This window comes from Methylophilus sp. Leaf416 (assembly GCF_001424665.1).
Classification (GTDB): Bacteria; Pseudomonadota; Gammaproteobacteria; order Burkholderiales; family Methylophilaceae; genus Methylophilus.
This window is the reverse complement of record NZ_LMQS01000005.1, coordinates 230,686-330,874: the sequence shown is the minus strand read 5'-3', so window position 1 is coordinate 330,874 and position 100,189 is coordinate 230,686. Positions and strand designations below refer to the sequence as shown.

Here is a 100,189-nt window from a genome sequence, read left to right as displayed (position 1 = left end):
CGATGAAGTCCAGCGCCTCCAAACGGACTGGTACTGACGATAGTGACTGGGAAGAGTTTTAGCCAGTAACGGAATCACAAAAAGCCGACCTAAATTAAGGTCGGCTTTTTTTGTTTGTAAAGACATGTCAAAGGGTGTATTTTAGATGTTGACGCTTTCGTTATTGCGATAGCAATGTCGCATCACCTACGTCACATTTCTTGTTTTCTTTAGCTTTGCAATTACCAAAATAGAATGGAGTTTCCCCTTTTTTAGCATCATTTAAATCCAGGCAAGTTCCTTAATAATGACCACCATAAACCGATAAATAGTACAAACCATCCATTTACAGGGATTTTGGAAATCAAAAATAAGGAGTGACAACATGTTGTCAGAGAAATTGGGTGCATTAACAGGCAAATTTGGTCGTTTGAAATTGTCGTCTCAATTAGGCTTATTGCTGGCTGTGTCAGGTGTGGGGGCTGTTGTCAGCGTATCACATAGTGGCCTGGTGACAGGTTTGATTGTGGGCAATATGGCGTTGGGCACGCTGTTGGTGTTGAGTGTCAAACGTAATCTTGGTGGTGAAGCCGCCAAAGTATTAGCCACCGCACAAGAAATTGCTGATGGAGATTTCAGCAGCACAGATGACCCTGCTGGCTCTGGTGGCGAGAGTGTACTGAATGCATTGCATCAGGCTAAAGGTTCTTTAAATAGCCTGGCTCAGCAAATTGCGTTGGTCTCTGCCGAGCAGGCGAATGGCAATTTGAAGAAAACAATTGATCTTGCACAATTTAATGGCGAATATCGTAATATTGCGCAAGCAATCAACCAGATATTAGCGCTGCCTGCCGAGCTGCTGGAAAAAACCAGTCACTCTATGCTGGCGCTGAGCCAGGGCAATTTCGATACACATCTCGATAGCTTGCCTGGTGACCTCTCCCAACTGAATCATCATTTTGACAGTTTAAAAACCAACGTCAAAACCTTGATTACAGAAATGCAAAAAATGGCCTCTGCGCATGCAGAAGGCGAATCCGATACTGCACTTGAACTCGTTAAGTTTGATGGCGACTTTAAAGTAGTCGCACAGGGCATCAACAATATGGTGTCTGCCTATGTGGGCGAAACCGAAAAATTCATCGCCGTGATGGATAGCATCGGACGCGGAGATTTAACAGCGCAGCTTGAGCCTATGCCAGGTAAAAAAGCAGCGATGAACAAGAGTGTTGATCGTATCCGTGGCAATCTCAAAGGTATTGTAGATTCCGTCAACTGGGTCAACACCGAGCATGAAAAAGGCAATATTGACATGACGCTACGTGCGGATATGTTTAAAGGCCAGTTCTCGGTATTAGCCGATTCTATTAATAAAATTGTTGCTGGTCATATTGAGTTAAACCAAAAAGCCATGGCCTGTGTGAAAGCCTTTGGTGATGGTAATTTCGATGCGCCATTAGAGCAGTTCCCAGGCCAGAAATCTGAAATCAATCTGATTATTGAGAAAGTACGTAGCAATCTGAAAGCATTGAACCAGGATGCTGAAATGCTGGCTGAAGCGGCCAAAGAAGGACGCGTCACTGTACGTGCCGAAGCCGCCCGTCATCCAGGCGACTACCGCAAAATTGTCGAAGGTATGAACAATACGCTGGATATGATTGTTGAGCCGGTATTGACGGTAAAAACCGCCGCTGAATCCATCAATATTGCAGCGAAAGAGATTGCTCAGGGCAACGCCGACTTAAGCCGTCGTACTGAAGACCAGGCAGCTAATCTTGAAAAAACAGCCTCCAGCATGGATGAACTGTCTTCAACCGTGAAACAGAATGCTGAAAACGCTAAACAGGCGAATGAACTGGCTGCGCAGGCGTCCGAAGTGGCGATCAAAGGTGGCGATGCTGTGAATGCAGTAGTTCACACCATGAGCGACATCAATGAAAGTGCCCACAAGATTGAAGACATTATTTCTGTCATCGACAGCATTGCTTTCCAAACGAATATCCTGGCATTGAATGCGGCTGTTGAAGCGGCGCGTGCTGGCGAACAAGGCCGTGGATTTGCAGTGGTAGCGGCAGAAGTGGGTAATCTTGCCCAGCGCTCCTCAGTCGCTGCACGCGAAATTAAAGAATTGATTAATGACTCGGTCAACAAGACTGCAGAAGGTAGCCGCCAGGTAGAAGAAGCCGGTAAAACCATGCATGAAATTGTAGGCTCGGTTAAACGTGTCAGCGTCATTATCGGCGAGATTGCCTCTGCTTCTAACGAGCAAAGTGCGGGCATTGCCCTGGTGAATGATGCCGTGATCCGTATGGATGATGTAACACAACAGAATACCGCCTTGGTTGAAGAGGCTGCTGCGGCTGCCGAATCACTGATGGATCACGCCAATGAGCTGGCAACAGCGGTTAGCGTATTTATCGTAGAAGGCAACGCAAAAGGTTCGCGTCATGAAAATGCAGGCTGGGCGGGAGATTTCCGCAAAGTCAGTAACGGATAGGGCAGGCTGTAAGCCCTTTTATAAGTAGTACTTTTAATAATTAACAGGAGTATAAAAATGGCAGTGATTGATCGAGTATTGATTGGCGAAGGTTTGGTCATCGAAGATCGCCCAGAGGGTGGCCTGGATTTGAAAAACGTGGCACATATTGACTTAATTATGGGCCCACGCGGTAGCGCTGCAGAAGACGCATTTTGTCGTACGCTCACCGATCAAAAACAAGGAGTAAACGGTTTATTGGCGATTGCAGCGCCAAACATGATGGTAAAACCAAACACTGTAATGTTTAACAAGGTCACCATTAAAGATGGTCGCCAGGCTACTCAGATGTTTGGCCCAGCACAACGTGGCGTGGCCATGGCTGTGATGGATTGTGTTGCTGATGGCACCATCCCATTGGAAGAGGCAGATGATGTATTTATTTGTGTAGGTGTATTTATCGACAGCAAGGCCGACATGGATGACCGTATCCAGGACTGGAACTATCGCGCAACTAAAATTGCAATCAAAGCCGCTGTAGCACGTGAGCCTAAAGCTGCTGATGTTGTTAAACAGTACAAAGAAGCATTACACCCATTCGCAGCGCAAACACCAGAAGCAAAAAACCGCCGTTCTGATGATACAGCGGCTGCTTTGGCAATCTCTCAAATGCAAGAGCGTAGCAAATATGCACGCACAAGCGCTGAAAGCAAAGCCCGTGAAGAGAAACAGATCGAACTGGCTATCAACCAGATGAAAGATCGCATCAACACGACCAAGGCTTAATTCAAGCTGATGGAACCTGACGGATTTGCATAGGATAACGAAGTGACTGCCTTAAAAAAACAAGAACAAGAAGATCGCGAGTTTTTGTTTACGCGCGATGATTTCGTCAGAATTAAAAGTCTGATTTATCGCCATGCAGGCATTTCATTGTCCGATGCAAAGACGGACATGGTGTATAGCCGTATTGGGCGGCGCTTACGTGCGCTCGATATGCAAAGTTTCAAGCTCTATCTCGATAAGCTTGAGCAAAACAATCATTCAGATGAGTGGCAGGCATTTACCAATGCTTTGACCACCAACCTGACTTCATTTTTCAGGGAAGAGCATCACTTTCCCATCCTGTCTGACCATTTGGTCAAGACGGCTTCACAAAAACGAAAAACCATTCGTATCTGGTGTTCGGCGGCTTCCACCGGCGAAGAGCCTTATTCAATTGCTATCACAGCCTGTGAAGCATTTAATACGCTCAAACCCCCGGTTGAGATTATCGCGACTGATATCGATACCAATGTATTAACTACTGCGATGGCGGGTGTTTACCCGATTGATCGCATCAAGAAAATGGACGAATCCAGAGTACGCAAGTTCTTTGAAAAGGGGACTGGCAAACAGGATGGATTGGTCAGAGTGAAAAAAGCGGTGCGCGAGCTCATTAGTTTCAACCAGCTAAATTTGCTGGACCATCAATGGCCATTCAATGATGGTTTTGATGTGATTTTCTGCCGCAATGTCATGATTTATTTTGACAAGCCTACCCAAGGCAAGATTATTGAAAAGTTTATCACCCTGATGGGCGAAGACAGCTTGTTACTGGCGGGGCATTCAGAGAACTTTCTCTATGTTTCGCAGCAATTGCAATTGCTCGGCAAAACCGTTTACAAACTAAAAACTAATGGCGCGGCACGTTCCAGCCTATTAATGAATCGGAAATAGTCATGAGTGTTATACAAGAAGATATTGCAAACACCCTGTACTTTGACAGAACGTTTAACTGCGATGCGGCCAAAATCTCTCCCGGAGAGTATTATTACACCGATAAAGACATGCTGATTGTCACCGTGTTAGGTTCATGTGTGTCTGCCTGTATCCGTGATACCAAGTCTGGTATTGGCGGCATGAATCACTTTATGTTGCCGGAGAGCGGCAGCGCTGATCGCGATAGCCCGGTGTCAGAGTCTATGCGTTATGGCACCTATGCCATGGAAGTGCTGATTAACCAGTTGCTGAGAAATGGCGCCAGACGCGAGAACCTGGAAGCTAAAATATTTGGCGGCGGTAATGTGCTGCGCAGTTTCACCACCAATAACGTAGGTGACCGCAACGCCGCATTTGTTAAACAATACCTCAAGGATGAAGGTATTAAAGTGACAGGTGAAGACCTGCTGGATATCTATCCGCGTAAAGTCTACTATTTCCCGAAGACCGGCAAAGTACTGGTTAAAAAACTGAAACAGCTGAACAATTACACATTGGTCAAACGCGAGCAAGCTTACTCAAGCAAGCTGAAAACCAACGATGTGGGCGGCGATATCGATTTGTTTTGATAATAATAATTATAAAAAGGAAATCCCATGAAAACGAAAGTGTTAGTTATTGATGATTCAGCACTGATACGCAGCTTGCTGACTGAACTTATTAACGATACCAAGGACCTTGAAGTGGTAGGGGCTGCGCCGGATCCGCTGGTTGCGCGTGAAATGATCAAGCAATTGAATCCGGATGTCCTGACGCTGGATGTAGAAATGCCGAGAATGGACGGACTGGATTTTCTCGAAAAACTCATGCGTTTGCGGCCTATGCCGGTATTGATGGTATCGACGTTGACTGAAAAGGGCTCTGAAATCACCCTGCGCGCGTTGGAACTGGGCGCTACAGATTTCGTCACCAAGCCAAAAATGGGTATCACCCAGGGCATGCAGCAATATGCCGATGAAATTACCGATAAGATCCGTACTGCGGCCAAAGCCAAAGTCAGCACTTTGCAAAGTATAGCGAAAGCATCAGTGGCTGGTGGCCAGGTACAAAATGCCATCCGTAACCCGTTGATCAGTAGTGAGAAATTATTGATTATCGGTGCATCTACCGGGGGTACCGAAGCCATTAAATCGTTTTTAATGCAAATGCCTTCAGATTGTCCCGGCGTCTTAATCACGCAGCATATGCCCGCAGGGTTCACTAAATCGTTCGCTGCCCGTTTAGACAGCCTATGTAAAATATCAGTCAAAGAAGCGGTGGATGGTGAGCGGATCTTGCCGGGCCATGCCTATATTGCGCCAGGTGATCAACACTTGCTGCTGGCTAGAAGCGGTGCCAACTATGTCACCCGCTTGTCTGACAGTGAGCCCGTGAATAGACACAAGCCCTCTGTGGATGTATTGTTTGATTCCGCAGCAGTGCATGCCGGTAAGAATGCGATTGGCATTATTATGACCGGTATGGGCAAAGACGGCGCAGTGGGTATGTTGCGTATGAAAGAGTCCGGGGCTTACAACTTTGCACAAAATGAAGAAAGCTGTGTCGTCTATGGCATGCCGCGTGAAGCGGTTGCACATGGTGGCGTGCATGAAGTTGCGCATTTGAAAGACCTGCCAAAAATGGTATTGCATTATCTGGCAACAAATAGTGAACGCGCCTTGCGTGTATGAAGGCTTCAAAGAATAAACAGGCAAATCAGGGCTTTATTGCCGCTAGCATTTAAACGATATGGAGTGATAATGCTAGATATAAATATGTCACTAAAGATAGCGGAGTAATAAATGGGCAATCCGAATACTAAATTTCTGGTGGTTGATGATTTTTCTACCATGCGCAGAATTGTGCGTAACCTGCTTAAAGAGCTGGGTTACAACAATGTTGAAGAGGCCGAAGATGGTGCTGATGCATTAAGCAAGCTGCGTAGCGGTGATTTCGAATTTGTCGTATCTGACTGGAATATGCCAAATATGGATGGGCTGACCATGCTGCAGAATATTCGTGCAGATGCCAAGTTATCCAAATTGCCGGTATTGATGGTGACTGCAGAAGCTAAAAAAGAAAACATCATTGCCGCCGCACAAGCTAAAGCCAACGGATACGTAGTCAAGCCTTTTACGGCCGCCACGCTGGAAGAAAAATTATCGAAGATTTTTGAGAAATTGGAAAAAGGCGAGGCTTAATCATGACCGAAGCTGTCAATCCGAAACATGAAAACATCGTGGTAGAAATGGCTTCTGCCATGATGCAAAACCTGAACGGTAATCAACAAGAAGAAATGATCAGCCGGATTGGCCATATGACACGCACGCTTCATGACAGCTTGAGTGCATTAGGTTATGACAAGGTATTAGAACAAGTGGCACAGGAAATCCCGGATGCGCGTGACCGGTTAAACTATGTTGCCAGAATGACGGAACAGGCTGCTGAACGTGTACTAAATGCAACCGATCAGGCTACGCCATTGCAATCTGAAATGGCTGATCGTGCTCATGCATTGCAGGAACGGTGGAAAGCGGTGATGGCCAAGTCCGCCCTTAAATCAGAATACGATTTAGTCGTGCATGAAACCCTGGATTATCTGTCTCTGGCAGATAAAAATACGACAGCGACCAAATCACTGCTGATGGATATCATGATGGCGCAGGATTTCCAGGATTTGACAGGTCAAGTAATCAAAAAAATCACGACCCTGGTGCAAGAACTGGAAGGGCAGCTGGTACAGGTGCTGGTAGATTTTTCACCAGGTGCTAAAAAAGAAGAATCTTCAGACTCATTGCTAAACGGTCCGCAAATTGATCCACACAATAAGGTCGATGTAGTTTCTAACCAGGAACAGGTAGATGATTTGCTGGATAGCCTAGGCTTTTAAAGCAGGTTTTTAAACAGGTTCTAAGCTGCTAGATTTGAATATTAAAAGGGCCAATCGGCCCTTTTTTGCTTATGCATAGCCAACACGTTCTTCTGCAGGCAGTGTCGCTAATTCTTCATCGGTATACACGCGTCCGCGAGTTATAAAGGCAAAACCACTACCGCCATCCAGTGAAAATGAACCGCTGGAGCCAGGAACTGCATCCAGAATAGTATGTGTGTTGGTCATAAAGCTGAAATGGCTGTCACCCATGTAAAAAATAGCTCCTGCCAGCACCCCAAGCTTTACATCAGAAGGGCTGGGCCTGAATTCAGCAGCCGGCATGCACATCGGGCCACTGCCTTCGCAGCAACCACCAGATTGTAAAAACACTATTGGTCCATGTTGTTCAGTGAGCTTTTCTATCAAACTGATTGCTGAGGGCGTTGCAGAAAGTCGTTCAGCCATTATTTTTCCTTAATGAGTCGCTTAAAAGTATAGACAATAAAGGGGCGAAAAATTCGCCCCTTTATTGTTACTGATGTTCCTTAAGCATGGGAATCAGGGTTAGAAGAAACCAAGTTTTTTAGGGCTGTAGCTTACCAACAGGTTTTTAGTTTGCTGGTAGTGATCGAGCATCATCTTGTGCGTTTCACGGCCAATACCAGATTCTTTATAGCCACCAAAAGCCGCATGCGCAGGGTAGGCGTGGTAACAGTTGGTCCACACACGACCAGCTTTAATACCACGGCCCATGCGATAAGCACGGCTGCCATCACGTGACCACACGCCCGAACCCAGGCCAAAGATAGTGTCATTGGCAATGCTCAAGGCTTCGGCTTCGTCTTTAAAAGTAGTCACAGCCAATACTGGTCCAAAAATTTCTTCCTGGAAAATACGCATTTTGTTGTGGCCTTTGAACAGGGTTGGTTTGACATAATAACCTTCAGCCAGATCACCACCCAGTACATTGCGTTCACCACCGCACAACAGTTGCGCACCTTCCTGGTTACCGATATCCATATAAGAAAGAATCTTGTTGATCTGGTCTTGTGACGCTTGAGCACCGATCATGGTGTTTGGATCTAGTGGGTTACCTTGTTTAATCGCAGCAACACGTGGTAATACGCGCTCCATGAATTTGTCGTAAATGGATTCCTGTATCAAGGCACGTGATGGGCAGGTACAGACTTCGCCCTGGTTGAATGCAAACAGCACCAGGCCTTCGACGGCTTTATCGAGAAAGTCATCGTCTGCAGACATAATGTCTTCAAAGAAGATGTTAGGCGATTTTCCGCCTAATTCCAAGGTTGCCGGAATCAGGTTATTGGCTGCAGCCTGGGCAATAAAGCGGCCCGTTGCGGTAGAACCGGTAAAAGCAATCTTATTAATACGTTTGCTGTTAGAGAGCGGGGCGCCCACTTCGCGGCCGTAACCGTTCACAATATTCATCACGCCTGGCGGGATCAGATCACCAATGATTTCCATCAATATCAGGATACTGATAGGGGTGAATTCTGCCGGTTTCATCACCACACAGTTACCGGCTGCAACGGCTGGCGCAAGTTTCCAGGCGGCCATTAAAATCGGGAAGTTCCACGGGATAATCTGGCCAACCACACCTAAAGGTTCGTGAAAGTGGTAAGCCACAGTGTTTTCGTCCAATTCACTCAGGCTGCCTTCCTGCGCACGCAGAGCACCAGCAAAATATCTGAAATGATCTGCAGCCAAAGGAATATCCGCATTCAAGGTCTCGCGGATCGGTTTACCATTATCGACCGTTTCAGCAGTAGCAATCAGCTCAAGATTTTGTTCGATACGGTCTGCGATTTTCAGCAGTAAATTAGAGCGCTCTGCTGCGGGGGTTTTTGCCCATTTATCTGAAGCAGCATGTGCAGCATCCAACGCTAGCTCAACATCTTCAGCACTGGAGCGAGCGGCTTGCGTGTAAGGCTTGCCAGTAATCGGGGAAATTACATCAAAATATTCACCTTTAACAGGGGCAACCCATTTACCACCGATAAAATTGTCGTATTTTGCCTTGTAAGGGACTTTTACACCCATGGCTTTCAATAGATCCAAACTCATATTCACTCCTGTACTTTTTATATAGATGTTATAGCAGAACTGCTCTCCAAACCGCCATATTGAGCGATAGCTCAATTACCTGATCAATCATCATCTGAGCCGCTTAAAATAAGGCTTTTTTGGATGATTAACGGGATAAACATTAAACCTTAAAAACCACAAAATCAAGCTTTTTTGCCGTGTTTTAAATGATTTATAAGATAACTGAGTTACTTCGTTTAATGCTGAAAAGTTCAATCTCTTTTACGTATAGAAGTAGTCTTCAATATCACTTTTTTTTCATGTTGATGATTGCGGTATAAATAATTTGGCGCGTTATAGGGAATGGGCTATAATCGCGCCTTCTTTCGGAGAGATGGATGAGCGGTTTAAGTCACCACCCTGGAAAGGTGGCATAGGGGCAACTCTATCGAGGGTTCGAATCCCTCTCTCTCCGCCAATAAAAAAACACCCGAATGGGTGTTTTTTGTTTTTATATTCGATGCACCTATTTTGCTTTTAATAAATATAAGTGCACGGTCAATAACGACAATATCAATCACTGTCAGGGTTTCTTTTTCTCTATTGATTTATCGGCTTTTGTGGATTCCGCAGGCGTGGCTTTTTTACCGCCAACGCTGATATCTTTTTTAAGGCCTGCGAATGTCGCCTGTCCGATGCCAGGTACCTGATCCAGTTCTTCGACTGTTTTAAAGCCACCATTCTTTTTACGATATTCAATGATCGCCTGGGCTTTAGCTGGGCCTATGCCATTCAGGCTTTCCAACTCGGCCTGACTGGCTGTATTAATATCGACGGCTGCATGGGCCAATGGTGATAACAGTAACGACATCAGACAAACTAAAAACATGTATCTCATATATTCTCCTGATCAATAAAATAAAAAACAGGCTAAAAAATCAGCCTGCTTCGATTCTAGCGCCAAGAACGCTACAGAGAGGGTGTGTAAATTTAAATTATTTAATAAATGTTAAATATTTTTAATAATTGTGTTTAATGCAACAACTGGGTCGGCAGCTTGGGTAATCGGGCGGCCAATGACGAGATAGTGGGATCCTAAAGAAAGGGCGTCTTTAGGGGTAACAATCCTGGTTTGATCATCCCGGCTAGCATCAGCAGGGCGTATACCCGGAGTCACCAGGCAGAAATCGCTACCTAATGCTTGCTTGAGCATGGCTGACTCTTGTGCAGAGCAGACTACACCGTATAAACCTGCTTGCTGGGTTAGTTTCGCCAGTGCTAATACATGATCACTTAAAGAACGTTGTATACCCAATGTATGCAAAGTTGACTCATCCATGCTGGTGAGCACAGTGACAGCAATCAGCAACGGTGCTTTCGCGCCGTAGGCTTTATCAAGCCCTTCTTGTGCTGCCTGCATCATAGGCAAGCCGCCGCTTGCATGCACATTCAGCATCCATACACCTAAGTTTGCAGCTGCCTGGCATGCTTTTGCCACCGTGTTAGGAATATCGTGGAATTTCAAATCAAGAAAAACACCGTAGCCTTGCTTTACTAGCGATTCTACAAACGATGGCCCGGCTGCGGTAAACAGCTCTTTGCCTACTTTCAATTTGCACAGGGCAGGGTCCAGACGATTGACCAATGCCTTTGCAGATTCTGCATCAGCATAATCGAGGGCAACAATAATTTTGCTATCAGTCATATTTGATTACTATTTGGTATGGGAAACACTTACTTGCGTTTTAGCAATTTGATATCACGGATTGTAGCTTCTGTTGGCTCAGCGGGGAGGGATTCCCATGCATTGCATGCCGGGCACTGCCAATGATACTGCTTGGCGCGGAAGCCGCACTGGTCACAATAATAAGCTGCGCGGTCGCCAATCGCATTACGGACGGTTTGCTGCATTAACTGTAAGTCATGCTGTTCATCATCCAGGATAGCGCGCGCTTGCAGCAACTGGTCTAGTGATTTCAGGCTGGGTTTACGGATTAGTTCATTACGCGCCAGTTTTGCGGCGGTTTCAGCACCTTCGGCTTGCAAGGTGGCTTCATACAACACCGACATAATGCTGCTCAACTGGTAGGTTTCAAGATATAGGTTTAATTGGGTTAAGCCTTCTTTTAAGCCTTTGATGCCATGCTGCTCCGCCGCGGCATGACTGTATGGTAATGCCGCATAGCTTTTCAACATCTTCTGCGCGACCAGGCCCAAATATTCAGGATCCTGCATCTCAATTCTTTTCCAGAATGCAATCGCAGCCGCATGGTCTTCTTGCTGCGCCGCCATATCGCCTAGCAACACGTTGGCGCGTACACAGTTTTTGTTGGCATCGAGTGCCTGCTCAAGGTGGTATTTAGCTTCTTGCCAGTTCTGCTGGATAATGGCGTTGACCGCCAGTTCACAGGAGTACTGTGCGATTTCTTTACGGTAAGAAATACCAGAAGAGCCTTCTAACTCAGTCGCAATGGCGATGGCTTGTGACCATTCGCGCTCTTTGACATAAATTTCCAACAAGTGGCGTTGGGCGGCCTGTTCATAACGCGTGTGACGCAAAGTCTGGAACAGTTCTTCTGCGCGGTCATACAATCCTGCCTTAAAGTAATCTTGCGCCAACTCAACTTTGATCGAAGTAGATTGTTGATCAGTGAGCTCGTAATTTTCCAGCAAATTCATATGTAAATGAATGGCGCGGTCAGTTTCACCTGTGCGGCGGAACAAACTACCCAGTACAAAATGTAATTCTAGCGAATCTTTATTCAGGTAAAGGGCCTCGCTGAACGCATCGACTGCCTTATGATACTGGTCGGCAATCAGCAGATTTAGACCTTTAAAGTAGGTAGCGGGCAGGGAAGTCGATTCTGCAATCAATTGCTTGATATCCACCCTGGCTGCAATCCAGCCCAGTGTGAAAAACAGTGGCAAAATGAGTAGCCACCAATATTCAAATTCAACCAGCATACAAGGTCTCTTTTTTAGGTAGCGCCTATTTTACCTTAAGCGCCAGTAGTGGTGCCATGAATATACTAGTGGCTTGAAGACACGTTGCCAGGATTATATGATCAGCAACCGTAGCAGCAAAAAAAACGGCATCTCAATAAGATGCCGTTTTTATAATTAAAGGCTGATTTACACCATTGCGTCTACACGATCGCGCAGTTCTTTACCAGCCTTGAAGTGAGGCACATACTTGGCTGGCACCTGTACTTTAGTGCCAGTTTTAGGATTGCGTCCCAAACGGGGCGGGCGGTAATTCAAACTGAAACTACCAAAACCGCGGATTTCTATACGCTCGCCAGTTGCCAAGTTTTCTGTCATCGCATCCAGGATGGTTTTGACAGATAACTCGGCATCTTTCAACACTAATTGCGGAAAACGCTGGGCAAGTAAATCAATAAGTTCAGATCTAGTCATGACCTAAAAGCCTTTATTATTTTTTGCTGTCCAATTTAGCTTTCAACAAAGCACCCAGATTAGTGGTACCTGCTGAAGCTTCATCCATAATGACATCATCAGCTTTAGCTTTTTTGGCTTTTTGTTTGCCACCTTTGTCTTCACCGATAGGCGCGCTGTTACCGCTTGGATCTTCTGTCAATTGTTTCACGCCAAGAGAGATACGCTCTTTCTCAACGTCAATTGCCAGAATAACCGCTTGCAACTCGTCGCCTTTTTTGAAGTTACGGATAGCCTCTTCACCAGACTGTGTCCATGACAGGTCAGACAAGTGAACCAAGCCATCGATACCGCCTGGCAGACCGATAAATACGCCAAAGTCAGTGATAGACTTGATCTGGCCGGATACTTTGTCGCCTTTAGCGTGCGTTGCAGCGAAATCATCCCATGGGTTTGGTTTGCACTGTTTCATGCCCAGTGACAAACGACGACGGTCTTCGTCAATTTCCAGGATCATGACTTCAACTTCGTCGCCCAATTGAGCGATCTTGCCCGGATGGATGTTCTTGTTGGTCCAGTCCATTTCTGAAACGTGTACCAAACCTTCAATACCTGGCTCTACTTCAACGAATGCACCGTAGTCTGTCAGGTTAGACACTTTACCGAACAGGCGTGTACCTACCGGGTAACGGCGGCTCAATGCCACCCATGGGTCGTCGCCCAATTGTTTGATGCCCAGAGAAACACGGTTTTTCTCTTGGTCGAATTTCAGGATCTTCGCTTCAACTTCTTCACCCACAGTCAGCACTTCAGATGGGTGCTTAACACGGCGCCATGCCAGGTCAGTGATATGCAACAGGCCATCGATACCACCCAGATCCACGAACGCGCCGTAGTCAGTGATGTTTTTAACGATACCTTTAATCACAGCACCTTCGGTCAGGCTGCCCAGCAACGCTTCACGGTCGGCACCCAAGGTGTCTTCCATCACTGCGCGGCGAGAAACCACGATGTTGTTACGCTTGCGGTCAAGCTTGATAACTTTGAAGTCCCACTCTTTATTTTCGTAAGGAGTAGTATCTTTAACCGGGCGGATGTCTACCAGTGAACCTGGCAGGAATGCCATAATACCGCTGACAGACACACGCAAACCGCCTTTAACACGGCTGCTCACAAAGCCTTTAACGACACGGCCTTCGTTCATGGCTTCTTCCAGATCCAGCCATGCTTGCATTTTCTTCGCTTTTTCGCGAGACAGTTGTGTAGAACCAAAACCGTCTTCGAGCTTTTCGATCGCCACTTTAACGAAGTCGCCTACTGCAACTTCCAGTTCACCTTGGGCATTTTTGAACTCACTGGCATTAATCACGCTCTCGGATTTAAGACCAGCGTTAACAATCACGAAATCATTGTCTACAGACACTACTTCGGCGGTGATCACTTCACCTGCGCGCATTTCCTGGCGGGCCAGGCTTTCTTCGAAGAGGGCTGCAAAAGATTCGTTAGAAGAGGTTGAATTAGAAATAGAAGCCATTAAAAAATTGTCCAAATTTACACGTAAAACAGCACATGCCGTTGTACGAGCCATTGCTACTCAAGATAAGCAGGCAATGGATGAAGTTAATATTTGTCACATCCAGCTGGCGCCAGATGTAACGCGAATCTGGGACTATACACAAAAAAATTATTCAGTTCAATGACTTAAAGCTTTTTTTATGTGATTTTGGTGGTCTTTTTATAGGCTTCAATTATCAAATCGACGGCTTGGGCGATATTCATTTTCGTAGTATCAACCAGCATCGCATCCGGCAATTGTATTAACGGGGCAGAAGATCGCTGTGTATCACGCAGGTCACGTTGTTTTAAATCATCCAGAATCGTGTCGTAATCTGCACGATCCCCTCGGTTGATAAGCTGGTGGTAACGCCGCTGGGCACGTGTTTCCACACCTGCAGTGAGGAAAACTTTTAAGATGGCGTCCGGAAAAATGACTGAGCCTATATCGCGCCCATCTCCAACTAGCCCCGGGGATTTCCTGAAGTTTCTTTGTGTCTGCAATAAAGCAGTACGCACTTGCGGGTGGACTGCAACTTCAGATGCCCCTTTGCCCATTTGTTCAGTGCGGATATAGGCACTTACATTTTCCCCATTGAGATATATTTCACCACTCTCGAACCTGATATCCATCTTACCGGCGATATCCGCCAGCGCGGATTCATTAGACCAGGCCACCGATTGTGTATGCGCTGCATAGGCCAGTAAACGGTAAAGCGCCCCGGAATCCAGGTAATGAAAGCCAAACGCTTTGGCAACAAGTTCAGCAACGCTACCTTTCCCTGAAGCGGAAGGGCCATCAATGGCTATTACCGGCCATATAGTTTGTTCAGTCATAAATTTTTCTTATCAAATGCTTAAAAACAATGAATTGGATAAAACAACTCGGCTTTTATATGATGTGCTTAACAACAAAGGAGCACAGCATGATTAAAACATTTTCTTTCGCGATACTGCATTTCAGCGTTGCGTTCAGCATTGCTTATCTGCTTACCGGCAGCATTCTGATTGGCGGGCTGATGGCTCTCATTGAACCAGCCATTAATACGGTTGTGTTTTATTTCCATGAGCGTGCCTGGAACCATCATCAACATGCGCATGCGCCGGTTAATCAGCGAGACGAGCATGAATGGGCTTACGCCGCCTGATTATTGGGCAATGCTACTGAATACCCTGAAATACTCAGGAAAGGTTTTAGCAACACATTTGGGGTCATTAATCGTGATTGGCACACCCGCCAGACTGATCAATGAAAAGCACATAGCCATGCGGTGGTCGTCATACGTGTCGATCACTGCATCTTCTATTAACTTTTCCGGTGGCGTGATCTGAATAAAATCGGCCCCTTCAATCACGCTTGCGCCAACTTTGCGCAACTCAGTCGCCATCGCGGCAATACGGTCGGTTTCCTTTACGCGCCAACTGGCTATGTTCCGTAAAGTGGTAGTGCCTTTGGCAAACATGGCCATGATTGCCAGCGTCATCGCGGCATCAGGAATATGGTTGCAATCCAGGTCTATGCCTTTCAGGTCACCGGTTTTTTCAGCGCGCACATGATTTTCCGCATAGCTAACCCGGCCACCCATTAACTTTGCAGCTTCAGCAAACAGGATATCGCCCTGGATACTGCCTTTGCCTACACCTAGTACAGTGACATCGCCGGCCAGAATACCGGCGGCAATAAAGTAGGAAGCGCTGGAAGCGTCGCCTTCAACGTAAATCTCACCTGGCGATTGATAGCGTGTTGATGCTGAAATATGAAAGCTCTGCCAGCCCTCTCTTTGTACCTGAATGCCAAACCTCTGCATTAAATTCAATGTGATCTCAATATAAGGTTTTGAGATTAACTCACCAACCACTTCAATGGTGGCGGCCTGACCTGTCAGCGGTAATGCCATCAACAAGGCGGTTAAAAATTGGCTGGACACATCGCCGCGTATTTGAATTGGCTGGCTGACATCCAGCGTAGCAGGCGAAATTTGCAGGGGAGGGTAGCCCTCATTGCTCTCGTAACTAACTTCTGCACCAGCTTGTCGTAATGCATTGATCAAGTCACCAATCGGGCGCTCATGCATACGCTGAACACCATGCAGATGATAATGACCATTTGAAAAGGCCAACGCCGCTGTTAGTGGACGAAACGCAGTACCCGCATTACCTAAAAACAAATCGGCTTCTTTATTGGGAAACGCTCCCCCGCAGCCAGTCACTCTCCATGTATTTTCCTCAATATTTTCCAGTTTTACCCCAAGCGATTGCAGTGCCTCCAGCATTCTTGCAGTGTCGTCTGAATCCAGAAGATCACGAATTACTGTCACGCCCTCAGCAAGTGCCGCCAATAACAAGGTGCGATTGGAAATGCTTTTAGAGCCGGGCAAAGTAATTGACCCAAGCGCTTTGGTATATGAAGGTAAGTGCAGTTGTTCCATATCTATGAATCTTTTAAGTCTTTTATTGGATTTTGGATTTTGCCCAGGCATTACGCGCATGGCTGGCATGTTCAAACAGCGCAAATAACCCTTTATGGTCATTATTTTCGAGTAGCGCAGTCATCTCGCCTATCGCCTGTTGGTATGTGTTGAGTTCTTGCAATAAGGCCTGTTTATTGGCTAGCGCAATGTCACGCCACATTTCAGGGTGGCTACCGGCAATCCGCGTGAAGTCGCGAAAACCACTGGCGGCAAACTTAAACAGCAGTTCAGCATTGTCACGCTTGGCTAAATCTTCCACCAGCGCGAATGCCAACAAGTGCGGCAAATGGCTGACCGCTGCGAATACACTGTCATGTTCCTCCGGGCGCATATTGGATACCAAAGCACCACACACTTTCCATAACTCTGTCACTTTTAATACCGCTTCCGGGTCAGTGACCAAGCCTGGCGTCAGAATTACATTTTTGCCTATATACAAATCTGCCATCGCAGCAGCTGGACCGCTCTTTTCAGCGCCGGCAATCGGGTGCCCGCCGACAAACTGCTTAAACTGCTCACCGAGCTCGGCTTCGGCATAAGCCATGACATCAGATTTCGTGCTACCTGCATCGGTAATCACCGTCTGTGCTGCAAGGTGCGGAAGAATGGATTTTAAAATGGCTGGCGTTTGTGCGACCGGTGTAGCAATGAGTATCAAGTCTGCATTTTCCAGCGCAATTGCAATATCTGTTTCCGCGCTGTCTATTAATCCCAGGCTTAGAGCTTCTTGCAAGCTTTGATTTGAACGGCCAACGCCGGTGATGTGTGGCGGGTTAGGTAATTTTTTCAGCGCCAGCGCGACTGAACCGCCTATCAATCCTACGCCGAATATCACGATTTTCTTGAACATTCGGGAATTGTATCATGTCATACAACTGCGTCTGAAGTTTGGCTAGACTGGGTTTCAGGCGTATACTTGCTAGCTTGCATTGGGGCTGACCAGGTTTCGACGTGGGTTGCAAAGCAGTGCAGGGCATACCGAGGATTCAGGTTCCCTCGTAAATCCATCTGAAAAAGTATAGTCGCAAACGACGAAACTTACGCTTTAGCCGCTTAATCCCGGCTGAACGCTGCCCCGAAGAGCCTCTCGGTCGGGCCGGGTAACCGGCAGCAGCGTCATTTAGAGAGGATCGTGCGTGGTTGGGTTGCTTAATCACGTATTAAATCCAAGGCAACTCGCTTTACTCTTGCTTGCTCGTTGGTGAGTGTACGGTTAAACATAAACAACACAGCTAAGTATGTAGAACTGTCTGTGGAGGGCTTGCGGACGGGGGTTCGATTCCCCCCAGCTCCACCAATTTAAAGTAGTAAATTAAGAGCCAGCATTTTAATGCTGGCTTTTTTGTGTCTGTAATTTAATATTGATTTCAGATAATTGGTATTTTCCTCTGATTGTTAATAAAAAAGCCACTCAAGGCGAGTGGCTTTCAAACTAACTAATATTAACGATGGACCTTTTTCAAACCGGTAAAGAATCTGCGCTTTGCTGGCATGCTTAGTTGATCGAAGATCATATTTTTCCATAAGAACTGCGCTTTAATTATTTCTTCATCCAAGCCAACTGCCAAACACTGGTTTAGTTTTTTTCGATGCCTGATTCGCAAAGTAGCAAATGCATGATGTTTTATGCGGTTGAGTGTACAGCTTGGTGCTGCTACTTTACCTGATACCCAGCGGTGAAAAACAGCCGGTTTTACGTTAGCTAACTTGATTGCTTTATGTTTGTTTAATGTACCCAGTTGATCACCAACTTTCAGACTCCAGTTTAATAAACATTTCGTGTGTAATTTTTTAATTTTGATTTTGTTTTTCATTAACTCCCTCCAAAAGTGCAGATAAATCTGCAACCAAAATATTAACATTACGATAAAAAATGTTAAAAACGATTCCCTACTTTTGTTATGCAAACAATGGGAATGTGTCTGAATTATGAAAAATATCAATTTAAATCAATAGGTTGCTGCACTAATAAAATGACACCAATAACATATCCGTTGATGCATTTTGTAAACATGAAATTAGCCGAGCCAAATTTTTCGCAAACTATTTAGTACATATTTTTGTCACAAAACAAGTTAAGCAATTTGATTATTTGAAATATGACCTCTGTACATATCAATGAAGCCAAGCTTGTCCAGGATGTTGAAGTGCTTCGCAGCCAGTTTCCACAAGTAAAAGATTTATACCGTGAAGTATGTCGCTTGATGTTCTTTCGCTATGGGATTCAACCCACTGCCAATAAGCTGTATCAGCTTGTGCGCAAAGGGACGATGTCAACGCCGGTTCAAACGGTGAATAATTTTTGGAACGAACTCAGGCTTAAAAACAGGGTGGATGTTGAGTATTCGGGGTTGCCAGATACTTTGCGTGAATTTGCTGGCGAAGCGCTGAGTACTTTATGGAAATCCGCGCTTGAAGTCGCCAAGCAGAACGTGAAGGAAAAACATTCTGTTATTTATAACCTGGAAAGCAACAACAAGCTTGAGTTGGAAAACCTGAAAGCCCAGCTTAAAAAAATGGAGAGCCTGAGCGCTGAACAGCATTCAGAATTAACCATGCTCAGAAAGCAGTTGCAGGAAAGTGAAAAAAGATTCCTGATTGACCATCAGGTGTCGGCCACTCAGAAAGAAGCTGTAAAAACGTTGCAAAATGAAAAATCTGCGTTGGAGGGCTCGCTAAAAAGCGTCAATAATGAATTTTCAGCAGAATTTAATAAGCTGCATGCAGCCTTGAAATTATCAGAAGACAAATTCAGAAAGCTGGAAGCAAGGTCATTTATAGAAGTTGATCGAGAACGCCAGCGGGCCTATAAGCTGGAATCTGAAATCAGCGAATTAAAGAAGGCACTCCTGAAAGAGCATGCAGTCACCAAAAGCCAGGCCGCCAAAAATCAGAAACTGGTGAATGAGTTGCGTGAAAATGTTGGCATGATAAAAGGGCAGTTAAAAGAATCACAACGACAGCAGTTGGTAGCTTCAAACAAGCTAAAACAGATTGAGAAAAAAAAGCCTTTGATCAAATAAAACCAGGCCACCTTCGGTGGCCTGAGGAAAACAATCATGAAAGTTCGATAAACCGGTCTTCGATAAATTTCTTTTCAATATTGTTGCGTTGCATTTCATTGTCGAGTGCTTTGATTTTGTCTTCTAGCGCTTTTTTCTCGCGCTCTGCGTCTTCCAATTGCTCTTGCAAACGCTGATTTTCAGCACTGGTTTCGGCCGTCGGATTGGTTTTTTTGGCAGTTTGTAGCTGTTTTATCTCTAACCTGAGTTCAGACATAATGGTTTCCGAGTCTTTAGCTTCTGAACGCGCCTTCATGACCATGGATTGATAGCTCTCAATCCGTTTACGCATGGCAGCAAGCTCAGCGTTTTCATCCATGGAGAGATAGTTACTTTTGCGTAGCTGGTTGGCGATTTCTGCCATGCTGCTTTGCAATTTGCTTATTTCATTGACCACAGCTTCACTGGGCATATCACTGGCCTGTTTATCATTACTACTTAAGGAGCTAGTGATAAACATTTCATCCAAGCGTTCATGTATTTCTTTTGATACTTTATCAAATCTCTGCAAGGTATTGATTAATAATGGATCTGGCTGTTTGGAATTCTCTTCCATATTGGAGAAACGTCTATCCAGTATCGCGCACAGCGTTTCAAGATTCTTTGATGAATTTTGCAATTCGGCATTACACCTTCCCAGTGAATTGAAAAATTTTTCTTGTTGCACGGTATTGCTTAATAGCAACTTAACGAGCAAAACAGCTGCGCCGCAACTTATTAACAGTGCAACGCTGCCAAAAATTTCATTAAAGGTATAAGCCATAAAATACTCCTAGATCAATTTGATACCTAAATCAATTTGATGTAAGTGATATAACCTGCACCGATACCAGGTACATTTAATTTATAGTCAGCACGGCCTTCATTGGTTTTTAACGACATTTCCAGGCGTGGAAACTGTCTGCTGACGATGCTGGAGCGTGCAAGTTTAAGTGGGCCATTTTTATTGCTAAGTGACATGCCTGCACCAAACTCATCCATAAATTTACGTGCCTCGTCCAGTTGATCATTTGAAGCAGTACCATTTTTGATAAACGATTGCACCATGGCAGGCTGGTCATTATTCAGTGCCCACAATATGCCTACTGCACTCATTTCCATAATAGCAAGGGCATTCACTGGCGGCGTTTTTCCATTTTCTCCAAACAAGCCAATTAAATTATTCTCGCTGTAATCTGCAAGCTTTAATTCAGGGCAGGGCTCCAGTGTGAATGCTTGTCCTTTAAACATGCTGGAGAGCACAGTCATTACGTTTGCAAGCTCTTCACTGGCTTTACCCGATGATTGTTCATTAGAAGAAAAGGGTACAAATTTCGTTAAATATGTTTTTAAATCAGCATCTTGGAATGGTTTGTTAATCACAAATTTAGCACCGCTTTTATAAGCCGATTCGATTTTATCCATGTTGGATTCGGTCGTAATAAAGCCGATTGGAATACGATTGTTATAGGTTTGGCATACATGCTGACAAAATTCCAGGCCACTGATTTTAGGCATATGCCAGTCAGTGATGATTAAATCCGGTGTATATTTTTCCAGAATTTCCATTGCAGCTTCTGCGTCGCTCGCACTTCGAATTTCCAGGTTTGGATAATTACAAGATTCAATGACTCTTTTAATAATACTTTGAATAGCTCGACTGTCATCGACAATCAAAAATTTCGCCACTGTACTCATGATAAAAATTCCCCGGAAGATTCATTATTTACGTTGAAGATCACCAGATTAACCAGGTCCTCATTCGGTTTATCGCTGACAAACAGCATGCTGAATGTCGCATTTTTTTGCAACTCAAGAAACTCAGCCAGCGGAATTTCTCTGGGGAGTCCTAATTTGCTATTTTCACCCACAACGAGGTTACCGCCGAGGATGTTACAGGTCTCTTTTTTTGCATCCTGTATATCTGCCGCTGATAGCGTTTCAGGGGTAAGGCCAAACATATGCGAGGCCACCTTGACTGCTTCTGCGTCATCCAATATCAAACCAATTGCGATTGATTCACGCTGTGGCAAGCTATCAATATACATAGGCAAAATCACTGCCATCAGGCTTTCATGATCATCAATCGTCGAACGGTGATCGCTCTCCTTAAATGCGAAAGAGGTGCCGCTCACAAATGACCATGACTCAGAAATTCTTTTCACCATGTCTGTTGTCGATAACAACTGCATTTGGTATCTCCCAATGTAGAGTTAAGATGCTACAGGGTTAATGCGATAATAAATGTTGAATGAGTGCAGGAAAACCCCATTAATTATTTGTATTATTATCAATGCTCTTTGCGTTGATATTTAAATATTATTATTCGCATAATGTATATTATGTTAAATAGTACTTGGAGCCATATTACTGCTGTTGGATTTAAGTTATTATCTAAACTCCTCTGTTAAAAGGTACCAAGGATGAAAAACATTTATCTTTGTGTTGCTTCTGTATTCATTGTCAGCTGTACTGCGCAGCATAGTCATATCACTGCACACCAATTGGATCGTTCCAACGCCTTGACTAAACCGGTACAAATAACCGGCAAGGTTGATCAGGAGTTGAAAAGCGGAATTCTTGGTAGAAGTGTGACGAGCACCGTATACATTTACTTTGATAATGTGTTGCATGTTCAAGGTAAATTGGATCGCTATGGTTTTGGCGAATTACCAGGGATAAGTTACCAGGATAAACGTGTTTCGAGCAGCTGCAATTCGAGACCTACCGGTTTAGAAACGGCGGAATTAAGCTGCGAGGTTTTTATTAATAGCGAACGCGCAACGACCTTGGTGATGCAAACCAGGAAAAACCGTAAATACTAATCAGCACCCTATTCGAATTTATCTTGGATAAACACATTTAAAATTCGATAGCAGCAAAGAAACTATTCAGGCAAATCCTCGTGCTCTTCGAATATTTCCCTGAAGCGCTCAGCGAGCTTTTCGAATGCGTTGAGTAACATTGGGTCAAAATGTTCTGGACGTGTACGACCGTCACCTTTTAGCATGATTTGTAATGCATGCTCATGTGTATACGCAGGCTTGTAAGGGCGCTTGCTGCGTAATGCATCATATACATCACTAATCACCATGATCCGTGCAGCTAAAGGAATAGCTTCACCTTTTATCCCATTTGGGTAACCAGTCCCATTCCAGCGCTCATGATGGTTAAGGGCAATTTCAGCGCCCATCATGGTAAACGGTGATGTACTGTTTCCGTTGCCAAGAATACTGTACCCTAATGCTGCATGGGTTTTCATGATTTCCCATTCATCAGGCGTATGTGGGCCAGGTTTAAGCAAAATACGATCGGGGATCCCAATTTTGCCAACATCATGCAGAGGGCTGGCATGGTAAATGGTGTCACAAAATTCGGAACCCATGCCAATATTTGCGGCCAGCTCTTTACAGAAAAAAGCAATACGGTGGATGTGATCGCCAGTTTCTTTATCACGGAATTCTGCCGCCCGCAGTATGCTGAACATGGAATCAAAATAACTGGTTAACAGTTGTTCTGTACGCTCTTCAACTTGTACCTCAAGTGTACGGCTGTAATTAGTTAAAAAGTCGTTGTATTCCTTCAGACGTAACAGGTTTCTAACCCGAATCCACAGCTCGGCACGGTCTACCGGTTTGGTCACAAACTCCTCTACCCCACATTGTAAAGCGCGCATTCTGGAGTTTCGGTCAACCAGCGCTGTGATCATGATGATAGGGATCACTTTTGTTGCTTCATTACTTTTCAACTTCTCGGCTAACTCAAACCCATTCAGCACCGGCATCATTGCATCCAATAGAATCAGATCCGGCTGATGCTCTTTGATGAGCTCGAATGCCATTTTCCCGTCATGTGCATGCAAGGTGGCATAGCCCTCAGAGGTCAATATGGCATCAAGGTATGTGCGGTTTTTTTCCTCATCATCTGCTATGAGAATGGTCTTGCGCGTGACTTTCATATCCATGTTATTTATCTCCCCGCAAGCTAATTTCAATGTAGGAATTTGCCATAAGGTAGCTTAAGCACGCCTGAAAAATGGCTGGATTAGCTTTAAACTTTGCTGGAGTTTTTTTAAAGTACCGCATCGACTGTTTCCAGAAATTCTTTATAACGGATCGGTTTGGCAATATACCCATCACAGCCTGCGTGACGCATTTTTTCTTCATCGCCTTTCATGGCAAATGCAGTCAGCGCAATAATTTTAATCTTGCTGGTTTTACTATCTTCCTTTAGTAAACGCGCTGCAGTGAGGCCATCCATGCCTGGCAACTGAATATCCATCAGGATAACTTCCGGTAACTGCTTGCGCGCAATATCCAAGCCATCAACGGCGTTTACCGCTTGCAGTACTTCGTGCCCGGAGGTTTCTAACAGCAGTTGTGCGAGTTTCATATTGGTTGGGTTATCTTCAACAATCAGGATTTTTGCCATATTCACCTCTATGCTTTAGATCCTGAGGAGTGTTTTTTATTGCCGGCCAGTGCACGGTGCACTTCACTGAGGAAGTTGCCATGATTAAATTCAGATTTCTCAAGTACCGCCAACACGTGCCCTTTAAGCGTTTGCTGTTCTTGCGGCGACAGGAATTTGGACGTCACAATAATGATTGGGATCTTGGCTGTGCGCGGATCCAGTTTAAGGTTTTCAACTACTTCAAAGCCATTGATTTCCGGCATCATTAAATCTAGTACGATCAAGTCAGGCTGTTGTAATTTGGCGATATGGGTAGCTTCATTGCCGCCATAAGCGCGTAGCACAGTGTGCTTTGTATGCTCAAGATGAGATGAGATGATTTCTACTGCTTTAGGGTCGTCATCCACCACTAAAATTTTTGCGCCTGGCTGATTGTGCTCGGGTTTGGTAAAGCCAAGCTTGCTTAATGCCGTTTGCAAATCATCCGCACATACAGGTTTTTGTAATACCTGGGCGGCACCTAAAGACAGGCCACGATTACTATCAGCCACAATCGAAAGAATCACTACCGGGATATGCGCAAGCTTGGGGTTGGCTTTTAAGGTAGTCAGGAATTCCCAGCCATCCATGCCGGGAAGAAGAATATCCAGCGTAATTAAATCAGGAGGGCTATTGTCAGCCAAGAGAGCCAGGGCTACTTCGGCCGTAGTCGCACGCGTCACACGACAGTTATCTGATTCAAGCTGTAACCTGATTAAATCCGCGGCCCGGTCATCATCTTCCAGCACCAATACATGTGGGGAATCCGACAGAACCAATTGCCGGATACTTTCGCCGGTTTGTGTGGTTGCCAACGCTGCGTCTACCAGGTTGGTTTTGTATTGCAGCCATACCGTAAATGTACTGCCCTCACCCGGTGTGCTGGTCACAGCCACCGCACCGCTATGCAATTCCGCAAGTTTTCTTACCAGTGCCAAGCCCAGGCCGGTGCCTTCAAAGCGCCTTGAAAGCGTGCTTTCAACTTGCACGAAAGGTTGGAAAAGGCGGGTAATATCTTGTGCTTCAATCCCTATTCCGGTATCGGTAATCGCGATCTGAATAAACTGTTCAGCATTACCGATCGGTGAATAATGGCTCTTCGGTATATCTCTAGTCTGTTCAAGCACGTATTCACGCGAAACCAGGCTGGCCTGTAAAGTGATCTGTCCGCCTTCAGGTGTAAATTTAACTGCGTTGGAGAGCAGGTTATAAACGATCTGTTTAACTTTACGGGCATCCAGCCAGGCATTGCCTAATGCATCTGATAAATCGGCCTGTAATTTAATACGTTGGGTAGATGCTTTTTCTTTAATGATAGAAAGGCTGTTTTGCAGCAAACTCTGAACGTCAATGACTTCACCTTCAAGCTCCATACGACCGGCTTCAATCTTTGATAGATCAAGCACATCATTGATCAATGAAAGCAGGTGTTGCCCGCTTTCAAAAATATCATTGACGTAAACTTTCTGCTTGTCTGCGAGGTCGCCAATCAAGCCATCGCGAAGTATTTCCGAGAATCCAATAATGGCATTCAGCGGTGTGCGCAGTTCATGAGACATTGTGGCCAGGAATTCAGATTTCATCTTATCTGCTTCCAATAGCTGTTCGTTTTTTGAGCTGATTTCTTCACTGCGTAAATGCAATTGCTCGGCCAGCAGCTTGAGGTCACCATACTGTTCAATGTTATGCAGGGCTACGCCCAATTGCGCAGAAAGCCGTTCAATAAAGGTCTGATCACGGTCTGAAATCGGTTGGCTGGCGGCCAGCACCAGCACGGCGAGACATTTATCCTGATAGGTAACCGGGCAAATGATGATACCTGCCGGCTTGATGGAAAGTAAGCCTGTTTCCAGGCTGAGGGACGGAAACTGGTCGACATCACGCAATATGAGTGTCTGATTATTTTGAATCGCCTCCCCTATTATTCCGTGGCCAAGTTTAAATTCAGTAAGGATATCCGTCGGCGCAGCATGCGTGCTTTCCAGACGATATAATCCAGCCCATTCATCGTAGCCATAAATTGCAGATACCGGAAATGCATGGTTTCTGGCCAGCGTCTCCAACATGCTTTGCAGGATGTTCGGACGATCGTAATTGGCATTGAACAGCCTTAATATTTCGGTATGCGTCTGGTCATAGATGGCCGCATGTTTAAGGTCAAATTCAATTTGCTTGAACTCGCTCACATTGCGCGCAACGGTGGATAAATGCGTAGGGATGCCATCCGCATTTTTATGTGCCACCACTACCTGGGATACCGGGATATCCACCCCTCCCCGGCTGATAAAAGCGGTTTCGCCGCTCCACACTCCCGTGTTGAGTGCTGCAGGAATGGCTTTGTTATGAATCAGATCAATCGCCCATGCAGGGCGCATGCGCGAGATGGCTTGTGAGGCGATATCTTCATTTTCACCTATCCCCAGTAGTTTGCGCCCTCCCCGGTTAAGGTAAAAATAATCGCCTTGAAGGTTAGCGTTTGCAATGAGGTCAGGGGAAGCATCCAGAATATCCGTGAGCCGTTTTTGTTCAGCAGACGCGAGTTTGCGGATGTTAAGATCGCGTTGAATCCGCCAGATGAGTAAAGGGAAGAAAATCAGAATGGCCACAGACATGACAGTAAACAGCACCAGCAAGTCTTTAGCGTGATCCTGCTCTAACCTGGTACGATCATCCAGCAGGTTCTGCTCTTCAAGTGACATGGCACTGAATACACCTCGAATCTCGAGCATATCTTCCCTGCGAATAGAATCTTTACGCAGGAATTCCTTTAATTTGTCTACTGATGCTGTGCGGGCAAAATCTGCAACCTGATTAAAGTAAATCAGGCGCCTATCGATAAGCTTTCTAAGTTGGGTAATTTGTTTTTGCTGGAAGCTATTATCTTTGGTAAGCACCGCAAGTTCAGTAATATCTTTTTGCAACTCGGCCAGCGCAATGTCACGTCGATTAATAGCACTCTCATCACCGGTCAATAAAAAACCGCGTTGAGAGACTTCAAGTTGATTGAATAGCCCTAAACCTCTATCCAGTTTTGAGATGACTTCATTGGTATGGGTGACCCAGCGATTGTTCTCAGAAAAGCGCTGCAAATAAATGATGCTGGTAATACCCAGAATCACTAACAGCGCAAAAAAGCTGATAAACCCATAAATAATGATGGATTCTAAAGCCCAAAGCTCTTTACGTTGCGAATTCCCCGGTACCACCCCACTAAGCATTGCGATTCCTATCTTTTTTTTAATTTCAAGGATAAGTCTGTATTGCTTTTAAGTCGATGTTTGACGTTTATGGTTCGACAACGTTCAACCATCATTTACTATTTGTAAGTTTTTGATTTAAAAAAATAATCGAGCATTTTTTTGCATGGGCAATCAAGTGCTCAGAAGCAGTAAGTAAATACATATTTACGCTAATCTATTCGTAGTGTATTTACATGTCAATTATTATTTTTACTTAAATTAATTATTACAATAACTGATTGAAAATCGTTTCTTATTACCGTGTTTAATATTGGCTTCTCTGGCTTTAAGTTAAAAATATGTCTAAGGTTTTGGCAGCTTAAATGTGAGAACGCTATCGCCTTGTTTAAAACCAAATAATGAGTTACCGCCGCTTACGACTGCAATATATTGCTCGCCATTTACCTGGTAAGTAATAGGTGGCGCATTCACACCATATTCCGATTGATAATGCCATAAGGGTTTACCTGTTTGGCTGGCATAAGCTGTAAACATGCCATTGCCTTCACCTGAAAATAACAAGCCCCCTGCTGTCGATAACACGCCGCCTACCAGGGGTTGTGCCGTTTTTTGCTGCCAGGCGATTTTTCCGGAATTCAAATCAATCGCGCTTAACAAACCCCAACGCGCATCATCGGTAGGTTCGCTGGATGTATAGCGCATAGAATGCTTGCCATCATCGTTATCTGTTTCATGGATGGTGTACTTGATCGGGCTATGCATAGCAGCGACGAACACTTTTTGTTGTTGCTCATCTACGCTGGCAGGCGACCAGTTTGAACCGCCAAGTATCCCAGGATAAACGACTGTCCCTTCTATGCTAGGTTTTTTAAACAGGTTATGTTGCGGCACAAACGCTTCCGATTTGGCTAAAAATTCACCAGTGACCCGATCATGAATATAGAACCATCCTGTTTTGCTGGCTTGCCCCACAGCAGCAATATTTTTGCCATGATGATTGTATTGAAACAGGACAGGCGGGCTTGCTAAATCGTATCCCCACAAGTCATGTGGCACTTGCTGATAATGCCACTTATATTTACCGGTCTCGGTATCCAGTGCGACCAATGAGACGGTATATAAATTATCTCCGGGTCTTGAAACATCATTCATTTGCGGCGATGGATTGCCGGTTCCGAAATACAAGGTATTGGTATTGGCATCAATGGCAGGCGTGCTCCACGCTGATCCTCCACCAAAAGTGGCAGCATCAGGATATGTTTTAAGCGCCGCTTTCTCTTCTGCAACATCACGTTCAAAATGGCTGCCATCAGAGGTTTGCGTCGTAAAGTTGCCTTCCCATCCTTTGGTCGGGATAGTATCAAACTGCCAGACACGATGCCCATCGTTCGCATCAAATGCAGCCAGAAAGCCAGGACGACCATAGCGCCCAGTGACGCCAATCACGGCACCCAATGGCGCATCGCTGCGAGGATTATCAATATGTAATCCATAACCTACGCCGGTAATGCCGATGATGACCTTGTTGTTAAACACGACCGGCGCCATGGCAATGCCTACGCCGGTGCCACCAGTGATTTTTCGGGTTTTATTAGGGTCGCTGCTATTTAATGTACCTTGCTGCTCTGTAGTCACCTGGCTGGCTGCTACATCAATATCCCAAAGTTTTTGTCCGGTTTTAGCATCTAGCGCGATTAATCTTGCATCTACGGTACCAATATATACCTTGTCTTGAGCCACTGCGACGCCGCGATTGGCAGGTCCGCAACACATGGCCCAATCTGCTTTGCGATCATGCGAATATTTCCAGAGTTGTTTACCCGTTGCTGCATCTAGCGCCAATACATGATTAAAAGGCAGGCTGACATACATGATGCCATTCACCACGATGGGTGTGGCCTGGAATGTCGCTTTGACGCCAGTTTCCACTTTCCAGGCTGTTTTTAATGTTGAGACATTATGCTGATTTATTTGTGACAGATTTGAAAACCGCTGCGACTTCAGATCTAAGCCATAACTTGGCCAATCTACATTGCCGGTATTGCTTGAAGTCGGCTTGGAAACTTGTGTGCAAGCCATTAAGGCTGTGATAGATGCCAAGCTTAAATAACGAAAAAGTGTACGCGTCATAGAGGGTTTCATCTCAAAATATCTAGTAAACTATACAGATTAGTATACATGTTAAATATAAACTTGAAACAGTTAAGTCTCCAAGTAAACGCCACTACCCCAAGGCGGCCATTTAAAAATTTTTTGCACGATGAAACTAAACTCAGTTTATGATGGACTTAACAACAACGAAATAGTTAGTGCGATAATAAATATGAGTTCAATTGCAACTGCAGCGCTAAAACTTGCCGAAAAAGGCCTGATACCTGATGCACTTATCCGGAAAGGAATACAAAAGCTATGCAAGGACAGGTTAATTGAAATCAATGAAGAAAATTGCGAACGCGCGCAATCTGCACTTATCAAATTTATAGAGCAGATGCAAAGTTCTGAGATTGCTCCCCTACCGGAAAAGGCAAATGCGCAGCATTACGAAGTCCCCGCCATATTTTATAACTATTGCCTGGGCGTTAATCGTAAATACAGCAGTTGCTACTGGTCACCTGAAACAAAAACTTTGGATGAAGCAGAGCAATTAGCACTTTCACAGACCTGTGCGCATGCACTGCTACAAGATGGTCAACAGATATTGGAATTAGGCTGCGGGTGGGGTTCATTAACGTTCTGGATGGCCAGTCATTACCCGAATGCCCGAATCACTGGTGTTTCTAATTCCGCCTCACAGCGGGAATATATTTTGCAGCAGGCCAACCTGCGTGGGCTTTCTAATATCAACATCATTACCGCGGATATGAATGTGTTCGATACCGATCAAACGTTTGACCGCATAGTATCGGTAGAGATGTTCGAGCACATGCGGAATTACCAGGTTTTATATGCCAAAGTAGCGCGCTGGTTAAAGTCTGATGGATTGTTTTTCAAGCATATTTTTGTGCATCGTCACGTGCCTTATACATTTGATGTCAAGGCGGATGATGACTGGATGAGTCAGTATTTTTTTAGTGGCGGCATGATGCCCAGTGACGATCTGCCACTATATTTCCAGGATGATTTGAAAATCATCGAAAAATGGCGCTGGGACGGCACTCACTACGAAAAAACTGCCAATGCATGGCTGGAAAATATGGACCAAAATCATGCTTTGCTTACCCCGGTGCTGCAATCTATATATGGTACAGATGACGCTGAACTGTGGCGGCAGCGCTGGCGAATATTCTATATGGCATGTGCCGAGCTATTCGGCTATAACCAAGGACAAACCTGGTGGGTAAGTCATTATTTGTTCTCGAAAAAATGAGAAGTTAAACATTAAATATGAACTCTAATAAATTGATTATATTTAATTTTATCTCGTTCCAAATTCTTTGGTGGGCGTGTGTGCTATCAGCTAAACCAGGATTGGGTTTTGCTGTTTTCCTGCTGGTCATCATTTTTACTCTAGCCCATTTAGAGTGGGTTGAAGGCTGGCAGCAAGCTTTACCGCTCATCATCACCGCTTTGATTGGCTGCTTGCTTGACCAGATAGGCTATTACATGGGATTGATCAGTTTTGAATACCCGGAATTCTGGACAAGTTATATTCCACTCTGGATGATTGCATTATGGCTGGCATTTGCCTGTACCTTAAACGTCAGCATGCGCTGGTTACAGCCTAAACCTATGCTTGCAGCAATACTGGGTGGCATTTTTGGCCCTCTGGCTTATCTTGGCTCCGCAAAATTACAGGTGATACACCTGCCCCATCCCACGCTTAGCCTGGCGTGGGTAGCGCTGGAATGGGCAATCGCCATGCCATTAATGTTTTGGATACGCCGGCAGTTCTCTCAAACCATTCTCGGGAAACCCGCATGATCTACTTTTATGCATTGATTGCGATTTTGATGTTTGCCCTGAGCGGCTGGCTTTTAAGCTTCGCTACCCGCCATTACAGCCATGTCGACAGTATGTGGAGCCTGTTTATGGCAATCACCGCCTTTATTACTGCCATCTTTACCTATGATCTATCTTTGCGCGCCTGCCTGGTATTGGCAGCAGTCACATTGTGGTCACTTAGATTGAGTATCTTTCTTACCTGGCGCAACTGGGGCAAGGAAGACCACCGCTATGAAACTATCCGTAAAAATAACGAACCACACTTCTGGTTTAAAAGCGTTTATATCATTTTTGCATTTCAGGCAGTGCTGGCCTGGATCATTTCTTATCCTTTATATGCTGCCATCCATGATCAAGCACCTTTACTCTGGTTGGATTACGCCGGTGTTGCGTTGTTTTTGATTGGTTTTTACTGGGAAGTCGTGGCTGATATCCAGTTAATGCGCTTCCGCAATCAAGCTGAAAACGAAAATGCCGTATTAAACACCGGCCTTTGGCGCTACAGCCGCCACCCCAATTACTTTGGTGAGAGCCTGATCTGGTGGGGTTTCGCTTTATTTGGCGCCGCTACCGGCAATCCCTGGGTATGGCTATCGCCCATCATCATGACCTTATTACTATTGAAAGTGAGTGGTGTCAGCTTGATGGAGAAAACTATCCATAGCCGCCGTCCCGGTTATGCTGCTTACGTCAAAAATACCAATGCTTTTATTCCTGGCATTCCAAAAAGCGAGTAGATGCGTGATCAATTTGATTAATAAAGCAAAACAGTTTTTGGCTTTTACTGCCTTAAGTCTAGGTATGTTGTCGACCGCCCAAGCGAAAGACTGGACGTTTGAGGTTTGGCTGGATAAACAAAAAATTGGTACCCATACCTTTGCGTTTAATAACAACCAGTTGCAAAGCCGTGCTGATTTCAATGTAAAAGTGTTATTTATTAACGCGTATCGCTACACACATCAGGCAGATGAAACATGGCAAGGTGCATGCCTGAACAGTTTAAAGGCGCACACCGAAGAAAATAAAGTCGTCACAGACGTAAATGGGCAGCTGCAAGACAAACAATTTGTGGTCGATAAACACAGCGCGAAAAACTCTGACCAGCAAACTTTACCCGCATGCACCATGACTTTTGCTTACTGGAACCCTGAAATCCTCAAACAGCCGCGACTGCTTAATCCGCAAAATGCTGAATATCTGGATGTGACGGTAACGGATGAAGGTCCTAAAACAATTATGGTTAAAGGCCAAAGCACACAGACCCGTCAATATCGCCTGAATGGTCGCCTGAATGGCAAGGATAAGTTAAAGATTACACTCTGGTATGACCAGCAACAAGCGTGGGTTGCTCTTGAATCCATTACGCCAGAGGGTTACAAAATCGTTTATAAACTAGTCTAAAAGGCTATTTGATCAATATGTTAAAAAATTTAATTAAAGTGATTTGTATAATGAGTATATTCGGACTGAGTGCTTGTCAAAATTTACCACCGGTCAAAACGGTCGAGAAAGTCGATGTTGATCGCTTTATGGGTGACTGGTATGTGATTGCGGCGATCCCCACTTTTATGGAGCGTGATCCCTATAACCCGGTCGAGCATTATGAAAAAAATCCGGATGGCACTATTGCGACTACCTTTACGTACAACCAGGGTGGGTTTGATGGCAAGCTTAAGGTTTATCATCCGACAGGTTTTGTGGTGCCGGATAGTGGCAATGCTGAGTGGAAAATGCAGTTTCTGTGGCCCTTCAAATCCGAATACCTGATTACTTATTTAAGTGATGACTACCAGCACACCATTGTTGCCAGAAACAAACGCGATTACGTTTGGCTAATGTCACGTAAGCCAGCGATAGATCAGGCGACTTATAACGAACTGGTGGCAAAAATCAAAGCGTTGGGATATGACATCAACAAGCTGGAAATTTTCCCGCACCTGAATGCAAAAGCACCATCAAAACCGCCCCTGTAATTTAATCAAGCTTGCTATTTAAAAGGAAGTGACATGCATTACCGCATTTGGGGGCTATTTGGCAGGCTGGTAGGCTGGCTGGATAACCAGCGTTATCAGCCACCAGCCAATGCCAGTGCCGAGAGTATCGACTGGTGGCGGGTAGTGCCATTTGTAGCCTTGCACCTGGCGTTGGTGGCTTTATTCTGGGTTGGCTGGAGCCCGTTTGCGGTTGTCTTTGCCGTGGTCATGTATGTGTCACGCATGTTTGCCATTACCGGCTTTTATCATCGCTATTTTGCGCATAAAACTTTTCAAACTTCTCGCGCAGGGCAGTTTCTGTTTGCCCTCATTGGTGCCACCGCCGTTCAACGTGGACCATTGTGGTGGGCAGCCCATCACCGCAACCATCATGTGCATGCCGATCAACCACAAGATATTCACTCTCCCTATCAACAAGGCTTTTTATGGAGCCATTTGGGTTGGTTTCTGAGTCATGCCAGTTTCAAGACCCAGCTTGATCGGGTGCGTGAACTTACCCGTTTTCGCGAGCTATGCTGGCTTGATCGTTTTGATAGCATCGTTCCTATTGGGTTCGCGGCCGCTATTTTTGCATTAGGGGAATTGCTTCGTGTTTACGTCCCGCAACTGCATACCAATGGCTGGCAGTTGCTGGTTTGGGGGTTTGTCGTTTCTACTATCGTTCTCTATCACGCCACGTTTTGTATTAACTCATTAGCCCATGTCTGGGGTAGCCGCAGATATGCCACTCGCGACCACAGCCGTAATAACTGGTTGCTAGCACTGCTCACACTTGGCGAAGGCTGGCATAACAACCATCATCACTATCCTGGTTCAGTAAAGCAAGGATTTTACTGGTGGGAGATAGACTTTACCTATTACGGTCTTAAAGTGTTGGCCGCATTGGGTCTGATCTGGAATCTCAAGCAAGTACCCATAGATGTACGCAACCAGCATGCTGTGAAGGGCGATTAACAATGGGCTTGAATATTGCCATTATCGGCAGTGGTATTGCTGGAAACACCCTCGCCTATCACCTGCATAAACAGCATAAGGTCACTGTGTTTGAGGCCAATGACTACATTGGCGGCCACACCCATACCCACCATGTAGAAATCGCCGGAGAAACACATGCGGTTGATACCGGTTTTATTGTATTTAACGATAAAACTTATCCTGAGTTCGAACGCATATTGATTGAAGCAGGTGTGGCCTGGCGCAACAGCGACATGAGCTTTAGCGTACGTAATGAAGTCACGCATCTTGAATACAATGGCACTTCTCTTAATAGCCTGTTTGCGCAGCGGCGTAACCTGCTATCGCCAAAGTTTTACCGTATGATTCGCGATATTCTGCGCTTCAACAAACAATCTTTGGCTTTGCTGGCAGAAGGCAATGAAATTCCGTTAGGGGAATATTTATCGCTGAATGGTTACTCGCCACAGTTTATTCGTGACTACATAGTACCGATGGGGGCTGCAATCTGGTCAACCGATGCACAGCAAATGTTGCAGTTCCCTGCCCGCTTTTTTGTGCGCTTCTTTCATCACCATGGCATGTTGAGTATCGATGACAGGCCGCAATGGCGCACGATTATCGGTGGTTCAGCAAGTTATGTTGAAAAAGTGACTGCCGGTTATCGTGATCGTATCCATCTGAATTCTCCCGTAAAAACCGTTGAAAGAGACAGTGCTGGCGTCACGCTTACGTTTACCAACAAACAGCCTCAACGATTTGATTATGTGTTTTTTGCCTGCCATAGTGACGAAGCCTTAACCATTCTTGGCACTGAAGCAACGGATAGTGAACTTGAAGTACTCGGTGCAATTCCCTATCAGGACAATACGGTTTTTTTACATACTGACGCGAGCTTAATGCCCAAGCGCAAACTGGCGTGGGCGGCCTGGAATTATCACGTCGCAGCGCAGCCCACTGACAAAGTACAAGTCACTTACAATATGAATATCCTGCAAGGCATACGCTCAACAGAGCCTTTGCTGGTGACGCTTAACTACACCAATGCGATTAACCCGGCCAAAGTGATTAAAAAGCTGCAATACCGCCATCCGCTTTATACCCTGGCCGGCGCCCAGGCACAGTTACAGCATGCTGATATCAGTGGTCACCATCGCACAGGCTATGCTGGCGCTTACTGGAAGAATGGTTTCCACGAGGATGGAGTGGTCAGTGCGCTGGCCGCTATCAAACACTTTGAGGCAGCCATGCGATGAATGCGGCATCTGCGTCAAATCAGAATGAAAAGTTGCATAGTGCTATCTACACTGGATGGATAAGCCATCAGAGATTGCAACCGAAAGCTCATGGCTTCCGTTACCAGCTTTTTATGCTGTACCTGGATTTAGATGAGCTGCCTTTACTATTTAAAAGCAATCGCTTGTGGTCTTACCTTAAGCCTAACCTGGCTTATTTTAAGCGCGAAGACTATCTGGGCCCGCCAGATCAACCTTTGGACCAATGTGTACGTGACCTGGTTGAAAAACATACCTGCCAACGCCCTCTCGGCAGAATTGGTCTACTCACCCATTGTCGTTACTGGGGCGTCTGCTTTAACCCGGTCAGTTTTTACTATTGCTACAACCCTAAGGGTGAGTTACAGGCGATCGTCAGCCATATTACCAACACACCCTGGAAAGAACAGTTTGCTTATGTACATGAAGTAAAGCAGGCCACTTCCATGCTGTTCAAACTGGAAAAAGATTTCCATGTCTCGCCATTTATGCCCATGGATATCGATTATCAATGGCAATTTTCAGCACCCGGTGATGCACTGAGTGTGCATATGCAAAACTGGCACCATGAGCAAGCTACGTTTTTCGCTACCTTGAAATTACAAAGACATCCCTGGCAAGCAAGTACTTTAAATCGCATGTTATTAAGCTATCCATGGATGACTGTCAAAGTCATCGCAGCCATTTACTGGCAAGCCCTGCGGCTATGGCTCAAAAGAATTCCTTTCTACACTCACCCCAAACAACACGCCAAACTTGGTGATTAATCATGAACTCAATGCCTTCAAACGCCCTTTCCACTGACACGCTGACCAAACCCTTAAAATCTAAAAGTCGTGCCAAATGGGTCGCGCAACTGGCAAAAAAGCAGGTGCTCAAACGGTTGGCCGGACTGAAAGTCGGCCAGCTGACTATTATTGATGGTAACGAAAGCCATGTTTTCGGACATCTTCCCCACCAAAGCAATGTAGAAGCAATCCAGGCCAGTATCACCGTCTATGATCCGCGTTTTTATGGCGAAATCGCGTTCGGCGGCAGCATCGGGGCAGGCGAAGCCTATATGCTCGGTTATTGGCAGGCGGACACATTAACCAATGTGGTGCGACTGATGGTGCTCAATCAGTCTGTGATGGATACGCTTGAAGGTGGTTACCAGTATTTGAGTAAACCGATGCTTAAGGCTTTTCACTGGTTAAACAGCAATAGTGAAGCGGGCAGTCAGAAAAACATAGCCGCGCATTACGACCTGGGCAATGATTTATTCAAGTTGTTTCTGGACCCAACCATGATGTACTCGTCCGCCATGTTCGATGCTGAAGACAGGCCCAGTGCGGATATCAGCCGCTTGCAGGCGGCTTCTGAACGCAAGCTAAAAGTGATTTGTGACAAATTGCAGCTGTCGCCGGCAGACCATGTGATTGAGATAGGCACTGGCTGGGGAGGATTCGCCATTTATGCCGCTAAGCATTATGGTTGCCGTGTCACCACGACCACAATATCGCAGCAACAGTTTGTGCTGGCAAAAGAGCGGGTTGCAGCGGAAGGCTTGCAGGATAAAATCGTATTACTCAAGCAGGATTATCGTCACTTGCAAGGTCAATACGACAAGCTGGTGTCTATTGAAATGATAGAAGCAGTGGGTCATCAATACTACGACACCTATTTCAATAAAGTGAGCCATTTGCTGAAACCAAACGGGGTTGCGTTGATACAAGCTATTACGATTATGGATCAGCGCTACAAAAGCGCTATTCGCTCGGTGGATTTTATCCAGCGCTATATCTTCCCTGGCTCTAATATCCCTTCCAATACCGCCATGTTGACTAGCCTGACACGTGCGAGTGATTTACGTTTAATAGATCTGCAGGATATTGGCCAGGATTACGCGACCACCCTGCGTTTGTGGCGCGAGAACTTCTTTGCCAATCTCGATCAGGTGAAACAGTTAGGTTATCGCGATACTTTTATTCGCATGTGGGATTTCTACCTGAGTTATTGCGAAGGCGGATTTGCCGAATGCGCGCTAGGCGATGTGCATTTATTGCTGGCAAAACCGGGCTACCGAGCGCTTAAACGGGTGTAAGCGGTAAATCAGGCATGATACACTTGCCAGCCTATGACTACCCATGCAGCACTGGAATGGCGCGATGGTTTGCCCTACTCCACCACGTTTGATGATACCTATTTTTCCGTTAGCCCAGACCATCCGCAACATGGGCTGGCTGAAACGCGTCATGTGTTTTTGCAACAAAATCATTTGCAACAGCGCTGGCAAAACCTTCCTGCTGATAAGCCCAGTCACTTTGTCATTGTTGAAACCGGTTTCGGCAGCGGCCTGAACTTTCTGGCAACCTTGCAATTGTGGCGCGAAACAGCGCCTGTCTCTGCCCACTTACACTTTATCAGTATCGAAATTGCACCTTTTTCCTTGCAGGACTTGCAACAGGCGCATGCACACTTTCCTGAACTGGCCGAGTACAGCCAGGCTTTGTGCGAGCAATATCGTTTTTTGCAGCCTGGCATTAATCAGTTGGAGCTACAGAACTTTTCTACCAGCCTTACCTTACACATTGCTGATGCTGCCAGCGTGTTGCCTGAACTGGATTTAAAAGCAGATGCCTGGTTCCTGGATGGTTTCGCCCCCTCAAAAAACCCTGAAATGTGGCAGGCGCCCCTGTTTGAATGTATGGCGAAGTGCGCCAAAGCCGGCACTACTTTCGCCACATTTACCAGTGCCGGCTTCGTCCGTCGCCAGTTGCAAGAAGCAGGTTTTCAACCTAAAAAAACCGCAGGTTATGGAGCAAAGCGTGAAATGTTATGCGGTGAGTGGCCGTCTCTAGCAATTACACCTGTGCCAGACATGCCAAAAATTGCCATCATCGGTGCCGGAATCGCCGGTTGCAGTAGTGCGTGGTTTTTAGCCTCTATGGGTTGCGAAGTACACGTGTTTGACCGGGCTGAAACCATCGCTAGCGGGGCATCCGGTAATCCACGCGGCATGCTGTATCCACGCTTAAATACCGAAGAACTCCTGAATGATGAATTAGCTTTGCGCAGCTATAGCTTTAGCCTGCGCCACTTTGCCAATTTAGGTTTGGCTGAAGATGCTTTCAAACACAATGGCTTATTGCAATTAGGTGGTGCTGCGCGCGAACAGAAGCGCGTACATAAAGTCGCAGCGCGTTATGCCCATTTAGGATTATTGCAGCAAGTGGATGCAGCTCAAGCCACTGAACTTGCAGGCGTGCCTCTGACATCAGATTGCTTGTATTTTGCCGACGCGGCCTGGGTGAATCCTCGTGAAGCGTGTATTGCCATGCTTAAGCATGTGAATATTCATGTGCATTTGCAGCAGAATATCACTGGACTATCCAGCCAGGATGGCTGGCAATTACAATCCAGTACTGATTTGCACCAGGGATTCGATGCAGTGATTGTAGCTAACGCAGCAAATGCTGCCGAATTATTACCAGACAGCAGCATGTGGCTAAACCCGGTGCGCGGGCAAATGGGGATGATTGCCGGACAACCTGCCATGCAAGATTTAAAAATGATACTGTGCGGCATTGGTTACCTGACACCGTTGCAGGGCGGCATGCACGCCATGGGTGCCACTTTCGCGCATGGCGATTTAGATACTGATGTAAGGGATGCAGATAATGCAAGTAACCTCAATATGGTCAGTCACTTAAGTCCGCAATTTAATGCAGTTTCTTCAGCAGAAATTACTTATGCCAGGGCTTCAATGCGCTGCGGCTCCCCCGACTATTTACCTTATGTTGGGCCATTACTTTCTACAGACAACCTCAAGCCCACCTCTATCAGCATTACCGATTATGAAGACTTGCCCGCGCCACAAGGTTTGTATATACATATCGCACATGGCAGCAAAGGCTTAATGACGGCACCCTATTGCGCTGCTGTAATGGCCAGACGGCTGTTGAAGGATTTTTCAATAGCTTTGCCACAGTTGACCGAGGATAGTTTCTGGAATGGCCTGCATCCACAGCGCCTGCTATTTAAACAACTGGGCTGGAAAAAACTACTAAAGCCATTTAAGGTGACAGGATGACGCCGGAAATAGTCAATTTGCAGCAGCAGCTTGTCAAGATGCCACATGACCCGGGCCTGCATTACGAGCTGGGACGATGCTACCTGGCGCAAAAACAATTAGACCTGGCCCAGAAGTCCTTTTCTGCAGCGTTGCGCCTGGCGCCTGATCATCCGCAAATCTTAATGCAGTTAGGCAATGTTGCCAGCCGGCAAGGCGATGAACTGCGCGCAGCGGAAGCTTTCAGAAAATCTTTACAACAAGATCCTCAACAGGCAGATGTTCACTTTAATTTGGCCAACAGCCTGCGTAAGCTTGGGCTAAATCCGGAAGCCATTCAGCATTATCAGCAAGCATTGTTATTCAATCCAGCCGATGCCGATATCCAAAACAATCTGGGTAATGCCTATCGCGAAACCGGGCAACTGGATTTAGCGATTAAGGCCTATGAGCAGGCACTTAAATGCAATCCACAGTTGCTACATGCCAAAGTACACTGGATACATCAGAAACAGCATATGGCGGACTGGCAAGGCTTGGACGATGCCATTAACGAAGTCCGCGCAGCACTAAAGCAGCAACCAAATGCACAAATTCCTCCATTTGCGTTCCTCGCCATGCCAGGCACTAGCGATGCGGAGCAACTGCTATGCGCCAGTTCATGGGCTCAACAGCACTATGGATCCATACAGCCATTACCAGCCCCCTCTCCCGTACCAGACCGCCGAAAAATCAGGCTAGCTTATATTTCCTCCGATTTTCGCAAACACCCGCTGGCATATCTGGTCACTGATGTGATTGCCGCCCATAATCGCGATCAGTTTGAAGTGAGCTTGTATAGTCAGGCTAAAGATGATCAATCGGTTGAAAGAAACGCATTTATTGCGGCTGCGGATCACTGGATTGAGATTGCTACGCTGACTGACGCACAAGTGGCTGCCCATATGCGGGCTGCAGATATTGATTGCCTGATAGACTTGACCGGATTCACCCAGAATAGTCGCAGCGGCGTGGCCGCCTATCGTCCGGCACGCTGTCATATCAACTGGCTAGGTTACCCTGGCACAATGGGCAAAGTAAATAATCGCCTCTTGTTCGATGTGATTCTGGTGGATAGCACGGTAAAAAGTAATTGCTTAGTTGAGCAGCCAATTGCATTACCTTGTTACCAGCCGAACAATGCACAGCGACCACAGGCTGATGCTGGCAGTAGATCCCAGCATGGCTTACCCGAGCACGGTTTTGTATTTTGCAGCTTTAACCAAAGCTTTAAAATTACAGCCGATGTCTTTGCTTACTGGATGCGCATACTTGAGCAGGTCCCTGATAGTGTTTTATGGTTGCAGGAGTGCAATCGATGGGCGACCAACAATCTCAAACAAACTGCGCACCTGGCAGGCATCAATCCTGCCCGACTTGTATTCGCGCCGCGCACTAGCGCCGAGCTGCATATTGCCAGGCAGCAACATGCTGATTTGATGCTGGATACCACCCCGTACAATGCCCATACCACGGCCAGTGATGCGCTGTGGCAAGGCGTCCCTTTGCTGACGGTGGAAGGAGTTACATTCCCGGCACGGGTGAGTGCCAGTTTGCTTAAACGTAGCGGTTTGCAGGAGTGTGTTTGTAGTGATTGGGAGAACTTGGTAAAACAGGCAGTGACTTTAGCAAATAACCCTGCCGCATTGCAGACGCTGAAGAAAAAGGTTAAACAGCAGGCACAAGTGCTATTTGATCCCTTAACGTTTTGTCGCCAGCTAGAACAAGTTTATCGAGAACTTTTGCCATAACCACTACCTTGCACTGCTTTTTTCGCTGACTTCACTGCTTTCACTATAGTACACAGATAACAGGCCTGCAGCGACGATGCAAAAGCCGCCGACCATTTCTATCAGTGACATACTCTCTTGTGCCAGAAAGTAGGCAGCTACCGCAGCGACAATCAATTCAAACATGAATAATACAGACGCCTGAATGGCGGGTGTTTTGGTAATGCCATATTGCACCAGCAAAGTTGCGGAAATAAGCATAAATGCTATCAGCAGCATCAAAACCATAGTGCGCGAAGTCAATGAGCTGGCAAAAGCGAGGCCGGATAAACCATCTTGCCAGAGCAGCACCAGCAACGACAATCCAAACACGCCCAACCACACCAGCATGCCTTTGGCTGCGATAGTGAGGTGAGTGGAGAAACGGGTTATGACGTTGGTAATCGAAAAGCCAATGCCAGCTGATAATGCCAGCCAATCAGAAGATGATTGCGGCCACGGCCATGCGAATTGACCATCTGTCAGCATTAAATCAGCCCCTAACAACGATAAGGCGATGGCTAATAGTTGCGGTTTATGCCAACGTTCATGCAGCCAGATTTTCGCCAGTAACAACGTCCATAAAGGCGAGAGATAAAACAGCAGCATCACCCGCATGACTTCACCATCAATCACAGCCAGCACATAAGCAAGATTGGTCCAGCCGGCTACCAGGCTCAGCCAGTATGCAGATTTAGGTACTTTGGAAATGTGCGGGTAGCGGCGCCAGAATATAATTCCGCCTATTAACAAGGCCAGCCAATAGCTCAAAAAACTGGATTGCACACCAGAGATGCCACTGTCATTTAGTAGTCGATATGGGTACCAGATCACCCCCCAGGAAATGGCACCGTAGATCAATGCTGCCAAAGCAAAATATTTTTGCTGATGGGCTTTTTGCTTATGCGCAAGGCTCACTTATAATACAACCCTATGAATCCACATTTAAATTTACTCCAGCCCTACCCTTTTCAGCGTTTGCGTGACCTGTTTGATGGGCTAACGCCTAATCCAGACTTTGCGCCTGTCAATTTATCTATAGGTGAACCCAAACATGCGACGCCTGAAATCATTATTGAAGCCTTGAGGGCAAACCTGGGCGGGCTAGCCAGCTATCCTACCACAATCGGTGTACCCGCCTTGCGCGAAGCCATCAATCAATGGCTGCAACGTCGTTACAAGATCCCTGCATTGAATATCGATAAAGCCATTTTGCCGGTAAATGGCAGCCGTGAAGCCTTGTTTGCCTTTGCACAAGCCGTGATTGACACCAGCGTTCCGCAGCAACCCGTTGTGATCTCACCAAACCCGTTTTACCAGATTTATGAAGGCGCTGCTTTCCTTGCTGGTGCCACGCCTTACTTTATCAATACTACCCAAGAGAATGATTATGTCATGGACCTGACACAGGTTCCGGCAGATATTCTCAAGCGTACACAATTAGTGTATGTCTGTAGTCCGGGCAACCCTTCAGGCAAAGTGATTGATTTGGAGGCCTGGAAAACCTTATTTGAGTTGTCTGATCGGTACGGTTTTGTAATTGCTTCAGATGAATGCTATTCAGAAATTTACTTTGATGAAATGAATGCACCAGTAGGCGCTTTGGAAGCAGCGTATAAGTTAGGACGTGATTTTAGCCGGATCGTCATGTTCAGTTCACTATCCAAACGCTCCAACGTCCCAGGTATGCGATCAGGCTTTGTAGCAGGTGATGCAGCGATTATTGAAAAGTTTGCTTTGTATCGTACGTATCATGGATGTGCCATGAATCCTGCCGTGCAGGCAGCGAGTATCGTGGCTTGGAATGATGAAGCACATGTGATCGAAAACCGTAAACTGTATAACGAGAAATTCCAGTCAGTGACACCGATACTCCAGCAGGTATGGTCAAAAACAAAACTTCCTGATGCTGCCTTCTATTTATGGATAGACACACAACAAGATGATGCTGTCATAGCCAAACAACTTTACCAAGATCTCAATATTACTGTGCTGCCTGGCTCATTTCTGGCACGCGAGGCGCATGGACACAATCCAGGTAAAGGTTTTATTCGTATGGCCCTTGTTGCTTCTAATGAAGAAACCATCGAAGCTGCATTGAGAATTCAAACTAACCTTAGCTAAATACCAAATCCATAAAACAAAAAGCCGGTTGCAGATGCAGCCGGCTTTTTTATAGCTAGAAAAAACTTAAACGAATTTTCTGCGAGCGATCATACCAATGATGCCAAGGCCCAGGAACATCAAAGCGTTAGTTTCTGGCTCTGGAACTGGAATAGCTGTAATACTCACTTTACCGCCAAAATTCAAAGCAAGGATGTTTGAAGGAATCAATGACAAGGAATAGTTACCGTTAACCAGGCTGTTAAAAGTGTAACTTTCAGTTTTCAAAAGAATCAATGGATCAAGTGCAATCTGGCTAATCTCGGTAGCACCTTGTTTCAGGCTGAAATAAGAGTTACCAATGTTGATACCAAATAATTGAGTAATATCAATAGAGATATTTGATTTGTCTGCAGCATTTAGGCTGAAATTGAAAGTGTCACCACCATCAAAAACCAAACCACCAATGACCACAGTACTAAACAAGCCAGTTGCGCTAGTGGAATTTGTGATATCACCAAAATTAGTGACTGTAGCAAAAGAGGTCATAGGCAATAACATTGCCGAACCAATTGCCATTGCTGCCAAAGATTTTTTTATATTTAACATATATATCCTTAAGAAAATTAAAAGAAATAACTAAAAAACAAACTAATTACAAAAGGCAAACTTAAAGCACTCAAACTAAACAGAAGCAGACTAAGTTCATACCAATAACATTACTACGTGGAGCTGAGACATCCAGGTAAATCGGGGAGATTAAAGGTTTGTTGGTATTGCCAGCCAATTACTGCAGCATTCACCCAACAATACGCGCCATCGAGCGTTTCCTTATAATTCTCCTCTTTTTCTAACAATAACTTAATATTTTATCTTGCGACATTACCCATTCGGGCTATTCAAATATTGTTATCGCGTTATTTATTTTCAAAGTTAAGGAATGCAAAAAGCGTTCCAGCTTTTTAAAACATTTAACCTATTGATTTAATTTGATTATTTTAAAGGTTGATTGTTTAACTGCTGAATTAAATGCATCAAAAATACAAGTTTTCTGCACCATTGATGCGCATGCACCACTTAAGTGCACTAAACGATTTGCATTTTACACATAAAAAATGATTTATTGTGAATTTTTTATTACATTTAACAATGGCTTTTGTCAAACGCAAAATGCATGATTTAAGTTGATTTATTCTGTGACTGAATTATGACGGGCTGTGTTAGAACTTATCGGCTTCAGCGAAGCTAAGACCAAGCGCATCTTTTGTAGATAACGAGGGCTTTTGGGCAATAGGCCACTCAATATTTAAGGTCTGGTCATTCCATATAATACAGCGCTCGTGCTCAGGCGCATAAAAATTTGTAGTTTTATATAAAAACTCGGCTAATTCTGAAAGTACTAGAAATCCGTGAGCAAATCCTTCAGGAACCCAAAGCATTTTTTTATTTTCATCACTCAAAACCTCTCCTACCCATTTGCCAAAAGTGGGTGACTGTGAACGCAGATCTACAGCAACATCAAACACCGCACCCTGGGTCACTCGAACCAATTTTCCCTGAGGTTGTTTAATCTGGTAATGCAAACCTCTTAATACATTTTTTGCTGATTTAGAGTGATTGTCCTGTACAAAACGTGGGCGAAGCCCGGTAGTTTCAGCAAATATATTCTCATTGAAGCTTTCAAAAAAGAAGCCTCTGTTGTCGCCAAATACCTTGGGTTGAAAAACCAAAACATCAGGAATCGCTGTTTGATACGCAATCACTAAAACACCTTCTCGTTCACAACTTGCATTAAATATTGGCCGTAGCTATTTTTCTTATAAATTTCAGCTTGTTTTAATAACATCTCAGAGGTGATGTATCCCATGCGATAAGCGATTTCTTCAGGACAGGCAATTTTCAGGCCCTGGCGATTTTCAATGGTTTGAATAAAAAGCGATGCTTCCAGTAGAGATTCGTGTGTACCAGTATCCAGCCAAGCGTGTCCACGGCCCATGACTTCGACATTCAGTTGCTGCTTTGCAAGATAATGCTTGTTCACATCGGTGATTTCCAACTCGCCTCTTGGAGAAGGCTTCAAGTTTGCCGCAATATCACAGACCTTATTATCGTAAAAATACAAACCGGTCACGGCATAACGGGATTTAGGTTTGGTCGGTTTTTCTTCCAGGCTGATGGCTTTACCCTGTCCATCAAACTCAACGACACCATAACGTTCGGGATCATTGACTGGGTAGGCAAACACTGTCGCTCCACTTTCAGAATGATTTGCCTGCTGCAAGGTCGTCGCCAAATCATGGCCGTAAAAAATATTGTCGCCCAAGACTAGCGCGCTTGGCGAGTTGCTGATAAATGATTCACCAATAATAAAGGCCTGTGCCAAGCCGTCCGGTGTAGGCTGCACGGCATATTGAATATTGATGCCCCACTGTGAACCATCGCCTAGTAACTGCTCAAACCTGGGTGTATCTTGAGGCGTAGAAATCAACAGAATATCTTCAACGCCAGACAACATCAGCGTAGTCAGTGGGTAATACACCATAGGTTTGTCATACACAGGGATCAATTGCTTGGAAACCGCTTGCGTAGCCGGATACAGGCGTGTGCCAGATCCTCCTGCCAGAATAATGCCTTTTCTATTTTTTGCCATAATGTGCCTTATAAAATTTGCTGCAACACATGAGAAACACCCTGTTTCCAGTCAGGCAGGCGTAAATCAAATGTGTCTTGAAACAATGTAGTATCTAGCCTGGAGTTCGCCGGACGTTTAGCCGGTACCGGGTAATCTGAAGTGGTGATTGGTTTCACCATATCTGCCGATACTTTCATTGCCTTACCTGCTTTGATTGCTTCTGCAATGACAAACCTGGCATATTCATGCCAGTTAGTCACGCCGGCAGCGACGACATGATACAAACCATAAGGGAATGTTTCATCACCCTGATGTTTGATACGACCTATCAATTGCGCTGTAATATCTGCCAGCAGCGCCGCTGAGGTCGGTGCGCCAAACTGATCAGCAACCACACTCAGCGCATCACGCTCACTGGCAAGTTTTAGCATGGTTTTTGCAAAATTCGCACCATGTGCGCCGACCACCCAGCTTGTTCTCATGATCAAACTACGCTGGCAAGCAGAAAGTAAAGCCCGCTCACCGGCGAGTTTGGTTTGCCCATATACATTTTGCGGGTTGGTCGCATCAGTTTCTTTATAAAACTGGTTGCCCACCCCTTCAAATACATAGTCAGTCGAATAGTGAAAAACAAAAGCGCCACACGCTGATGCTTCTTCACCCATGATTCTGGGTGCATCGCAGTTTATTTTCCTGGCTGATCCGGGGTCTGATTCAGCTTTATCCACCGCGGTATAAGCGGCAGGGTTGATAATCCCGTCAGGTGTAATCTCCCGGATAAGCGAGCGTAATGCGGACTCATCGGATAAATCACAATCATCCCTGCCAATGGCGATCACCTCAGCCAGCGCGGCCAAGCTGCGTTGCAGCTCAAAACCTACTTGCCCAGTACATCCCGTAAGTAATAGCCTCATTGATATTGTTTTTCTACCCACTGCCGGTATTGACCACTGGTAATGTTTTCAACCCACGAAGCGTTATCCAGATACCACTGTACCGTTTTCCGGATGCCGCTTTCAAATGTCTCGGCTGGTTTCCACCCTAATTCTTTTTCCAGTTTTGTGGCATCAATTGCATAGCGTCTATCATGACCTGGACGGTCTTTTACGTAGGTAATCTGGTTTTTATAAGAGCGCCCATCTGCCATTGGCTTCAGTTCATCTAATATTGCACAGATAGTATTTACCACTTCTATATTGGGTTTCTCGTTCCATCCACCGACGTTGTAAGTCTCTCCCAATTCCCCCTCAACTAAGACCCTGCGAATAGCAGTACAGTGATCTTTCACAAACAACCAGTCACGAATTTGCTGGCCATCGCCATAGATAGGAAGTGGTTTGCCATTGAGCGCATTATGAATAACCAGCGGGATTAGTTTTTCGGGGAAATGATAAGGACCATAATTGTTTGAGCAATTGGTCGTTAGCACAGGTAAACCATAAGTATGGTGGTAGGCACGCACTAAATGATCAGAAGCAGCTTTGGAAGCGGAATAAGGACTATTCGGTTCATAACGATTATGCTCATTGAAAGGTGGGGCCTCTTTTTCTAAAGAACCATACACTTCGTCTGTAGACACATGCAAAAACCTAAAGTCAGCTTTTGCATCGCCTTCCAGCACGGTCCAGTAAGCGCGTACCGCCTCCAGTAAATGGAAAGTGCCGACCACATTGGTTTGAATAAAGTCTTCCGGCCCATGGATAGAACGATCTACATGTGACTCAGCCGCAAAATTCAAGATTGCTCTTGGTTTGTATTCAGCCAGTAATCTTCTGACTAATTCAAAGTCGCCAATATCGCCTTTGACAAAAATATGGCGTTGATCATTGTTAAGCGATGTCAGGTTATCCAGGTTGCCTGCGTAAGTAAGTTTATCCAGATTCAACACAGGCTCATCGGATTGCTCCAGCCAGTCCAATACGAAATTGCTGCCGATAAACCCGGCGCCGCCAGTAACAAAAATCATGTAATCAATAACCTTTTTAAGTGTTCAGATACCAAAAAGGCATATTAGAACGTTTTTGCGATGACGACAATTTTAGTATGAATGTTAACTGCCAATCTGATCAGATTTGAAAACCTGGATTATGCAAACTGCTTAAGCTGCCCCATGACGCTAGCCAGCAATGATTGCGCCGCCAACTGACTAGTTTCTTCAATATAACATCTGAACTCAGGCGCATTGCCGGATGGCCGTAAATGCACCACGCTCCCAGATTGCAACGTTGCCCTCAAACCATCGGTGGTATCTATTTTAGACACTTGCTCTTTAATCTTCAGCGATTCCAACATATCTGAGGGATTGTTAGTCCAGCCAGACAGCAGTGCCTTACTTTTTTCCGTGGGGAAATTTTGCAGGCGGTCACTGGCTGTAAAACGCTGAGGTAAGGCGGCTACTAGTTGTGACAGAGGCTTGCCTTGCGTTTTTACCTGCGCCAGCAAAGTCACTACCGGCAATACTGCATCGCGTGTAGGTAGTGGTTGTAATGAAGGGGCCTGAGGTATACGGCTGCCTAACAAAAATCCACCATTGGCCTCAAACCCTGCCACACTGGCTACACCTTCTTTTTGCAATGCTTGCATACCTGCAATCACAAATGGTGACCCAATGCGTGTACGTGCTACTTGCTGAAAAAAGCCACTGGCTTCAATTGCGGTATTACAGCTCACCGGCACAGCTAAATGTTTGATATGTAAAGCCTTTGCTGTTAATAAACCTACGATATCGCCACGCAACCAGTTGCCTTGTTCATCACTGATTAATGGCCGATCACCATCACCATCAGTAGAAATGATCGCATCTACCTGATATTGCGCTGCCCAATTAAGGCCGCGTTGTGTATCTTCAGCAGACACCGCTTCAGTATCAATCGGCACAAAAATGTCTGACCGTTCCAGGCAAACAACTTCGGCTCCCAAGTCACTCAATAGACTATGCAATACATCGCGCGCCACGCTCGAGTGCTGGTAGATGGCCAGCTTTAATCCTGTCAGCGCTTGTGCGCCTAATAAATCTTTATACCGCTTGATGTACTCCGCTTTGGCTTGGGGATTTTCTTCAGGCAACGTTGTCACAGTTTCAGACAATTCCTGAAGTTCACTTGCCAACATAGAGGATTCATCAGACTTAGTGATTTCACCATCCGGGCGATAGAATTTGAGGCCATTGCGGTCAAAAGGGATATGACTACCAGTGACCATAATCCCAGGAATACTGCGTGTTTGAGCGAATAAAGCCAAAGCAGGTGTGGGGATCGCACCACAAAAAATGACTTCTAGCCCAAGCTGACGCAACATCTTTGCACATGCTTCTGCAATGCGTGGGCTGCTTGGCCGGAGATCTACAGCAATGGCTACTTGTTTAAAGGCAAACGAACCTTGGACTGTTTTTACAAAAGCCTGTGTATAAGCAGCACAAACTTCATCTGTCATGGCATCCACCAGGCCGCGTGCACCACTGGTACCAAATGCCACCCCGCTCTGCTGCATTACAGTTTGTAGTACCGGCATATCGGCCACCTTAACTACGGCCATAAGTATCTTCGTAACGCACGATGTCGTCCTCGCCCAGATAGCTACCTGATTGCACCTCAATCAAATGCAGTGGTAATTTGCCGGGGTTCTCCAAACGATGTGTGGAACCGATCGGGATATAAGTAGACTCGTTTTCGGTATACAACTTGGTCACATCATCAATCGTTATCATCGCGGATCCACTTACGACCACCCAGTGCTCGGCGCGATGATGATGCATTTGTAGAGAAAGCCGTTCGCCAGGTTTCACCATAATACGCTTCACCTGGAAACGCTCGCCGATATCAATGCCTTCGTACCAGCCCCACGGGCGATATACACGAGGATGCATTTTGTGTTCTGAACGACCGCTGGCTTTTAGATGATCAACAATGTTTTTTACATCCTGCGCACAATCGCGATGCGCCACAAGAACCGCATCACTGGTTTCCACAATCAGCAAATCTTCCACGCCCACGGCAGCTACAAAACGATTTTCGGCACGAACAAGAGTATTGTTTACATCTTTGAGATAGACATCGCCACGTATTGCATTGCCATTGGCGTCCTGCGTTTGTACTTCTTTAAGCGCAGTCCATGAGCCAACATCGTTCCAACCCATGCTCGCAGGCACAACCGCTGCCAGTTTTGTTTTTTCCATCACCGCATAATCAATCGAATCCGAAGGTGACTCGGCAAAAGAAGCCTCATGTAAACGCACAAAATCCAGATCTTTATAACTTTGCTCGACAGCTTTGGAGACTGAGTCCACTATTGCAGGTGCATATTGCTTTAACTCTGATAGAAACACGGCTGGTTTAAACAAGAACATACCGCTATTCCAGTAAAAATTACCAGCATCCATATACTCTTGAGCGGTTGCCGCATTCGGCTTTTCTACAAAGCGAGCCACTTCATAACAATTATCTGCAAACTTAGAGGCATTGTCGGACTGGATGTAACCGTATCCAGTTTCAGGATGTGTGGGTTCAATCCCAAAAGTGACAAGTTTACCTTGCTCCGCTGCCACACTGGCTCGTCTCACGGCTGCTTCAAAGGCGGTTACATCGGTAATCACATGATCCGCAGGCAACACCAGCATCAATACATCTTTATCCTGCAGTGCAATAGCAGCCGCAGCAATTGCCGGCGCAGTATTGCGTGCGACTGGTTCAAGTAAAATCGCTTCTGGGCTCAGGTTAATCAGGCGTAACTGTTCAGCCACCAGGAATCTATGGTCGTTTCCGCACACGACTACAGGAGCAGCGACCTCGGCCCAGCTCGAAAGGCGCAGGAGAGTTTCCTGCAACATTGTATTTTCAGTCACCAGGGGTAATAATTGCTTAGGGAGTACAGCGCGAGAAAGTGGCCACAAACGGGTACCCGAGCCACCGGAAAGTATCACTGGAACAATTTTCATCTTCATCAACCTTATGCCTACATTTTGAATTCGTTAATTTGACTGCTTGCTTTCCCATTGCCATGCATGGCGCACTATGGTTTCAAGTGACGTGTACTCAGGATGCCATGCTAGAATGTTTTTAGCACGTTTGGCATCTGCCACCAACCTAGCAGGATCGCCTTCCCGCCTCGGCCCATCTATCACGGTTACTTGTTTGCCTGATACATTTTCCACGGCGTCGATCACTTCCTGCACGGAAAATCCTGACCCATTGCCAAGATTGAAACGGTCACTGCTCCCACCTTTATTAAGGTATTCAAGAGCAGCAAGGTGTGCAGAACACAAATCAACTATATGGATATAATCTCTTATACAGGTACCATCTGGCGTGTCATAGTCCCTACCAAAAACCTGTATATTTTCACGTCGTCCGGAAGCTGCTTGTAATATCAAAGGAATCAAGTGTGTTTCCGGATCATGACGCTCGCCTAATCTACCCTCAGGATCTGCGCCGGCAGCATTGAAGTAGCGTAAGCACACAGAGCGAAAATCGAATGCTTTGTCATAATCTGCCAGCACCTGTTCAATCATCCATTTAGAGCGCCCGTAAGGATTCAAAGGACGATTGGGATGCGCCTCATCAATCGGCACATAGTCCGGTTCACCAAACACAGCTGCGGTGGAGGAGAAAATAAATTTCTTCACACCAAACTCGAGCATAGTATCTAATAAATTTAGCGTGTTGGTCACATTATTACGGTAATAAATATCCGGCTTACGTACAGATTCACCCACCTGGATATATGAAGCAAAGTGCATCACTGCTTCAGGCTGATAGCTGCCGAAAAGTTGATTAAGGCATGCTGTGTCGGCCAGATCACCTTCAATAAAGGTACCACCCAAGACAGCATCACGATGCCCGCTGGATAGATTGTCCAATGTGATCACTTCATGACCAGCATCTAACAACATTTTTACCATATGAGAGCCAATATATCCGGCCCCGCCAACCACTAAAATACGCATGAATTTAAACAATATCCTGTCAATTAATTTTTCAACTGGCAATGCAATCGCCATTACATATTTTCAAAACTTTCTAATACTCGAATTATCACGAGTGCAATAAGATTTTCTCAAATGCCTGTTTAATGATCTGGTCACCAAATAAGTTTTTTGCTTCCAGAGAAACCTGACTAACGTCTGCTTCCTCTAGCTTACTTGAGCCGAGTGCATTTACCATTTCAGGCAGGTTATCGTAGATATGTAGTCCTTTATAATTAAACTCTGATTTCAACCAGCTTAAAAATGGGGTTTTAACTGCATAAACCGGTACACCCAGACTTGCCGCAAAGAAAAAGCTACCACTCACAATCATATCGTCTTCACAGTGGGCTAGAACAAGACCTCTTGAATTCGAAACAATTGATTGCGCTTCTTCATTTGATAGAAATCTTGCGTCAATATCAACATTGGTTAAGTGTCTATTTGCTTTTATGGTTATTAATTGCTCAGCATAAGGTTTTGAGCCTACCGAGCCAGCAATCAACAATGGAACATCTGACCAAACATTTAACAGTTTATCTATTGCTTTATATTCAACAATCCGGCCAAACACCACAAATTTTTTTATCTTATCCGCTTCATTGCCATCAATTTGATTCTCAAATCTATAGAGTGGATGAGGGATGTATGTATAGCTTTTACCTAGATGTCCGGAATGAAGAACGCACACATCAGATATCTTACAGGCCAAATTTGTTAGCCATTCGGCAATTTTTGCATCCCGGCCATTAAGTGAATGTGGATATACATTATGTCTGACATAAATCACTTTTTTTGAGATTATCTTAAGTACACAAAGCCTTAATAAAAATCTCATGCTTGAGCGTAAAGTAAGACGCTTGTCATTTACATCGTTTACCAGCCAGTTTTCCAGCCAATGTACTATGCTTACATCATAATGATTAACTCCGGACTTAATCAACCCTGGGACAATGTGTTTGACCTTCGTCAGCTCAACAGAATCAATGCTTTTAATGATATTGTAAATATTTTCGATGTATTGATTTTGGTCAAAGTCAGGAGCAAATATGATTTTTATGTTACTCAACAAAGTCTCCAAAATTACCAACTAAAGTAAAGATTTGCATTGATCAAAACAACTTTTCAATTTTGTTCATGGACTCTGCTTTGCATAATTCTATAAATTTTCTAGCTTTGACGCCTTCTGAAGGCAGGTTTTTTGAAGCAAGAATGTCTAGGCAAGTTAAAAAGAATTCATCTTGATCAAGGTCACAACAATATGCACCCTCTCCAATCGCTTGTTCTATACCGGACAATCCTTCTTTTGTCGTTATAATTGGGACTCCATAAGACATAGATTCTATGGTTTTAATTTTTAATCCGCTACCGCTTCCACATGGATTTACCGTTACGCTACATTTTGAATAAAAATCAAGATATAAAGAATCAACGCGACCTAATACTGTTACTCCGGATAAAGAGGTTTCTACTTCCACATCGCCAGCAATAAGAAGTTTTGCATTTGGTATTTTCTTTAAGATATGAGGCCAATGTAAATTAATAAATTTAGCCAAACCCTCGCGATTATGAGCATTGTTGGAACCTATAAACCCTATTGAAGGAATGCTTTGCTCAACTTTGCTACCCCATTCAACAGGTAATTCAAGCACATCTATTTTGGTAACTTTAGTAAACTTTTTATCCAGAAGCTTTGTAAAAAAAACTTTTTCACTTTCTTGAATAGCGATTACAGTATCGAAGCATGAGAGCAAATCTCGCTCTTGTTTTTCTGAAAGAGACCACCAAAGGCCAACACCCTTAGATTGCCTTATTTTCTTATTTCGTAAAGTGAAACAGTCATGTGTATCGATAGCTGTAGGATATTTACCATTCAGGTATTTTATTAATGGTGCTGAAAGGGCATATTCACCAATAACAAGATCGGGCTTCACTAGGTCAACAATACTACTAAATTCATTTAAGGTTTCGTTTGTAAATATGCTCCACGGTAAGACTGTATCCTGACCAAATTTTGTTTTGTTCAGACCTAGTCTTTTAAGGTAGTTTAAAGCCCGGTTAATCAATGTACCTTTTATCTTATGGCCTTCATTCAAGTAGTAAAATTTCTCTCCAAATTCTGACTCCATATGATTGGCTTGTTTTCTATCCGCAATTTCACGTATAGAAAATAAAACGAAGTAAACTTCAATCCCTTTTTCGTGTAACGCATTTACAAATTGCTTGATGCGCACGGAATTTCCTGAATATGCAGGCGAGCAAACAACAGGGCTAGCAATAAGTACTTTTTTCAATTCGTCACCAATAAATTCATTATCAAGGTAATTAAAGATTAATAAAATTCTTTTCAGAAAGAGATCTGACAGTTGGAGCTTTTGAACTGACAATTGATTTTAAGGAAGATAACTCACTCACAAAGTCTGTTAGCTCTTTAGTAAACGTGTCTTTATCCATCATTGTCTGTGGAGAAAGTAAGAGCTTATTAGGCAATGAGAAATGTCGGTACAACCCTTCAAATTTATCTTGGTAAGTAATACACATCGTCGGAGTTTCCATTCCCAGACTGGCAATTGCAAGATGCATGCGGCCCGTCACTACTCCATCAAGCATACCCGCAATCGCTTTTAAGACTGATGCCCTATGCTTACCCTCAAGGAAAAAAGCATTTATTTCGCTAACATTTTTTATGCGTTCGTAGATAGGCTCCAAGCAAATGGAATCGCCATTTTTTCCACGGTAATCATGTGGAAGTAGTAAAAAACTCACTTTTAAATTCTCTGATAGATTTTTTATACTATAAACAGCCGATTCAACAATATTTTGTATGTTCTCTTCTGATGCAGACTTTAGTAGCATCGGGTGAACATTGAATCCAACGATCTGATTGCCATTATTTTTCTGTTCTTCAATCCACTTTTTCACATCAGCTGGGACGGTTGTTGGAATAAGGCAAAAGGCTACATCAGCCACAAGCTCAGAATTTGCAGTTGTAAAGTCCCGTATCCTTCCCAGCGAAATATCATCTCTGACATTCAATATCAATCTTTGATCTAAGCGTTTGTAGAAATTAGCTAGATCTTTATTAGGTGCTTTATTAAAGCTGAATCCTAAAACGATTGGCTTTATACCATTAGCTGCGGCTAGATCTGCAGCGATCAAAGCTGATGCTGGATGGGTTAAGCCATAATAACCATCCATAATATCTGCACCTAAAACAATCAAATAGTCAATGGATAGGCTCTCGTACAAACTTTTAAAAAACATTGGATGAGCATCTAAATCCAGGCTTGGAAAAGCGATTGATTTGTATCCCAAACTTTCAACAACTTCTTTTGATGTGGGTTTACATAACATGTATACGTCAAGATCCGGATGTGTTTTTTTGAGCTGATCAAGCGATGCTGAGATCATGGCATCATCACCCAAAGCACCAATGATCGTACTCAAATCACTAGGATAAATTAGAACTTTTTTTGCCGAAGCTGCACTAGCTTCTGTGATAGATCGTTTAACCTGATTCGACACCAGCTCAACTTTAGCCTGTTGCCAATTGCGAATGGCTAGAGTTAATCTGAATTTATGTTTTATCGCATGATATATTTTTTTTAATGTTTTTTTCATACTAGCTACCTAGCTCAATGATTAACAGTTGGATCATTTTCTTTTCTTATCCTTTACAAACTCATAAATCAAATCAATCCTTTTAGGATTGACTATCAATATATAAACTAAATGAACTATGGCAAAAACTAGCGCTAGGATTAACCCCTTCAAGAAACTCATTGAAACAAAAGCGGATACTTCGTCTCTAAGATAAGTCACTATAAAAAAAGCTAAGATGCTTCCAACCGTTGACTCCAAAATTAACTTTAAAAAATCACGAATGGGAAAGCGTATTTGACTCCAAACGGCATAAAAAGATAGCGGCGTTACAGTCAATTGGCTTATTGCAAAGAGCCACGTGAGTGAAACCAAATCAGCGTTCCCAAAAAAATAAAGAATCAATACTGTGGAAAGCGTTTTAGTTAATCCTACTAAAAGGGTTAGTCCAGACTTAGCAATTGAGGTTAAAAATGCACCATTTACATGTTGAATCGTATGAATAGCCCCCATTAACATTAAAGGAACTGACACTTTATCAATACCCACCCATTTAGTACCAAATAAGACATCCATGACCTCTGGACTTATTGCAGCTAAAAGAACGAAAAAAGGGGAAGTTACCGTAGAGCAAAATGCAATCGTTTTTATATAAATGGATCTCAATCGAACTAAGTCATGAGAAATTTTAGACAATGATGTCAGCAAGGCATTGAACATCGCACCATGCAAGAGTTGCATTAATATTGTATAAAGTCTACTGGCAACGACGTAGATGCCATACGCAGCAAAGCCAATTAAGCTAACAATCAAAAAATCCACAAGTTTAGTGGAAAAAAACTCCCGAATTCTTTCTAGAAAAATTGGTAATCCAACTTTTAATAAGTCATTAAAAGATTTTGTACTGATTGCAAAAGTTGGAAGCCATTGCGGCTTTGCCCAAAGCCAAATAAAGCCAAAAACGCTAGAAATAGCCGCTTGAATGATTAATGACCAAACACCAAAACCTTTGAATGCGAGTATGACTGCAATAATACCGGCTCCAAAATCAATAAACAGCCTGCGATATGCTAATGGACGAAACAGCATATTCCTTACATACAATGATTCTTGAAAGCACGATGGTATAGTTACCAGGGAAATGCCAGCAATTGCATAGAGGTAATTAGACAGCCCTGGAGCTTTAAGATAATCCTCGATAAAACTTGCAAAAAATAAGAGAAAAAATAAGAGAACAATGCCCAGAGTTAAGGAAATGTAAAAAGGAAAATTTAAATCCTCATCAGAGAGATTTTTTTTCTGGATAATTGCTACCCCGAATCCAAAATCTGCAATCATTGGGATAAATGTAAGTACGAGAAATGCAACTCCTACAATCCCGTACTCTTCAGGGCCAAGTAGCCTTGCAAGAATAATTGAAGTGGCAAATGTAATTAACTTGCCCCCCCAGCTTTGAATCACAGACCATAATATCCCGTGCTTAACAGCATCTTTAATTGACTCATGACTAGGTGTATTTTGTTTACTCATAAAAACTCTAAAGATACCGACTCTCTCAATAAACCACTAAGGTTTTTCCCTAAGCTTAACTTTTAGAAATTAAAATATATTCTTAAAAAAATACATCATATTTTCGGAAAGCCTCATGTAGTTTGTTCAACTCTATCAGCCGGAAAAACCATAAAAGTAATTTGCAATATTATTGCAATAAATTACGAAGTTTTCTTACCACCCTCATAAGAAAAGGATCTTTAAAGTATAACCTTTGCATTTTTAGGGCTAATCGGCGCATTGGATCCATGTATAAATTTAAATTGTTATTACGCTTTGCTATCAAAAAATACTCATGGCTCTTCATTGCCATTTTCTTACGGAGCCTGACAATTTTTTTCCTTTTAGAGGAAATTTCTGCTATGCCATTCAAGTTGACTCTTTTTAAAGGTATTTTTTTTCCTGCTTTTAAATCATCACTCAGCCGAACAACAAGCCCCTCTTTCCTATGTCTGAAATTTCCCTCCTGAGATTTGCAGAGATCATCGATAGATAGAGTTCCTAATGTGATACGGCCTGCATCCTTTGCAGCCCTTAGTATGTCAGTTATCACATTGTTTCTGACCAAAACTATATTTGTTCCTTGCCAGTATGTTGAAAACTGGGGTAACCATGCATCCCCGAAAACTGCATCTGCTGTTTCTGCAAAGATATCATCACAATAGTCACACGCTTGTAATTGAAACGCCGCATGCCCCCAATTCCCGCCTAGGAGTGAAGATGAGGTTTTATAATATTCTCTACTATCTACATCTACCACTTTGAAGTCGTAGGCATTAACAGTCGAATCCCTATTCTTCTTTCTGAAATCAACCGTTTGGATCCGCTCAGGAGTTACACTCAATTGCCATGAGAGTAACTCTGCAAATCTAGATGACTTCAAATGTCCACACACTAATCCCAAAGTAAATATGACTTGATTATTGAGGACCTTGTCATTTATACATATATTTCGTAACGCTTTGATGAAGCAAGGTACACCAACAAAGACGTAGCGTTTACCATTTCCTCTAATGCTCTTCAAGACATCATCGAAACTAAGCGAATAATATTGAGACTTCTTATTTTGGTTGGCATCATCTTCAGAATAAGATGTGACGAATTTAAACAAAGCCTCTCGCTGATTCGATTGATCGCGGCCAACGTGAATAATCCCATCAACGAAATTTTGCTTTAAAAGCTCGATAGCTACAAAACTGGTGAGTCCGCCCGAGCTACTATTTAAAATATCATCATCATCTGATCTTCTTCCATAAAATAAATCATTGAAATAACCAGTTCTCGGATCAAAGCTCTTAGACTTATCGTATAACTTTATGGCTAAATCGTCTTCATTGAGACTATTGTCCGAGAACGGACAAACCTTGTCTGCTATCGAGGCAGGCTCAAGTCTTCCAGATTTAATAGAGGCGTGCATTGAGCCAAATTCGTTGCGTTCAATTTGGATACTGTTATCCACAATAGAACATGCCCCACATCCAACACAAATACCTCGTTCAACTACATCATTAATTGTAAATACGGCATTAGAACCATTGCGCTCAGCACTCTTTGCTTTTAGTAAATTAGTCACGTAATTCACTTTCTTACTCAATCATTTCCGAATAAATCTCTGGTGTAAACTTTACCTAACACATCAGCTAACTCGTTACTTTGTCTATTTGCAATAATGACATCGGACATCTTTTTGAACTGTTCAATATCATTCACAACCTTGGAGTTGAAAAATTCCGATTCCTGCAATACCGGCTCATAGACAATGACTTCAATCCCTCGAGCTTTTATTCGCTTCATGATGCCCTGGATTGAAGAAGCCCTGAAGTTATCTGAGCCGGCTTTCATAATCAGACGGAAAATACCTACCACTTTTGGGTTTTTCTTGATGACGCTCATGGCCACAAAGTCTTTGCGCGTGGTGTTAGCGTCCACAATCGCATTAATAAGGTTCTGAGGCACTTTCGAGTAGTTCGCAAGCAACTGCTTAGTGTCTTTAGGCAGGCAATAACCGCCATAGCCAAATGAAGGGTTGTTGTAATGATTGCCAATGCGAGGATCCATACATACACCTTCGATGATCTGGCGCGTATTCAATCCGTGTGACTCGGCATAGGTATCCAGTTCATTAAAGTAGGCCACGCGCATTGCCAGGAAGGTATTTGCAAAAAGTTTGATTGCTTCGGCCTCTGAGCTATCTGTCAACAGCACGGGCACATCGGGTTTTAAACAGTTATCTTTAAGCAGATTGGCAAATTTTTTCGCCCGGTCCGATACCTCACCAACCACAATACGTGATGGATAAAGGTTATCGTAGAGCGCTTTACCTTCGCGTAAAAACTCAGGAGAAAATATCAGGTTTTGGCAGTTAAGTTCCGTGCGGATTTTCTCAGTATAGCCTACTGGAATTGTCGATTTAATGATCATCACGGCATCAGGATTAATCGCCATGACATCTTTGATCACTGCTTCAACAGATTTGGTATTGAAGTAATTCGTTTCTGCATCGTAATCAGTGGGCGTTGCAATCACTACAAATTCAGCATTCTGATACGCTTCGTTTTTATCAGTGGTAGCTTTAAGATTTAGTGGCTTGTTAGCTAAAAAATCTTCAATTTCATGATCAACGATTGGAGACTTTTTCCGATTCAATAACTCTACTTTTTCTGGCACAATATCCAGCGCGACCACTTCATTTTTCTGAGCTAATAAGACAGCTAGCGACAAACCAACATATCCAGTACCTGCAATTGCAATCTTCACAAGAACTCCTTATTTCTTAAATACAAAACCTTCATCGATTTATGTTCTTTTTGTATATTTAATACTGATATACAAAAATCTTAATATATCCACGCTATACCTTTTAATCAGTCGCCTTGGCTCTTGGCATAATCGGAATAACCATTCCAAACGCAACTTTTGCACCAGCTTGGGAGCTCGGATTTTATTACCCGACCAAAAATCAAACAAAGCACCAACCGCGAATATATAGCTTGCGTTTATTACATCTTGATGATCGAGAATCCATTTTTCCTGTACTGGGTTACCCATGGCGACAAACAATATATCTGCTTGTGCATGATTGATGGTATCTATAATAGAGATGCTTTGGCGACGATCAAAATAACCGTCTTTAATTCCGACAACCACATGATTGGGAAAATTTACAGAAAGATATTCTTTTGCTTTCACCACAACTTCCGGCTGGGCTCCTAAAAGGAATATCTTTAATTTGTCAGGGGAATTCTTCAAAAAGTAAGGTGAAAAATCTGTACCATTCAAATTGTCGCTAAAACTTTTACCATGCACCAATTTTGAGGCAATATTCAATGCCACGCCATCGTTGGCAATAAATACATTTGTCAAATCTGACGATGATTCTTGAAACATCCCTCGCCCATTCACAATAAAATTGCTATTGGCAAAAAAGAGTATAGATTTAAGCGAGTGCTGATGACGTCGGTATAAAACATCAGCCAGAGTTTTGGATGTTGTGTCTAATATGCGAATTCCAGCAATTTCAAGGTGAGTTAAAGATTTTTCTATCTCACTATGATCATATTTCATGAGGCGATCTCGGGCAGTTGGTCAATACAAGATGGCATAAGGCCACCACCCCTTATAATTTTTGTACTCATTTATAAATCTGATGAGCTTATTATTATTTTGTTTAGTTTGATTCTACACCAGAAAATATTAATCTCGTCATTGCATTTATGAATCCACTGAAAAAATGCTTAAGCGATTTTCACACTAAAAAGTACTAGAAAAAGTCTCAGTGGGGAAATACAGTTGATTGAATATGTTGTATGCTTTATGCATTAGTCCGGTACCTGATTTCACAGGCTACCTTTGGAATTGTATGTAAATGATTAAAAATATCTCTTCTATCCCTTCAGACTCAATTATTCAAACAGATATTTGCATTATAGGGTCAGGCGCTGCCGGTACTGCTGCTGCACTCTCTCTGACTGGCCGTGGTCTGAAAATCACTTTACTTGAGTCTGGCACAGATAAACTGGACAAGAATACACAGGCACTCTATGCCGGAACTGTTGTAGATGAGAGGCTGCATAGTCCACCTGATAAATATCGCCATCGCCGTTTCGGGGGATCGACCGCCATCTGGGGTGGCCGATGCATGCCTTTTGATCCGATTGATTTTGAAAAGCGCGACTACATTCCAGGAAGTGGCTGGCCAATTACTTTTCAAGATTTGGCGTCCTACTTTCCTAAAGCCAATCAATTACTTGAGGCGGGCCAGTATCGCTATGATGCTGACGACGTGTTTGGGATGGACAAGCCACTGTTCAAGGGGTTCAGAAGCGATAACGTACTGACCAATAACATGGAAAGATTTTCATGCCCAACTAATGTGGGCAGTCGATATCGGCGTCGGTTGGAACTGGCAGAGGACATTGAGGTTATTCTTGGTGCTAACTGTACTGGGATCAGGCTTGATGCTACAGGAGCACATGTCACGCATCTGGACATTTCCAGCCTGGATGGCATAAAAATCAAGGTAGTTGCTAAAGAAGTGATCATTGCCACTGGCGGTATCGAGGCAGCACGTTTACTGCTGGCTTCAAATGATGTCTGCAAGACAGGTATCGGTAACGAGCATGATCTGGTAGGCCGTTTTTATCAATGCCATATCGCTGGCAATCTCGGCAAGTTAACTATCTTTGGCCCAACTTCCAATGTCAGACATGGCTATGAGGTTTCCGCCGAAGGTATTTATTGTCGCCGACGCATTTCGCTGACTGAAGAAACACAGCGTAAGATTAAGGCTGGCAATATGGTGGCAAGGCTGCATTTCCCAAAAATCGTGGATCCTTCGCACAAGATTGGGGTGTTGTCAGGCCTGTTTCTGGCTAAAAATTTCATCAGCTATGAATACGGAAAACGTCTGAAAGATGGCCATGCTAGTCTCACTACGTACTTAAAGCATTTTAAGAACATTATTCTTGACCCCATTGATACAGTTAAATTTCTATATCACTGGCTTACCAAAAGAACATTGGCAAAGCGCAAATTTCCATCAGTGATTTTACGCAACAAAATCAACCAATTCACCCTTGAAATTCATGGTGAACAATATCCAAATCCTAACAGTCGCATTTCTCTGCTTGATGAGAAAGACACACTTGGTATGCCAAAAACCAAAGTAGATTGGCAATACATGCCGGAAGATATTGAGTCAATACGTCGTTCTCTCAATGTGCTTTCAGAAGAGTTCAGGAATAGTGGAATCGGCACTTTTGAGTTTGATTCAACACAACTTGAAGAGGACTTAACCCGCTTTGGCGCTTATGGTGGTCACCATATTGGCACAACAAGGATGGGTACTGATCCAGAAAGCTCAGTCGTAGATGCCAATTGCAAAGTCCATCATGTCCATAACCTTTATATTGCAAGTTCGGCTGTGTTCCCTACCAGTGGACAAGCAAACCCTACCCTTACTATTACAGCACTGAGTTTAAGATTAGCCGATCACATCGCGCAGAAACTCAGCGCACCTTCGCAGTTAAATCACTCACGTATTTAGAGGTTTTTACATGATGAAAGTATTAGTCCTAGGTGCTACGGGGCATGTAGGTAGCCGGTTAGTCAGTTATTTACATAGAAAAGATTATGAAGTGAATGCAGCCTCTAGAGGTCGCTTATCCGCGAATACCCCTGGGCAAATCAAGCTGGATAGCCTTGATCTGGAAGGTTTAACCCATACCCTGAAACAAGTGGATGCGGTAGTTAACTGCGTCGCGGGTAACAAAGATTCAATTGCCAAAGGTGCTGAAATACTAGTTCAGGCCGCCATTGCCGCTGGTCTGCCTAAAATCATCCATCTTAGTACCATGTCCGTATATGGTGGACATCAGGGGAATATCACAGAGACACATGCGTTTGATCCGAACTATGGCTGGTATGCATCGGCTAAATGTGAAGCTGAATCGCACATGGAGAAATATGCAGCCGCTGGAGGACAGGTTGTGACATTCCGTCCAGGCTGTGTTCATGGTCCAGGGAGCCATCTATGGGTCAGCAGGCCAGCTAACCTTTTGAAAAGCTATCGGCTAGGGGATTTGGGTGATGCAGGGGATGGCTGGAGTAATCTGGTGCATGTCGATGATGTCGTAAAAGCTATCGAGCTAGGTTTGAGCGCGCCTGCTCAAGCCGGTGAATCTGTGCACTACAATTTGTCCTCCCCTGATAGTCCAAGATGGAATCAATATTTATTTGATCTGGCTGAAGCTATCGGAGCTACACCAATCAAGCGTCTCAGCCGGCAGCAGCTCTTACTGGACTCAAAGGTGTTGAGCCCCGCAATCAAAATAGCACAAATCGCATGCAACAAGCTAAAGCTGAACTCAAAGTGGCTGCCTGAGCCGTTGCCGCCGAGCTTAGTAAGGCTTTTTGATCAGCAGATCTATTTAAACTCCGAGAAATTTAGTAAGAAGTATGACTTTGCATATCAAACTTATACTCAGAGCCTGCAAGACTCGCTTAACTGGTATCAAAAGCTATAACAACCCAATATAAAAAATCTGAACTTTCATGAAACTAGATACAAAAAATCGATATGCCTTTGCTGATGGCTTGAGGGGTTTGGCAGCTTTATGGGTGGTTTTATATCATCTTCTGCATGGAGATCATGTTACTCAACTAAGCAACTTTATAGGCCATTCGTTAACAGCGATTCTTTTTGAGTACGGTAATCTTGGTGTGCCTGTTTTTTTTGTATTGAGTGGTTTTGTGATGGCTGTGACAACCAATTCTAAAACTATGGGTTTATCCCAGTCTTCAAAATTCATGCTCAGAAGGCTAGTCAGGTTATCTCCACCCTACTATTTCAGCATCCTTCTTTCATTAATCGCTATATATGTAAAATTGCGTTTCGTGGACAATTCGATTGAATTTCCAAATTTTGCAAATATTATTTCTCATTTTTTTTATTTGCAAGAGTTTTTAGGTTACAAAGAAATCAATATCGTTTTCTGGACTCTGTGCTATGAAATACAGTTCTATTTAGTATTCAGTCTAATTCTTTTCTTAGCCTCAAACTTCAATCAAAAGTCTTTAGGGCACTATTTAGTAATAGTAGGATTTACTTTGCTAGGGCTGCTATGGTTTATTTTTCATCAATATGCAGGAGCATTGGATGCATTCGTGAATAGCCATAAATTGTTTCTTCGTTATTGGTACGCATTCTGTGCAGGAGCATTAGCCGGGTGGGCGATTACAAGAACACACCACGCATTTCAAACATATGCCATAGCTTTCTATGTACTAACACTATTGGCTGGCATATTGAAATCTGATCCATTTGCTATTACAGCGGGCATTACAGCATTATCAATTCATATTGCATTGCAACTTAATAAGATGGATAGTTGGTTAAATTTTAGGTACTTACAATTACTTGGGTTAATTTCATACAGTTTGTACCTTATCCATAATATTTTGTTAGGCATAGTAGCAAGAGTGGTCAGGAAGTTTCTCTCTTCAGGAGTTTTGGCAGATATTGTCGTTCTAATTACCTGTCTTGCAGCTTGCCTTCTATTTGCATATTGGATGTATGTGATTATTGAAAAACCTGTTATCAGAATGAGCCAAAAAATAAAATACTAGATAAGGTAATCAAACAAATCAAATGCTTTTCGGCTTGCAAGGACGCGTTATTAAATCATTTTAATGCTCATCACAAGTTCTTCATCCTTTACTGTCCAGCGCCAGCGTTGAACTAAACCTGGGGCTAAAAAGAATTAGGCTAAGACCAATTTTCTGCAAAGAGAAAGTCGTGAAGCAGTAAAAGTACCTGCTTTGGATAGTAAAAAAAGTTCGATTGGATTATTAGTCTCAAAAATCACTTCGATTTAATGGTTTGAATTTTACCAGCGTTCACAAATTCACGTGACTTCTCTCTAAATGGCTTCTCAATGTACATAAAGGTGAGTTGCGAAACTACTAAGCATATAGCCATAAATGCTAACATCAAGAATCCGGCTTCAGCAGTATGGAATTGAGGTGTTGAGATATCCCTCACCATGAGTTCCGGACGGTGAAATACAACTCTGAGAAACTGTTGGAAGCACCACAGAACTGCTCCGTGAGACATATATAGTGAATAAGAAACTGTGCCTAACCACACCAACGATTTGTGTGCCAGTAACTTTTTGAAAATATTCTGCTTAGAGAGTGTAATGGATGCAATCAGCAATGCAGTTAACGGGTAGATCAAAAGCGAAACTCCAAAATACCCTTTAGACTGACTGGTAATCCACACTATTAGGAAAATTGACAAGGGGATTAACCATGCATTTAGCGTTAAGCCATAATAACTAGAACCCGACCGCTCATTAGTTGTTTTAACTACATGCGCTGTTATACAGCCTATAAAAAACCCAGATAGGCAGCGCAACATAAAATTATATTCCTCTGGTTTGTATAGCATTAAGGTAGCAATACAAACTATGGAAATAATAGTAAAAATCAAAAGCTTGAATTTATTCAGATATAAGACAATTAATCCGAAGAGAATATAAGTATAGAACTCCGCGCTGATTGACCATGCAGGGCTATTGAACGCCATTGCCGTCTCATTCGGCCAAAAGGCTTTAATTAATAATACTTCACGTATAAAAGCTGCGAAATCATTTTGCACGAAAGGTGCTTTACTGTGGCTTTGAATACCATAGTGGGTTTGAAGAACATACTTTAAAGTTTCAATGGCGAGATAAACCAATAAGAAAACAAGATGTACTGGATATAAGCGACCAAACCTTAAAAACTGAAACTTAATAAAAGCAGCACCAGAATTTAACCGATTTCCATACGCTGAAAAAATCACAAAGCCAGATAACACAAAGAACAAATCCACCATCAGGCCACCACCCCTAATAAAAGAGATATGGTGCAAAAATGGATGCCAGCCTGGAATGTGGTAAAGCACAACAACTAATGCTGCGAGGCCTCGGATACTTTCTAGTTCATCTATTTTATTTCTACTATTGATCGTTTGATTCATTCTATACACACGTTGATAATTCGCCCCTTAATCTTTGCGCGATTTAACCCATTCAGTTTGTCTATTTCCAAAAAAGCTGATGTACATCTTGATTTTACTAAACGCGTAAACCGGGGCAAAAGCTAGCAACGCAGTAAGCGAAATAATTTTTGTACCATGCTTTAACCATGCTATTAAAACGAATACAGATAGTAATAAGAATTGCATGATACCCAGTACCCAGGGGAAGGTGTAGTGTCCCGAGACATATACAATCAATGACAGGAAACTAAACAATCCACTTATCAAGAATAAAAGTGCGACAGGCGGCACGCATAGGTCCAAGGCCATTGCAATCATTTCAAAATCAAATGATTTAATTCCCCTACCCAATAAAGGGAGCCCTTCTTGAATGATCATTCCCAAATGACCATGCTCCCACCGCTTTCGTTGCGTTTTCTCACCTTCCTGATGTTCAGGGAAAATGCTGGAGACGAATGCTTCTGGACAAAATTTAGGAGCCATTTTTTGCCCTGCCAAATCAATCCCAAGCTTCATATCTTCTACAATACTTCCATGTGAAAAGTCTGCTTGCGCAATCTGACTCCAAGGAAAAGCCATGCCAGATCCCATGAGTTGCATAGGCAGACCTAAACGGTAAAAACCTAAGGGGCGTGTCCAGCTTTTAACAACATAGGCAAATTCTGAGAGTTTTGTTTTTACCGGAGAAGTAGGCTTGGATTGTATCAAATACAATCCTTGAACTGCACGCCCGTCTTTAATTACTGACTGGACTAATGCATTAATCGTATCTTGATGAACCAAACAATCCGCATCGAAAACAATCACGATTTCTGGTGGGTTATCAGATAAATATTTAATGCCGAAATCTAAAGCATAGCCTTTGCCACGTAAAGTTTCATGCGATCGCGCTGTTACCTCTGCACCGTGGCTACGGGCTATTTCAGCAGTATTGTCAGTACAATTGTCCGCAATGACAACAATTCTGGTATTTGGAGTTGCCGCTTTTTTAATAGAGTTTAACGTATCACTGATTCCGGCAGCTTCATTATGGGCCGGAATCAGCAATGCGACCGATGCTGTTTGTAGATTGATTTTTTGATTACGATATCCAGGTAATACTGCAACAAGAATCTGGATACAAAAAGTTAATACCGGGATTGCCAAAAAAACCAGCAATACATAATAAATCACTTCAAAAACAATCAACATACACTCAACTTCAATTAAATTTGAGTGTAGTTTAACATCAATTACTTAACACGTACTAAAGTACCACTTACACTTGAACTGTCTCCAATACCGCTAGCAGCGTAAAGAAATGTTTTCACTTCGCCTTGAGGCCATTGGAAAGTTATAGACTGATCATTTACAAGCTGATAAGTGTCAAGTTTGGTATTCCATTTTGCATCACGTATGACTACACGTAGTTTTCCACCGCCTGTAGTTTTTGCTGTGAGCTTGAATTTTTCACCGGCCTTAGGTTTAGCCCAGGCTACTTGACTAATATTTCTACCTGATTGATTCGTCTGTGAAACTACCGCAGTTGTCTTGCCAAAAACAAATGCCTGCTTCCATGTATTGAATTTGCCAGATGGGTCATTAACGCAAGCTGAACCTTTATATACACACCAAGGGCCTCGCATAGACAAAATATTCAAGTTCTTTTCTGGCATAAATGGCTGATTTTGTTCATTCACCCAAGATTTAACTGAGGTTACCATGCGTAATGACTGTCTGATCAGATGCAGTTCTTCAATCGCTTTCTTATCATAGCCATTCTTGTTTAAGTCAAGACCTGAACCAATTTCGGCGTAAATAACGAAAGGAGTACCTTCATTCCAATCTACGATATATGCTCCATAAACCTTCAGAGTGTTTGCAATCTTTATTAACTCTGGTGTTTTCAATCTTGATAGATCAAAGTCAGGTGGAAGCATAAGCAAAGAACCTTCCGGAATTTGACCTCTGTTAAATTTACTAAAGCTGTCTGCTGATGTGGCTGGGTAAACATAATCTGGCGCCATACCATTTTTGGTGAGGGACATTGCTAGCGCGTGTGGATATATTGTATCGCTGCTTTGAAATTCGCTTTTGCGAATGATACCAGCGCACGCAGGAAGGCCGACAGCTCTGGCTCCATGATAGTAATGAGCAGGATCAGGCCATCCACTTCCATTCATGGGAGACCATGCGTAAAGATTGGCTGTCCATTGACCATTGGTGTTCTTAAGCTTCCAAAAAGAATGGATTACTCCATTATCCATGTCAAAGATATCTGCATGACCATCTCCACCAGAGGCTGGTTTTAAGTCTGCAGGCCAATGAGGTATTTCAACTTGTGGCAGAAAAGCTTCTGCATCAGCGTCATATACACCTTTTTGACCAGGATTCGGCTTTACAATTAATGGAGGATTATTTTGGTCTGCAAAAAAACATCCGGTAGAGAATTGGCCCTGATGGATGCTTGGAGCATATGCTGATGTTGGAATAACAAAATTGGAAAAAGTAGGAGATACTGGGCGACTTTTCCATAATGAGTTTTCTTCAAATGGCTTTGTGTATCGATTTGGGTCTGTCTGACTTGTCTGACTAAGATTCTTAGCTGGGGCAGTTCTTACGTTCGGATCTGCAGCACACGCCGCCATTGATATACATAGAGAAATAGAAAATAAGGACGCTGGTATCATCAAGCGCCCTTTTGTTAATCCCGTCATCATTTACTCCTTTAGAGCAACAGTTCGATTTAAATGATCTGCCAGCCGCAAAGCCAACGCAACAATAGTGAGGGTAGGATTTGCATGACTGTTAGTGGTAAAGACTGAGGAGCTAGCGATATGTAAGTTCGTTAAACCATGAACTCTGCAATTCGCATCAACCACACTTTCACTTGGATTGTTTCCCATCCTCGTTGTTCCCATGTGATGGCCGCCTACTGGTAAAGCATTTTTCATACTTTTTTCTAACTCATGTTGATCAAATTCAAGTCGACAAGACTTGGTTTTTTCAAATAATTCCTTGAGCAGATTGAAGTACTTAATTCCAGAAGCAATATCCAGGCCAGTGAGTTTCCAATGAATACTCACTCTGGGCATTCCGAACCTGTCTACTTCATTCATCAGTTCTATGCGGTTGTTGATGTCTTGCACTTGTTCACTATTAAATTCAAGGGGATACGTTCCATTCTTGTTAGCAATTAGAGTATATGGTACCTTTCTTTTAGCGAGTTTTATTTTGAATAACCATTGATATGTGAAGGCTGCTACCGATCCAATATCCAGAAAAACATTTCTTATATGCTTTAAAAGCTGACGATTTTGGTCAGCTTGATTCGTGCCATGGTTCAAAATTGTCTGGTACTCAGGTTTGAGTATGGATTTAGCGAGGAAAATTGTGGAAAGCACACCACTGCCGTGGGATGGGTCCGCATAGGCAGGGAAATGCAAGCGGAAAGCTGCATTCAACAAACCATGCTGTGCCTGAAACTGGGGGGAAAATTGTAGCTTGCGTCTTGCATAGACACCTTCTAACGTTTTCTGGAAATCGAAAACCGGTTTCTCCCCAGTAAAACGTAAAGCGCCAAAAATCAAATCATAATGGCATGCATAATATTTACCCAGGCTACTATCCATGAAACTCCAGACTGGATTGTTCTTACGGCTCACAAGCATCAGGCGGGTGACATCTATACATCCTCCCGCGAGCACGACTTGATTTATTTTTAATGTAACAGGCTGGTTTCCATCATGCAGAGTAATAGATGCTATCTTATGCGGCTCTTCCGGCAGGCAGTTGAGGCTGGTACAGCGTGTCTGCAGCAAGACCTGAACATTTCTGGAAACTGTTAGTTCCTGACGGAATTTCTTGCCGAAATCAGTTGGCAAGCTGTAACGCTCTATGTATTCATTTAATTCAGGCGTGAGCTGCGTGATCTCGCTGAAAATAGGTTTTGTTTTAGGACCAAATGCTGAAATCGCAAAGTCATTATTGCCGGCATCACAAAAATCCAGTGCCTCTTGGTAATAGCTCGCTATTTCCGTAGCACCTGAAGGCCACCCGCTTTCCGGCACATGGTCTCTTTTTTCAAAGTCATGGCTATCGAAAGGTACACAACGTCCGCCCCAAAGATGGGTCGTTCCGCCAAAACGCTGATACCTGAACTCTGTCGTTTGCGGGTGTGGAGATGTGGCCTTTCCGACATAGGCATCCAGAATATCGGGAGTCTCGTTCCACCCCCCGCCTTCGATCAACAAGACACGCTGCCCTAGCCGGGAAAGCTTAACGGCTAGACTGATTCCAGCTGCACCGGCGCCTATGATGCAAATAGGGAAGCTTTCAAGAGCCAGTGTATCCGCATCTTTAAGGTAACCAATCATTTAGCTTTCCTGATATTTCTCGATCAATTTTCCTAATTTCGCTATTTCAAGGTTTAAATTGAATTGCGCCTCAATCGTTTGCCTTGCTTCACGTTTCACATTTTCACGTAACTGCTCATTTTCCATATAACTCACGATCGCTTGTTTCAGTGAGACTTCATCCGAGGGAGAAACCACCAGCCCTGATATGCCATGTTGTATCAATTCGGTGACCCCGCCTACGTTGGTTCCAATCACAGGAACGCCACATGCCATCGCTTCCATCAGGGAAACCGGGACGCCTTCAGCGAAGCTGGGCAGAATAAACACATCACTGTTTTGTAGTGTTTTCCTCACTGTTTCCTGACTGGCAAACCCTCCAAAATACACATGCTCCTGCAGTCCATGCTGCTTCACCTTAAGTTCAAGATCAGCGCGCTCTGGACCGTCCCCTAGCAATGTCAGATGAAAGTTGTGTCCTTCGTTTTTCAGTGCGATTAAACTGTTTAATAAGACTGGAACACCTTTTTCAGCAGCAAGCCTCCCTACATAAAGCAATTTAAACGCATCGTTTACCAGTATTTTCGCTAGGGGTTCGCCAGTGGAGTAAGCAGCAACATCAACACCACAGTGAACGATATGTAACTTGTGCCAGTCTTCAGCATCGGAAAAAAGCATCATCTGGCTTCGGCAATAATTACTGATGCAGACGATAAACTTTGCGAATCTGACTTTTTCACGCAACGCCAATAACGTAGGTTCAAAGAAAATATGCGGACCATGAAAAGTGATGCTGTACCCGACTCCACTTAGCTGGCTTGCCAACATAGTCACAGTGCCACTACTGTCACCGAAATGGTTATGTATGTGCTGGATTTTATTCTGGAGCAGATAGTTGGAAAGTAATAAGGCTTCTTGTAAATAAAAAAGCTGATACAACGACCCCTTGATGCCGGGTTTCCTTGTTCTGAAAGCCAGGCATAACGTTTTGAAGTAAATGGCAGGTGTTTTAAATAAAGTGGTTAAATTCAAAGTGATTAATGCTAAAACATTCGCTGGCAAAAAATAAGCCGTATTTTCTCGCTCGCTACGAATCAGTTCACTGACATTATTCGCACCTTCAGGCCTGCGCAACGCACTGGTGAATACTTCGTGTCCTGCTTCTCTAAGACCTACTACTTCTCGTTGAATGAACGTATCTGTGGCTCGGGGATAACTGCTGGTGAAATAAGAAATACGCATGCTAGTCCATTAATTATTTTTAAACCAAAAATGTGATTTCAGCGTTTTTGGATTACTTGTGATGAAGTTGGCACTAGTCGACTCACATAGCTCAATGTCAAACCTACAACGAACCATAAATACCAGTTAAAAATCAGATAATCCATCATGTTATCTGAATAAGATTCAAATAAAAATTCAACAAGTAATACGATGACCGTAAAAATCAACAGTTTATTATGGCTGTACAAACTTGCCAACGTACGAAGGTGTGCAAAAATTAGATAAATAAAAGATATAACTCCAAACAACCCTAATTCGAAAAACATTTGAACATAAACGTTGTGTGCATTGATTTCAAATTTCTGTCTCTCAAAGGCATTAGCCATCCCGAACTCTGTGGAATAGTGAATAAAACTAGAGACTCCATAACCAAACAGATATCTGGTTTCAGACATCCAAGTAATCGCATTCGCCCAAATTTGCTTACGCCAAGCGTATGAATTTAAACGTCCATAGCCATTAGCTCCAAAATCATTATCTCGCGCAAGATCCATTACACGATCTTGCACATCTGGTATCAGCAATGCAAAGAAAGGAGCTAGTATCATCAAAATCAATAGTTTTCGTTCATATAATAATGCGTAAAGCCCAAAAAATAGGTAGCAGGCAGCCCAAGCCGATCTAGTTTTTGTCATCAGAACAAGGCCTAAAAGTATAGCCATATAAATGGGGAAAATTTTTAGAAATCCTGAGGAAATAAATTTGTTTTTTGTTTTATATGAATAAAAACAAATTGTGATTACTAAAACTAGATAAGGTGCCAATGTATTAGGATGCGGAAAAGTGCTTTGTAATCTCAATCCTTCTTGAATACTAAAGCGCACTCCTTTCCCGCCTAAAAACAATGAAAATATTCCATAAACAACAGGAATAATAGATGACAGAATGATAGCTTTTATCCACTTACCGAAATCCTCTTCGGACTTCACTAAGGTCAGGCCCAATACAAACATTGCTGCATAAGACACATAAATCAAAAATATTTTAAGGCTCGCAACAAAACTTGGAGCATATGCAAGTGATAAGCACGATAGTCCGAGAAAAACTAGCCAAGCCCACTTTATTGAGTTCAAATTTACAGTAATCTTTACTGGCTTTTCAATCAGCGTTAGCAAAGCGATCAAAATTACTAACGCATTTAATACAGCACCGAGGCCGAAACTTCCAACCTTTATTGCATTAAATGCAACATCTAAAGAGGATCTACTTAGGACGACCAAGAAAAAGAATATATACCTGTTAAAAATGAATAATAGCCCAATGAGCATTGCAGCAGGTAAGCCTAAAAAATATAGATATCTATGACCAAAAGCTTGAGTTAAAAACAACGTTACCAGGCCAAAAAAAAGTGCTGACACTATTGCCAGGGAGACCAATATAAAATTTGATTTATTGAAGCTGGATTTGGACACTTGTTTTACCAGATAGAGTTGAATTAGAAACGTAAGGTCGCTACAAAAAGTGCCAGTATTCCTTTAGGCCAGAATCCTAGTCGGATGAATTTAACCCAATCCGATAGATCAGGACGAATACCATAATATCTAGAAAACATTTGTAAATATAAAAGTTGGGCATCACGAGGTGAATTCTGGCAATGTTGCAAAACAAATCGACTGTAGGCACCCTTTAGCCTATTTTTAGCTTTTATAGATATCCTGTCAGTTCTAGGGGTATCGTCCATAATTTGGGTTGGTATATCCAGTAACGATGCTTTACCAAATAACTTCAAAACTCTGTAAAAAAACTCCATATCTTGCCAGGCTGGCATTTGTTCATCAAAAAGTCCCGCTTCAATGAACACAGATTTGGGAGCAAACATCTGATTTCCAATATGATTAAATTCAAAAATTTGCTCATGTCCAACATGCCCCAACTTTTTGGATATTGCAATCTGTTCACCATTTCTGTAAATCAAGTCTGGCGTATATAAACATGATGGGGTGATACGATGCTCTTTTAAAAAAGTCCAGTAGTCTATGAATAATTCAATTCTGTTGGGTAAAAACTCATCATCATCATCAAGCCCAGTTATAAATTCGCCAGATGCATGTTTAATTGCCAGATTCCGGGCTGCCGGAGCGCCCTCCGATTTAGTCTTAATAAAAAACTTTAATCTATTATCAATAGCTGACTTTTGTTTTAGATAGTTCTCTGTTTCGTCGGTGGAACCATCACTGACTACTATCACTTCGATGTCTTGATATGTTTGATTCAATACCGAGTCCACAGCTTTAGCCAAAATATCTTTACGATCTTTTGTAGGAATGTATATAGTGACTTTCATATTGGTTCTTTGCTTAGTTAAAACTTATAAAGACACTTAAATCAAAATTGTCTCTTGTAAACAGAAAAAAGTGGATTTGAATATGTGGGAATTTAAATTGCGTGAGGCACTAACAATTTGCGGTTATTACCTGTAACAGAAGCTGTCAAATCATTTAAAAATCTTTCATGCAATTTAAAAAGCTTTTCTGTTTCAGAATCGTTTTGTGCTATTGAAGAAACCCTAACAAGTATGCCATCGTCGAATCGTTGTTTAAATAATCCATCCTCGATGATTTTTAAACGCATTTGGAGTCCGGATAAAAACGTGCCGTCACCGACTCTTACCCAGTAACTAACTGCTTCTAAGTGTGAAGAGCTTGTGTATACCTGATTTTTACCTACAATTGGTGATGCATTTGCCGAAATAGCAAAACTTGCTAACGTTGACTTCAGCATCTGATAACCTTGTGCAGGATAGCAAATATCTGGCTGATGGATTTTTACATCTTGGCGCTGTTCTTTTGCATAAGCTAATGCAAGCATTACTTTTTCACCCTCTTTATTGACATAAGTGCGCATTAACACATCATCATAAATCTGATTTTGCATATTATTGTCACTTACCAAACTTACTTGTTGAGTTAATTGAGGGACTAATTTCCAATCTTTAAACTCTTGCGGAATATTATTTTCAAGGTCACTTGAATAAGTTGCATAGTTCCATGCCGGCTTCATACCATGCGCAATAATAAGCACGCAAATACTGATCACAAATAAAACAATCGCCGGCAGCATTTTTACAGCGGGAAGTTTATGGATTAAATCCTTCATTGTATGACCTTGTTAATCCTGACTGAGCAAAGCCTTGATCTTAAAATGTTCAGCAAACTTTTGTATAACTGTATCCATGACAATTATCAAAACGAGTGCGGTCATAAATAAAATCATGCCTGAAAAATTATGCAAAAAGCCTTGTCCAGCCTCATCGCCAAAATGATAGGTAATCAGTGCAAGTGTGCAAACGCGTAATACATTCGAGGTAAATGAGATCGGCACAATCAGAATTGCGAGTAACACGTTACGCCAAAATGCTTGGTGATTAATCACATTAATATATAACAATCCGATTGCTTCCAATGTGAATAAAGAGTTTAACCCGGCACAGGCATCAGCAACCAATAATTTATATTGACCAATTTGGAGAATGACACCTGAACGAGCAATCGGATAGTCGAGCCAGTACAACAAATGTTCTGATGCAAATGAAACTGCGATCTTCATTGGCTGTGTGACTGCATCAATGACGGAGGCTGGCCAAGGCATTAAGAAAATGAAAAAGAACAATGCAAACCAGTATTTGAATACCGTGTTGAGTCCAAAAACAATGCATATCAAACCACATAAAATCAATACAAGCGACAGTACTGAAAGAATATAAACGCTTTGTGAATATCCTATCAGATATATACAGGCCCCAATAAAAATAAAAAACCAGCCCAAGAAAGGTGCTGGTTTGAATAAATATTTTTTATCAAGAATTTGTTTGGTTTTGAAATAAAAAAACCAAATGGCAATTCCCAAAACGATAGGACCATGCGATTGTGTATCGTTATTCCATACATTCAAGAAAAGATCATAAAAAACCGGAACAAATAAAACCAGTACTGATGCCAACAATAAAACATATACCGAAATTTTTCGCTGTGGTAGCGAATCCATCGTTAAAGCTTGAGAATTCATTTTAGGCTACCACATTTAATGCAACTTGAACTTCTATACCTAAAGCGCGGCAAGCTTGAATAGCAGCCTGAGTATCATTGAGGCCCGTTTTATGCTGCTCGGTTGCAATCAGAACACCACCAATTTTTTTGGCGAGTATTTGTGCATCAGATGATTGCAAAATCGGTGAAGTATTGATGATGATGACATCAAATTGCTCAGAAAAAACTGTGAGCAGTTGTTCAAATGTTTCTTTATTTAGAAGCTCCTGCGGATTTGGAGGAATAGTTCCTGCTGTCAATATACTGAGATTTAAAAGCGAAGGAATTCTTACTAAAACATCTGTTGAGGCCCTACCTGCAAGAATATCCGATAAACCAGCATTGTTATTCAACCTGAATAATTTATGTTGAGATGGATCACGCAAATTAGCGTCAATCAATAACGTTCGCTCCCCTAACTGTGAAAAAACAACAGCAAGATTCGCAGCTAGCTCACTGCTTCCATCAACTTCTTTAGATGAAGAAATTGCAATTGCCTTATGACCGCATTCAAACCAGCGCAACATTAGCTGAGTGCGCAAAGACCGTAAAGATTCTACTTGTTTTGAAAATGGATCGAATGCAGCAACTAGGCTACTGCTAAAAGATGATTTATCAGTGGTCAAATAGGGATAATCAAATTGAAAAGACAATGCTTTATTAATATCTTCCATTGTCACAAAACCTAGCGCTAATGCTGCCTCGCCAAATCGCATAGACTTTTCTTTCTGAAACTTCAGGATACGCTCAGCATCCTTTTCAGTAATTTTCCCCATATCCAGCAATAGGTGCCCAATACTGGAGGAAACCGTTTTAACGGGTGGGTGAGTGTCAGTTTCTATAATATTCATACGGAATGTCGCTTACTTCATAAAATGTAAAATTAAGAGATCTACGCTCTGATGACACTGTACTCATAGACAGGAATTTCTGCCAAACCAACAATATCGTCTTTGCTCCGCACGCGACGGTCAAGCAACTCTCCAATCAAGGCAAAAAAGCAGCCTAGCATCGTTCCAATAATCAAAGAAAATGGAACAATCAAAATTAACCTGGGATTACTTGGAGAGGATGGAGGAGTTGCAGCTTCCAAGATAGAAATATCCGCTTGATTAGATTGCCCTTCCAACGCAGTCTGACTAAACCTGTTATTAACAGATGCTAGGGCGTTTTGGGCGATCTCAATATCCTTCTCAAGAATCATAAGCTCAGAGCGAGACCGGTTCAAATCCAAAACCTTTTGTTTCTGCTTTTCAAGTTGAGATCGCACATCACCTAGTCTTTGAGAGTTTATGTTGGCACTATTACCTAGGCTCACCACAGTGCGATCAATCTCAGTTTCCAACTGACTTCTTAATTTAGAAACTTCAGCCTCTGTTGAAATATATTGAGGATGGTTTTTGCTATAACGTTGGCCTAATTCTGCTAATTTTGATTCTGCGGTTACTAAGCTCATGCGTAAATTCTGAATCACAGGATTTTGAGCCACATCCGGAGAATCACTGGTATTTTTTGCTGCATCATTTCTTCTTGAATTGGCTTCGATAGACTGAGATTGCATCATGCCATATTGCGCTGATAAATCTCTAAGCTTGGATCCTTCAACATCATAAGCCTCTTGAATACTAGTCAAACCATGATCTTTTTGATATTGAGATAATTTTTCTTGAGATTTTTGAAGGCTCTCTCTTAAAACCTTCGTTTGTTCAGATAAATATTGTGATGCTTTAATTGCCGGATCCATTTTAAGTTTGAGGGTAATCGCTATATATGATTCTGCAAAGGAATTCGCCAACGTAGCTGCGAAAGAGGGCTCTATCCCCTTATATCCGATCTGAATAACACTACTTTCTCTAGAAGGTGTGACATCCAGATTCTTTAAAAGCTTTTCAGCAAGCCATTGATTTATATCTACATTATTATCTTTATTCGATTTATCAAAATCTTCCCTTATGGATGGTATTTCAACAAGCTTTAATTTTTTTACCACATCGACTGCGACACTTTTACTTTGAATAATCTCAGCTTGCGTTCCCAGAAATCCTGGCATAAGTTGGGCTGGGATAGCTGTACCAGTGACAGGATCAACCCCTTTGTAATTCAATAAAACTTTTGCTGTTGCCAAATAGTTCTTTGGCAACAGCATACTCACTAGAACTGCGGTAGCCATTGTAAGAAGTGCCACAAGAATAATAATTTTCTTACGCGCTTTAAGAATGATAATAAATTGTAAAAAATTCATGACTTTACCTAAAAATTAAAGCAAACTTTCTTCAATGAATAAAACATCTTCATCTATTAAAGTGCCAGTTAGCTCTGGGGTTTCTTTTACCAACTTACCGTCTGCGTTTTTCCGATGTAGTTTAACGGAACGTTGCGTGCCACGAATTGTGATACCACCAGCTTTAGCGATAGCCTGCATTATTGTCATGTTTTTATCAATTTTATACATTCCAGGACGTTGCACTTCACCATAAATATAGACTTGAGGTGCTTTAGGAATATATATCACATCTCCTGGAACAAGCTCTTTATTACCGGCTGCTGCCGGCGAACGGAAAAGTTCATCAATATTAATTTCTTTTGTTTCAGGTGTTCCAGAACGTGAGGTAGTAAAAAAGAGCGATTCACCAGCTACTTCATTAGCACCACCGGCAAGAGCAACAAAGTCGCTGATTTTGCGTGTTCTTCCTTGTATACCATACTTACCTGGGCGCTGAACCTGACCTGCTACTGCTACATCACGTACACTAATGTATATAGTTTCACCGCCTATCAATCGAGTATCTTGTGCATTCAAATTACGATGCTCAATAACCTCATATAGATCATATTCACTTTGTTTATCATTTCGGACAACAGTAATTATTTCTGAAGCTTCTTGAGTCAGGCCTCCCGCCTCAGCAATTATATCCTTAACATCTGTCGGATGCATGATAGGGTACCTCCCTGGCTTTAGTACACCTCCAAGTACCGAAACAGTTTTACTTTTAAACTCTAAAATCAATAAAGAGACTTGTGGATTAGCAATAAATCCACCGCGTTTTAATTGCTCAGCAATACGCTTTTCCGCCTGAATTGTAGTTAACCCACCAACCTCAACTTCGCTGATCAAAGGCAGAGTAATTAATCCACCTTCGGCCACTCTAATTTCACGCGTTAAATCAGCATCTCCATAGACTATAACTCGCACAAAATCCCCTGCACCTAATGTATAGTCAGCGTTAGCAAAGGAACTAAATAAAATAATAAGACTGGTTAATAAGTATTTAATGTAGCGAGGCATGCTCTTTTCTCTTCTGTAATTTTAAAATAATCTTATTTAAGGAGGACTTTGAGTAAGCCTAACATGGATCAAAGTCAACAATAGTTATTTTGTACATTAGTCAGCGTATTTTTAAATTAACATATCCATATAAGCTAGTAGTTGTTATAAAAAGGCTTAAGTGCAACTTAAGTAATTCTACAAGCAATATATTAAATCTAACGTTTAAATCTTGAGTTCAAGATTGACAGAGGTTAAGGTGTCTTCATAATCGAATCTTGATATAGTCGAGTCGCGATACGACTTAACGCTATTTAAAGACAAACCAACATTTTTTGTTGGATTCCAAGTGATAAACCCACCATAAGAATGTTCTTTATCATTACGGCCACTAGTATCAAAACGCGCTCGCCCTTCAAAATCACGCTCTGAATAACGTAGATTCAATCCAGCTTCAATTTTTGATGAAAAATCATATGTCAAACGAGAACTTAGAGTATCTGTTATTGAGTAGGTGGAATTTATTGTTTCAAAAGGGGTAGCTGTACGAGTCATGATTAAGTTGCCTTTGATCTTGCCAGTAATTATCAAGTTGTAGCTCACATTACCAATAAAGGATTCAAAATCACGGACTTTGAAATTATCGTACTCTCTGGACAAGTGCCCTACTTTTGCACTCAAACTACTCTTACCTGGTTCTTGAGTAAATAAATCTAACTCATATTCATTTTCTTTATATCCGTTATCAAATGCATTGATTGGATCAAGTGGTCGTTGACTTAAGCCGCCATTACGATTGTGAGCTAGAAATTTGATGTATGCCCCTGATGCAAAATCATAACTGATTCCATAATCTACACCTTTCGCATCAAAATCCGTAATTGCAGTAAATACTTGACTGTTTTCGACCTTAGTTTGACTTACACCAAAAATCAAGCCCCATACCTTATGGGGCGAATATTTTGCAGTGAACTCATTATTGATTATTGTTCTAACGTTTTGTTGATTGTTTAAAAAATCACCAAAATTATTCATTGCCTCTGTTTGGCGAGAACTTAGTGTACCAGTAAAGCTTGGCGTTAGAGTCCATAAATATGTAGCTGAATAATTTTTACCTACAAAATCAAGGTAATCATTTTTTTGGTATTTGTTATCTATTACCCAAACATCTACAATGACACGCTGTAAAGAGTAAGACTTATCGATTTTAACTCCCAAAGTAGATCTTGTAATTTGCTCAGTTGTTTCATTAGTGGATCTTCTAAACAAATTGTCGTCATACGCTTTATTAATTGAGGCACGAAACTGTAGGGTATCCAATTCATCTGCCATTATTTGAGTAGATGACAAATTTACGAAACAATAGACCCACAGAAGCTGATGTGCGTGAGTTAAAAACTTTTTACTATTATGCTTTGAAAGCATGAAGCCACCCTGAATTGTGTAAATCTTTTGCTTTATTCTACTATTAAAAGCAATAGCTGCTGATAGATTAGAGCAGCCTAAAAAAAAATTATAGTAATTTTTTTAGGCCTGTAATGATGCAAGCATGCGATGATACTTTTGTGACAGATTATCATGTTAGCGCCTGTCTTGCACCTACCCGAAAGGGCAGCGCTTGAACAAAAAATTTCTGCAACCGTATTAGGATGCGTTAAACTCTACCTAAAGTAATATACAAGAAATTTATGGCCACTAAAAAACCTCCCATCCGAACCCTCTCCGGCCTCTCAGCCAGTGCGAACAGTCCCCTTTACCTTTTAGAATCTATTGTTGAGCCTCTGGTAATGGTGTTCGTATTGTGGGGACTTTTCATTTACACTGAAAACCAGATTCCCATGTCGATATTTATCGTTTCGATTGTTCTGTTTTCGATCACCTTTCCTAGTGGCGCAAAAATTCGCAAGTCATTTTTTTCCATGTGCAGGGATGTCATCGCACAATGGCTATTAATCGCTTTTTTTGTTTTAATTTTTGCTTACGTCACCCGATACATCACACTCTATAGTGAGCAAATGATTCTTGCGTGGTTAATTATTACGCCTTTGGCGCAAATTGCAGCCTTGCAATTATTAAAATGGGCAAGCCCCAAGCTGATTGAATGGCAAGGGCCGCCGCAAAATACTTTGATTGTTGGTTTGAATGAGCAAGGTATTTTGTTGGCTGATAATCTTAAAGAAGATTATTACCAGCGAATTAATGTGCTTGGTTTTTTTGAGGATCGCTCTCCAGCCCGTTTAGAAGAACAGGCAGACTATCCTGTACTTGGGAGCTTGAACGAGCTGAGTACTTATCTACGTCTACACACAGTACATAAATTGTATATCGCTTTGCCAATGTCCAGTCACCCACGTATTTTAAAAATGCTGGATGATTTAAAAGACACCACAACTTCAATCTATTTTGTACCGGATATTTTTGTCACGGATTTGATCCAGGGACGCGTATCTGAGGTAAATGGTATTCCAGTTGTGTCTGTATGCGACACTCCGTTCACAGGTATGGATGGGTTCACTAAACGCACCGCTGACGTGTTGTTTTCATTGTTTGTTTTAATTCTGATTTCACCGATTTTATTGATTATTGCTATTGGAATAAAACTTACCTCTCCTGGCGCGATCATTTTCAAGCAGCGTCGTTATGGTTTAGATGGACAAGAGATATTGGTCTACAAATTCCGTTCAATGACGGTGACTGAAGATGGTGGCAAGGTGACACAGGCGACAAAGAATGATCAGCGGATTACGCCACTGGGCGCATTTCTGCGTAAAACGTCTTTAGATGAATTGCCGCAGTTTATTAATGTATTGCAAGGCCGTATGAGTGTAGTAGGCCCTCGTCCTCATGCCGTAGCCCATAACGAAGAATATCGCAAGCTGATCAAAGGCTATATGGTGCGCCATAAGGTGAAGCCAGGCATTACGGGTTGGGCGCAGGTGAACGGTTTCCGAGGTGAAACTGATACGCTTGAGAAGATGGAACAGCGTGTGCACTATGACCTTGAATATTTGCGTAACTGGAGTCCTCGCCTGGATATGCTGATTGTTGCTAAGACAGTATGGCTAACTGTTGTCGGCCAAGATAGTGCATATTAGACCGATGAATACCACCTATTTAAACCCAATTAATAAGCTTACTTTGCTGGATAACATTTTATTTGCAACTTTAATGGCTATTGCACATGTCGCAACTACAAGCGCAGACAAAAGCACTAGATGAATCAATGAATCTTGTTCGACCATTGGAATTAGTTTATGTAAAGCACGAGATTCAAGATCGAGCACAAGCATGTGGACCAAGTAAATTCCAAAGGATAATCTACCTAATTCTTTTAACACATTCGTTCTGAATAAATCTTTATTTTTAAAGAGATAAACGATGAGGCTAAAAGCATAAAAAAATGAAGATAATTTATTTGCAGTTGGTTTGTGAAACCAATTAACAAGCAAATATGTTTCTAAACATGATAATAAATAAAAACCCAAAATTAAACTGATAAGCAGAATGTTGGATACTTTAATTTGCTTATCTTGTCCCAAATAAAGGCCTAATACAAAAAACATTACCCATGTTAGGCAGTTGCCGGCATAAATAATCAATGGCAATTCAATTTCGATGAAATATCGAATATAAAAGATTATCGCTACCGTGAGGCAGCTGATCACTATACTAATTATTAAACCTTCGACATTTGCAAACTTTTTAAGCAGTGGCAGCAATAAATAGTACTGAATAATCAGTGCAATAAAATAATAAGGGGCTGCAGATTGAAAAGTAATTAACTTAACTAACTCATTAGTGATAGTTGTGTTGCTATTCATCAGTGCTAGAAATGAAAATATCAGCGACCAAAAAAGCATTGGCAAATATACCCTCGGTATCTGCTTGCCGAGAAAGGTAAAATAATCGTGCCATTGATAAAAAGACTTTTTCGCTAAAAAGTATCCGGAAATGGAAATGAATAGAGGAACAGCGTAACTCCAAATATTTTTCCATAAAATGGCCACATAGAAGTTGACGCTATCTTCGCCAGATTGAATTCCTGTCCGGGATGCATGAATTGCAATAACTGCAATAATTGCCAATCCGCGAAGCACATCAAAATAGTCGATTCTTTCAGCCATCAAGTACCTTTCAATTTTTTTATTAAGATGTGAAATAGACTTTAATCAGAACATCATGAGTATTGATATTTTTTTTGAATCATCATTAATATCTCATTAACCCAATCTTGTTTTAAACAATCAAGAATTTGCACATCAGTCATTCCTCTTAGCCAAGTTAACTGCCTTTTTGCAAGTTGCCGAGTCGCAAATACTCCATGGTCACCTAGGGTAGCTAAATCAATCTGATCATTTAGATATTCCACTGCTTGCCTATACCCTACGCAGCGCATACTTGGGCTTTCAGCATTAAGTTGTGGATATTGGGCCATCAGGTTTTGCACTTCCTCAATAAAACCTTGTTTAAGCATCAATTTAAAACGATCCGCGATGCGCTGATGCAATACGGCGCGCTCACTGGGCATCAGGGCAATTTTTAGTATGTTAAAAGGTAGTTCATGTTTGCTGGATTTTGCGCGCAAGGTGCTCATCGACTGACCGCTAATACGATAAACTTCTAACGCTCGCTCAATACGCTGCGAGTCTGTAGGCTCTATTTTGGCGGCTACTTGTGGATCAATGCCTGCCAGCTGCGCATGCATGGCTGGCCAACCCGCTTTAGCTGCCTCGGCTTCGATTTCGTCACGCACATTTTGGTCAGCCTCTGGAAGCTGGCTCAGGCCGTGCTGCAAAGCATTAAAATACAGCATAGTACCCCCGACCAACAAAGGCACGCGCCCCTTTTCAGTGGCTGCATTCATCAGTGAGAGTGCATCTTTGGCAAACTGCGCCGCTGAATACTGTTCCACCGGTGTGATTAAATCAATCAGATGATGCGGGGCCTGGCGTAGCGTTTCTGCATCAGGTTTGGCGGTGCCGATATCCATACCGCGATATACCAGCGCCGAATCTACACTGATAATTTCTACCGGTAATTGTTGATATAAGGCTATCGTGGCGGCAGTCTTGCCGCTGGCAGTCGGCCCCATCAGAAAAATCGCGGGGGGCAGACTGGTGTTAACTGGTAAGGACATACAGTATCAAGCGATAATCAATAACATGTAGCAACTGCTTAGTTGAGCAGTTTATTTATCATACTTTACATAACTGAAACGCAGGTCATCTTGCGGGGTACCTTCCAAGGCAGAATCACCTTTGGCATTCGGCTGCCATTGAACAACCTCTTCAATTTTGCGTGCCAGTTCAATGTCTTTCATGGTGATGCCTTTGGCGCTGTGGGTGCAGAGCTTAACAATCACAAATGCGTAAGAAACAGTTAAATCAGGATGGTGCCAGGCAGCTTCAGCCAAATGCCCGACAGTGTTGACCACCATCAGTGTGCCCTTCCAGCTGTTGGTTTTATATTTACGACGGATCCAGCCTTCTTCGTAAAACCAGTGGGGTAAAGATTCAGCAAAGTGTTGTTGGATTTCGTGCTCGGTTAGAACCTGTTCAGTCATGGCGTTCTCCTCGTGAATAATTTTTAATTTTACAGACAGTATACCTTAGCCATACAGGCGATTTACATGCATCTAGCATACCTTGACTGGCGAGAATCTGGATCGTCGTAGATTAAATCAGCATTGCCAGCATGGCGGTGATTACGGTGAGGTCCGCACTAGTGCCAGGGTTAAGTCGCGCTTGCTTGAGCAAATGATCCCAGTTGAGTAGTGCTGTCATATAGTTTTTAGGATTTTCGAGTGCCATGAATGCTGTGGCATGTTCCAACGCGGTTTGCTGTACTTGTAATGCCCTTTCCTCACCATACTTGCGTGCGATGTGGCTGTCTGGCACAGAGGATAGCCAGTGTAGATATACTGCGGTCAGTGCCCAGGCCGGACGCTGCCAACAATCAATATAGTTTTTATAAAGTGGCAGCGCTTGAGAAAATAGTTGTGCATAGCATTCGCTATACTGGCGCGCCACCACATCGTGCGCACTTGCAAGACGCATTGCCTCAAGCAAGGTAATCTGGGGTGGCTGTGATACATCATGTTCGTTGCGCTCGCCCATTCCTGCTGGACTTACAAGCCTAATGCCCTGATAGACTAGTGCTGCGTCTTCCACGGTCGTTTCATTCAATACTTGCTTTAGACCATCTAACAGAGGCAAATGTGGATAACGTATGACAGCCTGCACTATAGGTGCTGCCAGTAAAATAATACCCAGGTTCGTATTACAGGCGACCTTGTTATAAGTGACTTCTAATGCAGCCAGGATACGTTGACCTAACGTGCGATCACCATACTGTGCATCATCACACAGAACAGGTGCCGAGACTTCGGCGCTATCGATAAAGTGTTGGACCTGCATGCTGTGACCATCAGCAAAGATGTGCACATTGCCGGGTTTGAGTGCTTCCAGTTCAGACAGGCAAGCTTTTAAATATGCGCTTTGTACGTTCATAGGCAATAGTGATCTAAATTAATCAACATTGCTTTCGCCTGAAAAGCGTAATAAATCTGCCACCAGAATATCTGCAATATTCAAATCAGTAATGGTTTGCAAACCTCGCCAGGCTGGAATACTGTTCACTTCTATCACCCACAGTTTACCGTGCTTGTCGCGCATGATATCCACCCCAGCATAATTGATGCCAATGGCAGCGGCTGCCTGCACCCCTATTTCGGCCACATCGTCTTCGTCACTGGCCGTGCATCGTGCGCCACGCGCAACATTGTGTAGCCAGCCATCCCCCTGCCGGCGCATCACAGCCACAGGCTCACCATTGACGACGAAGACTCGATAATCATGCTGATTGGTGCCGCAATCGATTTTCTCTTGCAGATAATAAATACCATCGACAAACATATCCTGCGGCAAGGCAAATTGCTGCGGATGCTCAATTAGACGCACACCTTTGCCTTGAGAGCCAAACAAGGGTTTGATCACTAATGTTTTGCCGTTATCCAGCGCTTCTTGCATCAGGGGGTGTGCAACCTGTCTATACTCGCATACCCAGGTATTCGGTGTCGCGATACCATGCTCGGCTAATAACTGGGTAGTCAGGCTTTTATCGACAGTGGTTTCAATGGCGCGGGCATGGTTATAAATAGTCATACCCTGCCGTTGCAGGGTATGCAAAATATTCATGCGGGTGATGATTTGCTGGATAGATCCTGCGGCAACGCCGCGCACAAATGCAATGGGTGAAGGTTGCGATAAACTTGGAATATGCACTTGTACTTGCTGGTCGACGATACTGACATGGCAGCTATCCAGGCAGACCATATGCGCGTGCCAGCCCTGACGGGCAAACGCTTGCGCCAGGGCCTGCCCATGCCAGCCACCCGCCTGGGCGACTTCATCGGTGAAGATAGGAACGATTTTCATACAATCTGAAAGATGGCCGGGGCTGAATGCTGGGATAAGACATTATTTAAAGCTCACGTACCATATATCACGTAAGCTTTTATGCCATTTGTCTTGGATACTTACCCAAGTTTAGATGAATATCTATCCACCAAAAGATTGGTTTAGCAAGGCCTCATTGAATTGACCGGCAAAGAATGTTTTACCGGACTTCAGGTTAGTGACGCTGACTTTGGCCGGTGAAAACAGCATAGGGTCAATCTGGTAGAAATCCATATTCACTGCTTTAAATACCTCAGCAAATGGACGTCCATAATCTTTAGAAGCGGAAGAAGGTAATTGTTGCGCCAGTTGTTCAGCAGCAGCATCTTCAACATTCACAAACAATTGCACAAAACCACCGAATAAAATGGCATCATTGGTGCGGCCCATACCGGTGATAAAGTCTGGTGAAGGTGCTGGCACTGGTGCCACACCATAGCCATCAACAATGGCGCTGAGATCAAAATGCAGAGTGTGGCATTTGTGCAGTGCGACTTCCAGTACGCGTGCAGTCACTTGTAGCGAACCGGCAATACTCCGGGTAGGGGTCAGGATAAAAGTCAGTTTATTAGCTGGCAGACCAGTATCCCTGGCGACTTTCTCAATCACTTCCACTGGCGGCACTTTATCGGTTTCCAGCACCAATACCGACTGATCGCCTTTATCGCTGTAATTAATATCTTTGAAAACTTCTTCACGCTGTGCGATGGCGCGTGCCGGGCCACTACCGAGTGAGAAAAACTTCTCGTGTGACAGTGCCCAACCGGCGTATTGACTACCTAAACAGGCAATCACAGGCTGCTTTGCTGTAACTACCACGCTCAATGGCCAATTAGCGAATTGCGGAACTTGCTGCAGTGTCACGCTACCCAAACCGCCCATGCATATTTCAGCTATGATGCGCCCGGCTTCTAAACCACCAGGAGTTTGGATGCCGGCATCAATAATCGTGGCGCCAGTCTCATGTGTAGTAACCAGGCAGCCAAGTGCCGGTGCATTTGCGATCAGGTGTGCGACCAGTGGCGCACTGTATTGCTGCACGCTAATGGATGTTGAATTCGATGTGTTCACAGACATAAGTGCCCCATAGTTTCTCTAATTGTGTTTTTTTATCTTGCAAAATCTGTTGCACCGCATCTTTTGAAGGCCCTTCTGCATACAGGCTGCATATAGGTTCGCCTCTCTCGATTGTGCGATTTTCAGGCCGGTCTTCCAACCAGGTTGGGAGCTCCGCCTGATTTATTTCTAACGTTTGTTTTGCATACGCGATGCAATGACTGGCATGTGTTTTATATACATTTAATTCAAGGATCTCCATCCCTTGGCAACTGGCGAGTTGAGTCTGTATCAAAGGCAACTCTGCATACAAACGCATACTAGCGCTTAACCTGGGGTTGATTTCCAATACATGCAAACGGCCATCTTGCCAGATTGCATCCAGGCTATTAATACCAACCAGGCCGGAATCTGGTACGACCAAATCTAACAATTCTTGCATGGCTTGCGTTAATTTCTCATCATGTAAACGCGAAGCCCCTGCATATGTATATATTCCAGGCCGTTGCTTCAGGGCATGCACACCAATCAACGTGATTGAATTCTTGCTTACCACAAACAACGCCCCTACCGGCTGGCCGGACTGAAATGCTTGCCAATACCCATTCGCCGCATTTAGCGCCGAAGCTTTATTCCAATCACGTACATGCGCTCCACCGCTCTGCCCGGCAATCTTGTATAACCAGCGTCCATTTTGGGGAGCTTGTGACACTAGCTCTGGTGTCATCGCATGATGGCGAACACAGTGCGCCTTCAACCAAAAGGGATTTTTTACCTGTTCAATCACTTCCGGCACATTACCTAGCAATGCATACCGTTTGTACAGGCTTGCATAACAATCAACGTTTGCCTCAAATCCAGAGCCTATCAGCACAAAATCCGGTTGCCATGCATCCAGTGTATTTATTAAAGTTTTTGCATCTGCAGCACTTAGCCGCCCACACAATGCAGGTAATCGCCAAACTTCCTCTGCAGTTGCTACCGTATCAATATCTGCAAAAGCATCAATTGCTAATACTTCAAATCCTTCGCGCTTCGCCATTTCCGCATAGACGCGTGCGCTTTGCGACACTATGGCCAACCGCAAAGATGTAATTACTCCACGTGGGCGCAGGCGTACTCATATGCCTGGTGGTAATCAATATGCATGGGTGATTCGCTTTGCAGCATTTGCTCAAGCAATTTGTTCTGCGTCACATATTTAAGTTGGCCAATGGCCAGTGCGCCAAACCCGGCTACTTGTGTACCTTCAATCACGCCACCATTAGAGAACGTATCTACGCCTTCAATGCCTGACGGTGGTACCGCATTCACATCCGCGACCACTTTCAATGATTTGGAATTGGCTAACTGGCGGGTTTCCAGTACACGAATACCTGCTGGCGTGGCACATAAAGCCACTGTTGCCTCATTCAGGATCGCAATTTTGGCCTCTTCAGAGCTACCATCCACCACTTTTAAATTCACATCGTAACTGCTGGATAATTTATCGACATAGGCTTGCATGCTATCTACACCTGCATGCGCAACCATCAACACTGTAGACCCCTGGCGTGCGGCGATGAGCGCAGCGGTAGAACCCACGGTGCCGCTCGCACCAAAAATAGCAATTTTCTCTTTGCCTAAACCGCTGCCGGATTTTTGCAGGTAAAAATCGACTTTTGCCAGCATCGCAGCAGCTGTTGTAAACGCGCCTGAAGGATCAGAAAAGGTATGGCACTCAAAAGGTTTAAACATGGCGCTGCGCGCCTGTTTCTGCATTTCAAGCGCAACCTGGATATCACGGCCACCAAAAAATAAAGCCTGTTGTTTGAGGCCGCTAGGGCTGCGTGAAAAAATCGCATCTTGAGTTAAAGCAATCACCTCATTCAGCGTGACGTCTGTATAGGAAATAATTTTTTCATAGCCTGCATCAAATGCCATATTCACATCGAATGGACTGGCATTTTTCGCGGCTGTGAATAAATGCATAATACTGGTTTTTTTCATTATTCCCCCTGTGGAATCCGTTTACTAAAAAGTATTCGTAGCAATATACACAATGACATACATATTCAAAATCAGAAGCAGACCTTAAAAATAGACACTTTTCCCGAATATGTTATTTAAGGTTAATAATCAGTTTAGCTTTATTCTATATATTTGTTTCAATTCGCGCTGCATTATTGATGGCAGCGGTCACAATAAATGATAAATGTTGGTTTGTGGCATGGCGCTGTGCCAAATCTGCCTGCATTTGTAGAGCATCAGCTTTCGAAGGCAGTAGCACAAAACCGGTAGGGCCCCATGACGTTTGACCTACTCCGTGAAAACCTTGCTGTTTGAAGCCGTTTAAAATGTGTGCCACTGACTGGCTCGCATAAGCACCGCCTTGTGCAGGCGCAAAATAATCTGCGTTATAATTTTGCAGTTCCCCGACAAATGCACTAAAAGCCTGGAAATCCCGTTCAACCAATGCGGGCAATCCTTGCATCAATAATTGATGCTGAATATCTTTTGAGGCTGCGACTGTTTGTGGCGGTAACTGTTTGAAAGCGGTTTTTTCACCATTGCCATGCAGCCCATCACGGCTTTGATCGACAATTAATAAAAAATGCCATTCTGCGGGGAATGCATGACGTGCCAGTAATGGCGGTACGATAGTTTCGGGGCCGCGGCCTCCATCGACCACTAAGCCACCATGATCAAAAGTAGCGATACCGATCCCCGAGCGAGCACCTCGTTGATGGGCAGATGCGATAAGGGCGGTGTTCAACGGCTTACCCAGTAGTGTATTTACGCCTGCACCAATTGCTAGCGCCATTTGCGTGCCTGACCCCAAGCCACTATGCCGGGGAACGGCATGACGAATGTTTAAATCAAGTGGTTGAGCTGGATTATTAGCAGCAATAGATTCTAAATGCTGTTGCAGAATATTGAATGCCCAGGGATCTACTTCATCTTGCTGAGCTTGCGTTGAAATAGTCACTGCGGTTTGGTAAGCATCAATGGCCACCCCTACACTACCAAAACGACGTTCGCTCTCGCCACTTAAATCAAAAAAGCCGAGATGCAACCGACCATGGGTAGTCACGCTGACCGAGCGTATTGAAGAGTTTACTGCATTCATAACGGCAAATTATACTGGTGCTGAAAAATATGGGCTGTCAGCGCGAAGCCGACGTGACATTAAAACATGATTTTGGCATAATGCTTGGATAAAAGTAATTCCTTGAAACAGGTTGCACTCAAGAGTAAACCTCACTTTATCGAATTCGATCCATTGCACTCGGTGGTAGATTTCATCGGCGATAGATATCATCTGATTTAAAACAATTAAGGGTTTTATATGGTTAGTCATGTTATTCCATTCGAGAATCTCAGAAACAGCGATGTGCCGTCAGTCGGTGGCAAGAATGCTTCTTTGGGTGAAATGATTTCTCAGCTCAGCGCTAAGGGTGTACGCGTACCGACAGGCTTTGCAACTACAGCTGAGGCATACCGTGAATTTTTATCTCAAGGCGGTCTAGATAAAAAAATCAATGACTTGCTCGATAAACTGAATGCTGATGATACGCAAGAGCTAGCGAAGTGCGGTTCGCAAATCCGTCAGTGGATTATGGAAGCTGAGTTTCCGGACGCCTTGCAAAGCGCCATTGCACAGAACTACGCGAAGCTGATCGATAAATCGGCACCGGGCACTACCTTCGCTGTCCGTTCATCTGCTACCGCAGAAGATTTGCCAGACGCATCTTTCGCTGGTCAGCAAGAAAGCTTTTTGAATATTCATGGCCTGGATAACATCAACCATGCCATTAAAGAAGTGTTCGCATCTTTATATAATGACCGCGCAATTTCATACCGTGTTCATAAAGGCTTCGTACATGCCGATGTTGCCCTGTCTGCTGGTGTACAGCAAATGGTGCGTTCAGACATTGGCTGTGCAGGTGTCATGTTTACGATTGACACTGAATCCGGTCATAAAGATGTTGCATTTATCACATCTTCTTACGGTCTGGGTGAAACTGTGGTGCAAGGTGCGGTGAACCCTGATGAGTTCTACGTACATAAGCCATTACTCAATAAAGGCAAACCGGCTATCGTACGTCGCACCATGGGTTCAAAACTGATCAAGATGGTGTTCTCTGACGCAACACAGGCTGGTAAATCTACCAATACAGTGCCGGTAGATGCGACTGAATCTAACCGTTACTCTCTGAATGATGCTGATATCCTGGAATTAGCGGGTTACGCGATCACCATTGAACAGCATTATGGTTGCCCAATGGATATCGAATGGGGTAAAAACGGCCTGGATAATAAGTTGTATATCCTGCAAGCGCGCCCTGAAACAGTGAAATCACAGGAAGCGGCCAAAAACGTTACTGAGACATTTAAATTACAGAAGCACTCCTCAGTGCCAGTGGTTGCCGGTCGTGCCGTGACGCAAAAAGTAGGTGTAGGTCCTGTACGTATTGTTCTGGATCCAGCCGATATGCACGAAGTACAACCTGGTGATGTGTTGGTTGCCGACATGACAGACCCTAACTGGGAACCGGTGATGAAACGCGCCAGTGCCCTGGTGACGAACCGTGGGGGTCGTACTTGTCACGCAGCGATTATTGCGCGTGAATTAGGCATCCCGGCCATTGTTGGCTCAGTCAATGCAACGGATTTACTGCGCGATGGCGAAATCGTGACTGTTTCCTGTGCTGAAGGTGAAACAGGCTTTGTTTATCACGGTGCTTTGGATTTTGAAGTATCCACGCAATCTAATAGTGCATTGTCTAAACCGCCATGCAAAATCATGATGAACGTAGGCAACCCTGATATGGCGTTTACCTTTGCGCAAACGCCTAACGATGGCGTTGGCCTTGCGCGTCTGGAGTTTGTCATCAACAACATGGTTGGCATACACCCTAAAGCGATTTTGAATGTCGAAGCCATGCCGAAATCCGTTCAAACGATCATTCACAACCGCGCCCGTGGCTATGCCAGCCCGAAACAGTTCTACATTGATAAAGTCGCGGAAGGCGTTGCAACCATTGCGGCTGCGTTCTACCCGAAACCAGTGATTGTGCGTACTTCAGACTTCAAGTCTAACGAGTACAAGAAACTGGTCGGCGGCGACATTTACGAGCCGGATGAAGAGAACCCGATGATCGGTTTCCGTGGCGCAGCGCGTTACATGGCAGAAGACTTTAAAGAATGTTTTGCCATGGAATGCCAGGCCATGAAAAAAGTCCGTGATGAAATGGGTCTAGAGAACGTTGAGTTGATGATTCCATTCGTTCGTACTCTTGATGAAGCCAGAGCTGTGACAGAAATCATGGCCGCAAACGGCCTCAAACGTGGTGAAAACGGCCTGCGCCTGATCATGATGTGCGAGATTCCTGCGAACGCCCTGCTGGCTGAGCAGTTCCTGGAATACTTTGATGGTTTCTCTATCGGTTCAAACGACCTGACACAGTTGACACTGGGTATGGACCGCGATTCCGGCATCCTCGCTGATGGCTTCGATGAGCGTAATGACGCAGTTAAAGTATTACTCAAAATGGCAATCAGTACCTGTAACCGTTTAGGTAAATACGTAGGTATTTGCGGCCAAGGCCCTTCTGACCATGAAGATTTTGCTGAATGGCTGGTTGCCGAAGGCATACAGTCTGTATCGCTGAACCCGGATACTGTGGTTGCCACCTGGCAGCGTCTGACTAAAAAGTAATTTTTAGCTTTAAAGCTCTTTAACTCAAGGCAATCGCATGAATCACCGTTCTGTGTTTATTATTTCTGATGGTACGGGGATTACGGCGGGTGCCTTGAGCAAACTGCTTGAACATTTTCCAAATACCAAATTCACTACTACCCGCCTGCCCTTCACCGATAACGATGAAAAGGTACAGGCAGGTTTCGAGCATATCCAGAAAGTTGCAGATCAGGACGGCATCCGCCCGATTGTGATCATGTCGGTGGGTAACGGCGAGCATAGAAATCGCCTGAAACAGGCCAATGCTTACTTTATTGACCTGTTTCACCGCTTTATCTATCCGCTAGGCTCAGAACTCAACCAGGAGCCTCTGACAGGCGCAAGCATTGCTTACAGCTCTATGGGTAATAGCTACCATGAGCGCATGGAAGCTATTAATTTTACGCTGAACCATGATGATGGCATGACTAACACCGGTCTGGATGAAGCTGAGGTGATTCTGATTGGTGTATCCCGCTGTGGAAAAACACCGACCAGTATTTATCTGGCCATGCAATTTGGTATCAAAGCTGCCAATTACCCATTGATTCCGGAAGATTTTGAGCGCGGCTCTTTTCCTGCGGCGGTAGAGAAAAATATAGACAAGATATTCGGACTGACTATCAAGCCAGAGCGCCTGCATTCGGTGCGCAGCGAGCGCCGTCCCGACAGTTTTTATGCTTCACTGGATAACTGCCGCAAGGAAATTGAACTGGCGGAAAACATGATGCGCCGTTACGGCATCACATGGGCTGACTCAACCAGCCGTTCCATTGAAGAGCTTTCTGCCTTAATCCTGCAAAAAATTCGCCAGCGCTAAGGCTGGCGGTTTGATTAATTCCCTTTAACTACCCTCAGTTAAATCATCAGGTAATTCACAGAATTATCTTCTACTGTGCATTAATTAAGCAGCCATGGCCATTTCTGACGTTTTTGCTTTAGATTTTCCTGGTACTGGCGTCTGCTGAGGTTTCAACATATCGCCACGCCAGAAATAATAAAATTCACGCGCTACACTCAGGAATTTATGCTGGTTACCAAGCGCATTAAATAATGGCATATTTCTATCCACCATCTGGCGATAACTATGTGACTGTTTATGAGCGACATTACGTAGCGACAGTAACAGGCATTTTGCCATGCGCATACGCTCCTTAAAGGCGGCAGGGTCAAACCCCTTGGCTTGAGAATCGGTCAGAAAAGCTTCTAAAATCTGCTTCTCTGCGGTAGACATCATGGTCTTGTCCAAATCATACCAATGCTTGAATAATTCATCTTGCGTCACCGCGGCAACCGGCACATTGCCGTTGAATACCTTAGCCTGGCTCATTGCAGCTATCGCTTTGATATCACGCACCCAGAACGAGAAAAACTCACGCACCACAGGTAACACCATTGGAATCTCGGCAGTATCAATACTGGCGATAAAGCGGTCTACAGCATGACGGTAAGCAGTACCGCTACAGGGAATATCTTTGAGGAATGCGCCTAAGCGGATAATGGTGAACTCACGTTGTATGAGTACTCGCTGACTTACACCTTGGCCAGTAAGCAGTTTGACATACGCCCGTTGTGCATCTTCTTCTCTGGACATTTCCATATGTGACTCCCATCTGCTTTTATGATTAACACTGAATGTGTATAGCTATTTATAGTGTCATCATAGAGTAGAAGCATGCGATTCAAATACACGATTAAATCCAGAAACCCATCATAGATTATGATTTTACGACCTTGTTCTAGACGGGCTTCACAGCGACAAATTGGCGCCTGACCATCCATAATAATCCGGCACTAAGCAACGTCATGCAGAGCATGGTGCCGGCTAATTTTAGCGGCGAATCCCATATGAGCGGCACAATCACTGCCGAACTGATGGTGGAACAAAGCATTTGCATAAAGGCCTGAGCTGAGGCGGCGGTACCTCGCACTTTAGGAAAGCAGTCGAGAGCGGCGATAGAAAGCACTGGCATAGCCGCTGCCATGCCTATATTAAATAAAGCAATCGGAATAATGGCCAGCCACCATACATGATGAATTGCATGCATGACCCATAGTTGCACAGCAACGTTGACAGCCGCGATCACGACCATCCACGCAAATGACCAGCGCAGCAAATTTGTGGGCGATATTTTCCCAGCAGAATGACGCGAAATCCAGGAGCCGATCATCATACCGGTTACTGTGGGAATGAAAAGGAAACCAAATTGCTGGCTGCTTAAATGCAGGTGTTCGATCAGAAAGACCGGGCTGGCTAATACATATATAAAAAACGCTGAAAAATTAAGACCCAGGCTGGCAATCAATACCAAAAAGATGCCATTTTTCAGCATGGTGAGATAAGTGTCTTTAATACCTGGGAGCGACAGTGGCACCCGTTTATCTGCCGTCATTGTTTCAGGTAAATAACGCATAGCTGCCCACAAGGAAATGGCTGCATACAGCGCCAGGAAAATGAAAATTGCCTGCCAGTGTATGCCTAGCAACAGGCCACCCAATATGGGCGCGACAGCCGGTGCAATGCCAAATAACAATTGTACTGTTGCCATCACTTTTTGCGCCTGAGCGCCAGAAAACAGGTCGCGTACCATCGCGCGTGCAACAGTATTACCTGCACCGCCACTGGCACCTTGCAAGGCACGAAATAACCATAGGGTTTGTACATTAGGTGCGAAAGCACAGCCGAGACTGGCCAATACAAAAATCGCCAATCCCCATTTAATGGTTCTGATACGGCCAATCGCATCAGAAATGGCGCCATGAAACAGTGTCATCAAAGCATAGGGCAACAGGTAAAAAGTCAAACTCTGTTGGATAGCCACAGGATCGGCCTGCAACGATGCCGCCATCACATGAAAAGCTGGCAGGTAGGTATCAATAGCGAAAGGTGCCAACGCAGCTAAAGCTGCCAAAACATAAACCAACAAAGAAGAATGCCGCACGAAGACACTTTCACAAAAAATAAAAGATCATAAAAAATAACAGGCGCCCGAAGCGCCTGTTGATTATAAAGCATGTAACTGCCATGATCAGGGCAAGGCATGAAATTGCTCAACTCTTTCCTTGTCGCCTTCCACATATTTCTTGGAGTTTTTGTCGGTGCGGAAAATAATCGGTTGCTCGCGCACCAAAGGATTTTGTGAGCTTAGTAATGCTTCATCAATCAAATGACGGTTTGGTGATTTGGTGCATACCGGATCGGCCATTTCAGCATCGCCACTTAGTATATAAGACTGGCAACGGCAACCACCCAGGTCATTATCCTGCTCGTCGCAGCTGCGGCAAGGCTCTTTCATCCAGTCCTTACCACGATACTTGGTAAATGCTGGTGATTCTTTCCAGGCCCATTCCAGTCCATTTTCCCGTACATTCGGGAACTCCATACCTGGTAAAACGCGGGCAGAATGACATGGCAGCACATCACCATTTGCAGTGACGATCATGAATACCTCACCCCAGCCATTCATGCATTTTTTCGGGCGGTCGGAAAAGTAATCAGGCACCACAAAAAATACCTTCATTTTATTACCAACACGCTCGCGGAAAGCATTGGTGGCCGCTTCGGCCCTATTCAATTGTTCACGCGTTGGCATCAGTTGATCGCGATTCACCAGGCTCCAGCCATAATATTGCGTATTGGCCAGCTCAACGTAATCAGCACCCAGCGCTTCAGCCATTTCCAGAATTTTGCCAACCTGGTCAATGTTGAAGCGGTGAATCACCACATTCAGCACCATAGGATAACCATGCGCTTTAATCATGGCCGCTACTTTTTTCTTCAACTCAAAAGTACGGGTATTGGTAATAAAGTTACTAATATCTTCTGTCACATCATGCATGGAAAGCTGGATATGGTCCAACCCGCATTCTTTAAATGCCTGTATGCGTTTTTCAGTCAATCCCACACCGGAAGTGATCAGGTTGCTGTAATAGCCCAGTTTATGTGCTTCAGCGACGATTTCTTCAATGTCATCACGTAACAAAGGCTCACCACCGGAAATACCGAGCTGGATGGCACCCATTTTACGCGCATCGCGTAGCGCATTTATCCATTGCTCGGTGCTTAATTCATTTTTGGTGTGCTTGTCATAATCCGTCGGGTTATAGCAAAAAGCACAATGCAGCGGGCAGCGGTAGGTCACCTCTGCCAACAGCCAAAGCGGCTGTTTCTGCGTAACATTTGCTGCAACCCCATTATTCAATTGTGCCATGCTGTTCTCCTTACGGATCAATTCACCTTGCGTAACCAGGCTTTGCTGACAGCCAGGTCAAACATGCCGAGAATATCGGCTTCAATACCTTCTGCATCCGGAAAAGCAGCTTTTAACTCGACAACGATATCGCCTACGCTTGCTTTACCATCCAGGCGCTTCAAAATCTCTCCGGCACCCCCATGCAATTTCACCATACCCTCCGGAAACAGGATGACATAGCTTTGCTGCGCCTCTTCCCACTGAAAGCGGTGGTGTAAGGCAATCGCATAAATATTTGAATATTGAATATTGTTTTCCATCTGTCTTCTCTCAAATCTTCAGTCTAATCAGTCATCAGTTTTCAATTTTGATGACCGGCTGCCGCAGATAATCGCGGCCTTCGACTTTAATGTCAGTCGAAGCCAGCATGATCGAATCCGCAATCACCCACAATACATTGAGCTTGAATTGCAAGATATCCAGCGCTTTCAACTGCATTTCACGCGAGGTACTGAAATAGTCTAAAGTCACGCCCAAACCTTGTTCCACATCGCGGCGGGCTTCGGTCAGGCGCTTTTTAAAGTACATCAGGCCCTCTTCTTTCACCCATGGGTACATGCTCGGCCAGGAGCTGATACGTTGCTGATGTATATGCGGAGCAAACAACTCGGTCAGGCTGGAGCAAACGCTCTCTTGCCATGAGCGCTGCTTGGCAAAATTAATATAGGCATCCACCGCGAAACGTACACCGGGAGAAACCAGTTCCAGGCTCGTCACTTGCTCACGCGTCAAACCAACTGCCTCACCCAGCTTGATCCAGGCTTCAATACCGCCGATTTGGTCATCTACGCCATCGTGGTCGGTAATCCGCACTATCCATTGCTTGCGCACTTCTTTGTCCGGGCAATTGGATAAAATCGCTGCGTCCTTCATCGGGATTGCGATCTGGTAATAAAAGCGATTGGCAACCCAGCACTGCAACTGTTCTTTGGTCAGTTTTCCTTCATACATCATCACATGGAACGGATGATAAATATGATAGCCCTGCCCTTTTTCCCGCAATTTGGCTTCGAACTCTTCACGTGTCCAGGGTAATGCTGCCTGTGTCACTGCATTCATATTGCTCTCCTAAAGAATGATATCCATACCGTCATACGCCACTTCGATCTTGTGATCATTAAGAATGGCGCGCTCGGCGGAATCTTCCCTTAAAATCGGGTTGGTATTATTGATATGAATCAGCACTTTACGTACTGGTTTATCAGACCCGAACTTATCCAGTTCTTCAATCATGCCACCCGGACCCGATTGCGGATTGTGGCCTATACTACGTGCGGTTTTAGTCATCAAACCCATGTCCAGCATTTCAGTATTTGTCCAGAAAGTACCATCTACCATGATGCAATCAGCCTGGTTCATCAAGGCAGGCAAATGTGGCTCGATCTCACCCAAACCAGGCGAGTACCAGCATTTTTTGCCGGTTGTGATTTCTTCGATCAAAACGCCTATGGTGTCGCCAGGGTGAGGATCATTACGATGCGGTGAATAAGGCGGTGCAGCGCTTTTTAATGCCACTGCAGTAAAACGCAAGTTCGGCACATTTGGTATCTCAAAGCTATTAGCTAGGCTGATGTCATTGGCATCAATCGCGATTTCGTGGTGATTCACACCGCAGTAGTGGCCGAGAATATTCAGAATCTGGTTACCACTGGTCAAGTCTTCATAGACCATATTGGTACAGTAAATCTCACGTTTGACCTGCCCTTCGCGCAACATAAACAGGCCAGTGGTATGATCAATCTGGGCGTCGATCAAAATAATGGCCTGGATACCGCTGTCACGGATTGCACGCCCTGGTTGTAAAGGTGGAAATTCCTGGATTTGCTGCAAAATATCCGGTGAAGTATTAAACAACACCCAATCAATGCCATTGCTGGACACACAAATAGAGGACTGTGTACGACGCGTGGCTTTAATCGTGCCTTTACGCAAGCCATCACAGTTTTCACAGTTACAGTTCCATTGCGGGAAGCCCCCGCCAGCACCAGCACCCAACACGTGTATATACATAAATCGCTTCTGTTTTAATAATTATTGAGGTAACGAAGGCCATCATACAATAATTCACTCATCATCGTTGATAACTCTTCGTGCGGCAATGACCAATCACTCTTGCCTGTAAGTATGACTCGCATCATACGCATGCGTTGCAAGTTCACCCTGCTACTGACAATGATTCCCTGCTCATGATTTTCATGAGCACAATCATATGGTGTTACAAAATGAAAAAGCCGCATTGAATAATGCGGCTTTTTCATTTACGTCTGCTTAAATGGACTAATCTTCTTCGGCCAGTTTTTCGCGTCTGAATTTTACTGCAATCGCCAATTTTTCCAGCACCCCTACCGAATCCTCCCAACCCAGGCAGGCATCGGTAATGGATTGTCCATAATTTAATGTACAGCCCGGATAATGATCCTGCCGGCCTTCGTTAAGATGCGACTCCAGCATCACACCGATAATACGGCTATCTCCACCTGCAATTTGGCCCGAAATATCGTCAACGACTGCAATCTGATTTTTGTACTGTTTTTGACTGTTGCCATGACTGCAATCCACCATTAACACAGGTGCCAGGCCAGCATCTGCTAATTGGTCACAAACCTCACCAATACTTTTCGCATCGAAGTTTGGTAATTTGCCACCACGTAAAAT

92 protein-coding genes, 1 tRNA gene and 1 other RNA gene (1 of these 94 cut by a window edge) are annotated in these 100,189 nt (G+C 43.8%); 30 read left to right on the top strand and 64 right to left on the bottom strand.

Annotated features, from left to right (window positions below):
• The first annotated feature begins 364 nt into the window (after window positions 1–364).
• The 7 genes from ASG34_RS13655 to cheZ all read left to right on the top strand — a co-directional run bounded on the left by ASG34_RS13655 (window position 365) and on the right by cheZ (window position 7,085).
• Window positions 365–2,476, top strand: coding sequence for a methyl-accepting chemotaxis protein (locus ASG34_RS13655; RefSeq protein ID WP_055831430.1), 2,112 nt, complete (start codon window positions 365–367; stop codon window positions 2,474–2,476).
• A gap of 57 nt (window positions 2,477–2,533) precedes the next feature.
• Window positions 2,534–3,241: a formaldehyde-activating enzyme gene (gene fae / locus ASG34_RS13650; protein WP_055831428.1), complete on the top strand. Its 708-nt coding sequence runs from the start codon at window positions 2,534–2,536 to the stop codon at window positions 3,239–3,241.
• Between the two features lie 42 nt (window positions 3,242–3,283).
• A complete protein-coding gene (locus ASG34_RS13645) occupies window positions 3,284–4,174 on the top strand; it encodes a CheR family methyltransferase (RefSeq protein ID WP_055831426.1) in 891 nt (296 codons plus the stop codon).
• Between the two features lie 2 nt (window positions 4,175–4,176).
• Window positions 4,177–4,785: a chemoreceptor glutamine deamidase CheD gene (gene cheD / locus ASG34_RS13640; protein ID WP_055831425.1), complete on the top strand. Its 609-nt coding sequence runs from the start codon at window positions 4,177–4,179 to the stop codon at window positions 4,783–4,785.
• 27 nt (window positions 4,786–4,812) lie between these two features.
• Entirely contained in the window at window positions 4,813–5,886 is a 1,074-nt protein-coding gene (locus tag ASG34_RS13635) for a protein-glutamate methylesterase/protein-glutamine glutaminase (RefSeq protein WP_055831423.1), read from the top strand.
• Window positions 5,887–5,997: 111 nt separating this feature from the next.
• Entirely contained in the window at window positions 5,998–6,396 is a 399-nt protein-coding gene (gene cheY, locus ASG34_RS13630) for a chemotaxis response regulator CheY (RefSeq protein ID WP_055831421.1), read from the top strand.
• Between the two features lie 2 nt (window positions 6,397–6,398).
• Window positions 6,399–7,085 (top strand): protein phosphatase CheZ, encoded by a 687-nt coding sequence (cheZ, locus tag ASG34_RS13625; RefSeq protein ID WP_055831419.1) that lies wholly within the window; start codon window positions 6,399–6,401, stop codon window positions 7,083–7,085.
• A gap of 69 nt (window positions 7,086–7,154) precedes the next feature.
• Here cheZ and ASG34_RS13620 read toward each other — a convergent pair whose 3' ends face one another.
• Window positions 7,155–7,532 carry a DUF779 domain-containing protein gene (locus ASG34_RS13620; RefSeq protein WP_055831417.1) on the bottom strand — a complete coding sequence of 126 codons (378 nt, stop codon included), beginning with the start codon at window positions 7,530–7,532 and terminating at the stop codon, window positions 7,155–7,157.
• Window positions 7,533–7,631: 99 nt separating this feature from the next.
• The gene (gene exaC, locus ASG34_RS13615) at window positions 7,632–9,152 is read right to left on the bottom strand and encodes an acetaldehyde dehydrogenase ExaC (RefSeq protein ID WP_055831416.1); all 1,521 of its coding nucleotides are present in this window, start codon (window positions 9,150–9,152) and stop codon (window positions 7,632–7,634) included.
• 349 nt (window positions 9,153–9,501) lie between these two features.
• Here exaC and ASG34_RS13610 point away from each other — a divergent pair.
• Window positions 9,502–9,591: transfer RNA gene (locus ASG34_RS13610), tRNA-Ser, on the top strand.
• A 105-nt stretch (window positions 9,592–9,696) separates the two neighbouring features.
• Here ASG34_RS13610 and ASG34_RS13605 read toward each other — a convergent pair.
• The 6 genes from ASG34_RS13605 to cmk form a co-directional block, all read right to left on the bottom strand.
• A complete protein-coding gene (locus ASG34_RS13605; protein WP_369814569.1) occupies window positions 9,697–10,002 on the bottom strand; it encodes a ComEA family DNA-binding protein in 306 nt (101 codons plus the stop codon).
• Between the two features lie 120 nt (window positions 10,003–10,122).
• Window positions 10,123–10,818: an orotidine-5'-phosphate decarboxylase gene (gene pyrF / locus ASG34_RS13600; protein ID WP_055831411.1), complete on the bottom strand. Its 696-nt coding sequence runs from the start codon at window positions 10,816–10,818 to the stop codon at window positions 10,123–10,125.
• 29 nt (window positions 10,819–10,847) lie between these two features.
• Entirely contained in the window at window positions 10,848–12,077 is a 1,230-nt protein-coding gene (gene lapB, locus ASG34_RS13595; RefSeq protein WP_055831410.1) for a lipopolysaccharide assembly protein LapB, read from the bottom strand.
• Window positions 12,078–12,245: 168 nt separating this feature from the next.
• Entirely contained in the window at window positions 12,246–12,530 is a 285-nt protein-coding gene (locus tag ASG34_RS13590; protein WP_055831407.1) for an integration host factor subunit beta, read from the bottom strand.
• A gap of 16 nt (window positions 12,531–12,546) precedes the next feature.
• Window positions 12,547–14,043 carry a 30S ribosomal protein S1 gene (rpsA, locus tag ASG34_RS13585; protein ID WP_055831492.1) on the bottom strand — a complete coding sequence of 499 codons (1,497 nt, stop codon included), beginning with the start codon at window positions 14,041–14,043 and terminating at the stop codon, window positions 12,547–12,549.
• Window positions 14,044–14,222: 179 nt separating this feature from the next.
• Window positions 14,223–14,900 carry a (d)CMP kinase gene (gene cmk / locus ASG34_RS13580; protein WP_055831405.1) on the bottom strand — a complete coding sequence of 226 codons (678 nt, stop codon included), beginning with the start codon at window positions 14,898–14,900 and terminating at the stop codon, window positions 14,223–14,225.
• Window positions 14,901–14,989: 89 nt separating this feature from the next.
• On the opposite strand from cmk, the gene ASG34_RS13575 reads away from it, so the two are divergent.
• A complete protein-coding gene (locus tag ASG34_RS13575; protein WP_055831403.1) occupies window positions 14,990–15,211 on the top strand; it encodes a DUF2061 domain-containing protein in 222 nt (73 codons plus the stop codon).
• Here the strand turns inward: ASG34_RS13575 and aroA are convergent, their stop codons facing one another.
• Window positions 15,212–16,492 carry a 3-phosphoshikimate 1-carboxyvinyltransferase gene (gene aroA / locus ASG34_RS13570; protein WP_055831401.1) on the bottom strand — a complete coding sequence of 427 codons (1,281 nt, stop codon included), beginning with the start codon at window positions 16,490–16,492 and terminating at the stop codon, window positions 15,212–15,214. It abuts the gene before it with no gap.
• A 22-nt stretch (window positions 16,493–16,514) separates the two neighbouring features.
• Window positions 16,515–17,384: a prephenate dehydrogenase gene (locus ASG34_RS13565; protein WP_055831400.1), complete on the bottom strand. Its 870-nt coding sequence runs from the start codon at window positions 17,382–17,384 to the stop codon at window positions 16,515–16,517.
• A gap of 81 nt (window positions 17,385–17,465) precedes the next feature.
• On the opposite strand from ASG34_RS13565, the gene ssrA reads away from it, so the two are divergent.
• Window positions 17,466–17,831, top strand: a transfer-messenger RNA (tmRNA) gene (ssrA, locus tag ASG34_RS13890).
• A 145-nt stretch (window positions 17,832–17,976) separates the two neighbouring features.
• Here the strand turns inward: ssrA and ASG34_RS13560 are convergent.
• Window positions 17,977–18,348 (bottom strand): hypothetical protein, encoded by a 372-nt coding sequence (locus ASG34_RS13560; RefSeq protein ID WP_055831398.1) that lies wholly within the window; start codon window positions 18,346–18,348, stop codon window positions 17,977–17,979.
• A 285-nt stretch (window positions 18,349–18,633) separates the two neighbouring features.
• On the opposite strand from ASG34_RS13560, the gene ASG34_RS13555 reads away from it, so the two are divergent.
• Window positions 18,634–19,557: a DNA-binding protein gene (locus tag ASG34_RS13555; protein WP_055831396.1), complete on the top strand. Its 924-nt coding sequence runs from the start codon at window positions 18,634–18,636 to the stop codon at window positions 19,555–19,557.
• 34 nt (window positions 19,558–19,591) lie between these two features.
• Here ASG34_RS13555 and ASG34_RS13550 read toward each other — a convergent pair whose 3' ends face one another.
• The 3 genes from ASG34_RS13550 to ASG34_RS13540 form a co-directional block, all read right to left on the bottom strand.
• The gene (locus ASG34_RS13550; protein WP_156376492.1) at window positions 19,592–20,215 is read right to left on the bottom strand and encodes a hypothetical protein; all 624 of its coding nucleotides are present in this window, start codon (window positions 20,213–20,215) and stop codon (window positions 19,592–19,594) included.
• A gap of 170 nt (window positions 20,216–20,385) precedes the next feature.
• Complete coding sequence (locus ASG34_RS13545) at window positions 20,386–21,273, bottom strand: response regulator (protein ID WP_055831393.1); 888 nt, start codon at window positions 21,271–21,273, stop codon at window positions 20,386–20,388.
• A complete protein-coding gene (locus tag ASG34_RS13540) occupies window positions 21,270–21,767 on the bottom strand; it encodes a hypothetical protein (RefSeq protein ID WP_156376491.1) in 498 nt (165 codons plus the stop codon). Before ASG34_RS13540 ends, ASG34_RS13545 begins: the two co-directional genes overlap by 4 nt.
• A gap of 231 nt (window positions 21,768–21,998) precedes the next feature.
• Between ASG34_RS13540 and ASG34_RS13535 the strand changes: the two genes are divergently transcribed.
• Window positions 21,999–22,400: a hypothetical protein gene (locus ASG34_RS13535; RefSeq protein WP_055831389.1), complete on the top strand. Its 402-nt coding sequence runs from the start codon at window positions 21,999–22,001 to the stop codon at window positions 22,398–22,400.
• Between the two features lie 62 nt (window positions 22,401–22,462).
• On the opposite strand, the gene ASG34_RS13530 is transcribed toward ASG34_RS13535, so the two are convergent.
• The 4 genes from ASG34_RS13530 to ASG34_RS13515 form a co-directional block, all read right to left on the bottom strand.
• Window positions 22,463–23,539 carry an HD domain-containing phosphohydrolase gene (locus ASG34_RS13530; RefSeq protein WP_055831387.1) on the bottom strand — a complete coding sequence of 359 codons (1,077 nt, stop codon included), beginning with the start codon at window positions 23,537–23,539 and terminating at the stop codon, window positions 22,463–22,465.
• 107 nt (window positions 23,540–23,646) lie between these two features.
• The gene (locus ASG34_RS13525; protein WP_082504924.1) at window positions 23,647–24,006 is read right to left on the bottom strand and encodes a response regulator; all 360 of its coding nucleotides are present in this window, start codon (window positions 24,004–24,006) and stop codon (window positions 23,647–23,649) included.
• 8 nt (window positions 24,007–24,014) lie between these two features.
• Complete coding sequence (locus ASG34_RS13520) at window positions 24,015–27,245, bottom strand: response regulator (protein WP_055831386.1); 3,231 nt, start codon at window positions 27,243–27,245, stop codon at window positions 24,015–24,017.
• A gap of 324 nt (window positions 27,246–27,569) precedes the next feature.
• The gene (locus ASG34_RS13515) at window positions 27,570–29,306 is read right to left on the bottom strand and encodes a pyrroloquinoline quinone-dependent dehydrogenase (protein ID WP_055831384.1); all 1,737 of its coding nucleotides are present in this window, start codon (window positions 29,304–29,306) and stop codon (window positions 27,570–27,572) included.
• 244 nt (window positions 29,307–29,550) lie between these two features.
• On the opposite strand from ASG34_RS13515, the gene ASG34_RS13510 reads away from it, so the two are divergent.
• The 11 genes from ASG34_RS13510 to ASG34_RS13460 are packed head-to-tail and all read left to right on the top strand — an operon-like array spanning window position 29,551 to window position 41,232.
• On the top strand, window positions 29,551–30,594 hold the full coding sequence (locus tag ASG34_RS13510) for an SAM-dependent methyltransferase (protein ID WP_055831382.1): 1,044 nt from the start codon (window positions 29,551–29,553) through the stop codon (window positions 30,592–30,594).
• 17 nt (window positions 30,595–30,611) lie between these two features.
• Complete coding sequence (locus ASG34_RS13505) at window positions 30,612–31,148, top strand: DUF2878 domain-containing protein (RefSeq protein ID WP_055831380.1); 537 nt, start codon at window positions 30,612–30,614, stop codon at window positions 31,146–31,148.
• Complete coding sequence (locus ASG34_RS13500) at window positions 31,145–31,906, top strand: DUF1295 domain-containing protein (protein WP_055831378.1); 762 nt, start codon at window positions 31,145–31,147, stop codon at window positions 31,904–31,906. Before ASG34_RS13505 ends, ASG34_RS13500 begins: the two co-directional genes overlap by 4 nt.
• Window positions 31,907–31,910: 4 nt before the next feature.
• On the top strand, window positions 31,911–32,570 hold the full coding sequence (locus tag ASG34_RS13495) for a DUF6134 family protein (protein ID WP_082504923.1): 660 nt from the start codon (window positions 31,911–31,913) through the stop codon (window positions 32,568–32,570).
• 50 nt (window positions 32,571–32,620) lie between these two features.
• On the top strand, window positions 32,621–33,142 hold the full coding sequence (locus ASG34_RS13490; protein ID WP_200934475.1) for a lipocalin family protein: 522 nt from the start codon (window positions 32,621–32,623) through the stop codon (window positions 33,140–33,142).
• Window positions 33,143–33,175: 33 nt separating this feature from the next.
• Window positions 33,176–34,117 (top strand): acyl-CoA desaturase, encoded by a 942-nt coding sequence (locus tag ASG34_RS13485; RefSeq protein ID WP_055831374.1) that lies wholly within the window; start codon window positions 33,176–33,178, stop codon window positions 34,115–34,117.
• An 8-nt stretch (window positions 34,118–34,125) separates the two neighbouring features.
• Window positions 34,126–35,373, top strand: coding sequence for an NAD(P)/FAD-dependent oxidoreductase (locus ASG34_RS13480; RefSeq protein WP_055831486.1), 1,248 nt, complete (start codon window positions 34,126–34,128; stop codon window positions 35,371–35,373).
• Window positions 35,370–36,158 carry a DUF1365 domain-containing protein gene (locus ASG34_RS13475; RefSeq protein WP_055831372.1) on the top strand — a complete coding sequence of 263 codons (789 nt, stop codon included), beginning with the start codon at window positions 35,370–35,372 and terminating at the stop codon, window positions 36,156–36,158. The genes ASG34_RS13480 and ASG34_RS13475 overlap by 4 nt, the downstream gene beginning before the upstream one ends.
• Before the next feature lie 11 nt (window positions 36,159–36,169).
• The gene (locus tag ASG34_RS13470) at window positions 36,170–37,474 is read left to right on the top strand and encodes an SAM-dependent methyltransferase (RefSeq protein WP_200934491.1); all 1,305 of its coding nucleotides are present in this window, start codon (window positions 36,170–36,172) and stop codon (window positions 37,472–37,474) included.
• A gap of 33 nt (window positions 37,475–37,507) precedes the next feature.
• Window positions 37,508–39,463, top strand: a complete 1,956-nt coding sequence (gene mnmC / locus ASG34_RS13465) for a bifunctional tRNA (5-methylaminomethyl-2-thiouridine)(34)-methyltransferase MnmD/FAD-dependent 5-carboxymethylaminomethyl-2-thiouridine(34) oxidoreductase MnmC (RefSeq protein ID WP_055831369.1) — start codon at window positions 37,508–37,510, stop codon at window positions 39,461–39,463.
• Window positions 39,460–41,232 carry an O-linked N-acetylglucosamine transferase, SPINDLY family protein gene (locus ASG34_RS13460; RefSeq protein WP_055831367.1) on the top strand — a complete coding sequence of 591 codons (1,773 nt, stop codon included), beginning with the start codon at window positions 39,460–39,462 and terminating at the stop codon, window positions 41,230–41,232. Before mnmC ends, ASG34_RS13460 begins: the two co-directional genes overlap by 4 nt.
• Before the next feature lie 3 nt (window positions 41,233–41,235).
• Here ASG34_RS13460 and ASG34_RS13455 read toward each other — a convergent pair whose 3' ends face one another.
• Window positions 41,236–42,168, bottom strand: coding sequence for a DMT family transporter (locus ASG34_RS13455; RefSeq protein ID WP_055831366.1), 933 nt, complete (start codon window positions 42,166–42,168; stop codon window positions 41,236–41,238).
• A gap of 15 nt (window positions 42,169–42,183) precedes the next feature.
• Between ASG34_RS13455 and dapC the strand changes: the two genes are divergently transcribed.
• Entirely contained in the window at window positions 42,184–43,374 is a 1,191-nt protein-coding gene (gene dapC, locus ASG34_RS13450) for a succinyldiaminopimelate transaminase (protein WP_055831364.1), read from the top strand.
• Between the two features lie 66 nt (window positions 43,375–43,440).
• On the opposite strand, the gene ASG34_RS13445 is transcribed toward dapC, so the two are convergent.
• The 15 genes from ASG34_RS13445 to ASG34_RS13375 form a co-directional block, all read right to left on the bottom strand.
• Window positions 43,441–43,962: an FxDxF family PEP-CTERM protein gene (locus ASG34_RS13445; RefSeq protein ID WP_055831361.1), complete on the bottom strand. Its 522-nt coding sequence runs from the start codon at window positions 43,960–43,962 to the stop codon at window positions 43,441–43,443.
• A 611-nt stretch (window positions 43,963–44,573) separates the two neighbouring features.
• Window positions 44,574–45,116, bottom strand: coding sequence for a dTDP-4-dehydrorhamnose 3,5-epimerase (gene rfbC, locus ASG34_RS13440; protein ID WP_055831359.1), 543 nt, complete (start codon window positions 45,114–45,116; stop codon window positions 44,574–44,576).
• A complete protein-coding gene (gene rfbA / locus ASG34_RS13435) occupies window positions 45,116–46,003 on the bottom strand; it encodes a glucose-1-phosphate thymidylyltransferase RfbA (protein WP_055831357.1) in 888 nt (295 codons plus the stop codon). The genes rfbC and rfbA overlap by 1 nt, the downstream gene beginning before the upstream one ends.
• Before the next feature lie 8 nt (window positions 46,004–46,011).
• Window positions 46,012–46,899, bottom strand: coding sequence for a dTDP-4-dehydrorhamnose reductase (rfbD, locus tag ASG34_RS13430; protein WP_055831354.1), 888 nt, complete (start codon window positions 46,897–46,899; stop codon window positions 46,012–46,014).
• A complete protein-coding gene (gene rfbB / locus ASG34_RS13425; protein WP_055831352.1) occupies window positions 46,896–47,951 on the bottom strand; it encodes a dTDP-glucose 4,6-dehydratase in 1,056 nt (351 codons plus the stop codon). Before rfbB ends, rfbD begins: the two co-directional genes overlap by 4 nt.
• Before the next feature lie 119 nt (window positions 47,952–48,070).
• Window positions 48,071–49,519, bottom strand: coding sequence for a phosphomannomutase (locus tag ASG34_RS13420; RefSeq protein ID WP_200934476.1), 1,449 nt, complete (start codon window positions 49,517–49,519; stop codon window positions 48,071–48,073).
• Complete coding sequence (locus tag ASG34_RS13415) at window positions 49,506–50,918, bottom strand: mannose-1-phosphate guanylyltransferase/mannose-6-phosphate isomerase (RefSeq protein ID WP_055831483.1); 1,413 nt, start codon at window positions 50,916–50,918, stop codon at window positions 49,506–49,508. The genes ASG34_RS13420 and ASG34_RS13415 overlap by 14 nt, the downstream gene beginning before the upstream one ends.
• Window positions 50,919–50,951: 33 nt before the next feature.
• Window positions 50,952–51,926: a UDP-glucose 4-epimerase GalE gene (gene galE, locus ASG34_RS13410; RefSeq protein WP_082504929.1), complete on the bottom strand. Its 975-nt coding sequence runs from the start codon at window positions 51,924–51,926 to the stop codon at window positions 50,952–50,954.
• Between the two features lie 88 nt (window positions 51,927–52,014).
• The gene (locus ASG34_RS13405; protein ID WP_055831350.1) at window positions 52,015–53,013 is read right to left on the bottom strand and encodes a hypothetical protein; all 999 of its coding nucleotides are present in this window, start codon (window positions 53,011–53,013) and stop codon (window positions 52,015–52,017) included.
• Window positions 53,014–53,056: 43 nt separating this feature from the next.
• Window positions 53,057–54,178 carry a glycosyltransferase gene (locus ASG34_RS13400; RefSeq protein ID WP_055831348.1) on the bottom strand — a complete coding sequence of 374 codons (1,122 nt, stop codon included), beginning with the start codon at window positions 54,176–54,178 and terminating at the stop codon, window positions 53,057–53,059.
• A gap of 91 nt (window positions 54,179–54,269) precedes the next feature.
• Window positions 54,270–55,565, bottom strand: a complete 1,296-nt coding sequence (locus ASG34_RS13395) for a polysaccharide pyruvyl transferase family protein (protein ID WP_055831346.1) — start codon at window positions 55,563–55,565, stop codon at window positions 54,270–54,272.
• Window positions 55,566–55,598: 33 nt separating this feature from the next.
• The gene (locus tag ASG34_RS13390) at window positions 55,599–57,074 is read right to left on the bottom strand and encodes a lipopolysaccharide biosynthesis protein (RefSeq protein ID WP_055831344.1); all 1,476 of its coding nucleotides are present in this window, start codon (window positions 57,072–57,074) and stop codon (window positions 55,599–55,601) included.
• Between the two features lie 169 nt (window positions 57,075–57,243).
• Window positions 57,244–58,668 carry a Coenzyme F420 hydrogenase/dehydrogenase, beta subunit C-terminal domain gene (locus tag ASG34_RS13385; RefSeq protein ID WP_156376490.1) on the bottom strand — a complete coding sequence of 475 codons (1,425 nt, stop codon included), beginning with the start codon at window positions 58,666–58,668 and terminating at the stop codon, window positions 57,244–57,246.
• Window positions 58,669–58,685: 17 nt separating this feature from the next.
• The gene (locus tag ASG34_RS13380) at window positions 58,686–59,852 is read right to left on the bottom strand and encodes a nucleotide sugar dehydrogenase (protein WP_055831340.1); all 1,167 of its coding nucleotides are present in this window, start codon (window positions 59,850–59,852) and stop codon (window positions 58,686–58,688) included.
• Window positions 59,853–59,891: 39 nt separating this feature from the next.
• On the bottom strand, window positions 59,892–60,659 hold the full coding sequence (locus tag ASG34_RS13375; RefSeq protein WP_055831338.1) for a WecB/TagA/CpsF family glycosyltransferase: 768 nt from the start codon (window positions 60,657–60,659) through the stop codon (window positions 59,892–59,894).
• 301 nt (window positions 60,660–60,960) lie between these two features.
• Here ASG34_RS13375 and ASG34_RS13370 point away from each other — a divergent pair, with 301 nt between their 5' ends.
• The 3 genes from ASG34_RS13370 to ASG34_RS13360 are packed head-to-tail and all read left to right on the top strand — an operon-like array spanning window position 60,961 to window position 64,721.
• Entirely contained in the window at window positions 60,961–62,640 is a 1,680-nt protein-coding gene (locus ASG34_RS13370) for an FAD-dependent oxidoreductase (protein ID WP_055831336.1), read from the top strand.
• 10 nt (window positions 62,641–62,650) lie between these two features.
• Window positions 62,651–63,619, top strand: coding sequence for an NAD-dependent epimerase/dehydratase family protein (locus ASG34_RS13365; protein ID WP_235559815.1), 969 nt, complete (start codon window positions 62,651–62,653; stop codon window positions 63,617–63,619).
• A gap of 28 nt (window positions 63,620–63,647) precedes the next feature.
• Window positions 63,648–64,721, top strand: coding sequence for an acyltransferase family protein (locus ASG34_RS13360; RefSeq protein ID WP_055831334.1), 1,074 nt, complete (start codon window positions 63,648–63,650; stop codon window positions 64,719–64,721).
• A gap of 235 nt (window positions 64,722–64,956) precedes the next feature.
• Here the strand turns inward: ASG34_RS13360 and ASG34_RS13355 are convergent, their stop codons facing one another.
• From ASG34_RS13355 to epsL, 13 genes are all read right to left on the bottom strand, one after another.
• A complete protein-coding gene (locus ASG34_RS13355; protein ID WP_055831332.1) occupies window positions 64,957–66,117 on the bottom strand; it encodes an acyltransferase family protein in 1,161 nt (386 codons plus the stop codon).
• Window positions 66,118–66,144: 27 nt separating this feature from the next.
• On the bottom strand, window positions 66,145–67,329 hold the full coding sequence (locus ASG34_RS13350) for a glycosyltransferase family 2 protein (protein WP_055831331.1): 1,185 nt from the start codon (window positions 67,327–67,329) through the stop codon (window positions 66,145–66,147).
• A 41-nt stretch (window positions 67,330–67,370) separates the two neighbouring features.
• Window positions 67,371–68,837, bottom strand: a complete 1,467-nt coding sequence (locus tag ASG34_RS13345; protein ID WP_200934477.1) for an Atrophin-1 multi-domain protein — start codon at window positions 68,835–68,837, stop codon at window positions 67,371–67,373.
• Window positions 68,838–70,493 (bottom strand): GMC oxidoreductase, encoded by a 1,656-nt coding sequence (locus ASG34_RS13340; RefSeq protein WP_055831329.1) that lies wholly within the window; start codon window positions 70,491–70,493, stop codon window positions 68,838–68,840.
• Window positions 70,494–71,714 carry a glycosyltransferase family 4 protein gene (locus tag ASG34_RS13335; protein ID WP_055831327.1) on the bottom strand — a complete coding sequence of 407 codons (1,221 nt, stop codon included), beginning with the start codon at window positions 71,712–71,714 and terminating at the stop codon, window positions 70,494–70,496. It lies immediately after the preceding gene.
• Window positions 71,715–71,752: 38 nt separating this feature from the next.
• Entirely contained in the window at window positions 71,753–73,168 is a 1,416-nt protein-coding gene (locus ASG34_RS13330; RefSeq protein ID WP_055831324.1) for an O-antigen ligase family protein, read from the bottom strand.
• Window positions 73,169–73,191: 23 nt separating this feature from the next.
• On the bottom strand, window positions 73,192–74,040 hold the full coding sequence (locus tag ASG34_RS13325) for a glycosyltransferase family A protein (RefSeq protein WP_055831322.1): 849 nt from the start codon (window positions 74,038–74,040) through the stop codon (window positions 73,192–73,194).
• Between the two features lie 92 nt (window positions 74,041–74,132).
• A complete protein-coding gene (locus tag ASG34_RS13320) occupies window positions 74,133–74,852 on the bottom strand; it encodes an exosortase C-terminal domain/associated protein EpsI (protein WP_055831320.1) in 720 nt (239 codons plus the stop codon).
• A gap of 12 nt (window positions 74,853–74,864) precedes the next feature.
• Window positions 74,865–75,761: an exosortase B gene (xrtB, locus tag ASG34_RS13315; protein WP_055831318.1), complete on the bottom strand. Its 897-nt coding sequence runs from the start codon at window positions 75,759–75,761 to the stop codon at window positions 74,865–74,867.
• A gap of 1 nt (window position 75,762) precedes the next feature.
• On the bottom strand, window positions 75,763–76,632 hold the full coding sequence (epsG, locus tag ASG34_RS13310; RefSeq protein ID WP_055831317.1) for a chain length determinant protein tyrosine kinase EpsG: 870 nt from the start codon (window positions 76,630–76,632) through the stop codon (window positions 75,763–75,765).
• A gap of 41 nt (window positions 76,633–76,673) precedes the next feature.
• Window positions 76,674–78,023: a chain length determinant protein EpsF gene (epsF, locus tag ASG34_RS13305; RefSeq protein WP_055831315.1), complete on the bottom strand. Its 1,350-nt coding sequence runs from the start codon at window positions 78,021–78,023 to the stop codon at window positions 76,674–76,676.
• Window positions 78,024–78,038: 15 nt separating this feature from the next.
• Window positions 78,039–79,067 carry an SLBB domain-containing protein gene (locus tag ASG34_RS13300; protein WP_055831313.1) on the bottom strand — a complete coding sequence of 343 codons (1,029 nt, stop codon included), beginning with the start codon at window positions 79,065–79,067 and terminating at the stop codon, window positions 78,039–78,041.
• Window positions 79,068–79,271: 204 nt separating this feature from the next.
• Window positions 79,272–80,471 (bottom strand): XrtB/PEP-CTERM-associated polysaccharide biosynthesis outer membrane protein EpsL, encoded by a 1,200-nt coding sequence (gene epsL / locus ASG34_RS13295; RefSeq protein WP_235559814.1) that lies wholly within the window; start codon window positions 80,469–80,471, stop codon window positions 79,272–79,274.
• A 263-nt stretch (window positions 80,472–80,734) separates the two neighbouring features.
• On the opposite strand from epsL, the gene ASG34_RS13290 reads away from it, so the two are divergent.
• Entirely contained in the window at window positions 80,735–82,141 is a 1,407-nt protein-coding gene (locus tag ASG34_RS13290) for an undecaprenyl-phosphate glucose phosphotransferase (protein ID WP_200934478.1), read from the top strand.
• A 15-nt stretch (window positions 82,142–82,156) separates the two neighbouring features.
• Here the strand turns inward: ASG34_RS13290 and ASG34_RS13285 are convergent, their stop codons facing one another.
• From ASG34_RS13285 to ASG34_RS13245, 9 genes are all read right to left on the bottom strand, one after another.
• Window positions 82,157–83,170, bottom strand: a complete 1,014-nt coding sequence (locus ASG34_RS13285) for an acyltransferase (RefSeq protein WP_055831309.1) — start codon at window positions 83,168–83,170, stop codon at window positions 82,157–82,159.
• A 53-nt stretch (window positions 83,171–83,223) separates the two neighbouring features.
• Window positions 83,224–84,183, bottom strand: coding sequence for a tRNA (adenosine(37)-N6)-dimethylallyltransferase MiaA (gene miaA, locus ASG34_RS13280; protein ID WP_055831307.1), 960 nt, complete (start codon window positions 84,181–84,183; stop codon window positions 83,224–83,226).
• A 51-nt stretch (window positions 84,184–84,234) separates the two neighbouring features.
• Window positions 84,235–84,609, bottom strand: coding sequence for a 4a-hydroxytetrahydrobiopterin dehydratase (locus ASG34_RS13275; RefSeq protein ID WP_055831305.1), 375 nt, complete (start codon window positions 84,607–84,609; stop codon window positions 84,235–84,237).
• A 112-nt stretch (window positions 84,610–84,721) separates the two neighbouring features.
• Window positions 84,722–85,555 (bottom strand): triphosphoribosyl-dephospho-CoA synthase, encoded by an 834-nt coding sequence (locus ASG34_RS13270; RefSeq protein WP_055831303.1) that lies wholly within the window; start codon window positions 85,553–85,555, stop codon window positions 84,722–84,724.
• An 18-nt stretch (window positions 85,556–85,573) separates the two neighbouring features.
• Window positions 85,574–86,482 (bottom strand): ATP-grasp domain-containing protein, encoded by a 909-nt coding sequence (locus tag ASG34_RS13265; RefSeq protein ID WP_055831302.1) that lies wholly within the window; start codon window positions 86,480–86,482, stop codon window positions 85,574–85,576.
• A gap of 123 nt (window positions 86,483–86,605) precedes the next feature.
• Window positions 86,606–87,580, bottom strand: coding sequence for a methenyltetrahydromethanopterin cyclohydrolase (gene mch / locus ASG34_RS13260; RefSeq protein WP_055831300.1), 975 nt, complete (start codon window positions 87,578–87,580; stop codon window positions 86,606–86,608).
• Window positions 87,546–88,631 carry an ATP-grasp domain-containing protein gene (locus tag ASG34_RS13255; protein WP_235559813.1) on the bottom strand — a complete coding sequence of 362 codons (1,086 nt, stop codon included), beginning with the start codon at window positions 88,629–88,631 and terminating at the stop codon, window positions 87,546–87,548. The genes mch and ASG34_RS13255 overlap by 35 nt, the downstream gene beginning before the upstream one ends.
• A 23-nt stretch (window positions 88,632–88,654) precedes the next feature.
• The gene (locus tag ASG34_RS13250) at window positions 88,655–89,548 is read right to left on the bottom strand and encodes an NAD(P)-dependent methylenetetrahydromethanopterin dehydrogenase (protein ID WP_055831296.1); all 894 of its coding nucleotides are present in this window, start codon (window positions 89,546–89,548) and stop codon (window positions 88,655–88,657) included.
• 145 nt (window positions 89,549–89,693) lie between these two features.
• Window positions 89,694–90,668 carry a beta-ribofuranosylaminobenzene 5'-phosphate synthase family protein gene (locus tag ASG34_RS13245; protein WP_055831293.1) on the bottom strand — a complete coding sequence of 325 codons (975 nt, stop codon included), beginning with the start codon at window positions 90,666–90,668 and terminating at the stop codon, window positions 89,694–89,696.
• 219 nt (window positions 90,669–90,887) lie between these two features.
• On the opposite strand from ASG34_RS13245, the gene ppsA reads away from it, so the two are divergent.
• Both ppsA and ASG34_RS13235 read left to right on the top strand, forming a co-directional pair.
• Entirely contained in the window at window positions 90,888–93,260 is a 2,373-nt protein-coding gene (gene ppsA / locus ASG34_RS13240; RefSeq protein WP_082504922.1) for a phosphoenolpyruvate synthase, read from the top strand.
• Window positions 93,261–93,297: 37 nt separating this feature from the next.
• Window positions 93,298–94,101, top strand: coding sequence for a pyruvate, water dikinase regulatory protein (locus ASG34_RS13235; RefSeq protein WP_055831292.1), 804 nt, complete (start codon window positions 93,298–93,300; stop codon window positions 94,099–94,101).
• 84 nt (window positions 94,102–94,185) lie between these two features.
• On the opposite strand, the gene ASG34_RS13230 is transcribed toward ASG34_RS13235, so the two are convergent.
• From ASG34_RS13230 to ASG34_RS13195, 8 genes are all read right to left on the bottom strand, one after another.
• Window positions 94,186–94,881, bottom strand: a complete 696-nt coding sequence (locus ASG34_RS13230) for a hypothetical protein (RefSeq protein ID WP_055831290.1) — start codon at window positions 94,879–94,881, stop codon at window positions 94,186–94,188.
• 139 nt (window positions 94,882–95,020) lie between these two features.
• A complete protein-coding gene (locus tag ASG34_RS13225) occupies window positions 95,021–96,193 on the bottom strand; it encodes a multidrug effflux MFS transporter (protein WP_235559812.1) in 1,173 nt (390 codons plus the stop codon).
• Between the two features lie 117 nt (window positions 96,194–96,310).
• Window positions 96,311–97,492: a pyrroloquinoline quinone biosynthesis protein PqqE gene (pqqE, locus tag ASG34_RS13220; protein WP_055831286.1), complete on the bottom strand. Its 1,182-nt coding sequence runs from the start codon at window positions 97,490–97,492 to the stop codon at window positions 96,311–96,313.
• A 17-nt stretch (window positions 97,493–97,509) separates the two neighbouring features.
• On the bottom strand, window positions 97,510–97,794 hold the full coding sequence (gene pqqD / locus ASG34_RS13215; RefSeq protein ID WP_055831284.1) for a pyrroloquinoline quinone biosynthesis peptide chaperone PqqD: 285 nt from the start codon (window positions 97,792–97,794) through the stop codon (window positions 97,510–97,512).
• Window positions 97,795–97,828: 34 nt separating this feature from the next.
• Complete coding sequence (gene pqqC, locus ASG34_RS13210; RefSeq protein WP_055831282.1) at window positions 97,829–98,593, bottom strand: pyrroloquinoline-quinone synthase PqqC; 765 nt, start codon at window positions 98,591–98,593, stop codon at window positions 97,829–97,831.
• A gap of 9 nt (window positions 98,594–98,602) precedes the next feature.
• On the bottom strand, window positions 98,603–99,544 hold the full coding sequence (pqqB, locus tag ASG34_RS13205; RefSeq protein WP_055831280.1) for a pyrroloquinoline quinone biosynthesis protein PqqB: 942 nt from the start codon (window positions 99,542–99,544) through the stop codon (window positions 98,603–98,605).
• A 14-nt stretch (window positions 99,545–99,558) separates the two neighbouring features.
• Window positions 99,559–99,792: a hypothetical protein gene (locus tag ASG34_RS13200; protein ID WP_055831278.1), complete on the bottom strand. Its 234-nt coding sequence runs from the start codon at window positions 99,790–99,792 to the stop codon at window positions 99,559–99,561.
• A 19-nt stretch (window positions 99,793–99,811) separates the two neighbouring features.
• Window positions 99,812–100,189 carry the end of a 3-deoxy-7-phosphoheptulonate synthase gene (locus ASG34_RS13195; RefSeq protein ID WP_055831276.1) on the bottom strand. 705 nt of this gene lie beyond the right edge of the window, so 378 of the gene's 1,083 nt are visible here — the last part of the coding sequence; the start codon falls outside the window, past its right edge; the stop codon is at window positions 99,812–99,814.

Bases quoted from the DNA above. Each gene is read 5' to 3' on its own strand.
- ASG34_RS13655 (WP_055831430.1), top strand. From the start codon at position 365: ATGTTGTCAGAGAAATTGGGTGCATTAACAGGCAAATTTGGTCGTTTG.
- fae (WP_055831428.1), top strand. From the start codon at position 2,534: ATGGCAGTGATTGATCGAGTATTGATTGGCGAAGGTTTGGTCATCGAA.
- cheD (WP_055831425.1), top strand. From the start codon at position 4,177: ATGAGTGTTATACAAGAAGATATTGCAAACACCCTGTACTTTGACAGA.
- ASG34_RS13635 (WP_055831423.1), top strand. From the start codon at position 4,813: ATGAAAACGAAAGTGTTAGTTATTGATGATTCAGCACTGATACGCAGC.
- cheY (WP_055831421.1), top strand. From the start codon at position 5,998: ATGGGCAATCCGAATACTAAATTTCTGGTGGTTGATGATTTTTCTACC.
- cheZ (WP_055831419.1), top strand. From the start codon at position 6,399: ATGACCGAAGCTGTCAATCCGAAACATGAAAACATCGTGGTAGAAATG.
- ASG34_RS13620 (WP_055831417.1), bottom strand. From the start codon at position 7,532: ATGGCTGAACGACTTTCTGCAACGCCCTCAGCAATCAGTTTGATAGAA.
- exaC (WP_055831416.1), bottom strand. From the start codon at position 9,152: ATGAGTTTGGATCTATTGAAAGCCATGGGTGTAAAAGTCCCTTACAAG.
- ASG34_RS13605 (WP_369814569.1), bottom strand. From the start codon at position 10,002: ATGTTTTTAGTTTGTCTGATGTCGTTACTGTTATCACCATTGGCCCAT.
- pyrF (WP_055831411.1), bottom strand. From the start codon at position 10,818: ATGACTGATAGCAAAATTATTGTTGCCCTCGATTATGCTGATGCAGAA.
- lapB (WP_055831410.1), bottom strand. From the start codon at position 12,077: ATGCTGGTTGAATTTGAATATTGGTGGCTACTCATTTTGCCACTGTTT.
- ASG34_RS13590 (WP_055831407.1), bottom strand. From the start codon at position 12,530: ATGACTAGATCTGAACTTATTGATTTACTTGCCCAGCGTTTTCCGCAA.
- rpsA (WP_055831492.1), bottom strand. From the start codon at position 14,043: ATGGCTTCTATTTCTAATTCAACCTCTTCTAACGAATCTTTTGCAGCC.
- cmk (WP_055831405.1), bottom strand. From the start codon at position 14,900: ATGACTGAACAAACTATATGGCCGGTAATAGCCATTGATGGCCCTTCC.
- ASG34_RS13575 (WP_055831403.1), top strand. From the start codon at position 14,990: ATGATTAAAACATTTTCTTTCGCGATACTGCATTTCAGCGTTGCGTTC.
- aroA (WP_055831401.1), bottom strand. From the start codon at position 16,492: ATGGAACAACTGCACTTACCTTCATATACCAAAGCGCTTGGGTCAATT.
- ASG34_RS13565 (WP_055831400.1), bottom strand. From the start codon at position 17,384: ATGTTCAAGAAAATCGTGATATTCGGCGTAGGATTGATAGGCGGTTCA.
- ASG34_RS13560 (WP_055831398.1), bottom strand. From the start codon at position 18,348: ATGAAAAACAAAATCAAAATTAAAAAATTACACACGAAATGTTTATTA.
- ASG34_RS13555 (WP_055831396.1), top strand. From the start codon at position 18,634: ATGACCTCTGTACATATCAATGAAGCCAAGCTTGTCCAGGATGTTGAA.
- ASG34_RS13545 (WP_055831393.1), bottom strand. From the start codon at position 21,273: ATGAGTACAGTGGCGAAATTTTTGATTGTCGATGACAGTCGAGCTATT.
- ASG34_RS13540 (WP_156376491.1), bottom strand. From the start codon at position 21,767: ATGCAGTTGTTATCGACAACAGACATGGTGAAAAGAATTTCTGAGTCA.
- ASG34_RS13535 (WP_055831389.1), top strand. From the start codon at position 21,999: ATGAAAAACATTTATCTTTGTGTTGCTTCTGTATTCATTGTCAGCTGT.
- ASG34_RS13530 (WP_055831387.1), bottom strand. From the start codon at position 23,539: ATGGATATGAAAGTCACGCGCAAGACCATTCTCATAGCAGATGATGAG.
- ASG34_RS13525 (WP_082504924.1), bottom strand. From the start codon at position 24,006: ATGGCAAAAATCCTGATTGTTGAAGATAACCCAACCAATATGAAACTC.
- ASG34_RS13520 (WP_055831386.1), bottom strand. From the start codon at position 27,245: ATGCTTAGTGGGGTGGTACCGGGGAATTCGCAACGTAAAGAGCTTTGG.
- ASG34_RS13515 (WP_055831384.1), bottom strand. From the start codon at position 29,306: ATGGCTTGCACACAAGTTTCCAAGCCGACTTCAAGCAATACCGGCAAT.
- ASG34_RS13510 (WP_055831382.1), top strand. From the start codon at position 29,551: ATGAGTTCAATTGCAACTGCAGCGCTAAAACTTGCCGAAAAAGGCCTG.
- ASG34_RS13505 (WP_055831380.1), top strand. From the start codon at position 30,612: ATGAACTCTAATAAATTGATTATATTTAATTTTATCTCGTTCCAAATT.
- ASG34_RS13500 (WP_055831378.1), top strand. From the start codon at position 31,145: ATGATCTACTTTTATGCATTGATTGCGATTTTGATGTTTGCCCTGAGC.
- ASG34_RS13490 (WP_200934475.1), top strand. From the start codon at position 32,621: ATGAGTATATTCGGACTGAGTGCTTGTCAAAATTTACCACCGGTCAAA.
- ASG34_RS13485 (WP_055831374.1), top strand. From the start codon at position 33,176: ATGCATTACCGCATTTGGGGGCTATTTGGCAGGCTGGTAGGCTGGCTG.
- ASG34_RS13475 (WP_055831372.1), top strand. From the start codon at position 35,370: ATGAATGCGGCATCTGCGTCAAATCAGAATGAAAAGTTGCATAGTGCT.
- ASG34_RS13470 (WP_200934491.1), top strand. From the start codon at position 36,170: ATGCCTTCAAACGCCCTTTCCACTGACACGCTGACCAAACCCTTAAAA.
- mnmC (WP_055831369.1), top strand. From the start codon at position 37,508: ATGACTACCCATGCAGCACTGGAATGGCGCGATGGTTTGCCCTACTCC.
- ASG34_RS13460 (WP_055831367.1), top strand. From the start codon at position 39,460: ATGACGCCGGAAATAGTCAATTTGCAGCAGCAGCTTGTCAAGATGCCA.
- dapC (WP_055831364.1), top strand. From the start codon at position 42,184: ATGAATCCACATTTAAATTTACTCCAGCCCTACCCTTTTCAGCGTTTG.
- ASG34_RS13445 (WP_055831361.1), bottom strand. From the start codon at position 43,962: ATGTTAAATATAAAAAAATCTTTGGCAGCAATGGCAATTGGTTCGGCA.
- rfbA (WP_055831357.1), bottom strand. From the start codon at position 46,003: ATGGCAAAAAATAGAAAAGGCATTATTCTGGCAGGAGGATCTGGCACA.
- rfbD (WP_055831354.1), bottom strand. From the start codon at position 46,899: ATGAGGCTATTACTTACGGGATGTACTGGGCAAGTAGGTTTTGAGCTG.
- rfbB (WP_055831352.1), bottom strand. From the start codon at position 47,951: ATGATTTTTGTTACTGGCGGCGCCGGGTTTATCGGCAGCAATTTCGTA.
- ASG34_RS13420 (WP_200934476.1), bottom strand. From the start codon at position 49,519: ATGGCCGTAGTTAAGGTGGCCGATATGCCGGTACTACAAACTGTAATG.
- ASG34_RS13415 (WP_055831483.1), bottom strand. From the start codon at position 50,918: ATGAAAATTGTTCCAGTGATACTTTCCGGTGGCTCGGGTACCCGTTTG.
- galE (WP_082504929.1), bottom strand. From the start codon at position 51,926: ATGCGTATTTTAGTGGTTGGCGGGGCCGGATATATTGGCTCTCATATG.
- ASG34_RS13395 (WP_055831346.1), bottom strand. From the start codon at position 55,565: ATGAAAAAAACATTAAAAAAAATATATCATGCGATAAAACATAAATTC.
- ASG34_RS13390 (WP_055831344.1), bottom strand. From the start codon at position 57,074: ATGAGTAAACAAAATACACCTAGTCATGAGTCAATTAAAGATGCTGTT.
- ASG34_RS13375 (WP_055831338.1), bottom strand. From the start codon at position 60,659: ATGAAATATGATCATAGTGAGATAGAAAAATCTTTAACTCACCTTGAA.
- ASG34_RS13370 (WP_055831336.1), top strand. From the start codon at position 60,961: ATGATTAAAAATATCTCTTCTATCCCTTCAGACTCAATTATTCAAACA.
- ASG34_RS13365 (WP_235559815.1), top strand. From the start codon at position 62,651: ATGATGAAAGTATTAGTCCTAGGTGCTACGGGGCATGTAGGTAGCCGG.
- ASG34_RS13360 (WP_055831334.1), top strand. From the start codon at position 63,648: ATGAAACTAGATACAAAAAATCGATATGCCTTTGCTGATGGCTTGAGG.
- ASG34_RS13355 (WP_055831332.1), bottom strand. From the start codon at position 66,117: ATGAATCAAACGATCAATAGTAGAAATAAAATAGATGAACTAGAAAGT.
- ASG34_RS13350 (WP_055831331.1), bottom strand. From the start codon at position 67,329: ATGTTGATTGTTTTTGAAGTGATTTATTATGTATTGCTGGTTTTTTTG.
- ASG34_RS13345 (WP_200934477.1), bottom strand. From the start codon at position 68,837: ATGATGACGGGATTAACAAAAGGGCGCTTGATGATACCAGCGTCCTTA.
- ASG34_RS13340 (WP_055831329.1), bottom strand. From the start codon at position 70,493: ATGATTGGTTACCTTAAAGATGCGGATACACTGGCTCTTGAAAGCTTC.
- ASG34_RS13335 (WP_055831327.1), bottom strand. From the start codon at position 71,714: ATGCGTATTTCTTATTTCACCAGCAGTTATCCCCGAGCCACAGATACG.
- ASG34_RS13325 (WP_055831322.1), bottom strand. From the start codon at position 74,040: ATGAAAGTCACTATATACATTCCTACAAAAGATCGTAAAGATATTTTG.
- ASG34_RS13320 (WP_055831320.1), bottom strand. From the start codon at position 74,852: ATGAAGGATTTAATCCATAAACTTCCCGCTGTAAAAATGCTGCCGGCG.
- xrtB (WP_055831318.1), bottom strand. From the start codon at position 75,761: ATGAATTCTCAAGCTTTAACGATGGATTCGCTACCACAGCGAAAAATT.
- epsG (WP_055831317.1), bottom strand. From the start codon at position 76,632: ATGAATATTATAGAAACTGACACTCACCCACCCGTTAAAACGGTTTCC.
- epsF (WP_055831315.1), bottom strand. From the start codon at position 78,023: ATGAATTTTTTACAATTTATTATCATTCTTAAAGCGCGTAAGAAAATT.
- ASG34_RS13300 (WP_055831313.1), bottom strand. From the start codon at position 79,067: ATGCCTCGCTACATTAAATACTTATTAACCAGTCTTATTATTTTATTT.
- epsL (WP_235559814.1), bottom strand. From the start codon at position 80,471: ATGCTTTCAAAGCATAATAGTAAAAAGTTTTTAACTCACGCACATCAG.
- ASG34_RS13290 (WP_200934478.1), top strand. From the start codon at position 80,735: ATGGCCACTAAAAAACCTCCCATCCGAACCCTCTCCGGCCTCTCAGCC.
- ASG34_RS13285 (WP_055831309.1), bottom strand. From the start codon at position 83,170: ATGGCTGAAAGAATCGACTATTTTGATGTGCTTCGCGGATTGGCAATT.
- miaA (WP_055831307.1), bottom strand. From the start codon at position 84,183: ATGTCCTTACCAGTTAACACCAGTCTGCCCCCCGCGATTTTTCTGATG.
- ASG34_RS13275 (WP_055831305.1), bottom strand. From the start codon at position 84,609: ATGACTGAACAGGTTCTAACCGAGCACGAAATCCAACAACACTTTGCT.
- ASG34_RS13270 (WP_055831303.1), bottom strand. From the start codon at position 85,555: ATGAACGTACAAAGCGCATATTTAAAAGCTTGCCTGTCTGAACTGGAA.
- ASG34_RS13265 (WP_055831302.1), bottom strand. From the start codon at position 86,482: ATGAAAATCGTTCCTATCTTCACCGATGAAGTCGCCCAGGCGGGTGGC.
- mch (WP_055831300.1), bottom strand. From the start codon at position 87,580: ATGTCTGTGAACACATCGAATTCAACATCCATTAGCGTGCAGCAATAC.
- ASG34_RS13250 (WP_055831296.1), bottom strand. From the start codon at position 89,548: ATGAAAAAAACCAGTATTATGCATTTATTCACAGCCGCGAAAAATGCC.
- ASG34_RS13245 (WP_055831293.1), bottom strand. From the start codon at position 90,668: ATGAATGCAGTAAACTCTTCAATACGCTCGGTCAGCGTGACTACCCAT.
- ppsA (WP_082504922.1), top strand. From the start codon at position 90,888: ATGGTTAGTCATGTTATTCCATTCGAGAATCTCAGAAACAGCGATGTG.
- ASG34_RS13235 (WP_055831292.1), top strand. From the start codon at position 93,298: ATGAATCACCGTTCTGTGTTTATTATTTCTGATGGTACGGGGATTACG.
- ASG34_RS13230 (WP_055831290.1), bottom strand. From the start codon at position 94,881: ATGGAAATGTCCAGAGAAGAAGATGCACAACGGGCGTATGTCAAACTG.
- pqqE (WP_055831286.1), bottom strand. From the start codon at position 97,492: ATGGCACAATTGAATAATGGGGTTGCAGCAAATGTTACGCAGAAACAG.
- pqqD (WP_055831284.1), bottom strand. From the start codon at position 97,794: ATGGAAAACAATATTCAATATTCAAATATTTATGCGATTGCCTTACAC.
- pqqC (WP_055831282.1), bottom strand. From the start codon at position 98,593: ATGAATGCAGTGACACAGGCAGCATTACCCTGGACACGTGAAGAGTTC.
- pqqB (WP_055831280.1), bottom strand. From the start codon at position 99,544: ATGTATATACACGTGTTGGGTGCTGGTGCTGGCGGGGGCTTCCCGCAA.
- ASG34_RS13200 (WP_055831278.1), bottom strand. From the start codon at position 99,792: ATGAAAAAGCCGCATTATTCAATGCGGCTTTTTCATTTTGTAACACCA.